Source organism: Nocardioides sp. J54 (genome assembly GCF_000519005.1).
GTDB lineage: Bacteria > Actinomycetota > Actinomycetes > Propionibacteriales > Nocardioidaceae > Nocardioides.
On the sequence record NZ_JAER01000020.1, the window covers coordinates 1 to 82616 of the forward strand.

An 82616-nucleotide genomic window follows, 5' to 3' on the forward strand; every position below is an offset into this window, starting at 1 on the left:
CCCTTTGCGGGCCGCCGACATCGACCGCACCTGCCGCGCTCCCGAGCCGCCGCACGGACGCTCACCACGACACCGACTTCCGGGTCGTGATCGATGTCTTCGATCACGGTCTTCTCGATCCCGAACACTGCCCGCCATAGGCTGAGATCACGCACGCCGTTCTCCTGCGCTTGGTTCCTGTTCCTCGACAGCTCAGAAACTTAGACAGGAAGCGGCGTGCGGCCTCTCAAGACGACGAAACTCGCCCACACATCAGTCAGAAGAGCCCTGTGGACTGGGGATTCTCCAAGGATCTACGATCCGCAGCCCGCCTTCAAGGCCGGTGGTTTCGAGGCTCCTCGCTAGCGCTCGTCGCACCTCAACCACCGGGAGCTGGCGCTCGTCGCACCTCGACCACCGGGGGCTGGCGCTCGTCGCACCTCGACCACCGGGAGGCCGGCGGAAGCTCGTCGTACCTCAACCACCGAGCCAGTCCGCCTTGATGGCGCGGTGGTTTCGAGGCTCCTCGCTGGCGCTCGTCGCACCTCAACCACCGGGAGGCCGACGCCCGGCGAGGCCACTCCAGCCCCACCTACGCAACCGCAGGCCGACCGGCGGTCCCAGCCACCCGCCGTACCTCCTCGTCGCTGCCGCTCAAGACGGTGTCCCTGCGCAACCGAGTGCGTCGACGACGTCCACGCCTGATGGTCTACTGGCCCCGTGGCGCATCCGATCATGTTCAGCGACGACGACCCGGGGCTGGCGCGGCTGCGGGAGATCTGCCTCGCGCTGCCGGGGGTGGAGGAGAAGGTCAGCCACGGGCGGCCGACGTTCCGGGCGGGGAAGATCTTCGCGGTGTTCGGCGGCAGCGAGAAGGTGCGGCCGGGGGAGCACCGGATGGTGCCGTGCGCGCTGATCGTCACGCCCGACGAGGTGGACCTGCCGGCGCTGGACGCGGACGAGCGGTTCTTCGTGCCGGCCTACTACGGGTCGTCCGGCGCCCGGGCGCTCGACCTGGCCGCGCCGGACGTCGACTGGGAGGAGGTCGCGGAGCTGGTCGACGCGTCGTACCGGCGCGTCGCGCCGAGGCGCCTCGTCGCAGAGCTCGATGCCCGGCGGTAGCCTCCAGTCGTGACGACGCGACCCGAGAGCAGCGCCCCGGCGCGGGTGGGGGACTACACCCTGCTCACCCGCCTGGGCGAGGGCGGCATGGGCATCGTCCACCTCGCGCGCGGCTCCGACGGGCGGCGCGTGGCGCTCAAGGTGCTGCGGCCCCAGGTCGTCGGCGACCGGGAGGCGCGCGAGCGGCTGGCCCGCGAGGTCAGCTCGCTGACCCGGGTGCGCAGCCCGTGGGTGGCGGAGATGCTCGCGGCCGACCCGTGGGCGGAGGTGCCCTACGTCGTCACCCGCTACGTGCCCGGCCTCTCGCTGCACGAGCACGTCGCGACGGAGGGACCGGTCGACGGGCCGGACCTCCACTGGCTGGCCGGCTGCCTCGCAGAGGGCCTGGCCGCGGTGCACGCGGTCGGCGTCCTGCACCGCGACGTGAAGCCGGGCAACGTGCTGATGGAGGGGCGCACGCCCATCCTCATCGACTTCGGGCTGGCCCGGGTGGCCGACGACGTGCGGATCACCCAGACCGGCTGGCTGCTCGGGACTCCGGGCTACCTCGCGCCCGAGATCCTGTACGGCGACGAGGCGACTCCCGCCGCCGACGTGCACGCGTGGGCGGCGACGGTGGCCTACGCCGCGACCGGGCGGGCGCCGTACGGCCGCGGGCCGGCGATGGCGATCATGGACCGCACCCGGCGCGGCCAGCACGACCTCTCCGGGATCGAGAAGCCGCTGGCCGACGTGCTCGCGGCCGGGCTGCACCCGGACCCGCTCGAGCGACCGCTGCTCGAGGAGCTGCTCGCCTGGCTGCGGCCGCTGAGCACCCGCCCGGAGCTCCCGCCCGTCCCGCCGCCGGGCGTGCTCTTCGACGACGGCCCGGCGCCGGTCGACGACGACTTCACCCTGCCGCTGGCGCTGGCCGGTCACGACGCGCCGCCGCCCCCGCCGCCTCCCGCGACGCCGCTGGCCACGCCGCCGACCCTGCCGACCGGCCCGACCCTGCCTGCCGGCCCGGCCGGCCCGGTCGGCCCAGTCAGCCCGGTCCCGCCCACGCTGCGCCAGGACCCGCCCCCGCCGGTCGACGCGGTGCAGCGGATGGAGCAGGAGTGGGACGAGGCCAACGGCTACGACCCGGACGCACCCTTCGCGCCCGTCGCCCAGCCGCCGCTGCCCGAGCGGATCCGCCGCTGGGTGGGTGTCGGTGCGGGTGCCGTCGCGCTCGGCGCCGGGTTCGCCGCGGCGCCGTGGGTCGCCTGCCTCACCGTCGTGCTGGCGGTCTGGCTGCTGCGCGCCGGGTCGCTGGCCACCTCCGCCGTCGCGCTGCGCCGCAGCGTCCGCGGCGCGAAGTGGTACGACGGTCTGCGCTGGCTGGTCACCAGCCCGTGGCACTTCCTGCGCGCGATCACCGGCACGGTCGTGCTGGTCACGTGGAGCGCCGGCCTCGGCCTCGCCGTCGGGCTGATCTGCTACGCCCTCGCGCTCGACGTCCCGAGCACCCTGATGGCCAGCGGCGCGACCCTCGGCGTCGCGCTGTGGTCGGGGCCGGGCTCGAGCCGCTTCCGCTCGCCGGTGTCGCGGGTCCTCCACCCGACCTGCCGCAGCACCCTGCCGTGGCTGTTCACCTGTGCCGGGCTGCTCGCCGTCGCGGCGCTGCTCGGGGTGCTGGTCGCCGGCAACGGCGTGAGCTGGACGCCGTGGGAGAGCGGGCCTTTCGGACTGTGAGCCGGACCGGCCCGCAGACGTGACAGACTTGCAGGCGCGATGAACGAGCAGCTCGACCTCCACGGCGCCTTCCACGTCTACGACACGACCCTGCGTGACGGCATGCAGCAGGAGGGCCTCAACCCGACCGTTGCCGACAAGCTCGCCATCGCGCGCCACCTCGACGGCCTCGGCGTCGGCTACATCGAGGGCGGCTGGCCCGGCGCCAACCCCAAGGACACCGAGTTCTTCCGCCGCGCGGCCGAGGAGCTCGACCTCAAGCACGCCCGCCTCGCGGCCTTCGGCGCGACCCGCCGCGCCGGCGTGCAGGCCGCCGACGACCCGCTCGTCGCCGCCCTGCGCGACAGCGGGGCCAGCGTCGTCACCCTCGTCGCGAAGTCGCACGTCGGCCACGTCGAGAAGGCGCTGCGGACCACGCTCGAGGAGAACCTCGCGATGGTCCGCGACACCGTCAGCCACCTGCGCGCCGAGGGGCAGCAGGTGTTCCTCGACGCCGAGCACTTCTTCGACGGCTACCGCCTCGACCGCAGCTATGCCCTGGAGGTGCTCCGGACGGCGTACGACGCCGGCGCCGACGTCATCGCGCTGTGCGACACCAATGGCGGCATGTTGCCGGGCTGGGTCGCCGACGTCGTCGCCGACGTCATCGAGACCGCCCAGGTCCGCGTGGGCATCCACTGCCACAACGACACAGGCCTGGCCGTGGCGAACACCCTCGCCGCCGTCGATGCCGGCGCGACCCACGTGCAGGGCTGCATCAACGGCTACGGCGAGCGCACCGGCAACGCCGACCTCGTCAACGTCGTCGCCAACCTCGAGCTCAAGCTGGACCGCCAGGTGCTGCCGCCGGGCCTGCTCACCGAGGCCACGCGGATCGCGCACGCGGTCGCCGAGGTCACCAACGTCCCGCCCTCGGCGCGGCAGCCCTACGTCGGCACCAGCGCCTTCGCGCACAAGGCCGGCCTGCACGCCAGCGCGATCAAGGTCGACCCCGACCTCTACCAGCACATGGACCCGGCGGCCGTCGGCAACGACATGCGGCTCCTGGTCTCCGAGATGGCCGGCCGTGCCTCGATCGAGCTCAAGGGCAAGGAGCTCGGCTTCGACCTCTCCGGCACCCCCGAGGTCGTCAACCGGGTGACTGCGCGGGTCAAGGAGATGGAGTCGCGCGGCTACACCTTCGAGGCCGCCGACGCGTCCTTCGAGCTGCTGCTCATCGAGGAGGCCGAGGGCCACCGGCCGTCGTACTTCGAGGTCGAGAGCTGGCGCGTCATCACCGAGACCCTCACCCACGCCCGTCCGGGGGAGGAGGCGGTCTCCGAGGCGACCGTGAAGCTCAAGGCCGCCGACGTCCGCTACGTCGTCACCGGCGAGGGCAACGGCCCGGTCAACGCGCTCGACCAGGCGCTGCGCACCGCGATCGGCCAGGCGTTCCCGGAGATCGCGAAGTTCGAGCTGATCGACTTCAAGGTCCGCATCCTCGACCAGGGCCACGGCACCGACGCGATCACGCGGGTGCTCATCGAGACCAGCGACGGTGAGTCGTCGTGGGTCACCGTCGGCGTCGGCGCCAACGTCATCGAGGCCTCGTGGGAGGCCCTGATGGACGGGCTGACCTACGGCCTCCTCAAGCACCACGTCGACTGAGCAGGGACTCACCCCACGACGCGGTGGACCAGCTCGGTCCACGCGTGGTGGACCTGCTCCTCGGTCATGCCGAGGTGCTCGACCTGCTGGCGCAGGAACGGCAGGCTCAGCGGGGCGATGAGGGCGGTGGCGAGGTAGGGCAGGTTGCCGCGCACGCCGAGCTGCTGGAGCAGCAGCCGCACGTGCATGGTGGCGAAGCCCACGACCGCGTGGTTCTCGCCCCACGTCCGCCCGGCCGCCTCGATGAGCGCGCCCTGCTCGAGGTGGAGGCGGATCCGGGCGCGGCCGAAGGCGAGCAGCCGCTCCATCGGCTCCGCGCCGGGGCCGAGGGGCGGGGGACCGCTGATCACGGCCGCCTGCCACTCCGCCTCCCGGTGGTCGAGCAGGGAGGCCATCAACCCCTCGCGGCTCCCGAACCGGCGGAAGACGGTGCCCTTGCCCACGCCGGCGTGGGCGGCGACGGCGTCCATGGTGATCGCCTCGACCCCGCAGCCGTCGCGCATCAGCGCCACCGCCGCGTCGAGCAGCGCGCGGCGGTTGCGAGCGGCGTCCCGGCGCTCGCGGGGGGCCGCGTCGAGCAGCGGGAGCTCCCTGGTCATGGTGCCCCCACCCTAGGTGGAAAAAAGTCGGAAGAATGAGGAATGGAAGCGGACCACGGTCCGTTTAGCCCGTCATGACCAGCACCAACACCCGCATCGCCGTGCTCGTCGGCAGCCTCCGCGCCGACTCCGTGAACCGCAAGATCGCCGAGATCCTCCGCGACGAGGCGCCCGAGGGCGTCACGCTCGACATCGTCGACGGCCTCGACCAGGTCCCGTTCTACAACGAGGACATCGACGGTGAGAACGCCCCGGCCGCTGCGGCCGCCCTCCGCGAGCGCGTCGCCACCGCGGACCGCGTGCTCGCGGTCACCCCGGAGTACAACGGCACCATGCCGGCCGTGCTCAACAACGCGATCGACTGGCTCTCCCGCCCGTACGGCGCCGGCGCCGTCGTCGGCAAGCCGTTCGGCGTCATCGGTGCCACGCCCACGCCGTACGGCGGCAAGTGGGCCCACGGCGACACCGCGCGATCGGCCGGCATCGCCGGCGCGTTCGTGGTCGAGGACGTCACCGTCTCCCAGTCGGCGATCGACGTCGACCCCACCACCGACCCCGAGGTCCGCGCGAAGCTGCTGTCCGCGCTGAACACCCTCGTCGAGGCCGCGCCGGCGGTCTCGGCCGCCTGAGCCCAGGGGCTACGGTCAGGTCGTGGCCGAACTTCACGACCTGACCGCCCTCGAGCAGGGAGCCCTGATCCGCTCCGGCGTGATCAGCCCCGTCGAGCTCACCGACCACTACCTCGAACGCGCCGCGCGTCTCCCCAGGGAGTACGTCGACGGCGCGTTCGCCTTCCTCGACCCCGATGCCGCCCGGCGCCGTGCCCACGAGGTCGCCGCCGTCGGCCCGGTCGGGGAGGGTGCCTCGCCGCTGGCCGGCGTGCCGACGGCGATCAAGGACCTCAACCTGACCCGCGGGGTGCCCACCGCGTTCGGCTCCCCGGCGTTCGCCGGCTACGTGCCCGAGGTCTCCGACGCAGTCACGCTGGCGATCGAGGAGGCCGGGCTGGTCAGCCTCGGCAAGACCAGCACGCCGGAGTTCGGCTCGCCCTGCTACACCGAGCCGGAGGGCCGTCCGCCGGCCGTCACGCCGTGGGACACCACCCGGATGGCCGGCGGGTCCTCCGGTGGTGCCGCCGCCGCCGTCGCCGCCGGCCTGGTGCCGGTGGCCCACGGGTCCGACGGCGGGGGCTCGATCCGGATCCCTGCCGCCTGCTGCGGGCTGGTCGGGCTCAAGCCGACCCGCGGCCGGATCAGCGGCTTCCCGATGTACGGCGACCCCGTCGGCCTCGCCACGTCCGGGTCGATCGCGCGCACGGTCGCCGACGCGGCCGCCCTGCTCGACGTCCTGGCCGGGCGCCGGGCCGGTGACCCGAGCTGGGCGCCCGAGCCCGCCGGCACCTTCCTCGAGGCGACCGGCCGCGAGCCGGGTCGGCTGCGCATCGGCTGCTTCGAGCAGCCGGTCATCGCCGACGTGGAGCTGCACCCCGAGGTCCGCCGCGCGTACGACGACACCGCGGCCCTGCTCACCTCGCTGGGCCACCAGGTCGAGGGCATCCCGGTGCCGATCCCCGCCGATGCGGTGCCGGTCTTCGAGACCTGCTGGGCCGTGCTCACCGCGCTCTCGACGGTGACCCTGACCCCGGAGCAGCAGGCGCTGCTGCGGCCCCTGACCCGCTGGCTGGGGGAGCGCGGTGCCGCCGTCTCCGGACCCGAGTTCGGGCTCGCCATCGGCCAGCTCCGTCGGCTCGCGGCGGAGGCGCTGGTCGCGCTGGCGCCGTACGACGCCGTGCTCACCCCGACGCTGGCCACGCTGCCGCTGCCGGTCGGTGCGATCCGCGACGACGCCGACCCGGCCGCCGACTTCGAGGCGCAGAAGCGGTTCACCCCCTTCACCTCGGCGTGGAACGTCACCGGCATGCCCGCGATCTCGCTGCCGCTGCACCAGGGCAGCGAGGGCCTGCCGATCGGGATGATGCTCGCCGCGCGCCCGGCCGAGGAGGAGCTCCTCCTCTCGCTGGCCGCGCAGGTGGAGGCCGCTGCGCCGTGGAAGGACCGCCGCCCGCCGCTCTGGTAGCCGCAAGACCCACGGTTCCGAGGCATTTTCGCAGGAGACTCTGGCGCTCGGCCGACGGTCGGGTCTAGCGTGCGAAGGCCACCCCAGGAAGGGAACTCACCGTGCGTCTTCGCAGTCTCGGCGGCTTGGGTGCCGCACTCCTCACGGCTGGCCTGCTCGTCGGCCTCCCCAGCCCGGCGTCCGCGTGGACCGTCGGGGACCAGACCATCACGCTCACGCTCAACGACTCGGCGGCCGGGGGGAACTTCGACCTCGACTTCGACAAGGCCTTCGAGGCGACCACCGCCTCGGGTCGCGACGTCTACATCTACGCCCCGGTCGGCTGGCAGGACTCGGCGACCGCGACGCCCGACAACCCCGTGCCCGGCATCTCCCAGGGCTGGGACCCGCACCCCGACGACGAGTTCACGCCGTGCACCGACGGTGACGAGCACGTGATCACGCCCGAGCAGATCGCCGCCATGGGCGAGTCCATCGAGTCGATCATCTCCGTCGACGAGGCTCACTTCGGCCCGATCGGCAGCGACGCCCCGTTCGTGCTGCTGGCCTACAACGTGCCCGACGAGTCCTTCTACGACTGCGCCGAGACGACCTACACGGCCGGCTACTTCGCGCCCGACCTGCTCGACACCTACGGCATCAACGTGGTGACCGTCGACTCCTTCCAGTGGTCGCTCCGCCTCGAGCAGTACCAGGGCACGGTCGCCCACGAGGTCGAGCACCTGCTGATGAACTACTCCGACCCCGGCGAGCTGTCCTGGGTCGACGAGGGGCTCGCCGACTTCGCAATCTTCCTCAACGACTACGGCACGAACACCGGGCACACCTACTACCACCAGGTGTTCCACCGCGAGACCTCGCTGACGCGGTGGGGCGGCGGCCCGGAGAACTACGGCGCGGCGTACACCTTCTTCCAGTACCTCTGGGAGCAGGCGGGCGGCAACGGTGACGGCACCTACACGCCCGACCTGGAGTACGACGGCGCGGGCGGCGACCTGCTGATCAAGATGATCTTCGAGGAGCAGGCCAACGGCGTCGAGGGCGTGCAGGCGGCGATCGACGCGTTCAACGCCCAGACCGGTGGTGACGTCCCGGACTTCTGGAGGTCTACAACAACTGGGCGGTCGCCATCGACGCCGACGTGGAGGGCAGTGACCTCTTCGACGTCAAGGCGATCGACATGCAGACCGAGCTCGGCGGGCTGACCATCGACTGGGGCAACGAGGTCTTCTACGACGGCCGCGGCCAGTATCAGGGCAACATGAACCCGCAGAAGTGGGTCCGCAAGGGCAACGTCCCGGACCAGACGGCGATCCCGTTCGGCCTCTCGTACGAGACCTTCCGCAACCCGGGCCCGAACTTCACCCTCGACCTCACCGGCACGCCGAGCACCCAGGTCGTCCCGCACGAGGGCGACACGCACTGGTGGGGCGGCTACGAGAGCCAGTCGGACCACGTCCTCGACGTGGACTACGCCGGTGGCGACACGCTGTCGTTCTGGACCTGGTACTTCATCGAGGAGGGCTGGGACTACGGCTTCGTGGAGGCCCTGGTCGGCGGCGAGTGGCAGACCGTCCCGGTGACCTCGGGCGGCGCGACCATCACGACCGACGACGACCCGCACGGCAACAACACCGAGGGCAACGGCATCACCGGGACCTCCGGTGGCGCCTACTTCGTCGACGAGCCGACCTACCTCGAAGCGGAAGCGGCACTCCCGGCCGGTACGACGGACGTCCGGTTCCGCTACTCGACCGACGCTGCGTACCTCGACACCGGCTGGTTCGTCGACTCGGTTGCCGTCGACGGGGCGGCCGTCGGGGTCAGCTCGACGACCTGGCTCGACACCACGGCCACCCAGGACAACAACTGGACCGCGCAGGTCGTGTCCGGCTGCGACCTGACCCCGGGGCGTACCAGCGCCGGGGAGATCGTCGACGGCGGGCTGCACGTCTACCGGTTCGAGGGCGACCAGATCCACCAGACCGGCTTCGACACCCAGTGCCTGCGCGGCAAGGACACCATCACGGTGATCATCACCAACCAGCCGTCCGGTGACCTCACCGTGCTCGACGCCCCTACGAGTTCCGCCTCGTCGGGACCGGGAAGGGCAAGGGCAAGCAGAACGGCTGACGTCTGCCACCGCGCGACCGGGGACCGTCACCCGGGTCCGGGCCACCAGGCCCGGGCCCGGGCGGCGAACTCGGCGGGGGCCAGCTCGCCGGCGCCGGCGGGGATGACGCCGACGAGCGGCACCCCGGTGAGCCGGGTGAGGTCGGTGCGGTTGCACGTCTCGGCCACCCCGGGATCGGTGGGCCACGCGCCGATGACCAGCCCTGCCGGCTCGACCTGGACCGCGCGCAGTGCGGTCACGGTGAGCTCGGTGTGGTTGAGGGTGCCCAGCCCGGCGCCGGCGACCACGACGACCTCGACCGGTGACGACACGACCCCGTCCGCGCCGCGGCGGCGCAGCGCGAAGGTGAGGTCGCGGGCGACGTCGAGCAGAGTGCCGCCCTCGGCGTCGAGGCGGACCAGCAGGCCGCCCGCACCCTCGACGACCACGAGGTCGTGCTGCCCCTCGGCGACGAGCTCCCGGATCCTGACCACGTGCTCGCGCACGGTCGGGATGCGCACCTGCTGGCGGCGGGCGGCGGTGTCCGGCGCCAGCGGCTCGTCCAGCCCGACGAGCTGCACCGCGTCGACCCCGGCCAGGCGGCGCACCACCTCGACGTCGGGCACGTCCGGGTCCGGGCCGCCGATGCCCGTCTGCACCGGCTTGACGACGAGCACCCGCTCGCCGTCGGCGGCCGCGCGGGCCGCGAGCGTGGCGGTGGCGATCGTCTTGCCGACGCCGGTGTCCGTGCCGGTGACGACCACGACGCGCGTCACTGGTGCTCCTTCACGAGGGCGACCAGGGTGTCGACGGCGCGCGTCCAGTCGTCGTCGGGCACGCCCGCGGTGACGGTGACTCGCAGCCGCGAGGTCCTGTCCGGCACCGACGGCGGGCGGAAGCAGCCGACCCGCAGGCCGGCGTCGAGGGCGGCGGCCTGGGCGGCCACGGCGGCGCGGGGCGAGGACATCGGCACCGACAGCACGGCCCCGGCGGGCGCGACGACGCCGAGCGCTTCGGCGAGGGCGGCGACCCGGGACCGCACCGTCGCGCCCAGCTCCGGTCGGCGGCGGACCTCGCGCAGTGCGGCCAGCGCCGCCGCGGTCGGCGCCGGCGCCAGGCCGGTGTCGAAGATGAACGGCCGGGCCCGGTTGACCAGGTGCTCGCGCAACGCGGCCGGGCCGAGCACGGCACCGCCCTGGCTGCCGAGCGACTTCGACAGGGTCGCGGTGACGACGACGTGCGGACGTCCCGCCAGGCCCAGCGCGGCGACCAGGCCGGGGCCGTGCACGCCGAGGCCGTGCGCCTCGTCGACGACCAGCAGGGCGTCGTACCGCTCGCAGAGGTCGGCGAGCTCGACCAGCGGAGCGGCGTCGCCCAGCACGGAGTAGACCGACTCCACGAGCACCAGCGCCCGCTCGCCGGCGGACGCGGCCTCGACGAGGCCGGCGCGGACCGCGCCGACGTCGCTGTGCGGCACCACCGTGAGGCGCGCCCGGGAGAGCCGCACCGCGTCGACGAGGGAGGCGTGGACGTGCGCGTCGGACAGGACCCGCGTCGTGCGGTCCGCCAGCGCGGTCACCAGGGCGAGGTTGGCGTGGTAGCCGGTGGACAGCACGAGGGCCGCCGGCTGGCCGAGGTAGTCGGCGAGCTCCCGCTCGAGCTCGCCGTGCAGGGACAGCGTGCCGGTCACCAGCCGCGACGCGCTGGCACCGCCGCCCCACCGCAGTGCGGCGTCCGCCGCGGCCTGCCGGACGGCGGGGTCGCGGGTGAGCCCGAGGTAGTCGTTTCCGGCGAGGTCGGTCGTCGCGTCGTCGGCCGGACGCTCGCGCAGCCGCCGGGTGAGCCCGGCCTCCTCGCGTCGCGCCGCCTCGTCGGCCAGCCAGTCCAGCCACCTGCTCATCCCGCACGCACCGCCGCTCCTATCCCTGCGACGAGCCTGTCCAGCTCGTCGTCCGCAATGACGTAGGGCGGCATCGCGTAGACGAGGTCGCGGAAGGGCCGCAACCACACGCCCGCCTCGATCGCCGCCTCGGTGGCCGCCACCACGTCCACCTCCCGGTCCAGCTGGACGACGCCGACCGCGCCGATGCTGCGCACGTCGGCCACGCCGGGGGTGCCGCGCAGCGGCTCGAGCCCCGACCGCAACCGGGCGCCGATCCGCTCGACGGTGCCCGCCCAGTCCTGGCCGAGCAGCAGGTCGATCGAGGCGCTCGCGACGGCGCACGCCAGGGGGTTGCCCATGAACGTCGGGCCGTGCATGACCACGCCCGCCTCACTGGCGGAGATCCCGCGCGCGACCTCGTCGGTCGTGAGCACGGCCGCGAGGGTGAGGTAGCCACCGGTCAGCGCCTTGCCGACGCAGAGCAGGTCGGGGACGACGAGCTCGCTGGCGAAGAGGGGGCCGGTGCGCCCGAAGCCGGTGGCGATCTCGTCGAGCACCAGGAGCAGGCCGTGCTCGTCGGCCACGTCGCGCAGCACCTGCAGGCAAGCGACCGGCCACGGCCACATCCCGCCGGCGCCCTGCAGCAGCGGCTCGACGATGATCCCCGCGAGCTCGTCGTGGTGCCGGTCGGCGATGCGGCGGACGGTGCGCGCCCACGCCCCGACCTCGGCCGCGCCCGCGCCGGCGCCCGGCGGTCGCGGCGCGAAGACCTGCTCGGGCAGCAGGCCGCGCCACATCGCGTGCATGCCGCCGACCGGGTCGGTGACGCTCATGCAGTCGAACGTGTCGCCGTGGTAGCCGCCCAGGACGGTCAACATCCGGGTGCGGTCGGGGCGGCCGGCGCCGCGCTGGTGCTGCAGCACCATCTTCATCGCGACCTCGACCGCCACCGAGCCCGAGTCGGCGAGGAAGACCCGCTGCAGCGGCTCCGGCGTGATCGAGACCAGCCGGCGGCCGAGCTCGACGGCCGGGGCGTGGGTCAGCCCGCCGAACATGACGTGCGAGAACGACGCGGCCTGCTCGGCGAGCGCGGCGTCGAGGACCGGGTGGCGGTAGCCGTGGATCGCCGACCACCACGACGACATGCCGTCGACGACCTCGCGGCCGTCGTACGGGCCGCCGAGGGTGAGCTGCGCGCCGCAGGCATCGGTCACGAGGCGGACCGGGGTGGGCTCCGTCATCGACGTATAGGGGTGCCACAGGTGCTCGCGGTCGAACGCCAGCAGCTCGGTGGCGGCGTCGGTGGGGGCGGCGGTGGGGGCGGCGGGCACGGGACGGACCGGTGACTCAGGCGTTGGCCGGCACCTGCGTGCCCGCGCCGCGGCGACGGATGGACGGGCCGAGGTCGAGGCTGCCGTCCTCGAAGGCGGTCTCCGCGCCGAGGATGACGAAGCCGTTGTCGCGCAGCATCTCCAGGTCGGCGCGGGCGTCCTGGCCCTCGGAGGTGAGGTAGTCGCCGAGGAAGATCGAGTTCGCGACGTGCAGCGCCGTGGCCTGCAGGCTGCGCAGGTGCATCTCGCGGCCGCCGGCGATGCGGATCTCCTTGTCGGGGCACACGAAGCGCGCCATCGCGAGGATCTTCACGCAGCGGGTGGGGGAGAGCTCCCAGGTGTTCTCGTACGGCGTGCCGTCGAACGGCATCAGGAAATTGACCGGGATCGAGTCCGCGTCGAGCGCCTTGAGCGCGAAGAGGGCCTCCACGAGCTGCTCGTCGGTCTCGCCGAGGCCGGCGATCAGGCCGGAGCAGGGGGAGAGGCCGGCCGACTTCGCCTTGCCGATGGTGTCGACACGGTCGTCGTAGGTGTGCGTCTGGACGATGTTGTCGTGGTTCGACTCGGCGGTGTTGATGTTGTGGTTGTAGGCGTCGACGCCGGCCGCCCTGAGCCGCTCGGCCTGCCCGTCCTCGAGCAGCCCGAGGCAGGCGCAGACCTCGACGCCGTCGTACTCCTCCTTGATCGCCTCGGTCATCTCCACGACCTTGTCGATGTCGCGGTCGGAGGGGCCGCGGCCGGAGGAGACCATGCAGACCCGGCTGGCACCGCCGTGGAGGCCGGCGCCGGCCTGGCGCAGCGCCTCGTCCTTCGACAGCCACGAGTACTTGAGGATCGGCGCCTGCGACCCGATCGCCTGGCTGCAGTAGTTGCAGTTCTCCGGGCACAGGCCGGACTTGAGGTTGACCAGGTAGTTGACCTTGACCGTGTTGCCGAAGTGCGCGCGGCGCAGCCGGCCGGCCGCCGCGACGAGAAACATCAGCTCGGCGTCGGGGGCGCGGAGCACGGCCAGCGCCTCGTCCTCGCTCGCCTGCCCGCCCTCGAGGATGTGGGTCGCGAGGGCGTCGAAGTCGGTGGTGGTCATGGGCTGCTCCTAGCGGGCGAGGCGGCTAACTGAACAGTGTTCAGGTGGCGAGGATAGCCCCGGATCGTCCGCCGGCGCCACGATCCGTCCGGGGCTCAGTCGTCGCCGATGCCGCGTGCGTGCAGCGCGTCGCCGGTCGCGCGGGCGTGGGCGACCACGCGGATGACCAGCGGGGTGAGGTAGGCGCGCGGGCTGCGCTCCAGCCCGCGCGCCCGCGCGGCGTCGCGGGTCTCGCCCGCGATCTCCAGGGTCAGCGGGATGCCGCGGATCATCAGGGAGAACGCCAGCGCCACGAGGTCGGGGCGCACGCCGAAGCGGCGGAACGGTCCGAGCCAGCGGGTGATCGCGTCGATCATCCTCTCGACAGACGTGCTGGTGGTGAAGGCCGTCGCCAGCAGCACCAGCGCGACGAAGGCGCCCACGACGACGAAGGCGTGCTCGGCGCCGCGCTGCCACGTCTGGTACGCCGCCAGCAGGGCCATGCCGATGAGGATCCCGCGCAGCGCCCGGACCGCCCGGCCCAGGCGCACGCCCGCGACCACGCACAGTGCGACGGCGAGGACGAGCAGGCCGGTGGTGGTCTCCGGGCCGCGGAACACCACGGCCACCACGCTGAGCGCGACCATGCCCAGCAGCTTGGTGCCGACCGGGAGCCGGTGCAGCACCGAGTGTCCCGGCTGGTAGTCGCCGATCGGGCTGAACGCCACGGCTCAGACCGTCCGCTCGACGCTCGCGCGGTAGGCCGCGACCACCTCGGCCGGGTCGCCGTCGGCGACGACCGCGCCGCCCTCGACGAGCAGCGCGCGGTCGCAGCGCAGGGCGAGGTCGAGGTCGTGGGTCGCCAGCACCAGCTGCTGGTCCAGGCCGAGCAAGAGGTCGCTGATCCGGCGCGCGTTGCGCAGGTCGAGCAGGGTGGTCGGCTCGTCGGCGACCAGGACCGCCGGGGCGGTGGCGAGCACGCCGGCGAGCGCGAGCAGCTGGCGCTGCCCGCCGGACAGCGTGTGCACGCTGCGGTCGGCGAGCTCCTCGAGCCCGTAGGACGCCAGCACCGCCAGCGCCGCCGCGGTGCGCTCCTGCTTGTCCCTGACGCGGTGGCGCAGCGAGAGTGCAACGTCCTCCACGACCGTGGGCATGACCAGCTGGGCAGTCGGGTCGGTGAAGACGAAGCCGACCTTGCGTCGTACCTGCCGGCCCTTGCGGGCCACGTCGAGGCCGTCGACCACGACCCGCCCCGACGTCGGCTCGACCAGGCCGTTGACCAGCCGGGCGAGGGTGGACTTGCCGGAGCCGTTGGGGCCGATCAGCGCGACCCGTCGCTCGGTCAGGTCGAGCGTGGTCTCCTGCAGGACGGTGACCTCGGGGACCGGTCCGCCGGGGGTGGCGGCCCGGACGACGACCTGCTCGAGCTGGATCCGGCTCACGCGGGCTCGACGGCGAGCTCGTTGCCCTCGGGCCGACGTGCCCGGCGGGCGACCAGGTCCGGGAAGGCGCGGTGCACCGAGGTGGCGACGAGGGCCATCACGACGTTCTTGAGGATGTCGCCGGGGAAGTAGGCGGTGTCGTAGACGAACGCCTCCTTGAGGCTGAGGTCCGCGCGCCAGGCGAGGTTGAGCGGGCCGAGCGTGTGGATGAACAGGAAGCTGCTGAGCAGGCCGCAGGTGAAGACGAGGGTGAACTCCGTCGCCCGCTCCCGGTTGCGGTGCACGAGGTAGCCGCACAGCGCGGCCGCCAGCGGGAACGCGACGAGGTAGCCGGCGGTGACGCCGCTGTAGTGCGCCGCACCGGAGGCCCCGCCGGAGTAGATCGGCAGCACCAGGCCCGCGACGAGGTAGAGCACGACGGCGAGGAAGCCGCGGACCGGGCCGAGCACGGCGCCGGCGAGCAGCACGCCGAGGGTCTGCAGCGAGTAGGGCACGCCCACGCCGGTCTTGATGTCCGGGAGGATCGCGCACACGGCGATCAGGGCGGCGAAGCCGGCGACGAGCGCGACGTCGGTGGTGGGGGTACGACGGGTCATGGCCACTCTCCGGGGTGCGGCGGCTCGGTGGCCGCGCCTACTGAACGGTGTTCAGGTTACGTTGACGGCAGAATCGGGTCAAACCGGAGGAGGGAGCCAGGTGCGCTACCGCAGGCAGGACGTGGTCGAGCGGGCGATCGGCATGCTCGACGAGCGGGGCATCGACGGCCTCACCATGCGCAAGCTGGCCGCCGACCTCGGGGTGCAGCCCGGTGCGCTCTACCACCACTTCGCGGGCAAGGACGCGCTGCTGCAGGCCGTCGCCGACGAGATCCTGCGCCGCGGCCGGCGGCCGGCCGAGATCGTGGCCTGGGACGCCGAGCTGCACCTGGCCTGCCTGGCGCTGCGTGACGCGATGCGCCGCCACCGCGACGGCGCCGCCCTCATCGCGCAGGTGCACCGCGCCGACGCCGAGCCGCTGGAGCGGCCGCTGCGCTCCGCCCTCGAGCGCGCCGGCGCCGACGAGGACCTCGCCCGCGTCGGTGCCCGCGCCCTGCTGCGCCACGTGCTCGCCCACGAGGACGCCACCGACGCCGACTTCGCGCTCGGCCTGGGCCTGGTGCTCGACGGGCTGCGGCAGCGGCTCGACCACCCGCCCGGTCACCCGTCCTGACCCGTCGTCGCGAAGGTGATGCCTCGCGGCATCCTGGCCAGCCGGTCCATCGGTGCGTTGCCGCAGGTGCAATTCTGCTGGACGACGACGCGCTGGCCGTCGACGTCGAGGATCCACCAGCGCCCGAGCGACATCGGAGGGAGCGCCACGGTGGTTGCGTTGGTCCCCGGCATCCGCACGTCGCCCTTGCACCTCGGCGCCGGCCTCAGCTGGATCGCCAGGTAGGTGCCGCTGGCCCCGCCGATGCGTACCGGCTGCGGTTCGGAGGCGTAGTACGCCGTCTGCTCCCGCATCGCGTCGACGAGGTCGTCGACGGTCGGTCCGACCGGGACGACCGGGCCGGTGCCGCAGCGGTCCCGGGGGACGCCGTACCCAGGACCGGCCAGCTCCGTCTTGAGGATGACGGGGCCGTTGGCGAGGAAGAGGCCGTCGTCGTGGGCGTAGGTGTCGTCGGGCACCCTGACGTCGAGGGCAAGGGTGTCCCCGAGCGCGATGCGGTACCGACCACACCACCTCGCGCTGACCGGGGTCGAGCTGGCCCAGGGCCGTCACCAGGGCGACGTGCTCGGGGCCGACGTCGTCCGACGGCTCAGGCGGCCGGGCCTCGGCCTGGTGGCGGCGCACGACGCCGCGGTGCCGCCACCCGCGGTGAAGGCGGTGGAGCGCCACCGTCCGGATCCAGGCCTCGGGGTTCTGCACCGCCTCGAGGGTGCGGCGCTTGCGCAGGGCCGTGATGAAGGCCTCCTGCACGGCGTCCTCCGCGTCAGCGAGGTCGCCGCAGATCGCGAACATCTGGACGACCAGCCGACGGTACGACGCGGCGTAGAGCCCCGCGAGGTCGCGCACCTCGTCCCGGTCGTCCACCAGCACCACCGCCATCCCGATCAACCGTCCCGCATCAGGAGCCGGCTGTGAAGGTGATGCTGGTTGCGACGCCGAGGTTTCGAGCGGACATGGGGGCCTCCTCGTGGGTGGTGGAGGACGCCGAGCCGTCCCTGACGAGATGACGAGGTCCGACGCGCCCCGCGGGTTCCCACCGCACCCGGGACTCTTTTCCAGGACGCGCCGGTCCGGCAGGGTTGTTGTCCCTGAAACATCCGGGAGGCAATGTGGACGACATGGCATCGAAGAAGCAGAAGCCCGTGACCGTGGTCCTGTTCGGCGCGACGGGGGACCTGGCGCGGCGCAAGCTGCTCCCCGGCATGCTCCACCTCTTCGAGAGCGGCCTGCTCCCGGAGCTGCAGATCATCGGAACCTCGCTCGACGACCACACGACCGAGTCCTTCGTGCAGTTCGTGCACGAGGCGGTCATGGAGTTCTCCGGCGACGACGGCGACATGGCGGCGTGGCCGGAGTTCTCGAAGCTGCTGCACTGGGCGCCGGGCGGCGAGGGCGCCTCGGGACTGCGGGCCGCTGTCGAGAAGGCGGAGTCGGAGTGGGACGGCGACCGGGTGCGCCTGCACTATCTGAGCGTGCCGCCGAAGGCGGCGCTGTCGGTGGTGAAGACGCTCGACGAGGCCGACCTCGCTGCCGGCGCCCGGATCATCATGGAGAAGCCGTTCGGCGTCGACCTGGCCTCCGCGAAGGCGCTCAACCACGAGCTGCACAAGACCTTCGACGAGTCGCAGATCTACCGGATCGACCACTTCCTCGGGAAGGAGGCCGCGCAGAACATCCTCGCCTTCCGGTTCGCTAACGGCCTCTTCGAGCCGATCTGGCACCGCAACAACATCGACCACGTCCAGATCGACGTGCCCGAGGAGCTCGGCCTCGAGCAGCGTGCGGACTTCTACGAGTCGACCGGCGCCTACAAGGACATGGTGGTCACCCACCTCTTCCAGGTGCTCGCCTTCACCGCGATGGAGCCGCCCACGTCGCTCGCGCCGGACGCGATCAACGAGGAGAAGAACAAGGTCTTCCGCTCGATGGTGCCGATCGACCCGGCCAACGTCGTGCGCGGGCAGTACCAGGGCTACCGCGACATCGAGGGCGTCGCTCCGGAGTCGGAGACCGAGACCTTCATCGCGCTCAAGTGCTTCATCGACAACTGGCGCTGGGCGGGTGTGCCGTTCTACCTGCGCACCGGCAAGCGGATGGCCGAGGGGGCGCGGATCATCTCGATCGCGTTCAAGGAGCCGCCGCGCTCGATGTTCCCCAAGAACTCCGGCGTCGGCGACCACGGCCCCGACCACCTCACCTTCGACCTGGCCGACAAGGCGAAGATGTCGCTGTCCTTCTACGGCAAGCGGCCGGGGCCGGGGATGAAGCTCGACAAGCTGTCGATGCAGTTCTCGATGACGGACACGTCGTGGGCGGGCTCGGTGCTGGAGGCCTACGAGCGGCTCATCTACGACGCCGCGCGTGGCGACCAGACGCTGTTCACCTCGGCCGAGGGCATCGAGCGGCTGTGGGAGGTCTCCCAGCCGCTGCTCGAGAACCCGCCTATCGTGCGCCCCTACCGCCAGGGCAGCTGGGGGCCGAACCAGATCCACCAGCTGGTCGCGCCCTACGCGTGGCGGCTGCCCTTCGAGCGGCAGTGGCGCAACCCGAACGCGCTGGGCGGCTGACCGGGACCGTGCGGCCGGTCAGTCGATGACGCCGGCCTCGCGGGCGAGCCGCACTGCGTGGACGCGGTTGGTCGCGTGCAGCTTGCGCATCGCGTTCTTGAGGTAGGACTTCACGGTGCTCTCGACCAGGCCGAGGGACTCGGCGACCTGGCGGTTGCTCTGGCCGAGCGCCACCTGCGCGAGCACGTCGACCTCCCGCGCGGCCAGGCCGGTCGGCACCGGCTTGCGGGCGGCGGGCGTGCGCTCGGGGCTGCGGCCCCGCTCGACGCGGTGGCGCACCTCCTCGAGGCGGGCGCGGAGCGCGTCGTTCTCGACGAGGCTGGCCAGGTCGGCGAGCTCGTCGGAGATGTCGCGCAGGTCGGCGCGGGTCAGCTGTACCTGCGGGGGAGCCGGGGCGGCCGGTGCGGCGCCGAGCCGGCCGAGGGCCAGCAGGCGGCGGCGTACCTCGTCGTCGACCGCGATCTCCCGCTCGATCTTGCGGACCAGTGGCAGGAAGGCGTCGTACCAGACGTCACCGAGGACGACCTGGGTGCGATGGGCGAGGTAGACGACCATCCGCGGCGCCCGCTCGACCATGATCGGCAGCGCCGTCACCGTCTCGAGCTGCTCGGCGCGGACCGGGCCGTCGTACTGGTGGGTGATGCCGCGGGCGTCGTAGTAGTTGGTGACCGAGACCGGGCGGCCGATCATCAGCGCCTTGCCGCCGAGGCCGTAGCCGCTGCGGACCCGCAGGCCCTGCAGCGACCGGGTGTTCGCGCCGGAGAGGCCGGTGATGTCGAGCGCGGCGCCCGCGTTGACGACCGGACCACCGAAGGCGACGTCGCTGCGACCGACCGCCCGGAAGTCCGCGAGAGCGCGCAGGAGCCGGCTGCCGTCGTACGGCGCCTCCTGGATGACCTCGGTTGCCATGCCCTCCACGGTAGGTGAGCACAGTCACACCGGCAATTCCCTCGCGGGCCCCTACCCCCCTTCGGGGGTGGGGTGTGTCCCACCCCACCTTCGGGGGGCCCGTGACCCCTGTGGCCCGGCTCACACTCCTCGCCACGTCCGACCAGAGGAGTGATCCATGACCGATCGTTCGACCCCACCGGCTCCGGCCACCCCGATGCGCCGCGTCGCCTTCGCGAGCTGCGCCGGGACCACCATCGAGTTCTACGACTTCTTCATCTACGGCACCGCTGCCGCGCTCGTGTTCCCGACGGTGTTCTTCCCGGCCCTCGGCGACTCGGCGGCGAGCGTCGCCTCGTTCGCGACCTTCGCCGTCGCGTTCATCGCCCGACCGGTGGGCGCGATCGGGTTCGGCCACTTCGGTGACAAGCTCGGCCGCAAGCGCACCCTGATCAGCACGCTGCTCCTCATGGGCGCCGCGACCGTCGCGATCGGCCTGCTGCCGAGCGCAGCCAGCATCGGTGTCGCGGCCCCGATCCTGCTGGTGACCCTGCGCTTCCTCCAGGGTCTTGCCGTCGGTGGCGAGTGGGCCGGCGCGACCCTGCTTGCCGCGGAGTACGCCCCGCCCAACAAGCGCGGCCTCTACGCCGCCTTCCCGCAGCTCGGGCCTGCGATCGCCTTCGCCCTGTCCAGCGGCACCTTCCTCCTCGTGAACCGCCTCGTCGGCGAGACCAGCCCGGCGTTCGTCGAGTGGGGCTGGCGCGTCCCGTTCGTGGCCAGCGCGCTGCTCGTCCTCATCGGCCTCTACGTGCGGCTGAAGGTCGAGGAGACCCCGATGTTCCGCGAGAAGAAGCAGACCCGCGCCAGCACGCAGGGCCCGCTCACCGCGGCGCTGAAGAACCAGTGGAAGGAGATCCTCCTCGGCGGTGGCTCCCTGGCCATGCTGTTCGCGTTCTTCTACATCGGCACGGCCTTCCTGACGTCGTACGGCACCACGGCCATCGGCCTGTCCCGCGCCACCGTGCTCACCATGGGCGTCGTCGGCGCCGTCGTCTTCGGCATCATGATCACGCTCTCGGCCGTCTACAGCGACCGCTTCGGCCGCCGCAAGGTCGTCCTCGCGTCCTGCCTCGTCGCGATCCCGTGGGGCTTCGCGCTCTTCCCGATCCTGGACATCGGCACCCCGGTGGCCTTCGCGGCCGGCCTCTTCGGCACCCTGGCGATCTTCGCGGTCTCCTACGGCCCGGCCGGCGCGATGCTGCCGGAGATGTTCCGCACCGAGTACCGCTACACCGGTGCCGGCATGGCCTACAACCTCGCCGGCGTCATCGGCGGCGGTACGGCGCCGTACCTGGCCTCCGACTTCGTCGAGGCCGGCAACACCGGCGCCGTGGGCTGGATGCTCGCCGCGTTCGGCGCGCTCAGCGTGGTCTGCGTCCTGCTGATGGCCGAGACCCGGCACCGGGTCATGGACGACTCGGCTGCTCAGGACGCGCCGGCCGGCACCCCGGTCGCCGCGAACGTGTAGTCCTCCAGCGGGAAGCGCACCGCCTCGCGGTGCGCCGACAGCGTGGACGTCGGCCGCAGCAGCACTGCCTCACCGTGCTGGTTGAAGTAGTAGCTGCGGGCGGTCGAGCAGCTGCCGGCGTTGAAGACGGAGTTGCCGAGGAGGCCGGTCATCCGGTCGAGGAAGGCGGCATTGGCCTCCTCGGTGACCTCCACGACGTCGGCACCACGCTGGGCCATCGCGGTCAGCAGGCGCGCCAGGTGCGCCATCTGGGTCTCGATGGTCGTGAAGTAGGACAGCCCGGAGTAGGAGTAGGGGCTGTTGAGGCAGAAGAAGTTCGGGAAACCCGGGACCGAGATGCCCTCGTAGGCCTGGAACCGGGTCTCCCGCCACCAGCGGCCCAGGTCGCGGCCCTCGCGGCCGACGACCTGGATCGCCGGGAAGTTCGTCTCCCACAGGCTGAAGCCGGTCGCCAGGACGAGGACGTCGAGGTCCACCCGGCGCCCGTCCACCGTGACGATCCCGTCGGCGTCGACGTGGTCGATCGTCGCGGTCTCCAGGTCGACGTGCGGCCGGGTGAACGTGGGGTAGTAGGTGTTGCTGAACGTCGGCCGCTTGCAGCCGAAGTCGTAGTCGGGCGTCAACCTCGCCCGCAGCTCCGGGTCCTTCACCTGCCGGCGCAGGTGCGCCTCGCAGACCCGCTTGCCGAGCTGGTTGGCCGCCGGCAGGTCGCGGAAGTGCAGGACGCCGGCGACCATCATCACCTCGAGCAGCGAGGTGCCCGCCAGCCGTGCGGCCTTCTGGGTCAGCGGCAGCCGCGCGAACGCCGCCCGGACCAGGCCGGGCACCGGGCCGTCGAGCTTGGGGCTGACGTAGATCGGGGTGCGCTGGTAGACGGTGAGGTGGTCCGCCACCTCCGCCAGCTCCGGGACCAGCTGGACCGCGGTCGCGCCGGTGCCGATCACGCCGATCCGCCTGCCCTCGAGGTCGACGTCGTCGTCCCAGCGGGTGGTGTGCATGACGGTGCCGGCGAAGTCCTCGATGCCGTCGATGTCCGGCAGCCGCGGCTGCGACAGGAAGCCGGTCGCAGTCAGCAGGAACCGTCCGACCACGGTCTCGCCACCCTCGACGGCCACGTGCCACGTCGACGTCTCCTCGTCCCAGCGCGCACCGGTGACGACCGTGCGGAAGCGCATGCGGCGGCGCAGGTCGTACTTCTCGGCGACGTGCACCGCGTAGGCCTTGAGCTCCGCACCGGGCGCGAACAGCCGCGACCAGTGCGGGTTCGGCTCGAAGGAGTAGGAGTACGTCGCACTCGGGATGTCGACCGCGAGCCCGGGGTAGCGGTTGACGTGCCACGTGCCGCCGAGGTCGTCCTCGCGCTCGAGGATCACCAGGTCGTCGTACCCGAGGCGCTGGAGCTGGATCGCGGCCCCCATGCCGCCGAAGCCGGCGCCGACGATGACGGCGTCGTGGACTTTGTTCCCCATGCCGGGACGGTACCCGAGGGCTCGGCCCCGGGGCTGCCGTCAGTGAGGGGCCGTCAGCTGGCGGCCTCGGGCTCGTCGAGCAGGCCCAGCGACCGCAGGGCGCCCGGGAGCTCGGCACGCGAGGTGATGTCGAGCTTCCGGTAGGCGTGGGTGAGGTGGTACTCCACGGTGGAGATCGTGAGGTGGAGCCGGGCGGCGATCTGCGGTTGCTGTGGCCGAGTGCCGCGAGGGCAGCGGTGCGGCGCTCGGAACGGCTGAGCGCCCCGTCCCGGCTCGACCGGGCAGCCTTGCGCGTCCGCACGTCCATCGAGCGCAGGACCCGGCGGACCTGGTCCGCGAGCGGGTCGGCGCCACAGGTGACGGCGAGCCGGTGGGCGTCCTTCAGCTCCTCGACCGCACGCCCGGTGGCGCCGGCGCGGTGCAGGCCCGCTCCCCAGCGGTAGGCGGCCTGGGCACGCGCCAGCAGGGCGTCCGACGTCGCCGCGACGGCGACCGCCTCCTCGATGAGGTCCAGCTCGTCCGGAGCACCCGGCTCGAAGCTCGCGCGGCAGAGCAACGCGGCGGCCAGCGACCGCGGTGCTCCCGCGCGACGGGCCAGCGTCAGCTCCTGGTCCGCGAGCCCGAGCGCCTCGTCCTGTCGCCCGAGGCGGTGGGCCGCTGCGGCGGCCGGGAGCCGCCAGGGCATGAGGGCGTAGTCGGCGATGCCGTAGTGGGAGAGCCGGTCCCGCGCGGCGTAGGCGTCGGCCAGCGCCTGCTCGTCGTCGCCCTCGGCCAGGGCGAGGAGCGACCGGTGGTGCACGACGATGCCGAAGGTGTAGCCGTCCGGGTCGGTCCGCTCGCCCAGCTGGATCGCCCGGCGGGCTCCTTCGAGGTCGCCGCGCAACCGCCGGGCGCTGGCGAGGATCCCGGCACTCCACGGGAAGGTCGCCGGGACCGCGGACTGGGTCAGCTCGACGGCGCGGGCGCACTCGCGCTCGGCCTGCTCGAGGGCGCCCCGCTCCAGGGACACGATGGCCGAGGAAAAGGCTGCGGTCCCGAGGGCGTGGATCGACCGCCGGGCCTCGGCCGCCGGACGCGCCCGGGTGGCGATGTCGCCGGCGAGGTCGAGGCAGTCCACCGCCACCAGTGCGAGGGTCGCCCAGATCGGAGCGAGGCCGAAGCGCGGGATCCCGTCGAGTGGTCCGTCCGACACCGCGGTCTCGATCAGGCGCCGTACGTCGGCGCGGCGCCCCCGCATGCCGGCGAGCATGTTGGCGACCTGGACCGCCAGCCCGGGGCTGGGCGGCATCTCGCCGGCGAAGTACTTCTGCGCGAGCCTGGACGCCAGATCCTCCGTCTCGCTCCTGATCGCCGTGTCGATGGTCCCGGAGCCGTAGCCCCCGGTGGCGATGTACTCGGCGAGCAGGTCGAGGGAGAGCGGGTCGTCGTCCGGGACGAGCTGCCAGGCCTGGCGGGCGACCCGGGCTGCTGCGGCGTGGTGCTCGTTCATGAACTGCAGTCGGGTGAGGTCCCGCATCAGCTGGATCCGCTCGCGCGGGTCCGACACGAGGGGGAGGGCCTGCTGCAACCGGTCGCGCGCGGCGGGGTCGCCGGCTGCCGCCTCGGCGCGCGCCAGCTCGAGCACCACGGCCGGGTCGTCGTCGCCGGGCACCTCGAGCAGCGCCCGGCGCAGGAGCGGCACGGCGCCGTCCGGTCCTCCGGCGCCCATCGCGGCCGCCGCGGCGCGGCGCAGGACCGCCACCACCTCCGCGTCCCCGCGGGGTGGCACCGCCAGCAGGTGCGCCGCCACCCGCTCGTCGGGAGCGCCGCGCGAGCGCAGCAGCGCCGCGGCGTCGCTGTGCAGCTGTGTGCGCAGCACGGGCGTCATGTCGCGCTCCACGGCCGAGGCGACGAGCTGGTGCCGGAACGCCAGGGTCTCCCCGTCAGCGAGGAGGCCTTCGTCCACGAGCGTCATCACCACCTCCACGGCGTCGCCCGGCGGCAGGCCGGCGAGCGACGCGACGTCGTCGAGGAGGGCGTCCGGGCCGAGGACGGCGACGGCGTGGGCGAGCCGCCCCGCCGGCTTCCCGAGGCGGCTCAACCGGGCCGCCACCGACCGCAGCACGGCGTCGGGGACGAGCTCCCTGACCCGGTCGATCGTGCCTGCCGCGTCGGCCGGGAGGCCCTCGGAGCGCAGCGCCGCCAGCAGCTCGCCCACCATGAACGGGTTGCCGCCGGTGATGTCGCGGCACGCCGTGGTGAGCTCCTCCGACGTGCTCCCGAGGTGCGAGCGCACCAGCTGGCCGACCGCCTGGGCAGTCAGCGGTGGCGGCTCGACCACCCGCGCACGAGGATCCGCCGCCAGCCAGCTGATCAGGTCCCCGTTGCGGTCGTTGGAGTCGAGCCGGTGCGCCAGGGCGATGACCACGCCCACGTCCTCGAGCCCGAGGGCGAGGCGGGCGAGCGCGCGCAGGCTGGCACGGTCGCAGGACTGGATGTCGTCCACCGCCAGCAGCACGCCGCGGGGGTGCTCGGCCGACAGGTGGTCCACGAGCCACGCGATGCCCTCGACCACGGCCGCCGGCGACTCCTCGCCCGAGGCGGCGCGCGAGGCATCCGGGGAGAAGAGCGAGCGGCACGGTGCAGCAGGTCCGGCGAGCAGGCTCGCGCGGGCCTCCGGGTCGGACGAGTTGACCAGGCGGCCGAACAGCTGCCGCGCCGTACCGAACGCGAAGTCCTGCTCGAAGTCCGCCCCGCGCGCTGACAGGACCAGCATGCCGCGGCTCCGGCCAGCCTCCCGGGCGGCATGCAGCAGGGCGGTCTTCCCGACACCGGCGGGACCGCGCAGCAGCACGATGCCGCCGGCACCGTCGCCCGCGGAGTCGAGACGCGCGTCGATGGCCGCGGACTCCGTGGTGCGCTCGAGCAGGCCCACGAGATCCCCGGAGCGTCCCACGCGGGCACCCTAGTCGCGCTCGACCTCCAGCGTCCGGGAAACCGAAGAAGTGGCCGGGGTCCCTGTCAACCCCGGAATCAGCTGGATGACCCCGGATCCGGTGTCAGCGTGGCCAGTGGCCCGCGCCGGGACCGTCAGGCGGCCCAGTCGAGGAGCAGCCGGGTGCCGTGGATCTCCATGGGCGTGGGTGTCTGCTCGCCCCGGGTGGGGGTGATGCGTCGTGTGCCGGTCGGGTCGACCAGGTAGTGGGCCCCGTGGGGATCGCGCCAGATCGTGATCCCGGGGAAGGGTTGTCGGGCTTGCCAGCCGGCGTGGGTCTTGATGCGGTGGTGGGTGCGGGTGAGTGGGGCGAGGTTGTCGCTGCTGGTGGGCCCGCCTTCGCTGTGGGGTTCCTGGTGATCGATGTCGACGTTGCGCGAGGTGTTGACGGCGTAGGGGAAGACGTCGGCGGGGTGGATGAGGTGGACCATCTCGCGCAGGCGTCGGGGGATCTCGTAGGCGTCGACGGCCATGGTCTGGTTGAGGTCGATGACCGGCAGGACCTGCACCTTGCCGGCGACGTGGGCGATGGTCTTGCGCACCCATGCGGTGGTGACGGGGCCGTGGCCCTCGAACCTGGCGATGGGGGAGTCGGGGGTGAGGTGGAGGTAGATCTTCACCTTGGGTTTCACCGGTCCGACGGAGAGGTCGGGGTGGGTGTCGGGGTTGACGAGGTGGGCGAACGCGGCGAGCTTGCGCTCGACCTTGCTGACGTCCGGGAGGGTCTCCTCCAGGCTCGTGGCGACGGCGTTCAACGCGGTGTCGGCGGCGAGGATGACGGTGGCGTGGTCGCGGATGGTGAGGGTGGCGATGCCGTGGCGATTGACGCGGGACATGCGGACGAAGCGGTCCTTCTCGGCGGCTTCTTCCTTCGCCCTGGCGAGCTCGGGGGCGGCGGCGGTGATCTTGGGCTCGACGAGGGTCTCGAACCGGGTCCAGGGCAGCCGGCCGTCGGCGACCTCGTGGACTTCGTGGTCGACCCAGGCTGCTTCGTCGCTGGTGAGGTCGCGGGTGGCCTCGGCGACGTGGCGTGCGTGGCGGACGCGGACGGTGCCGGCGTCGATGCCGGCCTGCAGCTTGGGGAGTCGGTGGTGCAGGTCGACGGCGTCGGCGATGAGTCGTTTGGCACCGAGGGGGCTGGTCTGGATGCGGGCGCCGAAGGTGGCGGCGGCGTACTCGGTGATCCTGGGTGTGCCCTCGGCCCCGGCGGGCCTGGCGCGGTCGCGGCCGCGCTTGTCGTGGACCGGGAGGGTGTCGGGGTTGTGCAGGACGGCCCACTGGTAGGCGGCGCGGAGGATGTCGCGCTCGGCCTGCTGGCGCACCGCGTGCTGGTCCTCGACGAAGTCGAGGACCTGGTTGGCGGTCATCTCCGCCACCGCCCGATCGGTGACCATGACCCCACCCAACACCAGGGGTCCGACACAAACGTCCGCAGAAGACCTGCGACGAAAGCGCCTGTGGACGAGGCAGGCTGGCTGGTGATCATCGTTGTCGGCTCGCCCCAACCCGCGCCCGCGCCGTGACGCCGACGTGCTCGGCTCACCGGACGTTCTCGCTCGCGGTCCAGCCCTGGTCGATGGCCAGGCGTTCGGTGACACGGAGCACGGTGGCCACCGCCGGACTCGCGGACAGCTCCTCGTCGCTGTAGGTGATGAACCACGGGACAGTCCGGGCCGGTTCAAGCGGCTTCCACACCAGGCCGTCGAGGTAGTCCCGACCCACGGACTCCAGGGTCAGCAGCACGCTCTGCTGGTCGTGCAGGATGTCGCCGCCCGTGCTCAGGCCGAAGATCACCTCCCTGGTCCACGTCGGACCCAGGTCGTGCTCCGCGAGGTAGCGGAGGACCCAGTCGTTCCAGGAGCTCATCTCCTCGTCCACCGACAAGATCGGGAAGAGGGAGAGGTCCGCTGCCGTCACGCAGGGCGCTTCGGCGAGCGGATGCCGACTGCCCACCAGCGCACCGACACGTTCCTCCCTCACGTAGATGCTGCTGAGCCCCGGTCGGCGGAACCTGCCGCCGATGGCGAGGTGCAGGTCCCCGGCGAGAAGCTGCCGTGCCACGTCCGCACGCGGAAGGGTGGTCTGGTGGATCGCGACCTGCGGCACGTTCGCCCGGGCGGCCGCGAGGATGCGACGAGGAGTGAGCAGCGAAGGCTCGCTGACGTGGATGCGGAGGACGCCGGGCAGGCCTGCTGTGACCCTCGTCCTCTCCACTGCCCGGCGGACGTCACCCAGAATCGACTCCGCGGCCTTGGCCAGGACCTCTCCGGCCGGGGTCGGTGCCACTCGCCGGCTCGTGCGCTCGAAGAGGCGGGCGCCCAGACGTCGCTCCATCCGCTGGAGGGACTGGCTGAGGGCGGGCTGCGCCTGTGGAGACGCTGTGCCGCTCGCGAGATGCTCCGCTCCTCCGCGATGGCGAGGACGTACTCGAGGTCGCGCAACGACAGATCCATAACATCGAGATGCTAGATCGCCACTGCCTTTGGTGTTGGCGGTCTGGAGCAGTCCGACCAGAGACTGGTTCCCCGAGTCAAGGAGGAATCATGCGAGTCGGACTCACGCTCGAGATGAAGGCGTCGCCACACCGCACCCAGTCCTGGACGGAGCTGTGGGAGGACTGCCTGTGGACCTTCGAACAGGCCGAGCAGCTCGGCTTCGACTCGCTCCTGGTCCAGGAGCACTTCTTCAGCGAGGACGGTTATGCACCCTCCATCCCGATCTTCCTGACCGAGCTGATCCACCGGACGTCGACGGCGCGGATCGGCTCGTACATCTACGTGGCGCCGTTGCACCACCCGCTCGCGCTCGCCCAGGAGACGGCGGTCCTCGACCAGCTGTCGGGCGGCCGCCTCGACGTGGGGATCGGAAGCGGCCACCGGGTCGCTGAGTACGTCGCGTTCGGGTTGAACCCCCGCACGCGCCCCTCCCGCATGGAGGAGGCCATCGAGCTGCTCAAGAAGGGCTGGACCGGCGAGCCGGTGGAGCACGAGGGCAAGTACTTCACCATCCCCGGCCTCCGGGTCCAGCCGACCCCGCTGCAGCAGCCGCACCCGCCCCTGTGGGTCGCGGCCACCACGCCGGCCGCGGCTGCCCGGGCGGGTCGGCACGGAGCCAACCTGGCGGGTGCCTCGGTGGACCCGGCCGTGCACGCGGCCTACCACGAGGCGCTCGCCGCTGCCGGGCACGAGCCCGGCTCCACGAGGGTCTCGAACCCCTGGAGCATCACGGTCACCGACGAGGACCCCGAGAAGGTCTGGGCCCGCAACCAGTACCTGTACTTCGACCGCTGGGACTACTACCGCAAGATCCGTTCGGAGTTCGGCGACCCGGACCTCGACTACGGGCTCGAGCCGGCGGCCGACGCCTACCGTGCCAACGAGCTCATCGGCGACGCCGACACCGTGCTGGCCGTGCTGGAGCCGTTCGTCAAGGACCTCGGGCTCACCGACCTCGTGCTGTTCGGTCCCCACCCCGGCATGGACCTGCGGGGCGAGGGAATGGAGAACCTCCAGCGCTTCGCCGAGCAGGTGCTCCCCACCCTGAAGTCGTGGTGACGTGGACCGGGTCCTCGTCGTGACCGGCGCCCGGGGTGACGTCGGTGCGGCCGTGGTCACCCGCGCAGCTGCCGCGGGCTACGACGTCGTCGCGGCCGACGTGGTGCCTCCAGACGAGCCATCCGGACCCCACGTCAGTGCGGCCACGTTCGACCTGGTCGACGATGCTCAGGTGCGGGAGTTCGCCGCAGACGTCGTCGAGCGGTGTGCGTCGGGCGACGTCGAGCACGTCGGGCTCGTCCACTGCGCGGGAATTGCCCGGGTCGAGCCCTTCGCGACGTCCGACACCGAGGCGTGGGACGTCATGTACCGGGTCAACCAGCGTGCCCCGCTCCTGCTCACGCAGGCGCTCCTGCCCGCCCTCACCCGGAGGCCCGAGTCGGCCATCGTCTTCGTCAGCTCGGACTCCGCCCGGGCAGGGGCCGGGCGCGAGGTGGCGTACTCCGCCACCAAGGCGGCCCTCATCGGTGCTGCGAAGTCCCTGGCGCGTGAGCTGGCGCGCCACCGCGCGAGGGTGAACGTCGTGGCGCCCGGCCCGATCGAGGGACAGATGGTCGACAGCGCCACTGCCGACCACGAGGGGTACCTCGAGCGACTCGTGGGCGCCGTCCCGCTGCGGCGCCTGGCCACTCCCACCGAGGTCGCAGCAGCCATCTTGTGGCTCGTCGGCCCGGAATCCACCTACGTGACCGGACAGACGCTCAGCGTCTCCGGCGGAATCACCATGCACTGACCACCAGGAGGACCCATGCCCATCGTCGACTCCCACATGCACCTCATCGACGTGACGAACCACGACTGGTACCCCGGACTGAAGGTCTGGGCCGACGCCATCGACTTCCCGGAGCTGTACGCCGACTTCCTGCTGCCCGACTACCGCGAGGGGGACACCAGGTCGGTGGACGCGTTCGTGCACGTGTCGGCCACCACCCTGCCTCGGGCCTACCTCGCCGAGACCCGGTGGGTCGACCAGCTGGCTGACGACAACGACCTCGACCTGGCGATCGTCGCCACGGTGGACCCGACGCTGGCCCGGGACGAGATCGTGGCCGACCTCGAGACCCAGGCTGAGAGCTCCCGGCTGCGAGGACTGCGGGTCCTGTACGGCCTCGAGCCGGGCACGGACGCCGCGGACACCATCCTGCGCTGGCTCGAGGAGCGTGGCCTCGTGTTCGACCTCGTGACGAACCCGGAGGGCATGACTGCCTGGCTGCGTTCGCTCGAGCGGTTCCCCGACCTTCGCGTCGTCCTCGAGCACACGGGGTGGCCCACGGGGACCGACCCCGATGCCCGGGCCGCGTGGACGACGGCGATCCACGACTTCGCTGCGTCGACCGATGCGCTCTGCAAGCTGACCGGGCTCGGCATGGTCACCCGCGACACCACGGAGGCCACCCTCCGACCGTGGCTCGACACCGTGATCGAGGAGCTCGGCTGGGACCGGGTGGCGTTCGGGTCCAACCTGCCGATCGAGACCATGGGAGGGACCCACGGGCAGATGCTCGAGACCTTCTCTGTCGTCGTGGGCCAGGTCGACGAAGCCGAGCAGGCCAAGTTCTGGGGCGAGAACGCCCGCCGCGTCTACTGGTCCACCGCGTGATGAGATCGGGCTGAGCAGGATCGGCCTGAGCAGGATCGGCCCGAGCGTCCCCTCTTCCGGCCACTGCGCCGGTGTCTGGCTGCGGGGCGGGGCCGCGCGACTAGCGGATCGGTTGGTCGTGGATCGCCGAGGAGAGGTTCGCCCCGTTCAGCTGGAGGTAGAGGTGCCGCTCGGTGACGGTCAGCGTGAGCGCGTTGCGGCGCTCGAGGGCCGCCACGGCGGAATCGATGAACCCGGGCTCGAAGCTGTGCAGGACGATCTCGTCTGCGCGGTGGATCTTCGCACCCGCCCACTGCGCCAGGACCCTGGCCGGGTCTCGGTGGGTGTAGATGGTCGTGCGCTCGGCCGCCTTGCTGCCCGCGTGGAGGCGCGCTGCATCGGGTGCTCCGACCTCGATCCAGGCCAGCAGCTTCCCGCTCATGTCGCGCACGAGAACCGCTGGGTCGGAGGTCGCGGAGATTCCCTCGCTGAACGCGATGCCGTCTTCGTGCTCGAGGCAGTATGCGAGCACGCGCGTCACGAGGTACGCCTCGGTCTCCGACGGGTGCCGCGCGGCGCGCAGCGTGAGCTGCTCGTAGACGCCGCGATCGGTGTCGGCCAGCTCGATCTCGAAGGTGTGCATCGTCGCGCCGGCCGCCATGCGGGTCATGCTGGCCCAGGACGCGTCCCCGCGTCGAATGGTCGAGGCCCGGTCCTTCTCCGAAGCGCCTAGAGTCGGTCATCCACGTGCGGGCCGGTGCCGGCCCGGACGGTCGGGCGACAGCCTCGGGCGAGCCCGGGGAGACGGGACCAGGGGCGAAGGGGCTGCTGTGACGCACGACGACCAGGTCGACGAGTCAGCAGCGGACGACGGCGCGCGGGACGAGCTCGCTGCCCTCGCGCGTGGCCCACGCGGGACGGCGGCGGCTGCGGCGCTGACGGGGCTGGGCATGGGGCTGGCGGAGATGCGTTTCGACGAGCTGGTGGCCGGACCCCTGGTCGTGGGCGTGCCGGCTGCGTTCCTGTCCGTGTTCTGCCTGTGGCAGGTCGTGCGGTTCACGCCCGCCTCGGTCGACCGGCTGGAGGCCTTCGTCCTGCGCGCTGGCGGTCGGTTCACGCCAGTGGCGGACGGGGCGCGCGGCTACACGGCGACGCCCTTCCGTCACGGCGACCAGCCGCGTCGTTTCGGAGTGGTCAGGTACGGCGCGCACGGCACCCGGATCGAGATAGGTCACCTGCTGTCGTCCTCTGCGCACCCCAGGGCGCAGCTGGTCGAGCGGCGGCACGCCTACGCCGTCATCGAGCTGCCCGAGCGCATGCCTCAGATGGTCCTCGACTTCGGGCACCTCCGCAGCTTCCTCGGGATCCGCCTGACGCCGGAGCACTGGGACCGGTCGCAGCTGGTCGACGTCGGGGGCGGACGCCGGTTCCGCCTGTTCGTCGCCGAAGGCGGAGAGCACGTCGCACGCAGGTTCTTCACCGCCGACGTGGTGCGGGCGTTCGAGGAGGTCGGGCGTCACTACGACGTCGAGATCGACGCGAGCCACCTGTACCTGCTCTCGATGAGGTCAGCGGCCTCCGGCTCCGACCGTCGCTGGGAGAAGCAGCGAAACCTCATCGAGGGCCTTGCCGGGACCGTGGTCGGATCGCCGGTGTGGGACGACGTGCGAGGTCCGCGGAGAGGCCGCGGGCCGCGCACGGGAAGCCTGGTGATGGACGTGAAGCGCGGCGTCAGGGTCGTCCTCGCAGCGGCGACGGCAGCAGTCGTCGTCCTCTCGGCGATCGTCCTCCACGCCCAGGGGCTCCTGCACGTCTGACGAGACGTGCAGCACGCCGGGTTGTCAGTGTCAGAGCCGCAGCAGGCGCTCGCACTCCTCGACCAGCCTCGCCCGCAGCGGCCGACCGCGCTCGGCAAACCCGCGCTGGGCCTCGACGTACGCCGCCTTCCCCTCCGCCGTCTCCACGCGGACCGGGTCGAAGCCGAGGTCGGCGAGGTCGTAGGGCGCGGCGCGCATGTCCATGACGCGGATGTCCCAGGCGAGCTCGAAGCAGTCGGCGACGAGGTCGGAGGAGATCATCGGCGACAGGCGGAAGGCGTGCTTGTAGAGGTCCATGCCGGCGTGGAGGCAGCCGGGCTGCTCGAAGTCGGGGCGGTCGTCGCGGCCGGGGCGCAGGGTGTTGAGGGGGCGGGCCGGGGCGGTGAAGAAGCGGTAGGCGTCGAAGTGGGAGCAGGCGATGCGGTGGCCCTCGACGACGGCGTCCGTGCCCGCGGGGCCCAGGCGCAGCGGCCAGTCGGCGTGGCGGGTCTCGTCCTCGGCGAGGCGGTAGACCATGGCCCACTCGTGGAGGCCGAAGCAGCCGAAGTGCGGGGCGCGGGCGGCGGTGGCGCTCAGCAGGCGGTGCAGTGACTCGACGAGCAGCCGCTGCGCCGCGACGTACGACGACGCGACGGTCACGCCGCCCGGGACGCCCGGGACGGTCTCGTAGCCCTTGAGCCCGGCGTACGTGCCGTCGTCCTCCAGCACCACGCCGGCGCCCGGGTGCCAGCGGCGCAGCTGGGCGGGGCGGTAGGAGTAGTAGGTGAAGAGGAAGTCGAAGACGGGGTGCTTCACGTGCGCCTCGCGGCGGGCGAGGTGCGGCGCGACGTAGCCGTCGACGCGCTCGGCGTGCGCGGCAGCGCGGGCGCGCCACTCCGCGGGCGCGAGCACGACCTCCTGCGCATTCACGACCGACCACCTTAGGTCGATAGGCTCGCCGGGTGCGCATCGTCAGATTCACCACGGGGGAGGAGCCGGCCTACGGCGTCCTGACCGGAGACCTCGACGAGTACGGCCAGCCTGCTGACGACGCGGTCATCGTCGGCCTCGCGGGCGACCCGCTCTACGTCGGCGTGAAGCTCCTCGAGAAGGAGTACCGGTTCGAGGACGTCCGGCTGCTGGCGCCGGTGCTGCCGCGCAGCAAGGTCGTCGGCATCGGCAAGAACTACGCCGCCCACGCGGCCGAGATGGGCGGGGAGGTGCCGGCCGAGCCGCTGATGTTCATCAAGCCGAACACCACGGTCATCGGGCCCGGCGACTCGATCCTCTACCCGAAGCAGTCGGAGAACGTGCACTACGAGGGCGAGCTCGCCGTCGTGATCGGCCGGATCTGCCGCGACGTCCCCGCCGAGCAGGCGACCGACGTCATCCACGGCTACACGATCGCCAACGACGTCACCGCACGCGACCTCCAGCGCTCCGACGTCCAGTTCACCCGCGGCAAGGGCTTCGACACGTTCTGCCCGCTGGGCCCGTGGATCGAGACCGACCTCGACCCGCACGACTTCAACCAGGGCCGCCGGGTCCAGACCTTCCTCAACGGCGAGGTCGTCCAGGACGGTACGACGGCCGACATGGTCTTCGACGTCCCCGCACTCGTCGCCCACGTCTCCAGCGTGATGACGCTGCTGCCGGGCGACGTCATCCTCACCGGCACCCCGGAGGGTGTCGGTCCCATGCAGGTCGGCGACGAGGTGGAGATCTCGATCGACGGCCTCGGCACCCTCACGAACAAGGTGGAAGCACGAGCATGAGCACGACCGATCAGGGCACGACGACGCCGGTCCGGGTGCGGATGGCCCCGTCGCCGACGGGCAGCCCGCACGTCGGCATGATCCGCACGGCGCTGTTCAACTGGGCGTTCGCGCGCCACCACGGCGGCACCTTCGTCTTCCGGATCGAGGACACCGACAAGGAGCGCAGCACCGACGAGTCGCTGCGCTCGATCCTCGACCTGATGCGCTGGCTCGGCCTCGACTGGGACGAGGGCCCCGAGGTCGGCGGCCCGCACGCGCCGTACTTCCAGAGCGAGCGCGGCGACAAGTACGCCGACGCGCTGGCGTTGCTGCGCGAGAGCAGCCGCACCTACGACTGCTACTGCACCAACGAGGAGGCCGCCGCGCGCCGCAAGGCCGCCGGCTCCAAGGTGCAGGGCTACGACGGCTTCTGCCGCGAGCTCAGCGACGAGCAGCGCGAGGCGTTCATCGCCGAGGGACGCAAGCCGATCGTCCGCTTCCGCATGCCCGAGGGCTCGATCACGTGGCACGACCTGGTCCGCGGCGAGGTCACCTTCGAGACCGAGTTCGTCCCCGACTTCGCGCTCTGCCGGGCCAACGGCGACCCGCTCTACACCCTGGTCAACCCCGTCGACGACGCGCTGATGGAGATCACCCACGTGCTCCGCGGCGAGGACCTGCTCTCGTCGACGCCGCGCCAGATCGCCCTCTACGAGGCGCTCAAGGAGGTCGGGATCGCGAAGGCGACCCCGCAGTTCGGCCACCTGCCCTACGTCATGGGCGAGGGCAACAAGAAGCTCTCGAAGCGCGACCCCGAGGCGCACGCGCTGGCCTACCGCGACCAGGGCTACCTGCCCGAGGGCCTGCTCAACTACCTCGCCCTCCTCGGCTGGGCGATCGCGGCCGACCGCGACGTCTTCACGCTCGAGGAGATGGTCGAGGCGTTCGAGATCACCGACGTCGTCGCCAACCCGGCGCGCTTCGACATCAAGAAGTGCGACGCGATCAACGCGGCCCACATGCGCAGGCTCAGCATCGAGGACATCACCCACCGGGTGATCCCGTTCCTCAAGGCCGACGGCGTGCTCAGCGACCCGGTCAACGACGCCGACGCGCAGCTGCTCGAGCTCGCGATGCCGCTCGTCGCGGAGCGGATCAACAAGCTCAGCGAGGCCAGCGCGCTGCTGGAGTTCCTCTTCGTCGACGAGGACGCCTTCGAGGTCGACCCCGACGACGCCGCGAAGGTCATCGGAGAGGCCGGCATCCCCGTCATCCAGGCGTCGTACGACGCCCTGGCGGCGCTGCCGACCTGGTCCACCGAGGCGATCCAGGCCGCCCTGCAGGCCGCGCTGGTCGAGGGCCTCGGCCTCAAGCCGCGCAACGCGTTCGGCCCGGTCCGCGTCGCCGTCACCGGCCGGCGCATCTCCCCGCCGCTCTTCGAGTCCCTGGAGCTGCTCGGCCGCGAGCGGAGCCTCGGGCGGTTGCAGCGTGCCCTCGGGTGAGGACACCCGCACCGCGCCGGGGCTGACCTACGACCGGCTCCAGCTGCTGGGCCCGCCCGGCGGCTGGCGCCAGCCGGTGGGCATCGTCTTCCTGGTCGCGCTGTTCGTCGTCGGGCAGGTCGTCCTCGGCGTCGTCGTCACGCTGTGGCTCGCCCTCGGCGGTGACGGTGTCGACGAGATCGCCGACAAACTCTCCGGCGACACCGCGACCCCGTCCTTCCTCGCGCTGGTCAACCTCGGGTGGGCCGCGGCCATCCCCGCGGTCTTCCTCGTCGGGTTCCTGCTGCACCGCCTCACGCCCGGCTGGATGGGCTCGGTCGTCGGCCGGCTGCGGTGGCGGTGGCTGCTCACCTGCCTCGGCCTGGCCGTCGTCGCGCTGACGATCACCATGGCGGTCTCGACCGTGCTGCCCGACCAGGGCGCCGGCACGGTCGACCTCGGCGACGGCGCCAGCGCCTGGACCAGCGCCAGCCGCGACTTCCTGCTCGTGGTCGTGCTGCTGACCCCGCTCCAGGCGGCGGGGGAGGAGTACGCGTTCCGCGGCTACCTCACCCAGGCGTGCGGCGGGCTCACCGCCCGGTTGCCGGCCCGGGTCGGCACGACGGTCGCGGTCGTCGTACCGGCGCTGGTGTTCGCCGTCGCCCACGGCGCCGGCCAGGACCTGCCGATCTTCTTCGACCGCTTCGCGTTCGGCGTCGTCGCCGGCCTGCTCGTGCTGCTCACCGGCGGGCTGGAGGCCGGGATCGCGATGCACGTCCTCAACAACTTCCTCGCCTTCGGCCTGGCCATCGCGTTCGGCGACATGACCGAGACCCTGCAACCCACCGACGGCACCTGGTGGACGGTCCCGGTGACCCTCGTCCAGTCGCTGTCCTACCTCGGCCTGACCCTGTGGGTCGCCCGCCGGACGGGCGTGCGGAGCCGCACGAGTGGGGCCATTTTGGAGGCGCGGCGCGGCCGCGTGTAATGTTTCTGCCGGTTCAGGTCCTCCGCGGACCGGAGCCGCCAGCAGTGGTCTATGGTGTAATTGGCAGCACGACTGGTTCTGGTCCAGTTAGTCTAGGTTCGAGTCCTAGTAGACCAGCCACAGCAGCAAGCAGGAGCCGGGCAGCAGCCCGGCTCTTCTTGTTTTCCAGCCCGGTCGAGGGCCCGGTCGAGGCCCCGTAGGCGCCGTCCGGAGCGGGGAGGCACCCCGATTTGGCCTCTGCGACGGGGATCCTCTACAGTTCTTCTCGTTGTCGAGGCCAACAGGCCGAAGACAGCGTGCCCCCGTCGTCTAGCGGCCTAGGACGTCGCCCTCTCACGGCGGTAACGCCGGTTCAAATCCGGTCGGGGGTACCAACCAGCCGAGGCCCGGTCCACCAGGACCGGGCCTCGCTGCATTTCTGCGTCGCGAAGGCCCGAGGGACCAGGCTCTCAGCCAGGGCGCGACGCCCTGGCCGCAGCGGTCTTCCTCGCCGCCCGCGTCCTGGGCGGCGTCGGCTCGGTGCCGACGACGGCGAAGATCGGCGCGGTGAGCTTCTCCAGCGCGGCGACCGCCTCGGCGTGCCGCTCGGCGAGCGACGCGACGACGCCGGCGAGCTCGGCCTGGGCCTCGGCGAGGGTGTGCACGGTGTCCGCGAGCTCGCGCTGGCGGCCGATGAAGTCCTGGAGCGGCTGGGCCGTCGCGCCGGCGATCCCCGTGACGGCAGTGGCCATCCCGGCGACCGCTCCGGCGAGCTCGCCGACCTGCTTCGCGAGCTCGTCGGGCTGGGTGACCGCGTCGACGGCCGTGTCGCGCACGGTCCGCAGCACCTCGGACGTGAGCCGGAGCGCGGCCTGCTGCGACTTCAGCAGCAGGTCGAGCGGGTTCAGGGGGCCGCCGGGGCCGTGGGTCTCCGCCATGGCGACAGCGTGGCAGAAGGAGGGCCGCCGCGCACCAGGTGCTGCCGTGTCCGATTTCCGCCAGTCGCTGTCGGTGTGTGCGTGCAGGATGGAGCCATGGAGACCACCGCGACCGCCGACGCGCAGCTGGAGTTCGACCGCTGCTACACCGCGGTGCAGTCGCGGGACCGCCGCTTCGACGGCGTCTTCTACACCGCGGTCCGCACGACCGGCATCTACTGCCGCCCGTCGTGCCCGGCCCGGACGCCGGCCCCGGCCAACGTCAGCTTCCACCGCACCGCCGCGGCCGCGCAGTCCGCGGGCTACCGCGCCTGCAAGCGCTGCCTGCCCGACGCCACGCCCGGCAGCCCCGACTGGGACGTCGCGGCGACCGTCGCCGGCCGCGCGATGCGGCTCATCGCCGACGGCGTCGTCGACCGCGAGGGGGTCGAGGGCCTGGCCCGGCGACTGGGCTACACCTCGCGCCACCTGGCCCGCCTGCTCACCGCCGAGCTCGGCGCCGGGCCGCTCGCGCTCGCCCGCACCCAGCGCGCCCAGACCGCCCGTGCGCTCGTCGAGAGCACCGACCTCAGCCTCACCGACGTCGCGTTCGCGGCGGGCTTCTCCAGCGTGCGCCAGTTCAACCAGACCATGCAGGAGGTGTACGCCGCCTCGCCCAGCGAGCTGCGCGGACGCCGGTCCTGGCGCGCCCGCCCCGCCGGCGGCACCGACCTGCGCATCGCGGTCCGCACGCCCTTCCGCGGCTCCGACCTGCTGCGCTTCCTCGCCGACCGCGCCGTCCCCGGCGTCGAGGTCGCCGAGGTCGGCGCCGACGGGTCGGGCTGGTACGCCCGCACCCTCGACCTGCCGCACGGGCCCGGCACGGCCCGCGTCGAGCTCGCCGACCTCGAGGGCGCCGGGACGTCGTACGTCCCGTTGCGGGTGGTGCTCGACGACCTGCGCGACACCGCAGCCGCTGTCGCCCGGATGCGGGCGCTCCTCGACGCCGACGCCGACCCGGTGGCGATCGACGCCCACCTCGGCGCCGACCCGGCGCTGGCACCGCTCGTCGCGGCCCGCCCCGGCCTGCGCGTCCCCGGCCACGTCGACGGCGGCGAGGTCGCCGTGCGGGCCGTCCTGGGCCAGCAGGTCACCGTCGTCGCCGCGCGCACGGCGGCCGCGAGGCTGGTGGCCGGGCACGGTCGGCCGGTCACGACGACCGTCGACGGCCTGACCCACCTGTTCCCCGCTGCAGCGGCGGTCGCTGCGCTCGACCCGTCGTCGCTGCGGATGCCCCGCGCCAGGGGCCGTGCGCTCACCGGCCTGGCCGCCGCACTGGCTGACGGCGACCTGGTGCTCGACCGTGGGCCGGACCGCGGTGAGCTGCGCGAGCAGCTGCTCGCGCTGCCGGGCATCGGCCCGTGGACGGCCGACTACATCGCGCTGCGGGCGCTCGGCCACCCCGACGTCTGGCTGCCGACCGACGTCGGCGTGCGCAACGCGCTCGCCGGCCGGCCGCCGGCCGACCCCGAGCGCTGGCGGCCCTGGCGGTCGTACGCGCTGCTGCACCTGTGGACCTCCCTGTCCGACCCACGAGGAGAATGAGAAGCACCATGTGGACCGTCATCGAGTCGCCCGTCGGGCCGCTGCGCCTCGTCGAGCGCGACGGAGCGATCACCGCGATCGAGTTCTTCCCGTTCCGCGACCACGACGGTCGCCCGCGCGGCGACCGTGCCGACGACCAGCCGCTGCTGGTCGAGGCGGCGCGCCAGCTCGGGGAGTACTTCGCCCGCGAGCGCACCACCTTCGACCTGCCGCTCGCGCCCGTGGGCACGCCGTGGCAGCAGGAGGTGTGGGGCCAGCTGCTCGCGATCGGCTACGGCGAGACCGCGTCGTACGGCGAGATCGCGGGCCGCCTCGGCAAGACCAACGCGGCCTCGCGCGCGGTGGGCGTCGCCAACGGCGCCAACCCGATCCCGATCGTCATCCCGTGCCACCGGGTGATCGGCGCCAACGGGACGCTCACCGGGTACGCCGGCGGGCTGGACCGCAAGCAGACCCTGCTCGGGCTCGAGCAGGAGGCGCTCTTCTAGGCCGACAGGTCCCGGACCGGCTCGGCCGGCATCACTCCGCGGCGGCGCGGCGCAGCGACTCCGAGAGCCGCTCGGCCGCCGCCAGGACCGCGGGGGCGTGCATGCGACCGGGCTGGCGGGAGAGGCGCTCGAGCGGGCCGGAGACCGACACCGCGGCGATCACCTTGCCGCCGGGGGAGCGGACCGGGGCCGACACCGAGGCGACACCCTGCTCGCGCTCGCCCACCGACTGCGCCCAGCCGCGACGACGGATGGCGGAGAGCTCGGCGGCGGAGAAGGCGGCGTTCTGCAGGCCGCGGTGGATCCGCTCGGGGTCGTCCCACGCGAGCAGCACCTGCGCTGCGGAGCCGGCGCGCATGGTCAGCTGCGAGCCGACCGGGATGGTGTCGCGCAGGCCCGAGGGCCGCTCGGCAGCGGCCACGCAGACGCGGTGGTCGCCCTGGCGGCGCCAGAGCTGGGCGGACTCGCCGGTGATGTCGCGCAGCCGCGCCAGCACCGGGCCGGCGGTCGCGAGCAGCCGGTCCTCGCCGGCGGCGGCCGACAGCTCGGCCAGCCGCGGGCCGAGCACGAAGCGGCCCTGCATGTCGCGTGCCACGAGCCGGTGGTGCTCGAGAGCCACCGCGAGGCGGTGGGCCGTGGGGCGGGCCAGGCCGGTGCCCGCTACGAGGCCTGCCAGGGTGGCCGGGCCGGACTCCAGTGCCGTCAGCACCAGGGCCGCCTTGTCGAGAACTCCGACGCCGCTCGAGTTGTCCATATGGCAATACTGCCGTCTCGGATCTTGGGATGCAAGCGTAGGCTTGCTCACGGTTCCCGGCAGAGGTGCCGGGAACGACCCGAACGAGGAGGAGCGAGTCATGGGCAGGACCCTGGCGGAGAAGGTGTGGGACGAGCACGTCGTCCGGTCGACCCCGGGAGAGCCGGACCTCCTCTACATCGACCTCCACCTCATCCACGAGGTGACCAGCCCGCAGGCGTTCGACGGCCTGCGCCTGGCCGGTCGCAAGGTGCGTCGCCCGGACCTGACCCTGGCGACCGAGGACCACAACGTCCCGACGGTCGACTGGGACAAGCCGATCGCCGACCCGGTGAGCAAGACCCAGGTCGACACGCTGCGCAAGAACGCGGCGGAGTTCGGCGTCCGGCTGCACCCGCTCGGTGACGTCGAGCAGGGCATCGTGCACGTCGTCGGCCCGCAGCTCGGCCTGACCCAGCCGGGCATGACCATCGTGTGCGGCGACTCGCACACCAGCACGCACGGCGCGTTCGGCGCGATCGCCTTCGGCATCGGTACGTCGGAGGTCGAGCACGTCCTGGCCACGCAGACCCTGCCGCAGGCCCGGCCGAAGACCATGGCCGTGACCGTCAACGGCAGCCTGCCGGCAGGCGTCACCGCCAAGGACCTGATCCTCTACCTGATTGCGCAGACCGGCACCGGCGGCGGCCAGGGCTACATCGTCGAGTACCGCGGACAGGCCATCGAGGAGCTCTCGATGGAGGGCCGGATGACGGTCTGCAACATGTCGATCGAGTGGGGCGCCAAGGCGGGCATGATCGCGCCGGACGACACCACCTTCGCCTACATCAAGGACAAGCCCGAGGCCCCGAAGGGTGCCGAGTGGGATGCGGCCGTCGCGCACTGGCGCACCCTGGCGACCGACCCCGACGCGACCTTCGACAAGGAGATCGTGATCGAGGCGGCCGACGTGACGCCTTTCGTCACCTGGGGCACGAACCCCGGCCAGGGCGTGCCGCTGGGCGGCGCCGTCCCGAACCCCACGGACTTCGAGGACCCTTCCGACCGCATCGCGGCCGAGCGTGCGCTGGAGTACATGGGCCTCGAGGCCGGCCAGCCGATGCGCGAGATCAAGGTCGACACGGTCTTCGTCGGCTCCTGCACCAACGGCCGGATCGAGGACCTGCGCCTCGCCGCCGACATCATCAAGGGCCACAAGGTCGCCGAGGGCACGCGCTTGCTCGTCGTCCCGGGCTCGGTTCGCGTGCGCAACCAGGCGATCGAGGAGGGCCTCGACAAGGTCTTCATCGAGGCCGGCGCCGAGTGGCGTGGTGCGGGCTGCTCGATGTGCCTGGGCATGAACCCCGACCAGCTCGCCCCGCAGGAGCGCAGCGCGTCGACGTCCAACCGCAACTTCGAGGGCCGGCAGGGCAAGGGCGGTCGCACGCACCTGGTGTCCGTGCCGGTCGCCGCCGCGACCGCGATCCGCGGCACGCTGTCCTCGCCCGCCGACCTCGTGCCGGCCACGGTCTGAAAGGGATCCCGATGGAGAAGTTCACCACCCACACCGGCGTCGGCGTCCCGCTGCGACGCAGCAACGTCGACACCGACCAGATCATCCCGGCCGTCTACCTCAAGCGCGTGACCCGCACCGGCTTCGAGGACGGGCTGTTCGCGGCCTGGCGCAACGACCCGGAGTTCGTGCTCAACAAGGAGCCGTACGCCAACGGCTCGGTCCTCGTGGCCGGCCCCGACTTCGGCACCGGCTCCTCGCGCGAGCACGCCGTCTGGGCGCTGCAGAACTACGGCTTCAAGGTCGTCCTCTCGGCGCGCTTCGCCGACATCTTCCGCGGCAACTCCGGCAAGGCCGGGCTGCTCGCCGCGCAGGTCGACGAGAAGGTCGTCGAGCGGCTCTGGGAGTACCTCGAGGCCAACCCGGGCGCCGAGGTCAGCGTCGACCTGGAGAGCCGCACCGTGCGTGCCGGCGAGGGCGCGGACGCGATCGAGGACACCTTCCAGATCGACGACTACACCCGCTGGCGCCTGCTCGAGGGCCTCGACGACATCGGGATCACCCTGGGCCACGCCGACGACATCGCGGCGTACGAGGCTGGTCGGCCGAGCTGGAAGCCGGTCACGCAGGGAGCCTGATCCCGCTACGGACCGGGGGAAACCCTGACGCGAGGGCACGAGGTGAACATCTAGAGTTCACCTCGTGCCCTCTTTCGTCACCCCCCAGGAGAGGGCGGCGGAGGACCCCGGGAGCCCGGACGAGGTCGTCGTCGACAACCCGTCCTCCCCGTCGCTCGGCGCCGTCCTGCGCCGCGGCCTGCTCGGCAGCCTGCAGGCGGCCGCGCTCTCGGCACTGGTGCTGGAGATCGGCACCCTGGGCATCTTCATGCCGCGGTGGTTCAAGGACCTCTTCCTCGACAGCGGCGCGTTCTGGCTCGACACCCTCGTGCTGTGGGTGGTCATCGGCTTCCTCTGGGCGGTCCTCGGACGGCTGTCGTGGGCGATCGCCGCCGTCTTGACCACGACCGTCGTGCTCGCGATCGCGAACATCGTGAAGATGCAGTACCGCGAGGAGCCGATCTACCCCAGCGACCGCGACTTCCTCAGCGAGCCCGGCTTCCTCGCCTCGATGGTCTCGCCGGTGGCGCTCGTGGGCGCGGGCCTCCTGGTCGTCGTGGTCCTCGTCGGTGCGGCCTGGCTGGTGACCCGCATCGAGCGACGCCACCCCCGCCCGCGGTTGCGGGCGCTGCCACGCCGGCACCTCCTCGTCGTGCTCGGGACCCGTCTCGGCGTGGGGCTCCTGACCGTCCTGCTCCTCGCGCAGGCTGCGCAGTTCAACCAGCCCGGCAACATCTGGCGCGGGCTCTACGAGCTGCGCGGCAACGACTGGCGCTACTGGAACCAGAAGACCAACTACCGCTCCAACGGCTTCGTGGGCGGCTTCCTCTTCAACATGCCGATCGACGCCATGAAGCAGCCCCGCGGGTACGACGCCGCGACGATGGCCGACGTCGCCGATCGCTACACGGCGCTGGCCGAGCGCGTGAACGCCGGGCGCACCGGCAGCCTCGACGACGTCAACGTCGTGCTCGTGCTCAGCGAGTCCTTCAGCGACCCCACGAGCCTCGAGGGGTTCGAGCTCGGGCGGGACCCGATTCCCCGCACCCGTACGGTGATGCGGGAGACGACGTCGGGCGACATGCTCGCGCAGATGTACGGCGGCGGCACCGCCAACATGGAGTTCGAGGTGCTGACCGGCCAGTCCCTGGGCCTCTTCCGCCCGCAGATGCTCTCGCCGTACCAGATGCTCGTGCCGGAGCAGGACGACTACCCGTCGGCCGTCGGCTGGTTCCGCTCGCGCGGCCACGACGCGATCGCCGTGCACCCCTACCGGGTGGGGATGTACAAGCGGGAGCAGGTCTACGAGCGCTTCGGCTTCGAGGACTTCGTGCACGACACGACGATCCGCAGCACCGGCACGATCGACGACAACCCCTACATCTCGGACGCCGCGGCGTTCGACGAGGTGCTCGCGCAGATCGACGGGCACGACAAGCCCTTGCTGGTGAACCTCGTGACGATGCAGAACCACATCCCCGTCGACGGGAACTACGAGGACCCGGTCCCGGTCAGTGGTGTCGGCGGCGGCGAGAAGGACCGGATCGGCCAGTACGCACGGGGGTTGGAGCACACCGACGAGGCACTGGCCGACTTCCTGGCCGAGCTCGAGGACAGCCCGGAGAAGACGATCGTGCTGTTCTACGGCGACCACCTGCCCGGCATCTACGGATCGTCGGTGAAGGAGGCCAACGGGGGAACGGCCCTGCACCGCACGCCCTTCTTCATCTGGAGCAACCAGCCCGGCCAGAACGTGCCGCGGGCACTGCCGGTGACGAGCCCCGCCTTCTTCCTGCCGTTGCTGCACGACGTCGCGGATGCCCCCGTCCCGCCGTACCTCGCACTGCTCCGCGAGGTGCACCGGCACGTCAGCGCGATCCAGCAGGGACGCCTCCTCGACGGCTCCGGGGAGCCCGTCGAGGAGGGCCAGATCGACGCCAGGACGGGCCGTCTGCTCGATGACATGCGGCTCGTGCAGTACGACTTCTCCATCGGCGAACGATTCGCGCTCGACGCGTTGTGGCCCGGCTCGACGCCCTGAAATGACCGGAAATGGCCTGAATAGGGCCAATTCTCGGAAAAAAAGGCGATTACGCGCGGCGTGGTGATTGTGGGGGAGTCCGGTAATGCCTAGCGTTCCCTGCAAGGACGGCTGGGCGAGGGCTCGGCCGCAAGCCCAAGGAACGCCCCACGGCGGAGCGTTTCGAAAGGACAGGTAGTGAACAAGTCTCAGTTGATCGATGCGCTGGCTGACCGGTTCGACGGCAGCCGCAAGGACGCGGCCCACGCGCTCGACGCGGTGCTGGACACCATCACCCGTCAGGTGGCGAAGGGCGAGAAGGTCGCCATCACGGGCTTCGGTTCCTTCGAGAAGGCCGTGCGCAACGCCCGTTGGGTCCGCAACCCGCAGACCGGCGAGCGCGTGAAGACCAAGAAGAAGGCCGTTCCGAAGTTCAGCGCCGGCGCCGACCTCAAGAACGTCGTGTCGGGCGCGAAGAAGCTCCCCGCCCTGCCGAAGCCCGCCAAGAAGGCTGCCGCTCCGGCCAAGAAGGCTGCGACCACCGCCGCCAAGAAGGCCGCCGCCCCGGCCAAGAAGGCTGCTGCCGCTGCGAAGAAGGCCGCTCCGGCCAAGAAGACCGCGGCCAAGAAGACCACGACGGCCACGAAGAAGGCCGCCCCCGCCAAGAAGGCGACGACCGCCAAGAAGGCGGCTCCGGCCAAGAAGGCCCCCGCCAAGAAGGCGGCTCCGGCCAAGAAGGCGCCCGCGAAGAAGGCTCCGGCCAAGAAGGCCCCCGCCAAGAAGGCCCCCGCCAAGAAGGCGCCGGCCAAGAAGACCGCGAAGAAGAAGTAGTCCGCGGCTTCGAGCACATCGACCGGGCCGTCCTCCTCACGGGGGGCGGCCCGGTCGGCATTTCCCCACAGGTGCGGGGGAATCAGGGCAAGGCGGCTGCTGTCGCGGTGCCGACACCGAGCGCCACCGCGGCGGCGAGGCCGTCGAGGTCGTCGACGTCGCGACGCAGGGTGACCAGGTCACCGGGCACCGGTCGGGCCCCCGCGTCGTGGTGGGCCCGCGCCGACCCCTCGCCGAAGCGCGGGTCGAAGAGCGCCGGGGGCGCGGTGTAGAGCGTCGTGCCGGTGCCATCGGCATCGACCACGAAGCACGGCACGTCCTGCGCCAGCGCGTGCTGGAGCGCGGTCGACAGGTCGCCGGGGGAGAGGGCGGGGACGTCGGCGAGCAGGGCCGCGGGCCGCAGCCCGGGCGCGACCTCCCGGGCGACCCGCGCACCGTGGCGCAGGGCGCCGTTCAGGCCCTCGCCCGGGTCGGCGCTCGCCACCACCACGTCGCCGGCCAGCGACGCGGCGAAGGCGTCGTCGTCGCTCACCACGACCACGAGGCCGACCTCCGGGGTCGCCCGGCACGCGGCCACGGCGTCGACGGCGAAGGCCGCCGCCAGGCGGCGCCGGGCGTCGTCGGGGAGCGCGGACAGGCGCGACTTGCCGGTCCCCGGGGACTTCACCGGGAGGACCACGGCGAAGGAACCCGGACGTGCGACCACGGGCCCATCCTCCCAGCCGATTCCCGTCCCGCGACCGAGGGGCGCCGTCACCGGGGTGGCCAGCGGGTAGCCTGCATCCTCGTGACGGTGAGAAAGCTGCAGGAGAAGCGGGGGTGGGCCTTCAACATCGCCGTCCCCATCATCAAGCCCCTGCTCAAGGCCACGACGAAGCGCGAGTGGATCGGCGGTGAGCACATCCCGGTCTCGGGAGGCTTCATCATCGCGCTCAACCACATCTCGCACGTCGACCCGCTCACCGCGGCGCACCTGGTCTACGACCACGGCCACAAGCCGCGGTACCTCGCCAAGTCGGGCCTCTTCGACAACAAGGCCCTCGGCTTCTTCCTGCGCGGTGCGGGGCAGATCCCGGTGAAGCGGGAGACCCGGGACGCCGTCGGTGCGTACGCCGCCGCCGTCGAGGCGGTCCGCAACGGCCAGTGCGTCGTGATCTACCCCGAGGCGACGATCACCCGCGACCCCGACCTGTGGCCGATGAAGGGCAAGTCGGGCGCGGCCAGGATCGCCCTCGAGACCGGCTGCCCGGTCATCCCCGTCGGCCAGTGGGGCGCGCAGGAGCTGCTGGCGCCGTACACGAAGAACCCGCACCCGGTGCCCCGCAAGAAGATCGTGATGCGCGTGGGCCCGCCCGTGGAGCTCGAGGACCTCAGGGCGAAGGAGCGCACGACCGCCGTCGTCAACGAGGCGACGGAGCGGATCATGGACGCGATCACCCACCAGCTCGAGCTCGTCCGCGGAGAGCAGGCACCTGCCGAGCGCTACGACATGGCCGTCCGCGGCGACCGGTTCAAGAAGCAGAAGCAGCAGAAGAAGGCGTGAGCATGGGCAACAAGGTCGCGGTGCTCGGCGCCGGCTCCTGGGGGACGGCTTTCTCCATCGTGCTCGCCGACGCCGGCAACGACGTCACCGTCTGGGCGCGCCGCGAGGACGTCGCGACCGCCATCAACGACGGGCACGAGAACACCGACTACCTGCCGGGCATCGAGCTGCCGCGCACCATCAGCTCCACCACCGACCCCGAGCGCGCCCTGGCGGGCGCCGACGTCGTCGTGCTCGCCGTGCCGTCGCAGTCGCTGCGCGACAACCTGCCGACCTTCCTGCCGTACGTCGAGAAGGACGCCGTGCTGGTGTCCTTGATGAAGGGCGTCGAGCTCGGCAGCCTCAAGCGGATGTCGCAGGTGATCGCCGAGGTCGGCGACGTGCCCGACAACCGGATCGCCGTCGTCAGCGGCCCCAACCTCGCCCGCGAGATCGCCCGCCGCGAGCCGGCCGCCTCGGTCGTCGCCTGCGCCGACGAGTCCGTCGCGACCGCGCTGCAGCAGCGGGTGCACACCCCCGCGTTCCGCCCGTACACGAGCGTCGACGTCCTCGGCTGCGAGTTCGGCGGCGCCTACAAGAACGTCGTCGCGCTCTGCGTCGGCATGGCCGTCGGCCTCGGCTTCGGCGACAACACCACGGCCTCGCTCATCACCCGCGGCCTCGCCGAGACCGCGCGGCTCGCGATGAACCAGGGTGCCAACCCGCTCACCCTCATGGGCCTGGCCGGCCTCGGCGACCTCGTCGCCACGTGCTCCTCGCCGCTCTCGCGCAACCGCACCTTCGGCGAGAAGCTCGGCCAGGGCATGAGCGTCGAGGAGATCTACGCCTCCACCCGCCAGGTCGCCGAGGGTGCCAAGTCCTGCTCCTCGCTGCGGGCCCTCGCCGCCCAGGCCGGTGTCGACGCCCCCATCGTCGACGCCGTCGACGAGGTCGTGCAGGGCCGGCTCACCACCGCCCAGCTGATGAAGGCGTTCATCAACCGCGACACCAAGGCCGAGCTGTCCTGAACTGATGGCGCGAGCGCGTCGCTCGTCCCTCGCGCCACGCTGCCGCGCGCGCAGTTGCCTCGCGTAGGTGGTGCCGTCCGCCTGGCGGCAAGCCAGTCGGCGCGCGGCAAGTCGTGCCCCCTGCGCTCCGGTCGCTCCTTCGTCGCTCCCTCCGCTCCGGCGTTCACGATTCCCGCGATGGCCGACAGCCCCGGACCGGCCGGAGCTGGCTGGTCTGTCGACAGGTCGGTCCGCTGCGCGGTACCTGAGGACAGCTGGTCGGCACCTCAGGTGGAGGCCGGGCAGGGGCGCTGGTTCCTAGCGTTGCCGGCATGACGATCCTCCTGTCCGACCCCCGGGTCCGTGCCGTGCCCGTCGAGGAGTGCGGCGAGCCGCTGGTCCGGCTGCCGCACGACATCTCACCCGCCGGAGCCCTGGTCCGCAGCGGCCTCGCCGACCGCCTCGTGGCCGCCGACCGCCTGCTGCCGCGCGGCGTGCGGTTGCGCGTGGTGGAGGGGCACCGGCCCGTCGAGCAGCAGCGCGTGATCATCGCGTCGTACTCCGCCGAGCTGCGGGCGCTGCACCCCGACGCCGGGGACGACGTGCTGGAGCGGCTCACCAGCCGGTTCGTGTCGCCGGTGGACGTGGCCCCCCACGTGGCCGGGGCGGCCGTCGACCTGACCCTCGTCGACGTGTGCGGCGACGAGCTCGACCTGGGCACGCCGATCGACGCGACGCCCGAGCAGAGCGACGGTCGCTGCTGGTTCTCCGCCGCGGGGATCGGCCAGGACGCCCGGGCACACCGCACGTTGCTCGCTCGCGTGCTCGGCTCGCAGGGGCTCGTGAACTACCCGACCGAGTGGTGGCACTGGAGCTGGGGCGACCGCTACTGGGCGCTCGTCACCGGCGCCCCGGCCTCGGTCTACGGGCCGGTCGCGCTGGCGGTGGCGGCATGAGCACGTCCGAGCTGACGGTTGACCTCGACGCGGTCGCCCGCAACACCCGCCTCCTGGCCGAGCGCGCCACCGGCGAGCTGATGGCCGTGGTGAAGGCCGACGGGTTCGGCCACGGTGCGGTCGACGTCGCCCGCACCGCCCTCGCCAACGGTGCGACCCGGCTGGGCGTCACCAGCCTCGCTGAGGCCGTCTCCCTGCGGGAGGCCGGCATCGCGGCGCCGGTGCTGAGCTGGCTCAACCCCGTCGACGCCGACTTCGCCACCGCCGCGCGGCTGCGCGTCGACGTCGCCGTCCCGAGCCTCGAGCACCTCAGCGCGGTGTCGGTGGCCGCCGGCCGCACCGCCACGCGGCTGCGGGTCCACCTGCACGTCGACGCCGGCATGGCCCGCGACGGCGCGGAGCCGTCCGCGTGGGCGGCACTGTGCCGTGCCGCACGGCGCGGCGAGCAGTACGGCCGCATCGAGGTCGCCGGCGTGATGGGCCACCTCGGCTGCGCGGACGACCCCGCGGACCCGTGCAACGCCCGCGCCCGCACCCGCTTCGCCTGGGCCCTCGAGGTCGCCCGGTCCACCGGGCTGCGCCCGCGCCAGCGCCACCTCGCGGCGACGGCGGCGACGCTCACCGACCCGCGCAGCCACCACACGATGAGCCGCGTGGGAGCCGGCCTCGTCGGCATCGACCCTTCCCGCACCACGCCGCTGGCGCCGGCGATGACGCTCACCGCGCCGCTGGTGCAGGTGCGCCGGGTCCGCGCCGGAACGCCCGTCGGCTACGGCCACGCGCACCGGACCAGCCGCACGACGTACCTCGGCCTCGTGCCCCTCGGGTACGCCGACGGCCTGCCGCGCGTCGCGTCCGGCCGCGCCGAGGTGCTGGTCGGGGGAGTGCGTCGCCCGCTCGTCGGGCGGATCTCGATGGACCAGGCCGTCGTCGACCTCGGTGCGGACGGCGTGCCGGGCGTCGGCCCCGGGGCACCGGTGACGGTGTTCGGGCCCGGCGGCGCGGGGGAGCCGACCGTCGCGGAGTGGGCCGCGTGGTCGGGCACGATCGAGCACGAGCTGGTCACCGGCATCGGCGCCCGGGTGCCGCGCCGCGTGCTCGCCGCGCGCCGCCTGCCGGAGCTGGCGGGGTGCTCGGCATGAGCACCAGGACGAGCAGGACGAGGGTGGCCGTCATCGGCGGCGGCCAGAGCTGCGAGCACGAGGTCTCCCTCGCCTCGGCTGCGTCCGTCGCCGCGGCGCTGCCCGCGGACGAGTTCGAGGTGGTGCCGCTGACGATCGGCCGCGACGGCACGTGGCGCGACCGCGGCGGCCGGCCGATCGGCCTCAGCGGCGCGGCCCAGGTGCTGCGCGGCTGCGACGTCGTCTTCCCCGCCGTGCACGGCCCGCGCGGCGAGGACGGCGCCCTCGCCGCGCTGTGCGAGCTCGCCGGGCTGCCCTACGTCGGGTCCGGCGTCCGGCCCGGCGCCCTGGCGATGGACAAGTGGGCCACCAAGCTCGTCGCCGACGCCATCGGCATCGCCACCGCGCCGGGTGTCCTCGTCACCCGTGCCACGGCCGGGCACCTGCAGTGGACCCGGCCCGTCGTGGTCAAGCCGGTCGCGGCCGGCTCCAGCCAGGGCGTCAGCCTGGCCGAGCGACCCGAGGACCTCGGGCCCGCGCTCGAGGTCGCCCTCGCGCTCGACGACCGGGCGCTGGTCGAGGACGTCGTCGTCGGCCGGGAGGTCGACGTGGCGGTGCTGCGCCGGGCCGACGGAAGCCTGCTCGTGCCGCCCGCGCTGGAGATCGTGGCCGACGGCCTCTTCGACTACGACGCCAAGTACGGCGGGCACGCCGACTTCCGGGTCCCCGCCGCGCTCGAGGAGCGTGACGCCAAGGCGCTGGAGGACGCGGCGGTCCGGGTGTTCGAGGCGCTCGGTTGTGCCGGTGTCGCCCGTGTGGACTTCTTCCTCACCGAGGACGGCCCGGTGCTCAACGAGGTCAACACCATGCCCGGGATGACCGCCCACTCCCAGGCCCCGCGGATGTTCGAGGCCGCCGGGATGTCGTACCCGCAGCTCCTCGCCGAGCTGGTCCGCGCCGCGCTCGGGAGATGAGTGCGCAAGACTTGCGGGCGCACACCCCACCGAGAGCGCGAGGAGGTCCGGCGTTGGTCGACGTACGACGCTGGCTGCCCGACCTGCTCGCCGGGCTGGCCGTGCTGTTCCTCGGCATGGTCGAGGTCGGCCGCCGGCTCTTCGACGAGTCGCCCTGGGCGCCGGTCGTGCTGGTGATCTGCGTCGCCCTCGCCGTCGGGCTGACCCGCCTGCTGCCCGGTGCCGCGCTGGCCGTCGCGTGGTTCGCCGGCGGGATGCAGGTGGTCACCGGCACCGACCCGCTGCTGGTCGAGGCGCTGTTCGCGGTCGTCGCCTTCGGCTGCGCCCGGTGGGGGCGCCTCCCCACGGTGTGGCTCAGCGCCGTGTCGATCCCGGTCAGCGCGGCGGTCGCGGTCGTGTGGCTCACTCCGGAAGCCTTCTTCGAGGCGCTGCGCGTGCTCGGCGCGGAACAGCTCGCCGCCGACGCCTACGACCGCGGTCCCTACGAGTGGCGGGTCACGGCCGGCCTGCTCGGCATCGCCTTCCTGGTGCTGCCGTGGTGCATCGGCCTCGCCGTGCGCTTCGCGGTCCGGATGCAGGCCTCGAGGCGCTCGCAGGTCGCCGCCGAGGCCGAGCGCGACCAGGCCGAGGAGATCGCCCGCCTGCGCGAGGGCCAGGCCCAGCTCGCGCGCGACGTGCACGACGTGGTCGGCCACTCGCTGGCGGTGATCCTCGCCCAGGCCGAGTCGGCGCAGTACCTCGACGACAGCGACCCGGCCCGGCTCAAGGCCACGCTGGCCACCATCGCGACGTCCGCGCGCTCCTCGCTCGAGGACGTCCGGCAGGTGCTCGCCTCCACCGCCGGGCAGCAGGCGGCGGCGCCGCGGCAGGCGGACCTCGACAGCCTCGTCGACGGCGTGCGCGCGGGCGGCCACGAGGTGGTCGTCAGCGAGGTGGGCACCGCCCAGCCGCTGCCGCCCGAGCTCGAGGTCGTCGCGTTCCGGGTGCTGCAGGAGATGCTGACCAACGCGATCAAGCACGGCCGGCGCGACCTGCCGGTCCACGTCGAACGACACTGGGAGGGGGACCTGCGGATGGAGGTCCGCAACGCCGTGCCCGACGACGCTCCGCCGGCCGACGGCACCGGCCAGGGGCTCGACGGCATGCGCCGCCGGCTCGAGGCCGTCGGTGGCCACCTCGACGTGCGCCGCCGCGCCGACCCGCCGAGCTTCACCGCCACCGCCTGGGTCCCGGTGAGGGCGCGATGACCGGTCCCGGCGAGCCGATCCGGGTGCTCCTGGTGGACGACCAGGAGCTCTTCCGCGAGGGCGTGCGCGTCATCATCGACGCCCAGGAGGGGATGGAGGTCGTCGGCGGTGCCGCCGACGGCATCGAGGCCGTCCGCCTCGTCGACGAGCTCCAGCCCGACGTGGTCCTGATGGACATCCGCATGCCGGAGATGGACGGCGTCGAGGCGACCCGGCAGATCTTCCTGCCCGACCGCGCGGCCCGCCGTGAGCGGCCGGTCCGCGTCGTCGTGCTGACGACCTTCAACCTCGACGACCGCGCCGCCACGGCGATCCGGTACGGCGCCAGCGGGTTCCTGCTCAAGGGCACCACCCCGCTGATGCTGCGCGACGCCATCCGCACCGTGCACGCGGGCAACGCCGTGCTCGCGCCGGCCGACCTGTCGACCCTGCTGGACGCGCAGTTCCGGGCGCCGGTGCAGCCGCCGTCGTCGTACCTCGCCCTGACGGAGAAGGAGCGCGAGGTGTTCGCCGCCGTCGCCCGCGGGCTGTCGAACCAGGAGATCGCCGGCCAGGTGTTCCTCAGCGAGTCGACGGTGAAGACCCACGTCGGCGCGATCCTGCGCAAGCTGGACCTGCGCGACCGCGTGCAGATCGTGGTCTTCGCCCACGAGCACGGGCTCGTGGACTGACGCTCAGGCGTCGATCCGGTCCAGCGCCTGCACGAGGTCGTCCCAGAGGTCCTCGACGTCCTCGATGCCGACGGACAGCCGGACCAGGCCGTCGGGGATCGTCGGCGCCTCCATCTTCCACCGGCGGCGCCGCTCGAAGGTGGACTCGACGCCGCCGAGCGAGGTCGCGTGGACCCACAGCGAGGTCGCCCGGACCAGGAAGTCGCCGGCGTCGGCGCCGCCGGCGAGCACCGGCGCGACGATGGCGCCGAAGCCGGGGTAGCGGACCTCGGCGACGGCCGGGTGCTCCGCCAGGCGCCGGGCCAGCTCGGCCGCGTTGGCCTGCGCCCGCTCCAGGCGCACGTGCAGGGTGCGCAAGCCGCGTAGCGCGAGCCACACCTCGAAGGGGCCCGGCGTCGAGCCGGCGAGGCCGCGGCGGGCCTTGAGCGCGTCGTGCACCTCGTCGTCGTCCACCACGATCGCGCCCATCAGCACGTCGCTGTGGCCGGCGATGTACTTCGTCGCCGAGTGCACGACGATGTCCGCGCCGTCGGCCAGCGGCTTCTGCAGCAGGGGAGTGGCGAAGGTGTTGTCGACCACGACGCGGATGCCGAGCTCGTGGGCGGCCGCGGCCAGCGCCGTGACGTCGCAGACCTCGAGCGCCGGGTTCGTCGGCGACTCCAGCCACAGGAAGGCGCAGTCCTCGTCGTCCTGCATCGCCTGCACGACCGCTGCGGTGTCGGTGATGTCGACCAGGTTGGCGCGCAACCGGCCGCGGGACTCCGCGTCGGCGAGGGCGGCGATGGTGCCGTTGTAGGCGTGCCGGGGCGCGATCACGCTGCTGCCCTGCCCGACCAGGTCCAGCAACGTGGTGACGGCTGCCATGCCGGAGGCGAAGGCCAGCGCACGACCGCCCTCGAGGGCGCCGAGCGCCTCCTCGAACGCGCTCCACGTCGGGTTCCCGAAGCGCGCGTACTCCAGCTCGCCCGTCGCGACGTAGGTCGACGTCATCGTGATCGGCACGTTGAGCGGCTGGTCGGGCTCGTGCGGCGGACGACCGGCGGTCACGGCGACGGTGGCGGGGCGCAGCGTGGAGGGGGACATGCCCCAAAGGTAGGGTCATCCGCGATGAACGCACCCACTGGCCGCCGTGTCCGCGTCGCCGTCGTCTTCGGCGGCCGCTCCAGCGAGCACGCCATCTCCTGCGTCACCGCGGGCAGCGTGCTGCAGGCGATCGACCGTGACAAGTACGACGTGATCCCGATCGGCATCGCCACCGACGGCCGCTGGGTGCTGGAGGCCGACGACCCCTCCCGGCACCGGATCACCGGCCCCGGGCAGCTGCCCTCGGTCGACGGTGACCGGGCCGCCGTGTCGCTGTCGCGCACGACCGCCGGCGCGGAGCTGGTCGTCAGCGAGGCGTCCGCGCCGCCGCGGGCGCTCGGGGAGGTCGACGTGGTCTTCCCGCTGCTGCACGGCCCCTGGGGTGAGGACGGCACCATCCAGGGCCTGCTCGAGATGAGCGACGTGCGCTACGTCGGCTCCGGCGTGCTCGCCTCGGCGCTGTGCATGGACAAGGCGTTCATGAAGGTCGCGCTGCAGGCGGCCGGCCTGCCGGTCATGCCCGGCACCACGACCACCGCGCGGGAGTGGGCCGACCAGCAGGTCGCGGTCCAGGCGCGCTGCGAGGAGCTCGGCTACCCGCTGTTCGTCAAGCCCGCCCGCGGCGGCTCCAGCATCGGCATCGCCAAGGTGCACGCCCGCGAGGAGCTCGCGGACGCGGTCGAGGGCGCGCTCCAGCACGACCCGAAGGTGATCATCGAGGTCTCCGCCGAGGGCGCCCGCGAGATCGAGTGCGGCGTCCTGGAGGACCTCGACGGGTCCGTCGAGGTCAGCGTCCCCGCAGAGATCCGGATCACCGGCGACCACGAGTTCTACGACTTCGAGGCCAAGTACCTCCCCGAGGAGGCCACCCAGCTCGACGTGCCGGCCGTCCTCGACGAGGACACCCGGCTGCGGATGCAGGACCTCGCGGCGCAGGCGTTCCGCGTCGCCGGCTGCGAGGGCCTGGCCCGCGTCGACTTCTTCCTCATGCCCGACGGCTCGCTCGTGGTCAACGAGCTCAACACCATGCCCGGGTTCACGCCGCTGTCGATGTTCCCGCAGATGTGGGCCGCGACGGGCGTGCCCTACGGCGAGCTCGTCGACCGCCTGCTGACGCTGGCGCTCAACCGGGGCACCGGCCTTCGCTGACGCCGTGCCGGAGCTCGCGCCGAGAGGCTAGTCGCAGGCCTCGACGAGCGTGAGGTGCTCCTCGACCAGCGGCGCCAGCGCGGACATCACGGCCGCGCCCCCGCTGGGCCGGTAGTCCGCCGGCACCACGACCTCGACCCGCGGCCGGTAGCCGGCCGCGGTGATGGTGAGGTCGAGCCCCTGGTCGTCGTACTGCTCGACGGGGATGAACCAGCCGACGCCGTTGGCCAGCTCGCACGAGGAGGCGAGGTCGAAGTCCTCCGGCTCCGCCACGCCGCACCGTACGACGACCGCCGGGTCGCCGAACGCCGCGGCGGGTGCGTCCGCGGGGTCGATCTCCACCCGCTCCTGCTCGGCCAGGGTGTCCGGCAGGTCCGCGGTGAACGCGTCACAGGTGGCGCGGTCGGCGTCGGTCATCGACGGGACGTCGACCTCCACGGGACCGCCGCACGCGGCGAGCGCGGGGGAGAGCGCCAGCAGCGACAGGAGCGCCGCCGCAGGGCGTGGCACGGTCAGATGTGGACGACCGGGCAGGTCAGGGTGCGGGTGATGCCCTCGAGGTTCTGCACCTTCGAGACGACCAGCTTGCCGAGCTCGTCGACGTTGCGGGCCTCGGCGCGGACGATCACGTCGTAGGGGCCGGTGACGTCCTCGGCCAGGGTGACGCCCTTGATGTTGCCGACCTCGCGCGCGACCTCCGCAGCCTTGCCGACGTCGGTCTGGATGAGGATGTAGGCCTGAACCACCATGGGTCACGCCCCCTTCGTTGGATGGTCGGGTGGGAACGCCTCAACCTACCGCGATCCGGCGCGACACCGACAACCAGCGAGGGCAACCAGCGAGCAAACAGCGAGGGCAACCAGCGAGTGCGGTGCAGACCGGCCGCACCCGTCTGGTGGGATGGGGACATGACTTCGGGCACCGACCGCGACGCGACCCTCGCCGAGCTCGGCGAGTTCGGCCTCATCGGACGGATCGGCGAGCTCGTCGCCGCGACGGCGCCGGGTGAGGACGTGCTGGTCGGCCCCGGCGACGACGCCGCGGTCATGCGGGTGCGCAAGGGCCACGTCGTCGTCTCCACCGACGTGATGGTCGAGGGCCGCCACTTCCGGCGCGACTGGGCCGACGCCGCCGACGTGGGCGCCCGCGCCGCTGCGCAGAACCTCTCGGACATCAACGCGATGGGCGGGCGCGCGCAGTGGATGACGGTCGCCCTCGCCGGACCGGCGGACCTCCCGGCCGGCTGGGCCCTCGACTTCACCCGCGGCTTCGCCGAGGAGTGCGCCAAGGTCGGCGCCGGACTCGTCGGCGGCGACGTCAGCCGCGCGGACCAGGTCGTCGTCTCGGTCACCGCGATCGGGGCGTGCACCGTCTCGCCCGTCCTCCGGTCCGGTGCGGCCCCCGGCGACGTGCTCGCGATCTGCGGCCGCCAGGGCTGGGCGGCCGGCGGGCTCGCCGTCCTCGGGCGGGGCTTCCGCTCGCCCCGGGTGCTGGTCGAGGCCTACCGACGCCCCGAGCCGCCCTACGACGCCGGCCAGGTCGCGGCGGAGGCGGGCGCGACGTCGATGATCGACATCTCCGACGGCCTGCTCGCGGAGGCACTGCACCTCGCCGAGGACTCCGGCGTCTCCATCGACGTCACCACCGCCTCCTTCGAGGTCCCCGAGCCGCTCCTCGCGGTCGGGCAGGCGCTCGGCGCCGACCCGATGACGTTCATCCTCGGCGGCGGGGACGACCACGCCCTGCTCGCCACCTTCCCGGCCGGCACTGCGCTGCCCGACGGCTGGACCCGCATCGGATCGGTCGGACCGGCCCCGGTCGAGGGCGACCCACGGGTCACGGTCGACGGGGCGTCGTACGACGGCCCGACCGGGTGGTCGCACTTCTGAGGGCTGCCCCGCCGCCGCACGGGTAACAAGCGGTCATGGACCACGCCCAGCTCGCGCTCGCCCCCCGGACGCTGTCCTTCGGCCCGCTGACCATCACCTACGACGAGCGCGTCCTCGAGCCGCGCACCTGGACGACGTTGCAGTCGTACTGGGCGCGCGAGCTCCTCGAGGACGTCCCCGACGGTCCCGTGCTCGAGCTGTGCAGCGGCGCCGGGCACATCGGGCTGCTCACGGTGCACGACACCGACCGCCGACTGGTGTGCGTCGACGTCGACCCCATCGCCTGCGGCTACGCCACGCTCAACGCCCGCGCGGCCGGCCTGGCCGACCAGGTCGAGGTGCGCAACACCGCGATCAGCACGCTGCCGGCCCACGAGGTCTACCCGCTGATCATGGCGGACCCGCCGTGGGTGCGCAGCGAGCAGCTGGTCTGCTTCCCGGCCGACCCGATCCTGGCGATCGACGGCGGCCCCGACGGGCTGGGGCTGGCGCGCGAGTGCGTGCGGACCATCGACCGGCACCTGCACCCCGAGGGGGCGGCGCTGCTGCAGCTGGGCTCCCTGGAGCAGGCCCGCACGGTGCGCGACCAGCTGCCCGCGACCCTGCGCGCGACCGACGCCCGGGCCGAGCCGGGGCGCGGGCTGGTCCTGCTGCTGCAGCGCTGAGGAACGCTGGAAAAAGCACTGACCCGTCGCCCCTGAGGGGCGACGGGTCAGCAGAAGACTGAGGTCAGCGCGAGACCTTGCCGGCCTTGATGCAGCCGGTGCACACGTTGAGCCGCTTCGGGGTGCCGTTGACGACGGCGCGCACCCGCTGGATGTTGGGGTCGAAGCGGCGCTTGGTGATCTTGCGCGACCACGGCCGGTTGTTGCCGAAGATCGGCTTCTTGTCGCAGATGTCGCACACGGCGGCCATGGGTAACTCCTGAGATCGCATCAGCTTGCTTAAGTCGGTCGGCCCGCGCGCGGACGGCGCTTCAGGCAACCGGATGAGGATAGCCGAGGAAGGTCCGGCGACCGAAATCGACGGAGGCCGAGGCCCGACCACTATCGTGACCCCGGTGGAGGGAGTGACGACGACCGGGGTGCCCGGCGGGGGGCAGCAGGACCAGGGCGTCACCCTGGAGACCGTCGTCCGCTTCGTCGACATCGCCGTCGACGCGCTGGCCGAGGCCCGCGAGGAGATCGACGCGCTCAACATCTTCCCGGTGCCCGACGGGGACACCGGCACGAACATGTACCTCACCCTCGTCGCCGCCCGGGATGCCGTGCGGGAGGCGCAGGCCGCGCCCGACGCCGACCGGGCCGACGTGCTGCACGCGCTGGGCCGGGGCGCGCTCCTCGGAGCCCGCGGCAACTCCGGGGTGATCCTCAGCGAGATGATCGGTGCTTCCGCCCGCCGGATCGCCACCGCCGACGCCGAGGAGGCGTACGCCGCCGTGGTCGCCGACGCGCTGCGGATGGCCGCCGACGCCAGCTACGCCGCGGTGGGGGAGCCGGTCGAGGGCACGATGCTGACCGTGCTCCGGGCCGCGGCGGACGCCGCGCTCGAGTGTGCTGCCCGGCCCGGTGCGCGCACCGCCGACGTCTTCACCACCGCGGCCGCGGCCGCGCGCGAGGCGCTGGGCCACACCCCCGAGCAGCTCGAGGTGCTCGCCCAGGCCGGCGTCATCGACGCCGGCGGTCGCGGGCTCTCGGTGATCCTGGACGCGGCGGAGAACGTCCTGACCGGACGCCGGCCGATCCCGGTCACCGCTCCGCTCGGCAGCCACGTGATCCCGGTCCCGCAGGTTGCGACGGCCGGCGGCGACCTCTGCGAGGACGGCCCGGCGTACGAGGTCATGTACCTCCTCGACACGACGGGCACGGGAGGCACGAAAGGCACGGGGGACACCGGCGACACCGCGGCCCTGCTGCGCACCCGCCTCGGCCAGCTCGGCGACTCGGTCGTCGTCGTCGGCGGCGAGGGCCTGTGGAACGTCCACGTGCACACCGACGACGTCGGCGCGGCGATCGAGGCCGGGCTCGACCACGGCCGGCCGCACCGGATCCGGGTCACCCACTTCGCCGAGCAGGTCGCCCGCGCGGGCCAGGAGCACGGCCACGGCCACGGCCACGGGCACGGGCGCGACGACGACGCGCCCGCACCGGCGTCGCTCGCCGGGCGCCGGGTGGTCGCCGTCGCCGCCGGCCCCGGCCTCGCGTCGCTCTTCGAGGAGGCCGGCGCGGTCGTCGTCCAGGGTGGTCCGGGGCGCCGCCCGTCCACGGGCGAGCTGCTCGAGGCGATCACCGGTTGCGGGGCGCGCGAGGTCGTCGTGCTCCCGAACGACGAGCCGACCGTCCGCGCCGCCCACGCCGCCGCCAGCACGGCCGAGGCCGACCACGGCGCCCGCGGGATGCGGGTCTCGGTGATCCCGACCCACGCCCAGGTGCAGGGCCTGGCCGCGCTGGCCGTCCACGAGCCCGGCCGCGGCTTCGACCAGGACGTCACGGAGATGACCGCGACGGCCCGCCACGTGCGCCACGGCGCCGTCACGGTCGCCGCGAAGCAGGCGATGACCATGGCCGGCCCGTGCGAGCCCGGCGACGCGCTGGGTGTCATCGCAGGCGACTTCGCGGTGGTCGGCGACGACCTCGGCGCGGTCGCCCTCATCGTCCTCGACCGCCTGCTGGCCGCGGGCGGCGAGCTGGTCACGATCGTGGCTGGCGTCGACGGTGCCGGGCTGGCCGACCAGGCCGCGGCGTGGGTCGAGGAGCACCACCCCCATGTCGACGTCGTGGTGTACGACGGAGGCCAGCAGCGCTACCCGCTGCTGCTGTCCGTCGAATGACCCGAACCGCAGGAGACACCCACCCGTGGCGATCACGTTCGACTCCCCGCTGACCGCGGTCCTCGGTGCCGCGAAGCCCGCGCAGCGCAAGAGGTTCGCCGACGGGCTCGGCCTGCAGACGGTCGGCGACCTGCTGCACCACTTCCCGCGGCGCTACCTCGAGACCGGGTCGCTGACCCGGGTGTCCGACCTGCGCATCGGCCAGCTGCTGTGCGTGGTGGGCGAGATCGAGGACTGCGTGATCCGGTCCCACCAGGACCGTCGTACCGGCCGCACGGCCTTCCGCGTGGAGGCGATGCTGCGCACCGGCGGCCCGAGCCTGCGGATGACCTTCTTCGGCTCCAACCGCCGCACGGCCGAGTGGCACGCGTCGCGGGTCGCCGTGGGCAACCGCGGTGTGTTCCTGGGCAAGGCCGACCGCTTCCGCGACCAGTGGCAGCTCACGAACCCCCAGCTCAGCATCTTCGGCATGGGCGACGAGGGCGAGGACAGTGCCGTGCAGGAGGTGCTGGAGTTCGGCGAGCTCTACCCGATCTACCCGCTCACCAAGGGGCTGCAGACCTGGGACGTCGCCCGGGCGGTGAAGTTCGCCCGCTCCGTGGTCGAGGGCGTCGAGGAGGTGCTGCCCGCCCCCCTCCGTGACGAGTACGACGTCATCGACATCGAGACCGCCTACGAGTGGGTCCACCGCCCCGAGACCCGCGAGCAGGTCGCCCGGGCGCACCACCGGTTCCGCTTCGAGGAGGCCCTGGTCACCCAGCTCGTGCTCGGTCGGCGTCGCCGCGCCGTGCGGGCGCGGGGCGCGACGGCCCGCGACGGCGGCGACGGCGCCCTGCTGCGGGCCTTCGACCAGCGGCTGCCGTTCGAGCTCACCGCCGGCCAGGCGGCCGTCGGCAAGGAGATCGAGCAGGACCTCGCCCAGCCGCACCCGATGAACCGGCTGCTCCAGGGCGAGGTCGGCTCCGGCAAGACGCTGGTCGCGCTGCGCGCGATGCTGCGCGTCGTCGACTCCGGCGGGCAGGCCGCGCTGCTCGCACCCACCGAGGTCCTCGCCCAGCAGCACCATCGTTCGATCGTCGCCATGCTCGGCGACCTCGCCGAGGGCGGCACGATCTTCGGGTCGGGGGAGGGGACCCGCGTCGAGCTGCTCACCGGTTCGATGAGCAAGACCCAGCGCACCGCCCCGCTCTCCCGGATCGCCAGCGGCGAGGCGGGCATCGTCATCGGCACCCACGCCCTGCTGGAGGACCAGGTCTCCTTCGCCGACCTCGGGCTGGTCGTCGTCGACGAGCAGCACCGCTTCGGCGTCGAGCAGCGCGCGGCCCTCACGGACAAGGCCGCCACGCCGCCGCACCTGCTCGTGATGACCGCCACCCCGATCCCGCGGACCGTCGCGATGACGGTCTTCGGCGACCTCGAGACCTCGACGCTGACCGAGCTGCCTGCCGGGCGCGCGCCGATCCAGAGCAACGTGGTCCCGCTCGCCGACCACCCCGGCTGGATCAGCCGGGTGTGGGAGCGGGTGCGCGAGGAGGTCGGCAAGGGGCACCAGGTCTACGTCGTGTGCCCCCGGATCTCCGGCGACGAGGCGGAGGCCGGCCAGGTCGACGCCGTCGACCGGCTCGCGGACGACGAGGGCGACACCGCCGGCACCGCGGTCCTGCCGCCCGGCAAGGCCGCCGCGGTCGAGGAGGTCGTCGAGCGCCTCGGCAGCGGACCGCTCGAGGGCCTGCGCATCGCCCGGCTCCACGGCCGGCTCCCGGCCGACGAGAAGGACGCGACCATGCGCGCCTTCGCGGCCGGCGAGGTCGACGTCCTCGTGTCCACCACCGTCATCGAGGTCGGCGTCGACGTCGCCAACGCCACCGCGATGGTGATCCTCGACGCCGACCGGTTCGGCGTCTCCCAGCTCCATCAGCTGCGCGGCCGCGTCGGCCGTGGCGGCCTGCCCGGCCTGTGCCTGCTCGTCACGCACACCGACGCCGAGTCGCCGGCCCGCGAGCGGCTGGAGGCCGTCGCCAGCACCACCGACGGCTTCGCGCTCAGTCGCGTCGACCTCGAGATGCGCCGTGAGGGCGACGTCCTCGGCGCCTCGCAGGCCGGTCGCCGCTCCAGCCTGGAGAACCTCCGCGTGCTGCGCGACGAGGACACCATCGTCGAGGCGCGCGCGGCCGCCGAGGGCCTGCTCGACGCGAGCCCCGACCTGGCCCAGGCGCCCGGCCTCGCCGCCGCCGTCACCGAGCTCGAGCGGTCCCAGCTGGCCGGCTTCGTGGACAAGTCCTGAGGAGGCCCGGGTGACCCGGATCATCGCCGGGGTCGCAGGCGGGCGCCGCCTGCAGACCCCGAAGGGCGAGCAGACCCGCCCGACCAGCGACCGCGTGCGCGAGGCGCTGTTCTCCGCCGTCGAGGCGTGGGCGGGCTCCCTGCACGACCTGCGCTTCCTCGACCTGTACGCCGGCTCCGGCGCCATCGGGCTCGAGGCGTGGTCGCGCGGCGTGGCGGCCGTGACCCTGGTCGAGGCGGACCGGCGCACGGCCGACCTGGTCCGCGCCAACGCCCGCAGCGTCGGCTGCGACGTCGCCGAGGTCGTGGCCAGGTCGGTGGCGAGCGTGCTCGCCGAGCCCGCCCGGTCGCCGTACGACATCGTCTTCGCGGACCCGCCGTACCCGCTCGCCGACGACGCCGTCGCCGCGGACCTCGCTGCCCTCGTCGCGCACGGCTGGCTCGCCGACGGCGCCCTGGTCGTCGTCGAGCGCTCGCGGCGCAGCCCGGAGCCGGCCTGGCCCGACGGCCTCGAGCCGCTGCCCGGCAAGCGGCGGCTGAAGAAGTACGGCGAGACCCACCTGTGGCTGGCCGAGGCGGCCGGGGAGAGCGTCGACACGGCGACCGATAGCCTCGCCCCATGACGCGCGCGGTGTGCCCCGGCTCCTTCGACCCGGTGACCAACGGCCACGTCGACATCTTCCGGCGGGCCTCGGCCCTCTTCGACGAGCTGGTCGTGGCCACCGGGACCAACATCTCGAAGTCGCGGCTCTTCGACCCCGAGGAGCGGCTGGAGATGCTCCGCGAGGCGTGCGCCGACCTGCCGAACGTCACGGTGATGGGCTTCACCGGCCTGATCGTCGACTTCTGCAAGGAGATCGGTGCCCAGGCCATCGTCAAGGGCCTGCGCGGCGGCAACGACTACGAGTACGAGCTGCCGATGGCGCAGATGAACGCCCACCTGACCGGCGTCGAGACCGTCTTCGTCCCCACGACGGCCAGCCTCGGCTACGTGTCGTCCAGCCTGGTCAAGGAGGTCGCCTCCCTCGGCGGCGACATCTCCGGCCTGGTCCCGCCCACCGTGCACGCCCGCCTGTCGGCGCGGCTGGCCGCCAGGACGGGGGAGTGACCCGGTGAGTGATTTGGAACCGTCACAGGCGCCCCACTACGATTGCTCCGATCTGTTGTGCCCGGACCTGGAAGTGATCCCCTGAACGGCCTGGACCCGAGAGCGCCGCTCGTGCTCGATACTCGCGAGCTCGGACGCCGCCCGGGGTCCCAGCGTCAGGTGTCGCGGACAGTGCCGGCCCCGGCAGATCTGGGCATCGAAGTCCTCTCCGTCCCCGAGGGCGCGCCGGTCGAGCTCGACCTGCGCCTGGAGGCGGTCATGGAAGGCGTGCTCGTCACCGGTTCGGCCTCGGCCGCGCTGGAGGGTGAGTGCGTGCGGTGCCTGGAACCGATCCGAGAAGACCTCGAGGTGACGTTCCAGGAGCTGTTCGTCTACGACGACATCCGTGACGCCGAGGGAGCCGAGGAGGACGACGAGGTCAGCATGCTGCAGGACGACCTGGTCGACCTGCAGCCGCTGCTGCGGGACGCGGTGGTGCTCGCACTGCCGTTCCAGCCCTTGTGCCAGGACGACTGTCCCGGGTTGTGCACCGAGTGCGGTGTGCGGCTCGCGGACGACCCGGACCACACGCACGAGGCTGCGATCGACCCGCGGTGGGCGAAGCTGGCCGAGCTCGACCAAGACCCCACGGACTGACGAAGCGCTCGTCCCGAGCGCTCCCCGAACCAAGGAGAAGACAGTGGCTGTTCCGAAGCGGAAGATGTCGCGCAGCAACACGCGTCACCGTCGCTCGCAGTGGAAGGCTGTCGCCCCGTCGCTGGTGACCTGCGCCAACCCGGCCTGCGGCGCCAAGCACCTGCCGCACCGTGCCTGCGGCACCTGCGGCCAGTACGGCGCGCGCGCCGACCGCCGCCAGGTCCTCTGACCCGGCACCACCTCACGTCAGGGTCGGAAGCATCACCGCTTACGACGAGCTGCGCCGAGCGCTCGGGGACCCCACGCTGGACCCCGAGCTGCTCGAGCGCGCCCTGACGCACCGCTCCTACGCCTACGAGAACGGTGGTCTTCCGACCAACGAGAGGCTGGAGTTCCTCGGTGACTCGGTGCTCGGCGTCGTCGTCACCGAGACCCTCTACCTGAGCCACCCGGACCTCTCCGAGGGCCGGCTGGCCAAGCTGCGCGCGGCCGTCGTCAACGCCCGCGCCCTCGCCGGCGTCGCCCGCCAGATCGGTCTCGGCGCCCACATCAAGCTGGGCCGCGGCGAGGAGGCCACCGGCGGCCGGGACAAGGCGTCGATCCTGTCCGACACGGTCGAGGCCGTGATCGGCGCGATCCACCTCAGCGGCGGCATCGAGGTCTCCGCGGCCGTCGTGCACCGCCTCTTCGACCCGCTGATCGAGGCCGCCTCGGCGCTCGGCGCCGGTCTCGACTGGAAGACCTCCCTGCAGGAGCTCTCCGCCGACCAGGGCCTGGGTGTCCCGGAGTACGTCATCGAGGACGACGGCCCCGACCACATGAAGACCTTCACCGCCCAGGTGCGCGTCGGCGGCAAGCTCTACGGCAACGGCCACGGCCGGTCGAAGAAGGAGGCCGAGCAGGGCGCCGCCGAGACGGCGTACGGCGAGATCGCCGCCTCCCTGGGCCTCGACTCCGACGGCAAGCCGCTGTCCGCCGGCAGCTGACCCCGGAGCCGCGTTGCCCGAGCTCCCCGAGGTCGAGGTCGTCCGAGCCGGCCTCGAGCGCCACGTCACCGGCGCCACGATCACCCTCGTCGAGGTCCTCCACGACCGCCCGGTGCGTCGGCACCCCGGCGGCGCCTCCGGCTTCGCCGCCGCGCTGACCGGCCGCCGCATCGAGGGCGCCCGCCGCCGCGGCAAGTACCTCTGGCTGCCGCTCGACAACGGCGACGCCATCCTCGGGCACCTCGGCATGAGCGGCCAGCTGCTCGTGCAGCCGGTCGACGCCCCGCCCGAGCGGCACCTGCGGGTGCGCCTCGCCCTCGCCGGCACCGAGCACGGTCGCGAGCTGCGCTTCGTCGACCAGCGGATGTTCGGCGGCCTGTCGGTGTCGGTCGGCGGCGCGGACCTGCCGCCCGAGATCGCCCACATCGCCCGCGACCCGCTCGACCCGGAGTTCGACGACGCCGCCTTCGTCGCCCGGCTGCGCAAGCGGAGCTCGGCCGTGAAGCGCCTGCTGCTCGACCAGACCCTTGTCTCCGGCGTCGGCAACATCTACGCCGACGAGGCGCTGTGGCGCACCGGCCTGCACGGGGAGCGGCCCGGCGACCGGCTGACCCGGGCGCAGGCACTCGCGCTGCTCGGCCACGCCCGCCACGTGATGAACGAGGCGCTCGCCCAGGGCGGGACGTCCTTCGACGCGCTCTACGTCAACGTCAACGGCGAGTCCGGCTACTTCGACCGCTCGCTGCACGCCTACGGCCGCGAGGACGAGCCCTGCGACCGGTGCGGGACGGCCATCCGGCGGGTGCGGTTCATGAACCGCTCGTCGTACTTCTGCCCGCGCTGCCAGCCGGTCCCGCGCCGGCGCCGGAGCACCTCCTGAACACCTGTCCGGACGCCCCTCCAGCAGTTTGACCCAGAGCCGCTGAGGTGGGACTCTTGGAGACGGCCCCCAACGGGCTGCCCCCTCTCGAACCGGAAGGCTCAACTTCATGGCCAAGGCGCTGATCGGTCACCTGAACAGCGACCTCCGCGACCCCCGTCTCGCCGTCGAGAACGCTCGTCTGCGCAACCGGGTCGCTGAGCTGGAGTCCCTCGTCCTCCGCCTGTCGGAGGAGAACGACAAGCTGATGTCGGCCCGTGCTGCCGAGATCCTGACGGGCGACGCCTCGGAGATGCAGCCCGCCTGAGTCGTCGACTCCTGTGACGGCGACGCCGTCGCACCAGGTGAACCACACCACGAACCACCCCCGCTGAGCGCGCGACGGGTGGTTCGTCCGTCCTCGGGGGAGTGCCTCTCGTGAGCCGCGTGCTCGACGCCGTGGCGCCGCCGCGCCTTGGTCCAGACTTCCGCTGGCTGCTCGCCTCGACGACGACACACGGATGCACGCTCCGGGCCCGGACGCGGGGTAGCCTGAGACGGCCGAGCTTCCCCCGCGACGGACGCCCCCTGTGGACCTGACAGGGTCGCCCCGTTGCGTCCGGTCCCGACGGAACCGAGCAAGGAGCCTGCGTGTATCTGAAGAGCCTGACCCTCAAGGGGTTCAAGTCCTTCGCGTCCGCGACCACCCTCCAGCTCGAGCCCGGGATCACCTGCATCGTCGGGCCCAACGGATCGGGCAAGTCCAACGTCGTCGACGCGCTCGCCTGGGTCATGGGCGAGGCCAGCGCCAAGAGCCTGCGCGGCGGCAAGATGGACGACGTCATCTTCGCCGGCACCTCGGGCCGTCCGCCGCTCGGCCGCGCCGAGGTGGTGCTGACGATCGACAACTCCGACGGCGCCCTGCCGATCGAGTACTCCGAGGTCACGATCAGCCGGACCATGTTCCGCACCGGCGGGTCGGAGTACGCCATCAACGGCACTCCCTGCCGCCTGCTCGACGTCCAGGAGCTGCTCAGCGACTCCGGCATCGGCCGCGAGATGCACGTCATCGTCGGCCAGGGCCAGCTGGACACGATCCTGCACGCGACGCCGGAGGACCGGCGCGGGTTCATCGAGGAGGCCGCCGGCGTCCTCAAGCACCGCAAGCGCAAGGAGAAGGCGCTGCGGAAGCTGGACTCGACCGAGGGCAACCTCAACCGGCTCAACGACCTGCTGAGCGAGATCCGCCGCCAGCTCAAGCCGCTCGGCCGGCAGGCCGAGGTCGCCCGCCGTGCCGCCACCGTCCAGGCCGACGTCCGCGACGCCCGGGCCCGCCTGCTCGCCGACGACCTGGTCACCGCCCGCACCGCGCTGGAGCAGGAGCTCGCCGACGAGAGCGTGCTCCTCACGCGTCGCGCCGAGGTCGAGGCCTCGATCGCGACCGCCCGCGAGCAGGAGGCCCGTCTCGAGGCCGCACTGCGCGAGGACCTGCCCGCGCTGTCCGCGGCTCAGGAGACGCTGTCGTCGCTCAACGCGCTGCGCGAGCGCTTCCGCGGCACCCAGGGCCTGGCCGCCGAGCGGGTCCGCAACGCCGCCGGCGTCGCCGACGCCGAGGTGTCGCAGGGCCGCGACCCCGACGAGCTCGAGGCCGAGGCGGAGCGGGTCGCCGCCCAGGAGGCGGAGATCGCCGCCCTGGTCGCCGAGCAGCAGACCGCCCTGGAGGACGCCGTCCAGCACCGCCGCGACGCCGAGGACGCCGCCGCCACCGAGGAGCGCCGCGTCGCCGCGCTGCTGCGCGCGGCTGCCGACCGTCGCGAGGGCCTCGCCCGCCTGCACGGCCAGGTCAACACGCTCCGCTCCCGGGCCACCTCGGCCGAGGAGGAGATGGGCCGCCTCGAGGCCGCGCGCAAGGACGCCCTCGCCCGCGCCGAGAAGGCGCAGCGCGACTTCACCGCCCTGGAGACCCGGGTCGCCGGCCTCGACGCCGGCGAGGAGGGCCTGGACGCCGAGCACGAGGCGGCCGTCGCCGCCCTCGACGACCTCGACGAGCGGCTCGCCAAGGTCCGCGAGGAGGCCCAGCAGGCCGACCGCGACAAGGCCGGGCTGAGCGCGCGCAAGGAGGCCCTCGAGCTGGGCCTCAACCGCAAGGACGGCGCCGGCGCCCTCCTCGCGGCCACCGACACCGTCTCCGGCCTGCTCGGCTCCGTGGCCGCCCTGGTCACCGTCCGCTCCGGCTACGAGGGCGCGGTCGCCGCCGCCCTCGGCGCCGCCGCGGACGCGGTCGCGGTCACCGACGCCGACGCAGCCGTGTCCGCCATCGACCACCTCAAGGCCGACGACCTGGGCCGGGCCGGGCTCCTGCTCGGCGGGGGAGCGACCGAGGACGTCGCCGCCTGGCCCGCGCTGCCGCCCGGCACGACGTACGCCAGCCAGGTCGTCGAGTGCCCCGCCCAGGTGCGCCCCGCCCTGGACCGCCTGCTGCGCAAGGTCGCCGTCGTCGACGACCTCCCCGCCGCGCGGGCCCTCGTCGCCGACCTGCCCGACGTCGTCGCGGTCACCCGCGACGGCGACCTGCTCGGCGCCCACTTCGCCTCCGGCGGCTCCCAGTCCACCCAGAGCCTGATCGAGGTGCAGGCCGCCGTCGACGAGGCCGCGGAGGCGCTCGCGGAGGCCGTCGCCGCCTCGGAGCGCCTCGCCTTCGACCTCTCCCGGCTGGAGGCGGAGCGCGCCGAGGCGCAGCAGCGCGTCGACGTCGCCCTCGCGAAGCTCCACGAGTCCGACGCCACCCTCGCCGCCGTGGCCGAGGAGCTGGGCCAGCACGGTTCGCTCGCCCGCGCCGCGCGTGCCGAGGCCGAGCGCCTCACCGAGGCGATCAGCCAGGCCGAGAACGCCCGCGAGCAGGCGCTGGTCGGCCTCGCCGAGCTCGAGCAGCGCCTGGCCGCCGCCGAGGAGGACGGCGGCGAGGAGGAGCCGGACACGACCGAGCAGGAGCGCCTCGTCGAGGCCACCCGCGCCGCCCGGCAGGCCGAGATGGAGGCGCGCCTGGCGTTGCGCACCTCCGAGGAGCGCGCCCGGGCCCTGCACGGCCGGGTCGACCAGATGCGGAAGGCCGCCGAGGCCGAGCGCGTCGCCCGGGCCCGCGCCGCCGAGCGGCGCGCCCGCCTGCTCGCCGAGGGCCGGGCCGGCGAGGCGGTCGCCAGCGCTGCCACCTACGTGCTCGCCCGGCTCGAGGCCTCCGTGGCACTCGCGGCCGAGCGTCGCCAGGCCGTCGAGGACTCCCGCCGCGGCCGCGAGCAGGAGCTGATGGGCGTGCGGCAGGCCCTGCGCGACCTCGGCAAGGAGCTCGAGGAGCTGGTCAGCTCGGTCCACCGCGACGAGATGGCCCGCGCCCAGCAGCGGATGAAGATCGAGCAGATCGAGACCAAGGCGCTCGAGGAGCTGGGCCTCGAGCCCGAGACCCTCGTCGCGGACTACGGCCCGGACCAGCCGGTGCCCGTCCTCGAGCCCCCGGCAGCGGAGGGTGAGGGCGACGGTGAGGGCGACGGTGGCGAGGCGGAGCCGCGCACGGTGCCGTTCGTCCGCGAGGAGCAGGTCAAGCGGCTGCGCACCGCCGAGAAGGCGCTGAGCATGCTCGGCAAGGTCAACCCGCTGGCGCTGGAGGAGTTCTCGGCGATGGAGGAGCGCCACCAGTTCCTCTCCGAGCAGCTCGAGGACCTGCGCCAGACCCGCAAGGACCTCCTCGACATCGTCAAGGACGTCGACGCCCGCGTGGAGCAGGTCTTCACCGAGGCCTACGCCGACGTCACCAGGGCCTTCGACGAGACCTTCGCCCGCCTCTTCCCGGGTGGCGAGGGCCGGCTGGTGCTCACCGACCCCTCCGACATGCTCACCACCGGCGTCGAGGTCGAGGCCCGCCCGCCGGGCAAGAAGGTCAAGCGGCTCTCCCTGCTCTCCGGCGGCGAGCGCTCGCTGGTCGCGGTCGCGTTCCTGGTCGCGCTGTTCAAGGCCCGTCCCTCGCCGTTCTACATCCTCGACGAGGTCGAGGCGGCCCTCGACGACACCAACCTGGGGCGCCTGCTGGAGATCTACGAGGAGCTGCGCGAGAACTCCCAGCTGCTCGTGATCACCCACCAGAAGCGCACGATGGAGGTCGGTGACGCGCTCTACGGCGTCACCATGCGCGGCGACGGCGTGTCGGCCGTGATCAGCCAGCGGCTGCGGGACACCGAGCCGGCATGAGCGAGCCCGACCGCAGCCGGCCCACCCGGTCGTCGTACCGCGCCTGGCGCACGGCGACCACCCGGTGGTCCGACGACGACGTCTACGGCCACCTCAACAACGCCCGCTACTTCGACCTCATCGACACCGCGGTCAACGTGCACCTGCACGAGGCGACCGGCACCGACATCCGCACGTTGCCCGCCATCGGCGTCGTCGCCGAGGTGTCCTGCCGCTACTTCGCGGAGATGGGCTACCCCCGCCCGATCGAGATGGGCCTCGCCGTCGAGCGGCTCGGCCGGTCCTCGGTCGTCTACCGCGTCGGCCTCTTCCAGGGCGAGGGCGACGTCGCCTGCGCCGAGGGCCGCTTCGTGCACGTCTACGTCGACAACACCGACCCGTCCCGCCCGGTCACCCCGGTCCCGGACGTGGTCCGCGAGGCCGTCGCCCCGCTCGTCGTGTGACCTCTGCCGCACGCCGGGCGCGTGCGCTGGCGCCGATGCGGCCCCGGTTGGGGCAGCGAGGCAGGATGGGGGACGACCGACCGACACGCCCCGATCCCTCTCGGAGGACCTGAGTGCTCTTCGTCCTGCTGGCCGTCCTGTTCAGCCTGGTCGTCTCCGCCGCCGTGGTGCTCTACGTGGCCTACCCGCACCGCGGGGAGCAGGTCCCGGGTGTCCCGTGGCTCGGCGACGCGATGGCCAGGGCCGCCGGTGCCGCACCGGTCATCGACGACGAGGAGCGTGACCTGCTGCGCATGCAGTAGGGAACCGGCCCGCGCGATTCCGGGCTGCCCGGGGCGGGCTGGTTGGATGGCCCCATGGAGTGGATCTACCTGGTCATCGGCATCGCCGTCGTCGGCGTGCTCGCGATCGCCGGCCTCGTCACCACGCGGGCGCGCCGCCCGCGCCGCCTGCCGCAGGAGCCGCCCACCGAGGCGATCACCCCGACCCCCACGGTCGAGGCGCCGACCGCCCCGCCGACCGTCGAGGTCGAGCCGGAGGCACCGGCCGAGCCCGTCGTCGAGCCCGGGGCACCTGCCCTCGAGAAGCCGGAGAAGCCGGCCTCGCGCCTGGTCCGGCTGCGCCAGCGGCTCGCCGGCTCCAACGCGCTCGGCCGCGGCCTGCTCGGCCTGCTGAGCCGCGAGAAGCTGGACGAGGACACCTGGGAGGCCATCGAGGACCTCCTCATCGGCGCCGACATCGGCGTCGCCCCGACCCAGGAGCTGGTCGAGAAGCTCCGCACCCGGCTGCGCGTCGAGGGTGGCCAGGCGCCCGACGTCCGCACCGTGCTCCGTGAGGAGCTGATCGAGCTCGTCGACCCGAGCCTCGACCGGAGCCTCAACGTCAGCGGTGAGGGGGAGACCCCCGGCGTCGTCCTCGTCGTCGGCGTCAACGGCACCGGCAAGACCACGACCGTCGGCAAGATCGCCCGGATCCTCGTCGCCGACGAGCGCTCCGCGCTGCTCGCCGCCGCCGACACCTTCCGCGCCGCCGCGGCCGACCAGCTCTCCACCTGGGGCGAGCGGGTCGGCGTCGAGGTCGTGCGCGGGCCCGAGGGCGGCGACCCCGCCTCCGTCGCCTTCGACGCGGTCAAGCAGGGCGTCGAGCGCGGCGTCGACACCGTGGTCGTCGACACCGCCGGCCGCCTGCAGAACAAGCAGGGCCTGATGGACGAGCTCGGCAAGGTCAAGCGGGTCATCGAGAAGCAGGCCCCGGTCACCGAGGTGCTGCTCGTCCTCGACGCCACCACCGGCCAGAACGGCCTGATCCAGGCCAAGGTCTTCTCCGAGGTCGTCGACGTCACCGGCATCGCGCTCACCAAGCTCGACGGCTCCGCCAAGGGCGGCATCGTGGTCGCCGTGCAGCGCCAGCTCGGCGTCCCGGTCAAGCTCGTCGGCCTGGGCGAGGGCCCGGACGACCTGGCGCCCTTCGACCCGGCCGCCTTCGTCGACGCGCTGCTCGGCTGACGGACCCCGCCCCGCGGGGCCGTCATCGGCACGTAACGGTTGTGGGGAACTCGTTACACGGCTGAAACACGCCTCCTGCGGATCCGAAACCAAGCCCGAGCAACGTTCGGGTCATGAAGCTCGTCACGGCAGTCATCAAGCCCCACAAGTGGGAGGACGTCCGCGAGGCGCTCGAGGCCTTCGGCGTCACCGGCATGACGGTGAGCGAGGTCAGCGGGTACGGGCGGCAGAAGGGCCACACCGAGGTCTACCGCGGTGCGGAGTACGACATCGCCCTGGTGCCGAAGATCCGCATCGAGATCGTCGTCGACGACGTGGACACCGAGGACGTCGTCGGCATCATCACCAAGACGGCCCACACCGGGCGGATCGGCGACGGGAAGGTCTGGGTCAGCCCGATCGACACCGTCGTCCGGGTCCGCACCGGTGACAAGGACGCCGCGGCCCTCTGAGGCCGCGCGTCGCCCCGGATCCGGTCCCCGGACTGGCACCCTGCACCCATGAAGCTGATCAGCGCGGTCGTGAAGCCGCACAAGTGGGAGGACGTCCGGCAGGCGCTCGAGGCGGTCGGTGTCAACGGCATGACCGTCAGCGAGGTCAGCGGGTACGGACGGCAGAAGGGCCACACCGAGATCTACCGGGGTGCGGAGTACGACATCGCGATGGTGCCGAAGGTGCGCATAGAGATCGTCGCCGACGACGAGGACGTGGAGCAGGTCGTGGACACCATCACGCGCGCGGCGCAGACCGGCAAGGTCGGCGACGGGAAGATCTGGGTGACCCCGGTCGAGACCGTCGTTCGCGTGCGCACCGGCGACACCGGCTCCGCGGCGATCTGAGCCACCCCTCCGCCACGCCATGACCGCAGCCGACCGCGCCGCCCGCACCGCGGCCGCCGACGCGCTCTGCGCCAAGGCGTACGACGACGCGGGCGGCCCCGACACCGGCGCGGCCCTCGTGGCGGTCGGCGGCTACGGACGCGGCGACATGGCGCCCTTCTCCGACCTGGACCTGGTCCTGGTCTCCGACGAGGGCGTCGCTGAGGCGCACGGGATCGAGTGGGCCGAGCTCACCGGGCGGGTCTGGTACCCGCTCTGGGACACCGGGGTGAAGCTCGACCACTCGGTGCGCCCGCTGCCCGAGATGCTCACCGCCGCCGAGGGGGACGTGCGCGTCGGGGCGGGCCTGCTCGACGTGCGCCACGTCGCCGGGGACTTCAACCTCACGCTGCGGCTGCGGACCACGATCCTCGCGCAGTGGCGGCGCCAGGCCCGCGAGCGCCTGCCGGAGCTGCGCGAGATGGTGCGCACCCGCCACCAGCGGGTCGGCGAGCTGGCCCACCTGTCGATGCCCGACCTCAAGGAGGCCGAGGGCGGGCTGCGCGACGCCACCGTGCTCAAGGGACTGACTGCGACGTGGCTCGTGGACGTCCCTGCCGCCGACCTGGAGCGCTGCCGCACCCAGCTGCTCGACGTCCGCGACGTGCTGCACGAGGCCGCCGGGCGCGCCACCGACCGCATCGCGCCGGAGCACTGGGAGGCGCTGGCGGCGGGCCTCGGGCTGTCCGACGAGGGCGCGGCGCAGCGCCACGTCCGCGAGCTCGGCCGCCGGGTGACCCACCTGTCCCGGCTGGCGTGGCGCCGTGCGGACGACGCCGTCCGGCGTGCCCCGGCGGCGAGGCCGCGCCGACCCGAGCTCGAGCGGGTCGCCCCCGGCGTCGCGCTCTCCAAGGGCGAGGTCGTCCTGGAGGCGAGCGCCCGCCCCGCCGACGACCCGGTGCTCCTGCTGCGGGCCGCCGCGGAGGCGGCCGTGCGTGACGCCGTCCTGGCGCCCCCGACCGCCGCCCGCCTCGTGCGCGAGTGCGCGCCGCTGCCGGAGCCCTGGCCCGACGAGGCCCGGCAGCAGATGGTGCGCCTGCTCGCAGCCGGTCGCGGCCTGCTCGGGGTCTGGGAGACGCTCGAGGAGACCGGTGCGCTCGCCCGGATCCTGCCCGAGTGGGAGCGGATCCGGCTCCTGCCGCATGCCTCGGCGATCCACCGCTTCACCGTCGACCGCCACGTCGTCGAGACCTGTGTGGAGGCCTCGGCGCTGATCCGCGACGTCGCACGGCCCGACGTCCTCGTCGTCGCCGCCCTGCTGCACGACATCGGCAAGGGCGGCCTGACCGAGCACAGCGTCGCGGGGGAGCCGATCGCCCGCGCCATCGCCGAGCGGATGGGTTTCGCGCCCGACGAGGTCGACCTCATCGCCCAGCTGGTGCGCCGCCACCTGCTGCTCGCCGACCTCGCCACCACCCGCGACCCCGACGACCCGGCCACCATCGACGCCCTGACCGAGCACGTCCGCACCCCCGAGGCGCTGGCCCTGCTGACCGCGCTCACCGAGGCCGACGCCAAGGCGGCCTCGCCGAAGGCGTGGACCTCGTGGCGTGCCGGGCTGGTCCTCGACCTGTCCCGCCGCGTCCGCAGCTCCCTGGAGCGGGGGACCGTGCCGCCGGCCTTCCGGGTCGAGGAGATCGCGGTGCCGGAGGCCGCCCGCGCCGACGGCACGTCGATCGCGGTGGAGCCGGTCGAGGACGGCGCGCGGGTGACCGTCGTCGCCCCCGACCGGGTCGGCCTGCTCGCCGACGTCGCCGCGACCCTCGCCCTGCGCCGGGTCCCGGTCCGCGCCGCCCGGGTCTGGTCGCAGGGGGACCTCGGCGTGTCCGTGTGGGACGTCGCCGACGAGTACCTCGACGCCGGTGCCCTGCGGCACCAGCTGGACGCGATCACCGCACGCCGCGTCGACCCGGCCGCCCGGCTGGCCCCGCGCCCGGCCGCCGAGGGCGAGCTGGCACCCACGGTCGTCGTACGCCCGGAGGCGAGCGACCACGCGACCGTGGTGGAGGTCCGCGCCGCGGACCGGATCGGCGTGGTCTACCAGGTCAGCGCCGCCCTGGCCGCCCTCGACATGACCGTCCGTTCCGCCCACGTCTCCACCCTCGGCCCGCAGGCCGTCGACGTGTTCTACGTCCAGGAGGCGTCGGCGGGGGCGCTGTCGGACACCCGTGCCGCCGAGGCCGCCCACGGCGTGCGGGCCGCGATCACCGGCTCCTGAGGATCAGCAGCAGCGCGACTGCGGGGCGTGCTCCCGCTGGTCGGCGCGGTGCCGCTCCCAGTCACGGCGCGACATCGGCCGGCGCCCCTCGGCCGCGCAGCGCGCGACGTACTCGTCCCAGCGGCCCTCGCCGGTGAGCTCACGGACGTACCAGCGCAGGCCGCGCCACGCGCGCTGCAGCGGCATCACCTCGGGCTCCCGGTGAGCCGCGACTGCTCCCACTCGCGCACGGCCTCCTTCTCCTCCTTCGTGGCGAAGAAGTCGGACGGCGCGACGAGGTCGGACGACTGCGCCGGGACCTCGGTGGTCGGCAGACCGCCGGCGCGCAGCGCCTTGACCCAGACCACCACCGCGTTGGCCACCACGACGACGACGAGCACCGCGAACGTCAGCTGCAGGACGCCGTTGGTCGTGGAGTTCGTGATGACCTGGTCCATCTGTCCCGCGTCCTGGGCCGGGGCGAGCACCTCGCCGGCGTCGCGGGCGTCGCGGTAGCGGCCGGCCTGCGCGAAGTAGCCGATGGCCGGGTCGTCGGAGAACACCTTCTGCCAGCTGGCGGTCATCGTGACCACCAGGTCCCACACCAGCGGGACGAGCGGCACCCACACCCAGCGCGCCTTGCCGTGCTTGAGCATGAGGGTGACGCACAGGCACAGCGCGATCGCGGCGAGCAGCTGGTTGCTGATGCCGAACAGCGGGAAGAGCTGGTTGATCCCGCCGAGCGGGTCGGTCACGCCGACCCAGAGCATGTAGCCCCACGCGGCGACGACCACGGCGCTGGCGCCCCAGGCGGCCGGCCGCCACGACGTGTCACCGAAGCGGGGCCAGAAGTTGCCGATCGTGTCCTGCAGCATGAACCGGCCCACGCGGGTGCCGGCGTCGACGGCGGTGAGGATGAACAGCGCCTCGAACATGATCGCGAAGTGGTACCAGAACGCCGCGAGGCCGCCGCCGAACGCGTCGGTGAAGATCGACGAGATGCCGACCGCGAGGGTCGGGGCGCCACCGGTGCGGGAGATGAGGGTCGGCTCCTGGACCGCGGCGGCGGCCTGCACCAGCGCGTCCGGGGTGATCGAGAAGCCGAGCGTGCCGACGAACTCCGCGGCACTGCCGGGGTCGCCGCCGGTCGCGCCGGCGGGGCTGTTCATCGCGAAGTAGAGGCCCTGGTCGATGACGCACGCCGCGATCAGGGCGCTGATGGCGACGAAGGACTCCATCAGCATCCCGCCGTAGCCGATCATCCGGACCTGGGTCTCCTTGGCGATCATCTTCGGCGTCGTGCCGGAGGAGATCAGCGCGTGGAAGCCGGACAGGGCGCCGCAGGCGATGGTGATGAACACGAACGGGAACAGCTTCCCCGAGAACACCGGGCCGTCGCCGTCGAGGGCGAAGCTGGTGATGTCCTCGTTCTGCAGCACCGGGCGGGCCAGCAGCAGCCCGAAGGCCAGCAGCACGATCACGCCGACCTTCATGAACGTCGACAGGTAGTCGCGCGGGGTGAGCAGCATCCACACCGGCAGCACCGAGGCGATGAAGCCGTAGACGATCAGGCAGACGGTCAGCGTCTCGTGGGACAGGGTGAGCGCGTCGCCGAGGCCGGTGTCGTCGATCCACCCGCCGACGATGATCGCCAGCAGGAGCAGCGCGACGCCGATGGCGGTGGTCTCGCTGACCCGGCCCGGGCGCAGGTAGCGCAGGTAGAAGCCCATGAACAGCGCGATCGGGATGGTCAGCCCGATCGAGAACACGCCCCACGGCGACTCGGCCAGCGCGTTGACCACGACCAGGGCGAGCACCGCCAGGATGATGATCATGATGGCGAAGACCGCGACGAGGGCCGCGGTGCCGCCCACGACCCCGATCTCGTCGCGGACCATCTGGCCCAGCGACTTGCCGTCGCGGCGCATCGAGAAGAACAGGACCATCATGTCCTGCACCGCCCCGGCGAGGATCACCCCGACGATGATCCAGATCGTGCCGGGCAGGTAGCCCATCTGGGCGGCCAGCACCGGACCGACCAGTGGCCCGGCGCCCGCGATCGCCGCGAAGTGGTGCCCGAAGAGCACCCGGCGGTCGGTGACGTCGAAGTCCTGGCCGTTCTCGAGGCGCTCCGCCGGGGTCGCCCGGGTGTCGTCCGCCCCGAGCACCCGGTGGGTGATGAACCGGGCGTAGAACCGGTAGGCGATGGCGTACGACGCCAGCGCCGCGAACAGGATCCAGAGCGCCGACACCTCCTCCCCGCGGGAGAGGGCGAGCACCGTCCAGCAGACCGCCCCGAGCACTGCGATCCCGCCCCAGATCGCGATGCCGGCCGGAGTCATCCGGCGCTTCGGGCCATCAGGACGTCGTACAGGAGTAGTCGTCGACATGAGGTCCTCCTCGACCCGGCCGAGGTGCCCCCGATGGCACTCCCGACCACCGCGCGGGCTCCGAGCGCCCGCGCAGTACCCTCGAACGTCCACCGCAGACGTCCGGCCCGCGGGCCGTGCCGGTTACGATCGGTGTTCGAGACCTCAACTCCTACCGACGACTCCGACGAGGACGCAACTCTCTTGTTCGCCACACTGTCCGACCGCCTGACCGCGACCTTCAAGAACCTGCGCGGCAAGGGCCGGCTCTCCGAGGCCGACATCGACGCGACCGCCCGGGAGATCCGGATCGCCCTGCTCGAGGCCGACGTGGCGCTGCCCGTCGTCAAGGAGTTCGTGGCTGCGGTCAAGGAGCGCGCCCGCGGCGTCGAGGTCAGCCAGGCGCTGAACCCGGCCCAGCAGGTCGTCAAGATCGTCAACGAGGAGCTCGTCGAGATCCTCGGCGGCGAGACCCGCCGCCTGCGCTACGCCAAGACCGGGCCGACGGTCATCATGCTCGCCGGCCTCCAGGGGGCCGGCAAGACGACGCTCGCCGCGAAGCTCGCGCTGTGGCTCAAGGAGCAGGGCAAGACCCCGCTCCTGGTCGCCTGCGACCTGCAGCGCCCCAACGCGGTCCAGCAGCTGCAGGTCAACGGTGAGAAGGTCGGCGTCCCGGTCTTCGCGCCGGAGCCCGGCAACGGTGTCGGCGACCCGGTCTCGGTCGCGAAGGCATCGGTCGAGGAGGCGAAGCGCAAGCTCCACGACGTGGTCATCGTCGACACCGCCGGCCGCCTCGGCGTGGACGCGGAGATGATGGCGCAGGCCGCCGGCATCCGCGACGCCGTGCAGCCCGACGAGGTCCTCTTCGTCGTCGACGCCATGATCGGCCAGGACGCGCTCACCACGGCGCAGGCCTTCCTCGACGGCGTCGGGTACGACGGCGTGGTGCTCACCAAGCTCGACGGTGACGCCCGCGGTGGTGCCGCCCTGTCGATCCGCCACGTCACCGGCCGCCCGGTCATGTTCGCCTCCTCCGGCGAGAAGATGACCGACTTCGACGTCTTCCACCCCGACCGCATGGCGTCGCGCATCCTGGACATGGGCGACGTGCTGACCCTGATCGAGCAGGCCGAGAAGGCTTTCGACCAGGAGGAGGCGATGCGCGCGGCGGAGAAGCTCACCGGCGGTGACTTCACGCTCGACGACTTCCTCGCCCAGATGCAGCAGCTGAAGAAGCTGGGCTCGATGTCGAGCATCCTCAAGATGCTCCCGGGCATGGGCCAGATCCGCGACCAGATCGAGAACTTCGACGAGCGCGAGATCGACCGGATCGAGGCGATCATCCGCTCGATGACGCCGGCCGAGCGCGCCAACCCGAAGCTCATCGACGGCTCCCGCCGCGCGCGCATCGCCAAGGGCTCGGGCCGCTCGGTCTCCGACGTCAACGGCCTCGTCGACCGCTTCTTCGAGGCGCGGAAGATGATGATGCAGATGGCCCGCGGCGGTGGCATGCCCGGCATGCCGGGCATCCCCGGCATGGGCGGCCCCGGCGGCGGCAAGCGCGCCACCGCCAAGCAGAAGGCCAAGAAGGGCAAGGGCAAGGGCGCGCGCAAGTCGGGCAACCCGGCCAAGGCCGCCCAGGAGGCCGCGGCCGCGAAGGCGAAGGCCGCCGAGGCGAAGCCGAACCCGTTCGGCATCGGCGAGGACATCGACTACGAGGCCGCCGCCGAGAACCTGCAGCTGCCCAAGGACTTCTCCAAGTTCCTCAAGTGAGGATCTCGGCGGGTCTGGTCGATCTGAGCGTGAATCACTGAAGATTCGACGTTGACGGAGACCCTACAACGCTCTACTTGAAGATATCAAGGGGTAGGCTGGGGTCATGTCGGAACTGTCTGCCGCCGAGGTCGCCGCACTGGTGCCCTCCTGGGTCATCCACCTGCGCGCCGAGCGCAAGACCGAGGGCACCATCGGGACCTACCTCAAGGGCATCAACGCCTACCTCGCCTGGTGCGAGGTCGAGGACCGGCTGCCGCTGGTCCGGGCGAACCTCGAGGCGTGGACGGTGAGCCTCCTCGACGCCGGCCGCACCGCGACCACCGCGCGCACCCGGATGATGCCGGTGCGCTACCTCGCCAAGTGGATGCTGCTCGAGGGCGAGATCGACGACGACCCGTTCGGGGTCATCCGGGCGCCCAAGACGGACGAGGCCGTGATCCCCGTCCTGAGCGACGAGCAGGTGCGCGCCTTCCTCAAGGCGTGCCAGCCACCGCCAGGGGAGTCCAAGGGACTGCCGAGCCTGCGCCACCGCCGCGACGAGGCCATGATCCGGCTGCTCTTCGACACCGGCATGCGGATCGGGGAGTGCCTCGCCCTCGAGGTCGGCGACGTCGACTACCGCAACGACAACGTCGTGACGATCCGCCGCGGCAAGGGCGGCCGGGGGAGGCGGGCTCCGTTTGGCGCCCAGACCGCCCGTGCCCTCGACCGCTACGTGCGGGTCCGTGCCGCCCATCGACTCGCGGGCGAGCCGAAGCTGTGGCTCGGCGACCGCGGTCGCAGCCTCGCCTACGGCGGCGCGTACTTCGCCCTCAACCAGCGCGCCGAGGCCGCCGGCATCGCCAACTTCCACCCCCACATGCTGCGCCACGCATCCTCCGACCGCTGGCTGGCCGCCGGCGGCTCCGAGACCGGACTCATGGCTCGCAACGGCTGGTCCTCGCCCGCGATGGTGCAGCGCTACGGCCGCGCCAACCGCGAGAACCGCGCCATCGAGGAAGCCCGCCGGCTCAATCTGGGGGAGCTGTGAGCACGCCTCCTGACCGCGACCTCCTCGAAGCCATCCGGCGCAATGACGATCGCAACGCTCTGGCGTCGCGCGCCTACGAGGCGCTGTCCAAGACCGGCAGCCGGGCTGATCACCGGCTCCTCGTCTATCGCTGCAAGCAGCGTGGATGCCTCCTGCTCGACGTGATCCAACTGCCGCAGGGGGTCGTGCTGCACCGTCCCGCCTACCGGCGATCACCGCAGCGCAATGAGGCGACCAGCAACGCCGTAGGACGGGCGAAGAACACCACTGACGGCGACCGACGCTGGAAGGCGAACACTGCCTTCGCGAGCTCATGGGGCAACGCCGAGCTGGTCTGTGACCACATCCACGACGTCGTGCTCGAGATCGAGGAGATCCAGGCGGCTGTCGACGCCGGACATACCGAGATCCGCGTGGCGGCTGACGGTCAGCGGCATGCGGTACGATGAACGCATAACGTTTGTAGCCGTCATGGAATGACAGCCCCGGGGATGGCAGCCCGGCGAGACCCGAGAGGGGTCAGGCTGTCATGTCCGAACTTGCGGAGCATTCCGCCGCTTGGGGCCGTCTAGGCGCCCACCTGTCGTGGGCCAACACCTCCGACCGCAGCAAGCGCACCGCTCCCGCCCGCGCGGCCTTCGAGCAACGGTTCCTCGACCAGGCTGACGGCGATCCCGTCCGCGCCGCCCACCTCCGCAAGGCGTACTTCGCCCGCCTCGCGCTCACGTCCGCTCAGGCCCGCCGCGCCAAGAAGGCCGGGGGTGGCGCCGATGCGGCCTGACAACGAGAGAGGCCGCCCGACGGCGAACCGGGCGGCCTCGAATGCCTCGCTCAACGACACCGCCGATTCTACGCTGCGCAGCCGGGGCCGGGCGCCTCATCGCCTCCAAGCCGCCTTCGTCACCCCTGCCTGCGCCTACCTCCGCGGCTGGGGCAGTCGTGAGCTGCTGACCGAGATCACCGGCCGGGCGCCCGTGTTCGGTGCTCGAGTCCGCGCGTGGCACGCACAGCCGCCGACCGCCCGCGACGCCATCGCCGAGGCCGAGGAGCGTGGCTGGGTCGTCGAGATCGTCACCGAGGAGCACTTGCTCCGGCTTGCTGGCGCTGACCTCGAGGAGATCCAGGCCGCCGCGGCAGAGCGTCGAGGTGAGCTGTGGTGAACGTGACTGGAGTCGTCTCGATCGACCTGCGCGACGGCGACGAGTTCGAGCTGCACCGTGCCGTTCAGCGCGCCGTGTACGCCCCCGCTGGCGCCGACGTCGAGTTCATCGTGTCCGCGAGACAGTGGCCCCCGTACCACGGCGTCCAGTACCTGCGGGAGCACGGCGAACACCTCGGCCGGATCGTCATCCGTTGCGGCGACGTCGACACGGTCAGGGTCTGGGTGGCCGCCCTCCGTGGACAGGAGGCCGCGTGACGGGCGGCGAGCGCCCTTGGGCGCGTCACTATCAGGACGAGTGGGGACGTAAGGCCGGCGACCCGCGCATGCCGTACTGGCTGCGCGTGGCGGCCCTCGCTTACGGATCGCACGGCTACAACGGCCATGCCGTGTTCAAGCGCGGCGAGATCGCCCTCGTGCTGGCAACGGTCGACCAGGAGACAGGAGAGATCCACCCGTTCGAGAACGTCGGTCGCGCCATCAGGGACGCGGTCGAGTACGGATGGCTCGCCCCCGAGAGCTTCTGGGGATGCCTCGTCGTGCCGGCCCACGCCATCCGAAAGGGCGCCCACGGCCGCAAGTCCGAGTGCTCTGTCCACGTCCGTCGGCAGACCCGGTCCCAGCGCGAACCCGTCACTGAGCGACGGCTTCGCGGTCTCCCGGCTACAGCCAGTGACGGGTTCGAGCCCCGAACCGCTCACTCAGTGACGGGTTCGCAGCGTGCGCCCCTCTCTCTTGTTTCTCAGCCCAACCCGACCCAGGACGGCCCGCAGGCCGATCGGAGTGCCTGACCCATGACCAACCAGCCCACCACCACACCCGACCTCGAGCGCGCACAGCAGTTGTTCGAGCACGCCGCGCGCTGCTCCGGTCCCGCGTTCGCCGCGTTCACCACCGGCAGCGGCGCCATGAAGCTGCGCTGTCGGGGATGCGAGCGACAGGTTCCCGTTGCCCGACTGCTCGAGAACACCGACGAGGACCCCCACCTGACCCGGTACCGCCTGACCTGCATCTGGTGCGGGCAGACCATGCGCCTGTCCAGCCCGATGCCTCGCCAGCCGCTGCACACCTCGTGCGCACTAGACCGCCGCCGCGTTCGAGGGGAGGCCGCCTGATGCCTCTCACCCGTGCCCAGCTCGACCTGGTGCCCGACGACCTGCTGACCGCACGCCGGACCAACGACCTCGTCGACTGGCTGTACGCCCGCGGCTGGTCGATGTCCCTGCTCGAGCTCGACAC

The 82616-nt window shown here is 72.7% G+C and carries 81 protein-coding genes, 2 tRNA genes and 3 pseudogenes; 59 read left to right on the plus strand and 27 right to left on the minus strand.

Annotated features, from left to right (window positions below; translation table 11 throughout):
- Positions 1–699 precede the first annotated feature (699 nt).
- Genes NOCJ54_RS0113410 through cimA form a run of 3 tightly spaced genes read left to right on the plus strand, consistent with a single transcriptional unit; the run spans position 700 to position 4461 of the window.
- The gene (locus NOCJ54_RS0113410) at positions 700–1101 is read left to right on the plus strand and encodes an MmcQ/YjbR family DNA-binding protein (protein WP_028655898.1); all 402 of its coding nucleotides are present in this window, start codon (positions 700–702) and stop codon (positions 1099–1101) included.
- Between the two features lie 9 nt (positions 1102–1110).
- Entirely contained in the window at positions 1111–2814 is a 1704-nt protein-coding gene (locus NOCJ54_RS0113415; RefSeq protein WP_157514903.1) for a serine/threonine-protein kinase, read from the plus strand.
- Between the two features lie 39 nt (positions 2815–2853).
- Positions 2854–4461: a citramalate synthase gene (cimA, locus tag NOCJ54_RS0113420; protein ID WP_028655900.1), complete on the plus strand. Its 1608-nt coding sequence runs from the start codon at positions 2854–2856 to the stop codon at positions 4459–4461.
- An 8-nt stretch (positions 4462–4469) separates the two neighbouring features.
- Here cimA and NOCJ54_RS0113425 read toward each other — a convergent pair whose 3' ends face one another.
- On the minus strand, positions 4470–5060 hold the full coding sequence (locus NOCJ54_RS0113425; RefSeq protein ID WP_028655901.1) for a TetR/AcrR family transcriptional regulator: 591 nt from the start codon (positions 5058–5060) through the stop codon (positions 4470–4472).
- 74 nt (positions 5061–5134) lie between these two features.
- Here NOCJ54_RS0113425 and NOCJ54_RS0113430 point away from each other — a divergent pair, with 74 nt between their 5' ends.
- The 4 genes and pseudogenes from NOCJ54_RS0113430 to NOCJ54_RS30715 form a co-directional block, all read left to right on the plus strand.
- Complete coding sequence (locus NOCJ54_RS0113430; protein ID WP_028655902.1) at positions 5135–5689, plus strand: NAD(P)H-dependent oxidoreductase; 555 nt, start codon at positions 5135–5137, stop codon at positions 5687–5689.
- A 22-nt stretch (positions 5690–5711) separates the two neighbouring features.
- Positions 5712–7136, plus strand: coding sequence for an amidase (locus NOCJ54_RS0113435; RefSeq protein ID WP_028655903.1), 1425 nt, complete (start codon positions 5712–5714; stop codon positions 7134–7136).
- A gap of 125 nt (positions 7137–7261) precedes the next feature.
- The gene (locus NOCJ54_RS0113440; protein WP_028655904.1) at positions 7262–8341 is read left to right on the plus strand and encodes a hypothetical protein; all 1080 of its coding nucleotides are present in this window, start codon (positions 7262–7264) and stop codon (positions 8339–8341) included.
- A gap of 56 nt (positions 8342–8397) precedes the next feature.
- Positions 8398–9000 (plus strand): annotated as a pseudogene (locus NOCJ54_RS30715) (hypothetical protein); the annotation flags it as partial.
- Positions 9001–9296: 296 nt separating this feature from the next.
- On the opposite strand, the gene bioD reads toward NOCJ54_RS30715, so the two are convergent.
- From bioD to NOCJ54_RS25790, 7 genes are all read right to left on the minus strand, one after another.
- Positions 9297–10025: a dethiobiotin synthase gene (gene bioD, locus NOCJ54_RS0113460; RefSeq protein WP_028655905.1), complete on the minus strand. Its 729-nt coding sequence runs from the start codon at positions 10023–10025 to the stop codon at positions 9297–9299.
- On the minus strand, positions 10022–11149 hold the full coding sequence (locus tag NOCJ54_RS0113465; protein WP_028655906.1) for an 8-amino-7-oxononanoate synthase: 1128 nt from the start codon (positions 11147–11149) through the stop codon (positions 10022–10024). The genes bioD and NOCJ54_RS0113465 overlap by 4 nt, the downstream gene beginning before the upstream one ends.
- Complete coding sequence (locus NOCJ54_RS0113470) at positions 11146–12462, minus strand: adenosylmethionine--8-amino-7-oxononanoate transaminase (RefSeq protein ID WP_084255194.1); 1317 nt, start codon at positions 12460–12462, stop codon at positions 11146–11148. The genes NOCJ54_RS0113465 and NOCJ54_RS0113470 overlap by 4 nt, the downstream gene beginning before the upstream one ends.
- Positions 12463–12478: 16 nt before the next feature.
- A complete protein-coding gene (bioB, locus tag NOCJ54_RS0113475; protein WP_028655908.1) occupies positions 12479–13546 on the minus strand; it encodes a biotin synthase BioB in 1068 nt (355 codons plus the stop codon).
- 95 nt (positions 13547–13641) lie between these two features.
- Positions 13642–14253: an energy-coupling factor transporter transmembrane component T family protein gene (locus tag NOCJ54_RS0113480; RefSeq protein ID WP_028655909.1), complete on the minus strand. Its 612-nt coding sequence runs from the start codon at positions 14251–14253 to the stop codon at positions 13642–13644.
- 3 nt (positions 14254–14256) lie between these two features.
- Positions 14257–14967: an energy-coupling factor ABC transporter ATP-binding protein gene (locus tag NOCJ54_RS25785; protein WP_036517968.1), complete on the minus strand. Its 711-nt coding sequence runs from the start codon at positions 14965–14967 to the stop codon at positions 14257–14259.
- The gene (locus tag NOCJ54_RS25790) at positions 14964–15563 is read right to left on the minus strand and encodes a biotin transporter BioY (RefSeq protein WP_051485835.1); all 600 of its coding nucleotides are present in this window, start codon (positions 15561–15563) and stop codon (positions 14964–14966) included. Before NOCJ54_RS25790 ends, NOCJ54_RS25785 begins: the two co-directional genes overlap by 4 nt.
- A 100-nt stretch (positions 15564–15663) precedes the next feature.
- Between NOCJ54_RS25790 and NOCJ54_RS0113495 the strand changes: the two genes are divergently transcribed.
- Positions 15664–16176 (plus strand): TetR family transcriptional regulator, encoded by a 513-nt coding sequence (locus NOCJ54_RS0113495; protein WP_028655910.1) that lies wholly within the window; start codon positions 15664–15666, stop codon positions 16174–16176.
- Here NOCJ54_RS0113495 and NOCJ54_RS0113500 read toward each other — a convergent pair.
- On the minus strand, positions 16164–16634 hold the full coding sequence (locus NOCJ54_RS0113500) for a hypothetical protein (protein WP_028655911.1): 471 nt from the start codon (positions 16632–16634) through the stop codon (positions 16164–16166). The genes NOCJ54_RS0113495 and NOCJ54_RS0113500 overlap by 13 nt on opposite strands.
- A 232-nt stretch (positions 16635–16866) precedes the next feature.
- Positions 16867–17301: pseudogene (locus NOCJ54_RS30595) on the minus strand (RNA polymerase sigma factor); the annotation flags it as partial.
- On the opposite strand from NOCJ54_RS30595, the gene zwf reads away from it, so the two are divergent.
- Positions 17295–18743 (plus strand): glucose-6-phosphate dehydrogenase, encoded by a 1449-nt coding sequence (gene zwf / locus NOCJ54_RS0113515; RefSeq protein ID WP_028655913.1) that lies wholly within the window; start codon positions 17295–17297, stop codon positions 18741–18743. The pseudogene NOCJ54_RS30595 and the gene zwf overlap by 7 nt on opposite strands.
- 18 nt (positions 18744–18761) lie before the next feature.
- On the opposite strand, the gene NOCJ54_RS0113520 is transcribed toward zwf, so the two are convergent.
- Complete coding sequence (locus tag NOCJ54_RS0113520; protein WP_028655914.1) at positions 18762–19652, minus strand: helix-turn-helix transcriptional regulator; 891 nt, start codon at positions 19650–19652, stop codon at positions 18762–18764.
- 157 nt (positions 19653–19809) lie between these two features.
- On the opposite strand from NOCJ54_RS0113520, the gene NOCJ54_RS25795 reads away from it, so the two are divergent.
- Positions 19810–21159 carry an MFS transporter gene (locus tag NOCJ54_RS25795; RefSeq protein WP_051485836.1) on the plus strand — a complete coding sequence of 450 codons (1350 nt, stop codon included), beginning with the start codon at positions 19810–19812 and terminating at the stop codon, positions 21157–21159.
- Here the strand turns inward: NOCJ54_RS25795 and NOCJ54_RS0113530 are convergent.
- The 5 genes and pseudogenes from NOCJ54_RS0113530 to NOCJ54_RS30335 all read right to left on the minus strand — a co-directional run bounded on the left by NOCJ54_RS0113530 (position 21117) and on the right by NOCJ54_RS30335 (position 28116).
- Positions 21117–22628, minus strand: a complete 1512-nt coding sequence (locus NOCJ54_RS0113530; protein ID WP_028655915.1) for a flavin-containing monooxygenase — start codon at positions 22626–22628, stop codon at positions 21117–21119. The two genes, NOCJ54_RS25795 and NOCJ54_RS0113530, sit on opposite strands and share 43 nt — an antisense overlap.
- Before the next feature lie 53 nt (positions 22629–22681).
- Positions 22682–23596, minus strand: coding sequence for a helix-turn-helix domain-containing protein (locus NOCJ54_RS30720; RefSeq protein ID WP_442937338.1), 915 nt, complete (start codon positions 23594–23596; stop codon positions 22682–22684).
- A gap of 1505 nt (positions 23597–25101) precedes the next feature.
- A pseudogene (locus NOCJ54_RS30725) lies at positions 25102–25563 on the minus strand (ATP-binding protein); the annotation flags it as partial.
- A 134-nt stretch (positions 25564–25697) separates the two neighbouring features.
- Positions 25698–26996 (minus strand): HNH endonuclease signature motif containing protein, encoded by a 1299-nt coding sequence (locus tag NOCJ54_RS0113545; protein ID WP_028655917.1) that lies wholly within the window; start codon positions 26994–26996, stop codon positions 25698–25700.
- Positions 26997–27141: 145 nt separating this feature from the next.
- Positions 27142–28116, minus strand: a complete 975-nt coding sequence (locus NOCJ54_RS30335; protein ID WP_332248994.1) for a LysR family transcriptional regulator — start codon at positions 28114–28116, stop codon at positions 27142–27144.
- A 29-nt stretch (positions 28117–28145) separates the two neighbouring features.
- Here NOCJ54_RS30335 and NOCJ54_RS0113555 point away from each other — a divergent pair, with 29 nt between their 5' ends.
- The 3 genes from NOCJ54_RS0113555 to NOCJ54_RS0113565 are packed head-to-tail and all read left to right on the plus strand — an operon-like array spanning position 28146 to position 30756.
- Positions 28146–29156 carry an LLM class flavin-dependent oxidoreductase gene (locus tag NOCJ54_RS0113555; protein WP_028655919.1) on the plus strand — a complete coding sequence of 337 codons (1011 nt, stop codon included), beginning with the start codon at positions 28146–28148 and terminating at the stop codon, positions 29154–29156.
- Between the two features lies 1 nt (position 29157).
- Positions 29158–29889 (plus strand): SDR family NAD(P)-dependent oxidoreductase, encoded by a 732-nt coding sequence (locus tag NOCJ54_RS0113560; RefSeq protein ID WP_028655920.1) that lies wholly within the window; start codon positions 29158–29160, stop codon positions 29887–29889.
- A 15-nt stretch (positions 29890–29904) separates the two neighbouring features.
- Positions 29905–30756 carry an amidohydrolase family protein gene (locus NOCJ54_RS0113565; RefSeq protein WP_028655921.1) on the plus strand — a complete coding sequence of 284 codons (852 nt, stop codon included), beginning with the start codon at positions 29905–29907 and terminating at the stop codon, positions 30754–30756.
- Positions 30757–30856: 100 nt separating this feature from the next.
- Here NOCJ54_RS0113565 and NOCJ54_RS0113570 read toward each other — a convergent pair whose 3' ends face one another.
- Positions 30857–31396 carry a YaeQ family protein gene (locus NOCJ54_RS0113570; protein WP_028655922.1) on the minus strand — a complete coding sequence of 180 codons (540 nt, stop codon included), beginning with the start codon at positions 31394–31396 and terminating at the stop codon, positions 30857–30859.
- Between the two features lie 169 nt (positions 31397–31565).
- Between NOCJ54_RS0113570 and NOCJ54_RS0113575 the strand changes: the two genes are divergently transcribed.
- Positions 31566–32552, plus strand: a complete 987-nt coding sequence (locus tag NOCJ54_RS0113575; RefSeq protein ID WP_028655923.1) for a hypothetical protein — start codon at positions 31566–31568, stop codon at positions 32550–32552.
- 30 nt (positions 32553–32582) lie between these two features.
- Here NOCJ54_RS0113575 and NOCJ54_RS0113580 read toward each other — a convergent pair whose 3' ends face one another.
- Positions 32583–33461 carry a hypothetical protein gene (locus tag NOCJ54_RS0113580; RefSeq protein WP_051485837.1) on the minus strand — a complete coding sequence of 293 codons (879 nt, stop codon included), beginning with the start codon at positions 33459–33461 and terminating at the stop codon, positions 32583–32585.
- A gap of 32 nt (positions 33462–33493) precedes the next feature.
- On the opposite strand from NOCJ54_RS0113580, the gene NOCJ54_RS0113585 reads away from it, so the two are divergent.
- The 5 genes from NOCJ54_RS0113585 to NOCJ54_RS0113605 all read left to right on the plus strand — a co-directional run bounded on the left by NOCJ54_RS0113585 (position 33494) and on the right by NOCJ54_RS0113605 (position 37131).
- A complete protein-coding gene (locus NOCJ54_RS0113585) occupies positions 33494–34306 on the plus strand; it encodes a fumarylacetoacetate hydrolase family protein (protein WP_028655925.1) in 813 nt (270 codons plus the stop codon).
- Positions 34303–35790 carry a glutamate--tRNA ligase gene (gltX, locus tag NOCJ54_RS0113590; RefSeq protein WP_028655926.1) on the plus strand — a complete coding sequence of 496 codons (1488 nt, stop codon included), beginning with the start codon at positions 34303–34305 and terminating at the stop codon, positions 35788–35790. The genes NOCJ54_RS0113585 and gltX overlap by 4 nt, the downstream gene beginning before the upstream one ends.
- The gene (locus NOCJ54_RS25800) at positions 35777–36757 is read left to right on the plus strand and encodes a CPBP family intramembrane glutamic endopeptidase (protein ID WP_051485838.1); all 981 of its coding nucleotides are present in this window, start codon (positions 35777–35779) and stop codon (positions 36755–36757) included. Before gltX ends, NOCJ54_RS25800 begins: the two co-directional genes overlap by 14 nt.
- 45 nt (positions 36758–36802) lie before the next feature.
- Positions 36803–36877 (plus strand) — tRNA-Gln (locus NOCJ54_RS0113600).
- A gap of 178 nt (positions 36878–37055) precedes the next feature.
- Positions 37056–37131 (plus strand) — tRNA-Glu (locus NOCJ54_RS0113605).
- Between the two features lie 75 nt (positions 37132–37206).
- On the opposite strand, the gene NOCJ54_RS25805 is transcribed toward NOCJ54_RS0113605, so the two are convergent.
- Positions 37207–37674 (minus strand): hypothetical protein, encoded by a 468-nt coding sequence (locus NOCJ54_RS25805; RefSeq protein ID WP_051485839.1) that lies wholly within the window; start codon positions 37672–37674, stop codon positions 37207–37209.
- A gap of 96 nt (positions 37675–37770) precedes the next feature.
- On the opposite strand from NOCJ54_RS25805, the gene NOCJ54_RS0113615 reads away from it, so the two are divergent.
- Positions 37771–39258 carry a DNA-3-methyladenine glycosylase 2 family protein gene (locus tag NOCJ54_RS0113615; protein ID WP_028655927.1) on the plus strand — a complete coding sequence of 496 codons (1488 nt, stop codon included), beginning with the start codon at positions 37771–37773 and terminating at the stop codon, positions 39256–39258.
- A gap of 8 nt (positions 39259–39266) precedes the next feature.
- On the plus strand, positions 39267–39746 hold the full coding sequence (locus NOCJ54_RS0113620) for a methylated-DNA--[protein]-cysteine S-methyltransferase (RefSeq protein ID WP_051485840.1): 480 nt from the start codon (positions 39267–39269) through the stop codon (positions 39744–39746).
- 31 nt (positions 39747–39777) lie between these two features.
- Here the strand turns inward: NOCJ54_RS0113620 and NOCJ54_RS0113625 are convergent, their stop codons facing one another.
- Positions 39778–40500 (minus strand): IclR family transcriptional regulator, encoded by a 723-nt coding sequence (locus NOCJ54_RS0113625; RefSeq protein WP_028655929.1) that lies wholly within the window; start codon positions 40498–40500, stop codon positions 39778–39780.
- Between the two features lie 100 nt (positions 40501–40600).
- Here NOCJ54_RS0113625 and leuC point away from each other — a divergent pair, with 100 nt between their 5' ends.
- The 4 genes from leuC to NOCJ54_RS0113645 all read left to right on the plus strand — a co-directional run bounded on the left by leuC (position 40601) and on the right by NOCJ54_RS0113645 (position 45460).
- The gene (leuC, locus tag NOCJ54_RS0113630) at positions 40601–42013 is read left to right on the plus strand and encodes a 3-isopropylmalate dehydratase large subunit (RefSeq protein WP_028655930.1); all 1413 of its coding nucleotides are present in this window, start codon (positions 40601–40603) and stop codon (positions 42011–42013) included.
- 11 nt (positions 42014–42024) lie between these two features.
- The gene (gene leuD / locus NOCJ54_RS0113635) at positions 42025–42630 is read left to right on the plus strand and encodes a 3-isopropylmalate dehydratase small subunit (protein ID WP_028655931.1); all 606 of its coding nucleotides are present in this window, start codon (positions 42025–42027) and stop codon (positions 42628–42630) included.
- A 64-nt stretch (positions 42631–42694) separates the two neighbouring features.
- Complete coding sequence (locus NOCJ54_RS0113640) at positions 42695–44650, plus strand: LTA synthase family protein (RefSeq protein WP_028655932.1); 1956 nt, start codon at positions 42695–42697, stop codon at positions 44648–44650.
- Between the two features lie 177 nt (positions 44651–44827).
- The gene (locus NOCJ54_RS0113645; RefSeq protein WP_028655933.1) at positions 44828–45460 is read left to right on the plus strand and encodes an HU family DNA-binding protein; all 633 of its coding nucleotides are present in this window, start codon (positions 44828–44830) and stop codon (positions 45458–45460) included.
- A gap of 82 nt (positions 45461–45542) precedes the next feature.
- Here the strand turns inward: NOCJ54_RS0113645 and cofC are convergent, their stop codons facing one another.
- Positions 45543–46166: a 2-phospho-L-lactate guanylyltransferase gene (gene cofC, locus NOCJ54_RS0113650; protein ID WP_028655934.1), complete on the minus strand. Its 624-nt coding sequence runs from the start codon at positions 46164–46166 to the stop codon at positions 45543–45545.
- A gap of 87 nt (positions 46167–46253) precedes the next feature.
- Here cofC and NOCJ54_RS25810 point away from each other — a divergent pair, with 87 nt between their 5' ends.
- The 7 genes from NOCJ54_RS25810 to NOCJ54_RS0113685 all read left to right on the plus strand — a co-directional run bounded on the left by NOCJ54_RS25810 (position 46254) and on the right by NOCJ54_RS0113685 (position 52958).
- The gene (locus tag NOCJ54_RS25810) at positions 46254–47003 is read left to right on the plus strand and encodes a lysophospholipid acyltransferase family protein (RefSeq protein WP_232221783.1); all 750 of its coding nucleotides are present in this window, start codon (positions 46254–46256) and stop codon (positions 47001–47003) included.
- Positions 47004–47005: 2 nt separating this feature from the next.
- Entirely contained in the window at positions 47006–48010 is a 1005-nt protein-coding gene (locus NOCJ54_RS0113660; protein WP_051485841.1) for an NAD(P)H-dependent glycerol-3-phosphate dehydrogenase, read from the plus strand.
- A gap of 311 nt (positions 48011–48321) precedes the next feature.
- On the plus strand, positions 48322–48945 hold the full coding sequence (locus NOCJ54_RS0113665) for a M15 family metallopeptidase (RefSeq protein ID WP_028655936.1): 624 nt from the start codon (positions 48322–48324) through the stop codon (positions 48943–48945).
- Positions 48942–50087, plus strand: a complete 1146-nt coding sequence (gene alr / locus NOCJ54_RS0113670) for an alanine racemase (protein WP_028655937.1) — start codon at positions 48942–48944, stop codon at positions 50085–50087. The genes NOCJ54_RS0113665 and alr overlap by 4 nt, the downstream gene beginning before the upstream one ends.
- The gene (locus NOCJ54_RS0113675; RefSeq protein WP_028655938.1) at positions 50084–51040 is read left to right on the plus strand and encodes a D-alanine--D-alanine ligase family protein; all 957 of its coding nucleotides are present in this window, start codon (positions 50084–50086) and stop codon (positions 51038–51040) included. Before alr ends, NOCJ54_RS0113675 begins: the two co-directional genes overlap by 4 nt.
- Before the next feature lie 53 nt (positions 51041–51093).
- Positions 51094–52287 carry a sensor histidine kinase gene (locus NOCJ54_RS0113680; protein ID WP_028655939.1) on the plus strand — a complete coding sequence of 398 codons (1194 nt, stop codon included), beginning with the start codon at positions 51094–51096 and terminating at the stop codon, positions 52285–52287.
- Entirely contained in the window at positions 52284–52958 is a 675-nt protein-coding gene (locus tag NOCJ54_RS0113685) for a response regulator (protein ID WP_028655940.1), read from the plus strand. The genes NOCJ54_RS0113680 and NOCJ54_RS0113685 overlap by 4 nt, the downstream gene beginning before the upstream one ends.
- Positions 52959–52961: 3 nt before the next feature.
- Here NOCJ54_RS0113685 and NOCJ54_RS0113690 read toward each other — a convergent pair whose 3' ends face one another.
- The gene (locus NOCJ54_RS0113690) at positions 52962–54041 is read right to left on the minus strand and encodes a trans-sulfuration enzyme family protein (protein WP_028655941.1); all 1080 of its coding nucleotides are present in this window, start codon (positions 54039–54041) and stop codon (positions 52962–52964) included.
- 24 nt (positions 54042–54065) lie between these two features.
- Here NOCJ54_RS0113690 and NOCJ54_RS0113695 point away from each other — a divergent pair, with 24 nt between their 5' ends.
- Complete coding sequence (locus tag NOCJ54_RS0113695) at positions 54066–55190, plus strand: D-alanine--D-alanine ligase family protein (protein WP_028655942.1); 1125 nt, start codon at positions 54066–54068, stop codon at positions 55188–55190.
- Between the two features lie 27 nt (positions 55191–55217).
- Here NOCJ54_RS0113695 and NOCJ54_RS25815 read toward each other — a convergent pair whose 3' ends face one another.
- Both NOCJ54_RS25815 and NOCJ54_RS0113705 read right to left on the minus strand, forming a co-directional pair.
- The gene (locus NOCJ54_RS25815) at positions 55218–55700 is read right to left on the minus strand and encodes a DUF3515 family protein (RefSeq protein ID WP_051485842.1); all 483 of its coding nucleotides are present in this window, start codon (positions 55698–55700) and stop codon (positions 55218–55220) included.
- 2 nt (positions 55701–55702) lie between these two features.
- Complete coding sequence (locus NOCJ54_RS0113705; RefSeq protein ID WP_028655943.1) at positions 55703–55939, minus strand: Lrp/AsnC family transcriptional regulator; 237 nt, start codon at positions 55937–55939, stop codon at positions 55703–55705.
- A gap of 159 nt (positions 55940–56098) precedes the next feature.
- Here NOCJ54_RS0113705 and NOCJ54_RS0113710 point away from each other — a divergent pair, with 159 nt between their 5' ends.
- Both NOCJ54_RS0113710 and NOCJ54_RS0113715 read left to right on the plus strand, forming a co-directional pair.
- A complete protein-coding gene (locus tag NOCJ54_RS0113710) occupies positions 56099–57079 on the plus strand; it encodes a thiamine-phosphate kinase (RefSeq protein ID WP_028655944.1) in 981 nt (326 codons plus the stop codon).
- A gap of 35 nt (positions 57080–57114) precedes the next feature.
- Positions 57115–57744: a methyltransferase gene (locus NOCJ54_RS0113715; RefSeq protein ID WP_028655945.1), complete on the plus strand. Its 630-nt coding sequence runs from the start codon at positions 57115–57117 to the stop codon at positions 57742–57744.
- Between the two features lie 64 nt (positions 57745–57808).
- On the opposite strand, the gene rpmB is transcribed toward NOCJ54_RS0113715, so the two are convergent.
- Positions 57809–57994 carry a 50S ribosomal protein L28 gene (gene rpmB / locus NOCJ54_RS0113720; protein WP_028655946.1) on the minus strand — a complete coding sequence of 62 codons (186 nt, stop codon included), beginning with the start codon at positions 57992–57994 and terminating at the stop codon, positions 57809–57811.
- Positions 57995–58139: 145 nt separating this feature from the next.
- Between rpmB and NOCJ54_RS0113725 the strand changes: the two genes are divergently transcribed.
- The 16 genes from NOCJ54_RS0113725 (at position 58140) to NOCJ54_RS25830 (ending at position 75064) form a co-directional block, all read left to right on the plus strand.
- Entirely contained in the window at positions 58140–59909 is a 1770-nt protein-coding gene (locus NOCJ54_RS0113725) for a DAK2 domain-containing protein (RefSeq protein ID WP_232221784.1), read from the plus strand.
- Between the two features lie 25 nt (positions 59910–59934).
- A complete protein-coding gene (locus NOCJ54_RS0113730; protein ID WP_028655948.1) occupies positions 59935–62193 on the plus strand; it encodes an ATP-dependent DNA helicase RecG in 2259 nt (752 codons plus the stop codon).
- Between the two features lie 10 nt (positions 62194–62203).
- Positions 62204–62815: a 16S rRNA (guanine(966)-N(2))-methyltransferase RsmD gene (rsmD, locus tag NOCJ54_RS25820; protein ID WP_036517970.1), complete on the plus strand. Its 612-nt coding sequence runs from the start codon at positions 62204–62206 to the stop codon at positions 62813–62815.
- Positions 62812–63300: a pantetheine-phosphate adenylyltransferase gene (coaD, locus tag NOCJ54_RS0113740; protein ID WP_028655949.1), complete on the plus strand. Its 489-nt coding sequence runs from the start codon at positions 62812–62814 to the stop codon at positions 63298–63300. Before rsmD ends, coaD begins: the two co-directional genes overlap by 4 nt.
- A gap of 81 nt (positions 63301–63381) precedes the next feature.
- Complete coding sequence (locus NOCJ54_RS0113745) at positions 63382–63936, plus strand: YceD family protein (protein ID WP_036517989.1); 555 nt, start codon at positions 63382–63384, stop codon at positions 63934–63936.
- Between the two features lie 43 nt (positions 63937–63979).
- Positions 63980–64165, plus strand: coding sequence for a 50S ribosomal protein L32 (rpmF, locus tag NOCJ54_RS0113750; RefSeq protein ID WP_028655951.1), 186 nt, complete (start codon positions 63980–63982; stop codon positions 64163–64165).
- Positions 64107–64922: a ribonuclease III gene (rnc, locus tag NOCJ54_RS25825; protein ID WP_028655952.1), complete on the plus strand. Its 816-nt coding sequence runs from the start codon at positions 64107–64109 to the stop codon at positions 64920–64922. The genes rpmF and rnc overlap by 59 nt, the downstream gene beginning before the upstream one ends.
- A gap of 13 nt (positions 64923–64935) precedes the next feature.
- Entirely contained in the window at positions 64936–65802 is an 867-nt protein-coding gene (mutM, locus tag NOCJ54_RS0113760; protein WP_028655953.1) for a bifunctional DNA-formamidopyrimidine glycosylase/DNA-(apurinic or apyrimidinic site) lyase, read from the plus strand.
- A 109-nt stretch (positions 65803–65911) separates the two neighbouring features.
- Positions 65912–66109, plus strand: coding sequence for a hypothetical protein (locus NOCJ54_RS0113765; protein WP_028655954.1), 198 nt, complete (start codon positions 65912–65914; stop codon positions 66107–66109).
- Between the two features lie 323 nt (positions 66110–66432).
- Positions 66433–70020: a chromosome segregation protein SMC gene (gene smc / locus NOCJ54_RS0113770; RefSeq protein WP_028655955.1), complete on the plus strand. Its 3588-nt coding sequence runs from the start codon at positions 66433–66435 to the stop codon at positions 70018–70020.
- On the plus strand, positions 70017–70463 hold the full coding sequence (locus tag NOCJ54_RS0113775) for an acyl-CoA thioesterase (RefSeq protein ID WP_028655956.1): 447 nt from the start codon (positions 70017–70019) through the stop codon (positions 70461–70463). Before smc ends, NOCJ54_RS0113775 begins: the two co-directional genes overlap by 4 nt.
- Before the next feature lie 113 nt (positions 70464–70576).
- Complete coding sequence (locus NOCJ54_RS0113780) at positions 70577–70765, plus strand: hypothetical protein (RefSeq protein WP_028655957.1); 189 nt, start codon at positions 70577–70579, stop codon at positions 70763–70765.
- Between the two features lie 54 nt (positions 70766–70819).
- Positions 70820–71968, plus strand: a complete 1149-nt coding sequence (gene ftsY / locus NOCJ54_RS0113785) for a signal recognition particle-docking protein FtsY (RefSeq protein WP_028655958.1) — start codon at positions 70820–70822, stop codon at positions 71966–71968.
- Positions 71969–72081: 113 nt separating this feature from the next.
- Positions 72082–72420, plus strand: a complete 339-nt coding sequence (locus NOCJ54_RS0113790) for a P-II family nitrogen regulator (RefSeq protein WP_028655959.1) — start codon at positions 72082–72084, stop codon at positions 72418–72420.
- A gap of 48 nt (positions 72421–72468) precedes the next feature.
- Entirely contained in the window at positions 72469–72807 is a 339-nt protein-coding gene (locus tag NOCJ54_RS0113795; RefSeq protein ID WP_028655960.1) for a P-II family nitrogen regulator, read from the plus strand.
- Between the two features lie 19 nt (positions 72808–72826).
- On the plus strand, positions 72827–75064 hold the full coding sequence (locus NOCJ54_RS25830; RefSeq protein WP_051485843.1) for a [protein-PII] uridylyltransferase: 2238 nt from the start codon (positions 72827–72829) through the stop codon (positions 75062–75064).
- A gap of 3 nt (positions 75065–75067) precedes the next feature.
- On the opposite strand, the gene NOCJ54_RS0113805 is transcribed toward NOCJ54_RS25830, so the two are convergent.
- Both NOCJ54_RS0113805 and NOCJ54_RS25835 read right to left on the minus strand, forming a co-directional pair.
- Positions 75068–75250 carry a YbdD/YjiX family protein gene (locus tag NOCJ54_RS0113805; RefSeq protein ID WP_036517994.1) on the minus strand — a complete coding sequence of 61 codons (183 nt, stop codon included), beginning with the start codon at positions 75248–75250 and terminating at the stop codon, positions 75068–75070.
- Positions 75250–77433, minus strand: a complete 2184-nt coding sequence (locus tag NOCJ54_RS25835) for a carbon starvation CstA family protein (RefSeq protein ID WP_198020222.1) — start codon at positions 77431–77433, stop codon at positions 75250–75252. Before NOCJ54_RS25835 ends, NOCJ54_RS0113805 begins: the two co-directional genes overlap by 1 nt.
- A gap of 183 nt (positions 77434–77616) precedes the next feature.
- Between NOCJ54_RS25835 and ffh the strand changes: the two genes are divergently transcribed.
- From ffh to NOCJ54_RS0113850, 8 genes are all read left to right on the plus strand, one after another.
- Complete coding sequence (gene ffh, locus NOCJ54_RS0113815) at positions 77617–79185, plus strand: signal recognition particle protein (RefSeq protein WP_028655962.1); 1569 nt, start codon at positions 77617–77619, stop codon at positions 79183–79185.
- 106 nt (positions 79186–79291) lie between these two features.
- Positions 79292–80218 carry a tyrosine-type recombinase/integrase gene (locus NOCJ54_RS0113820; protein ID WP_051485844.1) on the plus strand — a complete coding sequence of 309 codons (927 nt, stop codon included), beginning with the start codon at positions 79292–79294 and terminating at the stop codon, positions 80216–80218.
- A complete protein-coding gene (locus NOCJ54_RS0113825; protein WP_028655964.1) occupies positions 80215–80667 on the plus strand; it encodes a hypothetical protein in 453 nt (150 codons plus the stop codon). Before NOCJ54_RS0113820 ends, NOCJ54_RS0113825 begins: the two co-directional genes overlap by 4 nt.
- Positions 80668–80747: 80 nt before the next feature.
- Positions 80748–80999, plus strand: a complete 252-nt coding sequence (locus NOCJ54_RS25840) for a hypothetical protein (RefSeq protein WP_028655965.1) — start codon at positions 80748–80750, stop codon at positions 80997–80999.
- Positions 80989–81378 (plus strand): hypothetical protein, encoded by a 390-nt coding sequence (locus NOCJ54_RS0113835; RefSeq protein ID WP_157514905.1) that lies wholly within the window; start codon positions 80989–80991, stop codon positions 81376–81378. Before NOCJ54_RS25840 ends, NOCJ54_RS0113835 begins: the two co-directional genes overlap by 11 nt.
- Positions 81375–81635 (plus strand): hypothetical protein, encoded by a 261-nt coding sequence (locus NOCJ54_RS0113840; protein WP_028655967.1) that lies wholly within the window; start codon positions 81375–81377, stop codon positions 81633–81635. Before NOCJ54_RS0113835 ends, NOCJ54_RS0113840 begins: the two co-directional genes overlap by 4 nt.
- Positions 81632–82168: a hypothetical protein gene (locus NOCJ54_RS0113845; RefSeq protein WP_028655968.1), complete on the plus strand. Its 537-nt coding sequence runs from the start codon at positions 81632–81634 to the stop codon at positions 82166–82168. Before NOCJ54_RS0113840 ends, NOCJ54_RS0113845 begins: the two co-directional genes overlap by 4 nt.
- Before the next feature lie 3 nt (positions 82169–82171).
- The gene (locus tag NOCJ54_RS0113850) at positions 82172–82492 is read left to right on the plus strand and encodes a hypothetical protein (RefSeq protein ID WP_028655969.1); all 321 of its coding nucleotides are present in this window, start codon (positions 82172–82174) and stop codon (positions 82490–82492) included.
- Positions 82493–82616: the final 124 nt, after the last annotated feature.

What these genes read in the sequence shown, in the direction of transcription:
- NOCJ54_RS0113555 (WP_028655919.1), top strand. Translation starts at nt 28,146, where the DNA reads ATGCGAGTCGGACTCACGCTCGAGATGAAGGCGTCGCCACACCGCACC.
- NOCJ54_RS25835 (WP_198020222.1), bottom strand. Translation starts at nt 77,433, where the DNA reads ATGTCGACGACTACTCCTGTACGACGTCCTGATGGCCCGAAGCGCCGG.
- NOCJ54_RS0113520 (WP_028655914.1), bottom strand. Translation starts at nt 19,652, where the DNA reads ATGGCAACCGAGGTCATCCAGGAGGCGCCGTACGACGGCAGCCGGCTC.
- NOCJ54_RS25795 (WP_051485836.1), top strand. Translation starts at nt 19,810, where the DNA reads ATGACCGATCGTTCGACCCCACCGGCTCCGGCCACCCCGATGCGCCGC.
- coaD (WP_028655949.1), top strand. Translation starts at nt 62,812, where the DNA reads ATGACGCGCGCGGTGTGCCCCGGCTCCTTCGACCCGGTGACCAACGGC.
- leuC (WP_028655930.1), top strand. Translation starts at nt 40,601, where the DNA reads ATGGGCAGGACCCTGGCGGAGAAGGTGTGGGACGAGCACGTCGTCCGG.
- NOCJ54_RS0113565 (WP_028655921.1), top strand. Translation starts at nt 29,905, where the DNA reads ATGCCCATCGTCGACTCCCACATGCACCTCATCGACGTGACGAACCAC.
- NOCJ54_RS0113465 (WP_028655906.1), bottom strand. Translation starts at nt 11,149, where the DNA reads ATGAGCAGGTGGCTGGACTGGCTGGCCGACGAGGCGGCGCGACGCGAG.
- zwf (WP_028655913.1), top strand. Translation starts at nt 17,295, where the DNA reads ATGGCATCGAAGAAGCAGAAGCCCGTGACCGTGGTCCTGTTCGGCGCG.
- NOCJ54_RS0113690 (WP_028655941.1), bottom strand. Translation starts at nt 54,041, where the DNA reads ATGTCCCCCTCCACGCTGCGCCCCGCCACCGTCGCCGTGACCGCCGGT.
- NOCJ54_RS25840 (WP_028655965.1), top strand. Translation starts at nt 80,748, where the DNA reads ATGTCCGAACTTGCGGAGCATTCCGCCGCTTGGGGCCGTCTAGGCGCC.
- NOCJ54_RS0113795 (WP_028655960.1), top strand. Translation starts at nt 72,469, where the DNA reads ATGAAGCTGATCAGCGCGGTCGTGAAGCCGCACAAGTGGGAGGACGTC.
- NOCJ54_RS0113675 (WP_028655938.1), top strand. Translation starts at nt 50,084, where the DNA reads ATGAGCACCAGGACGAGCAGGACGAGGGTGGCCGTCATCGGCGGCGGC.
- NOCJ54_RS0113805 (WP_036517994.1), bottom strand. Translation starts at nt 75,250, where the DNA reads ATGCCGCTGCAGCGCGCGTGGCGCGGCCTGCGCTGGTACGTCCGTGAG.
- NOCJ54_RS0113545 (WP_028655917.1), bottom strand. Translation starts at nt 26,996, where the DNA reads ATGGTCACCGATCGGGCGGTGGCGGAGATGACCGCCAACCAGGTCCTC.
- NOCJ54_RS0113615 (WP_028655927.1), top strand. Translation starts at nt 37,771, where the DNA reads ATGGAGACCACCGCGACCGCCGACGCGCAGCTGGAGTTCGACCGCTGC.
- NOCJ54_RS25805 (WP_051485839.1), bottom strand. Translation starts at nt 37,674, where the DNA reads ATGGCGGAGACCCACGGCCCCGGCGGCCCCCTGAACCCGCTCGACCTG.
- NOCJ54_RS25830 (WP_051485843.1), top strand. Translation starts at nt 72,827, where the DNA reads ATGACCGCAGCCGACCGCGCCGCCCGCACCGCGGCCGCCGACGCGCTC.
- NOCJ54_RS0113850 (WP_028655969.1), top strand. Translation starts at nt 82,172, where the DNA reads ATGACCAACCAGCCCACCACCACACCCGACCTCGAGCGCGCACAGCAG.
- NOCJ54_RS0113660 (WP_051485841.1), top strand. Translation starts at nt 47,006, where the DNA reads ATGGGCAACAAGGTCGCGGTGCTCGGCGCCGGCTCCTGGGGGACGGCT.
- NOCJ54_RS0113710 (WP_028655944.1), top strand. Translation starts at nt 56,099, where the DNA reads ATGACTTCGGGCACCGACCGCGACGCGACCCTCGCCGAGCTCGGCGAG.
- alr (WP_028655937.1), top strand. Translation starts at nt 48,942, where the DNA reads ATGAGCACGTCCGAGCTGACGGTTGACCTCGACGCGGTCGCCCGCAAC.
- NOCJ54_RS0113530 (WP_028655915.1), bottom strand. Translation starts at nt 22,628, where the DNA reads ATGGGGAACAAAGTCCACGACGCCGTCATCGTCGGCGCCGGCTTCGGC.
- leuD (WP_028655931.1), top strand. Translation starts at nt 42,025, where the DNA reads ATGGAGAAGTTCACCACCCACACCGGCGTCGGCGTCCCGCTGCGACGC.
- NOCJ54_RS0113820 (WP_051485844.1), top strand. Translation starts at nt 79,292, where the DNA reads ATGTCGGAACTGTCTGCCGCCGAGGTCGCCGCACTGGTGCCCTCCTGG.
- NOCJ54_RS0113625 (WP_028655929.1), bottom strand. Translation starts at nt 40,500, where the DNA reads ATGGACAACTCGAGCGGCGTCGGAGTTCTCGACAAGGCGGCCCTGGTG.
- NOCJ54_RS0113425 (WP_028655901.1), bottom strand. Translation starts at nt 5,060, where the DNA reads ATGACCAGGGAGCTCCCGCTGCTCGACGCGGCCCCCCGCGAGCGCCGG.
- NOCJ54_RS0113790 (WP_028655959.1), top strand. Translation starts at nt 72,082, where the DNA reads ATGAAGCTCGTCACGGCAGTCATCAAGCCCCACAAGTGGGAGGACGTC.
- NOCJ54_RS0113715 (WP_028655945.1), top strand. Translation starts at nt 57,115, where the DNA reads ATGGACCACGCCCAGCTCGCGCTCGCCCCCCGGACGCTGTCCTTCGGC.
- cimA (WP_028655900.1), top strand. Translation starts at nt 2,854, where the DNA reads ATGAACGAGCAGCTCGACCTCCACGGCGCCTTCCACGTCTACGACACG.
- NOCJ54_RS0113695 (WP_028655942.1), top strand. Translation starts at nt 54,066, where the DNA reads ATGAACGCACCCACTGGCCGCCGTGTCCGCGTCGCCGTCGTCTTCGGC.
- NOCJ54_RS0113665 (WP_028655936.1), top strand. Translation starts at nt 48,322, where the DNA reads ATGACGATCCTCCTGTCCGACCCCCGGGTCCGTGCCGTGCCCGTCGAG.
- NOCJ54_RS0113685 (WP_028655940.1), top strand. Translation starts at nt 52,284, where the DNA reads ATGACCGGTCCCGGCGAGCCGATCCGGGTGCTCCTGGTGGACGACCAG.
- ftsY (WP_028655958.1), top strand. Translation starts at nt 70,820, where the DNA reads ATGGAGTGGATCTACCTGGTCATCGGCATCGCCGTCGTCGGCGTGCTC.
- NOCJ54_RS0113570 (WP_028655922.1), bottom strand. Translation starts at nt 31,396, where the DNA reads ATGGCGGCCGGCGCGACGATGCACACCTTCGAGATCGAGCTGGCCGAC.
- NOCJ54_RS25790 (WP_051485835.1), bottom strand. Translation starts at nt 15,563, where the DNA reads ATGACCCGTCGTACCCCCACCACCGACGTCGCGCTCGTCGCCGGCTTC.
- NOCJ54_RS0113430 (WP_028655902.1), top strand. Translation starts at nt 5,135, where the DNA reads ATGACCAGCACCAACACCCGCATCGCCGTGCTCGTCGGCAGCCTCCGC.
- NOCJ54_RS0113705 (WP_028655943.1), bottom strand. Translation starts at nt 55,939, where the DNA reads ATGGTGGTTCAGGCCTACATCCTCATCCAGACCGACGTCGGCAAGGCT.
- gltX (WP_028655926.1), top strand. Translation starts at nt 34,303, where the DNA reads ATGAGCACGACCGATCAGGGCACGACGACGCCGGTCCGGGTGCGGATG.
- NOCJ54_RS0113620 (WP_051485840.1), top strand. Translation starts at nt 39,267, where the DNA reads ATGTGGACCGTCATCGAGTCGCCCGTCGGGCCGCTGCGCCTCGTCGAG.
- rpmB (WP_028655946.1), bottom strand. Translation starts at nt 57,994, where the DNA reads ATGGCCGCCGTGTGCGACATCTGCGACAAGAAGCCGATCTTCGGCAAC.
- NOCJ54_RS0113835 (WP_157514905.1), top strand. Translation starts at nt 80,989, where the DNA reads ATGCGGCCTGACAACGAGAGAGGCCGCCCGACGGCGAACCGGGCGGCC.
- NOCJ54_RS0113775 (WP_028655956.1), top strand. Translation starts at nt 70,017, where the DNA reads ATGAGCGAGCCCGACCGCAGCCGGCCCACCCGGTCGTCGTACCGCGCC.
- bioB (WP_028655908.1), bottom strand. Translation starts at nt 13,546, where the DNA reads ATGACCACCACCGACTTCGACGCCCTCGCGACCCACATCCTCGAGGGC.
- NOCJ54_RS0113765 (WP_028655954.1), top strand. Translation starts at nt 65,912, where the DNA reads ATGGCCAAGGCGCTGATCGGTCACCTGAACAGCGACCTCCGCGACCCC.